Here is a 115,343-nt window from a genome sequence, read left to right as displayed (position 1 = left end):
CCCAATCACACTCTGACCGCAAGTAAGCTATGCTTACTTGCGGTTTGTGTTTTTTAGCTTTTTTCCTTTAGGATTTGATACATGTTGCCCGTTGTTGCTTTGGTAGGCCGCCCTAATGTGGGTAAGTCCACCTTGTTTAATCGTTTAACTAATACACGTGATGCGCTGGTCGCTGATTATCCAGGGCTTACCCGTGACCGCAAGTACGGTCAGGCTAAGTTTGAGCAGCGCCAATTCATCGTGGTGGATACCGGTGGTATCACGGGTGACGAAGAAGGTATTGATGCTGAAATGGCGCAGCAGTCTCTTTTAGCCATTGAAGAAGCCGATGTAGTATTACTACTTGTTGATGCCAGAGCAGGTTTATTGCCGGCAGACCAAGGTATTGCTGAACACATTCGCCGCCTTAACAAGCAAGTTTTTGTCGTCGCGAATAAAGTTGACGGCATTGATGGCGATAGCGAAAGCGCAGACTTTTACGCGCTGGGTTTAGGCACCGTTAAACAAATCGCCGCGGCCCACGGGCGTGGCGTAAGCCAATTACTGCAAGATGCGTTAGTGCCACTTGAAGCCTCTTTTCCTGACATGCGCATTGTTGAGGAAACGCATGAAGAAGAGCTTGATGCGGAAGCGCAACTTAAGCGCCTTCAAGACCAGCCTATTAAACTGGCCATAGTTGGAAAGCCTAACGTGGGTAAATCTACGTTAACTAATCGAATTTTGGGTGAAGAACGGGTTGTAGTTTATGACCTTCCAGGCACGACCCGCGATAGCGTTTTCATTCCGATGGAACGTGACGAGCGTGAATATATTCTTATCGATACCGCAGGAGTTCGTAAACGCAGAAAAGTGAATGAGGCGGTTGAAAAGTTCTCTATTGTTAAAACTTTGCAAGCGATTGACGAAGCAAACGTCGTGCTGATGGTTATTGATGCTCGTGAGGGTATAACCGATCAAGACTTAAGCTTACTGGGCTTTGTGTTAAATTCCGGCCGCTCACTGGTGATTGCTGTGAATAAGTGGGACGGATTGAGCACAGATATTAAAAACGATATAAAACGCGAACTCGATCGCCGTCTTGGTTTTATTGACTTTGCACGTTTACACTTTATATCTGCAACGCACGGTACCGGTGTAGGTAATTTATTTGAGTCAGTACAAGAAGCTTACCTAAGCGCCACTAAGCGTATTAATACCTCCATGCTTACGCAGATTATGGAAATGGCTCAAGATGACCATCAACCGCCGCTAGTGCGCGGTCGTCGGGTCAAAATGAAATATGCCCATGCTGGAGGTTATAACCCGCCGGTGATTGTTATTCACGGTAACCAAGTTGACGATTTACCTACGTCGTACAAGCGCTTCTTGATGAACTACTTCCGTAAAGCGCTTCAGGTGATGGGCACGCCTATACGCATCGAATTTAGGGAAGGGGCGAACCCGTTTGAAGGCAAAAAGAATAAGCTCACTCTTACTCAAGAACGTAAACGTAAGCGTTTACTGTCTTATCATAGTAAGAAGAAGTAGCCGAACGTTGATACAAGTTCGGTAACTAAGCGTTTTGGATAATGGCGACATGCGGGTTTTGAAACGTTACTATTCCAAACATATAAAAAAGGTCGGCGCTATTATTAGCACCGACCTTTTTTGTTTTAAGTGAAGGTAGAGTGCATTTATTTATGTTTCGCTAAGCGCTTTTAAAGGGCTGATCACAACAGTCTGTCTATAAGGTGCTTTGCATAAGGAAGGCTTCACGCTGCACTATTGCTGGTGTTTTCTACTTCAGCATGGCGCGAACTTGCTGCATAAGCATAGATTCTTCTGGCACTGAGATATGCGCAATGAGTTCATTTGCTAAGTCGTCGGAGAAGTCACTAGGGAAGGTGGTAGCCACTTTCACTATTTTATCATTGCGCGTAAACACATAGGTGGTCGCGAAGATAGGATCGTCTACTGGCGAGTCAGCTTTAAGGGCTAGTCGCCATCCATTAGCAAGCCCCTTCACATTAAAAGGCGATATTGGTTGGGGTTGAGATAAGGTTAAATTGCGCGCGCTGGCAACGTGGTCAGCTTTATTCCAGTCTTCATCTAATTGTTGATGAAGTAAAGCGTCGGTGCGGGCTGAGTTTTCAGTATTGATAGTGTTCACCGTATTCGCTTTATTACTTTGCGCATTCGTGTCTAGTTTCGCCAAAATGGGATAAACCGTTACATCAACTAACGCATCTTCAAAAGAAGGATGGGTATACCTTGTAATTGAGCCTTTGAAGGGGTCTGGGTACAGCTGAGTATCAAGTCTGGTGAAATCACCCAAAGACTCCGGCACACTTAGATGGTTGCCGTAATCGCTCGCGTTTAACGCATGATATAAAAACTTTGGGGTGAACAGTTCGCTTTCGATAACATGCTTATACCACGATAGTAGCGGTTCTATGGCTTTCTCTGTTGGCGTTTCATTGCTATTCACTTGACTGGTAATAACCAAAGAATCAATCTCTATTCCTCGCCATTGCAGCGTTAATTCAGTGAAGTGCCTTTCTTCGCTAGGTTTTTCACTTAGCGCTTCACTTATACTGGAAGTTTCATCTTGTTTAGCCACGTTAGCAATCAGCAGTTCATAGTCTGAGTCATTACCGAAAGGTTTAATCTCAGTGAACCAAGATGTTGCTATCAGTGAAGAGATAAATGCTTCTGGGGTAATGGTATCTTCAATACACCCCTGTGTGGCCTCTGTATCGCCACAGGTATCCAAAAGGGTTTCACTGGGGTAAGTAGAAAACACCGCCAGAGAAATTGCTATTGTAGGAGCTTCAGGTACAGGTGCCGATAAAGATGACGTTTCGGGCAACACCGGTAACTCAGGCAATCCCGCCTGTTGCTGACCATAAACTGCCGGTGCGCATAAAGAGGCTAGAGCAAGTAGCAACCAGCCTGAACGCGAAGAAATAGGAAACAAAGGCCAACCTTTATTGATGACGACGAATTTCCACTATTTTACTGGTTATTTCACCATCAGTCACTCGAGACATAAGTATATCGTTTTCTTTGACGGTATTTACAGAGGTAACTGCCTCTCCACTTGACATAGTAATACTGTAGCCTCGCGACAATGTAGAAAGCGGGCTAACCGACTGCAATAAACCCACTTTTGCAGCAAATGCCTGTTGTTTACTATTTACTAACTGCTTCATGTTGTTACATAGCGCTTTATGGGTTTGTATCATGTGCGCTTTAGCTTGATTCACTCGCTCCGTTGGGTTTTGTCGCGCAAAGCGATTATCGACATACTCAAACCGTTTATTTTCGATAGCGAGTTTATTGTTAATAGCATGGCTTAAACGCAATTGTAGTCTGTCGAGGGCTTGCCACTGATTTTGTATTTTGCTTTGCGGATGTACTGACTGTAAACGTTGGTGCTGAAGTTTATGTTGCTGAGCTAAATGACTAAGTTTTTGCAGCATAGCACGGGTTAAGCGTTGCTTATATTGAACAAAGCCCTCACTGAGCGCGTTCGTGTCTTGGCTCAATATTTCCGCGGCCGCCGAAGGGGTAGGGGCGCGTAAATCGGCAACAAAATCAGCAATAGTAAAATCAACTTCATGCCCAACGGCGCTGATTAACGGTAGTTGCGACTCGGCAATTTCTCTAGCAAGGTTTTCATTGTTAAAACACCATAAATCTTCTAATGAGCCACCACCACGGGTTAGCAAAAGTGCATCTACTTCATTTCGTTTATTCGCAGTGCGAAGGGCGTTAATAAGCTGATTAGGCGCGGTTTCACCTTGCACCATAGAAGGGTAAACAATGACTTCAGTTTGTGGGCTACGGCGTTTCAATACACTAAGTACGTCATGCAGTGCTGCGCCTGTTGAAGAGGTAATAACACCAATACGATTGATAACCTCAGGCATTGGGCGCTTACGTTCGATACTGAACAAACCATCAGCGTTGAGTTTTGCTTTTAACGCTTCATAGGCTTGCTGCAGGGCACCTTCGCCGTCGCTCTCCATATGCTCTATTACAAGCTGGTAGTCGCCACGTGCTTCGTAAATACCTACCGATGCCCTTACGAGCACCTTATCGCCTTCTTTAGGGCGCTGTTTCACAGCGCGGTTTGTATTTTTAAACATGGCAGCGCGCACTTGTGCCTTGTTATCTTTTAACGTGAAATACCAATGACCGGAAGCGGCACTCACAAAATTAGATATTTCAGCGGATAACCATATAAGTCCCACTTCGCTTTCAAGCACGGTTCGAGCGAGCCGATTTAGCTTAGTAACTGTTAAAATTTGTCGCGATGTAGAGGGTGAAGATGTAAACATAAGAAAAAATCGTCTGGTTTAATAAAATAGAGTTTACCTGAAATCTAAAAAACACTACAATTGCGCCGCAATTAACCCTCAACTGAATAGGTGTTGTTGCATGCTACGAATCATCCAAGAAGCCCTGACGTTCGACGATGTGTTGCTGGTTCCCGGCCACTCGACAGTTCTTCCACATACTGCCAAACTTCAAACTCGTCTAACTCGTGGTGTCACGTTAAATATCCCTATGGTATCTGCGGCGATGGACACCGTCTCTGAAGCACGCCTAGCGATTGCACTTGCTCAAGAGGGCGGTATCGGCTTTATTCACAAAAATATGGAACCTGCGCAGCAGGCAAAGCATGTTCGTGAAGTCAAAAAGTACGAAAGTGGCGTGGTTTCAGACCCCGTTACGGTTGCTAAAGACGCCACTATCGGCGAAGTCATTACCCTTTCTAAGCGCCTAGGTTATTCTGGTTTTCCGGTAACCGATCATCAAAATAATTTAATTGGTATTGTTACTGGTCGTGATTTACGTTTCGAAAAACGTCTAGAACTGCCTATCAGTAATGTGATGACGGGCAAAGATGACTTAGTTACGGTAAAAGAAGGTGCAAGTTCAGATCAAGTACTCGATCTTATGCATGAACACCGCATCGAAAAAATTCTTGTAGTAGACGATGCTTTCAAGCTTACCGGCCTTATTACGGTTAAAGATTTTCAAAAAGCCGAAAATAAACCGAATGCTTGTAAAGATTCATTAGGTCGATTACGGGTTGGTGCAGCCGTTAGCGTTGGGCCAGGTACTGATGAGCGCATTCAACTTTTAGTTGAAGCCGGTGTGGATGTTTTACTTATCGACACTTCTCATGGTCACTCACAAGGCGTTATCGATCGCGTCAAGAAAGTGCGCAGTGATTATCCTGATGTCCAGATTATTGCAGGTAACGTAGCAACAGGTGATGGTGCAAAAGCACTGGCTGATGCAGGCGTTGATGCCGTTAAAGTAGGTATAGGCCCTGGTTCAATTTGTACTACCCGTATTGTTACCGGTTGTGGGGTACCACAAATTACTGCGGTATCTGATGCCGTAGACGCGCTTGCAGGTACCGACATTCCAGTGATTGCAGATGGCGGTATTCGTTTCTCTGGTGACATTGCGAAAGCGTTAGCTGCTGGTGCAAGTTGCGTAATGGTAGGCAGCATGTTAGCGGGCACAGAAGAAGCGCCAGGCGAAGTTGAGCTTTATCAAGGTCGCTACTTTAAATCTTACCGCGGTATGGGCTCACTAGGCGCAATGAACCAAAACCACGGTTCATCTGACCGTTACTTCCAAGAATCAAACAATGCGGAAAAGCTTGTTCCTGAAGGTATTGAAGGCCGCGTAGCCTATAAAGGGCCTATTGCGAACATCATCCATCAGCAAATGGGTGGGTTACGCTCAGCCATGGGGCTTACTGGCTGTGGCAGTATTGATGAACTTCGCACAAAAGCGCAGTTTGTTCGTGTTACATCGGCAGGTATGGGCGAGTCACACGTTCATGATGTTAGCATTACTAAAGAAGCACCGAACTACCGTCTAGGCTAGATTCGCGACAAGATATAACCATATACAGCGCATCGTGAGGCGGGTATCTTTCCGCCTCATCGCCGCCTTCGTTCTATTATAAAACGGGTAAAAACATGACCACAAATATCCATGACCAACGCATTCTGATTTTAGATTTTGGTTCACAGTACACGCAGCTTATTGCGCGTCGCGTTCGTGAAATAGGCGTTTATTGTGAGCTTTGGGCTTGGGATGTGACCGAAGAGCAAATTCGAGAATTTAATCCACAAGGCATTATTTTATCGGGCGGCCCTGAGTCAGTAACAGAAGAGAACTCTCCTCGCGCCCCTGAATACGTATTCGAAGCTGGTGTGCCTGTTTTTGGTATTTGTTACGGCATGCAAACCATGGCAGCCCAACTGGGTGGCGGTGTTTTAGGCTCTGACAAACGGGAATTTGGTTATGCGCAGGTAGAAGTTATTAAACCTACGTCTTTACTTAGTCATATTGAAGATAGCATTGGCGAGAATGGCAATGCGTTACTTGATGTATGGATGAGTCACGGCGATAAAGTTGCCGCTGTACCTGCTGGGTTCGAGACTATTGCGCAAACAGCCTCTTGCCCGCACGCGGCTATGTATAACGAAGAAAAGCAGTTTTACGGTGTTCAGTTTCACCCTGAAGTGACCCACACTAAGCAAGGTATGCGTTTGTTAAGCCATTTCGTCATGGATGTGTGTAAATGCGAAAAGTTATGGACTGCCGATGCCATTATTGAAGATGCTATTGCGCGCATTCAACAAAAAGTTGGCGACGATCGCGTCATTCTAGGTTTGTCGGGGGGCGTCGATTCATCGGTTACTGCTATGCTGCTGCATCGTGCTATTGGTGAAAACCTCACCTGTGTGTTTGTAGACAATGGTTTGCTTCGTTTAAACGAAGCTGATCAAGTAATGGAGATGTTTGGTGACCATTTTGGTCTCAATATTATCCGTGTTGACGCTGAGGACCGTTTTTTAGGGCGTCTAAAGGATATTGAGGATCCAGAGCTTAAGCGTAAAGCGATTGGTAATGAATTTGTCCGAGTATTCGACGAAGAAGCTGGAAAGCTTGCCAATGCGAAATGGCTAGCTCAGGGCACTATCTACCCCGATGTTATTGAATCAGCTGGTTCCGCAACAGGTAAAGCCCATGTGATTAAGTCTCACCATAATGTTGGTGGCTTGCCAGAAGACATGGCGCTAGGTTTAGTTGAACCCTTGCGTGAGCTATTCAAAGATGAAGTACGTAAAATTGGTCTTGAACTAGGTTTACCGTATGACATGCTCTACCGTCACCCATTCCCAGGACCTGGCTTAGGTGTACGCGTGCTTGGTGAAGTGAAAAAAGAGTATTGCGACTTACTACGCCGTGCAGACGCTATTTTCATTGAAGAATTGTACAACGCTGATTTATACCAGAAAGTGAGTCAAGCCTTCACCGTTTTCTTGCCTGTACGCTCCGTGGGCGTAATGGGTGATGCCCGTAAATACGATTGGGTAGTATCACTACGCGCGGTAGAAACAATCGATTTTATGACGGCTCACTGGGCGCATTTACCTTATGACTTCTTAGGTAAAGTTTCGAATCGTATTATTAACGAAATCGATGGTATTTCCCGCGTTGTTTATGACATTTCGGGTAAGCCGCCAGCTACAATTGAGTGGGAATAAAAAAGCAATAACCTCATTATTGTGCGCTTAAAGGCGTATCTAATGTGATTTACTTTAATTGCATTGAAAGCTTATGACGCTTTGCTAAGCTCAAAAGCGCACAATTTTTGAGGGTACTTCGAAAATACCAGTGTTAATTTTTCTTACGTTACGTGAAAATAAAGTATAACTATATAACCCCTCTAAATACGTCATCTCTATTACTGCAACGGTATAGATGTTAACTGAGCAGGGGGGATAACAGATACTTTCTAAAAGGACTTTATTTTGAAATATCGCTCCGAGATTGACGGCTTAAGAGCATTGGCCGTACTACCTGTCATTCTGTTTCATGCCGGATTTAAATTCTTTGCTGGTGGTTTCGTCGGTGTCGATGTTTTCTTTGTTATCAGCGGTTATTTAATTACCTCTATTCTTATCGTGGAAATTGAGCGTGAAAAATTTAGCTTAGTGAATTTTTACGAACGGCGTGCTAGAAGAATATTACCCGCACTGGTATTTGTCATAGTGGTATGTATGCCGATTGCATGGTCGACCATGACAGTTGACAGTTTTAAAGAGTTTTCTCATAGTATTGTTGCCGTGAGCCTTTTCGCATCTAATATTCTTTTTTGGCGAGAGAGCGGCTACTTTGAGGCCGCTGCTGAAGAGAAGCCTTTGCTTCACACGTGGAGTTTGGCGGTAGAAGAGCAGTATTACCTGATATTTCCTTTACTACTTATGTTTGCATGGCGACAAGGTTTTAAAAGAGAACAGCTTTTTTTGTTGATAGCATTTATTGCTACGATGAGTTTACTGGCATGCGAGTGGGGCTATCGAAACAGTCCAAGTGCAAATTTTTATCTCGCGCCATTTCGTGGTTGGGAACTGTTAGCTGGCTCTCTAGCTGCTTTTTTAGTGCAAAAGCATGGTGTGAGATCTAACAATGTCGCGGCCTCCATCGGCCTTTTAATGGTGCTTTACGCTACTTTCTTCTTCAACAGCTTTGTGCCATTTCCTAGTTTTTATACACTGGTACCCGTAGTTGGTGTGGTGTTAATCGTTTTATTTGCTGATACGCAAACTCTAGTTGGACGTTTGCTTAGCGTTAAGTTGTGCGTAGGCGTGGGCTTAATCAGCTATTCTGCCTACCTATGGCATCAACCTATCTTCGCCTTTACCAGAATACTTTCAGTGGAAGAGCCTTCCCATGGTTTAATGTTATCCCTTAGTTTATTGACTATGTTGCTAGCCTATGGAAGTTGGAAGTATGTAGAAACACCTTTTAGATTCAAAGATAAGATAAGTCGTAAGTCAATATTCACGTACTCTTGCTTATCATTAATCGGTTTTATTGTAATTGGCGCTAGTAGTGCAATTTTTTCCACAAAACTAAACCCAGGTAATTTTAATACGCTAAATAGCTTTCAAATTTCAGAGGCATCTCGAAGCAATACCGTATTAAGAGAAGAGTCTTGGCGTTTAGTACGTCAACATAACGAAAATGAGCTGTGGTTCGATTTAGAAAAAAACTATGAAAATGCATTGATTATAGGTAACTCTCACTCCAAAGATTTGTATAACGTACTGGTACATTCAAAATACAACGGCTCGATATTTTCTTTTGCACGTTATGGGAGTGAAATTAGTGAAATCTATAAGAATTTTTCTGAGCTTTCGGATGTTCCAAATTTTAAACATGCTGATACTATAATTATAGCTTCTAGATATGACCTAGAGGATATAGCCGCCTTAAATCAGGTTATTGAAAAATTTATAGAAGCTGGGAAAGGCATTATTGTAGTCAACAATATCCACGAATTCCCTGAATACAGAACACGCAGTTGGACACTTGCAGACTTTGTTGCCTATGTAGTAAGAGATGATAAATCGTATGCCGGTGATGAGGTTCTCGCTAACCATATTAATTCAGAGTATTTCAACGCTTACAGTACTAATAAAACAACGACAAGAGTGGACTTCACAGGAAGAGTGAGAGAGATTAACGAAGCTCTCGACCTTATAGTAAAAAAATTCCCTGATGTTACGCAGCTAGATAGGATGGATTATGTTTGCAAGCCTGCTTTAAAACAGTGTTCTGGCGTCAATCAATCTTTAGAAAAGCTATTTTACGATTATGGACATCACACGTTAGCGGGAGCAAAATACTTTGGTGAAGAGGTTAGCCGTATAAATTGGTTGGAACCCTAGTTGCTAGTGCAATTTTTTATTGTCATAGAAGAAAGTTTCAAAATCTGCTTTTAGTTCTATAATTCTTGCGTATCAATGGATATGCAAAGGTATGCAGCGTAATACCTAGTTTGTAACGTTTCTGTCATTAAATTATCATCTAATGACGGAGTTTCACGATTTTCGAATTTTTATTAGACTAAAGGTTAAGCGCTGTGTTCAATTATACCAGTATCAGTCGATTGGTAATTACCCCTGTACTTGCGAGCTTATGTTTATTGGTTTTTTTAAACGCCGCATCCATCTATAAATCTTTCTCGTTGTTAAGCAGTTTCGAATCCCTAGAGCATACACTTGTTCAGGCAGAGCGTGATGTTAATGCTACCTTAAACACCTTTAAAACACAGGTTCAGGAATGGAAAAATACGCTGCTGAGGGGGCACAACGACGACGACCGGGAAAAGTACTGGTCTCGCTTTCAAAAGCGAGAAGCTGAGATAAAGCAGCAATTTAGCCAAATGCTGTCAAACCCTGTAGTGAGTGATAAAGCCAAAGCGGATATTCGAAAGTTCCAAACATCGCACGCCTATATGGCTGAAAAGTATCGAGAAGGTTATGCGGCCTTTATAGCATCGGGTTTAGACCCAAAAGTTGGAGATAGCTTCGTTCGTGGCATCGACCGAGAGCCAGCAAAACTACTTGAAAGTATTGCCGATGAAATAGCACATCAATCTGAGCTAGCCATTACTGATCTAAAGGACGGCACACGCAGGATGTTATGGCTAATTTTACTGGCTGCTATCGTGCTGTCACTGCTATCTGTAATTTATGTAATTAGTCGTCTTCGCACCCAGGTAATTAACCCTACTCGTGAAGTGGCTGCGTGCATTTCTAATTTAGCAACCAGTCAATACGATTACCCGCTGACTTATTCAAGTGGGCACGAGCTTGGCATTTTAGCTGACTCAGCCAGAGCATTACAAAGTAAGCTAAAAGATTCAGTCACTCAGTTACATCAAACCGAATTAGAAATGGAGCGTGCTTTCGTAACCCTTGGCGATGTAGGGCAATCAATAATGGATGGCGCAGTAGAGCAGCGCGATGCATCACTATCGCTAGATGCCACCACTGATAAATTAAAAGGTATAGTTCAGAACTTGGTCGCGATTACCGACCAAGTAGCAGTGGCAACCAAAAACTCAGAAGAGAACGTTGCGAGTTGCTATTCGACTTTTGAGCGCGCTAATACTGGGTTTAAGCAACTGGCAAAAACGGTAACAGAATCGAGTGATATTGTAAGCGACCTGCAAAGCCGCAGCAAAAACATTCTTAAAGTGGTTAACGTTATCAATGAAATTGCCGACCAAACCAATTTATTGGCGCTCAATGCTGCAATTGAAGCTGCTAGGGCAGGAGAACATGGTAGAGGCTTCGCGGTGGTGGCAGATGAAGTTCGGGCGTTAGCAGCTAAAACACAGCAATCAACGAAAGAAATAAACAATATTCTTAGCAGTTTTGAAGCAGAAGCCCGTGGAGCCGTTCTGGCCATGGAAGAAGGTAAACAGCTTTCAGACAGCAATGCGACTGAAGCTGCTACTGCATTGCAAACCTTAAATAATGTGGTTGAGGATATTAAAGAAACGGCGAGTGTAGTGGTTGCCCTTAATGAAGCCGCAGACGAGCAAGAGGCAGTGTTGTCTCAGGTGGAAAGTATTATTGCGAACGTAGTGGCATCGTCCGACCGGTATCATAAATTGGCACAACGTGATGACATGGCAGAGTCGATGAAGAGTATGTCTGTCAATGTGGAAAAAGTGGTGAACAGTTTAACCCGCTAATACATGATAGTGCGTATAATGAAACGGAGCTCAATGCTCCGTTTTTTTATGAACCCAAGGTAATATCCACTACAAATAATACAAGGTAGCGACTGAGACGTTATGATCCCACTGGTATTTCACCCTATTTATAGCCAACTCAGCTTACCTGAACGCCATCGCTTCCCTATCGATAAATACCAAGGTATTCGAAATGCATTATCGTCTCACGGTGTTGCTGATAGTGTATTTCACACACCTTCACCGTTAGCGATAACGGAATTGGAGTCTCACTTTGATAAAGTCTATGTTCAGCAGTTAACCGGCGGCACACTAGATAAAAAAGCCATGCGTCGTATTGGCTTTCCTTGGTCGGATCAACTAATCGAACGCACCCTTACGGCAGTGTCAGGTACATGTTTAACTGCTGAATTGGCGATAAAACACGGGAAAGCGTTAAATTTAACCGGTGGCTACCATCACGCATTCTCAGATTTTGGGTCAGGATTTTGCTTATTTAACGATTTATTTCTTGCCGCAAAAAACATGCAAAAATCTAGCGGTATAGACAATGTATTAATTATCGACTTCGACGTCCATCAAGGGGATGGTACGGCTAAGCTAGCTCAATACGACAATAGTATTTTCACCGTGTCAGTTCATGGTGAGAAAAACTTCCCTTATCGAAAGCAACATTCAAACATCGATATAGGCATGGCGAAGGGCTGTGAAGACGACGAATATTTAAACACAGTGCAAGAAACACTCGCCATGGTTGCCATGCAATTTCAAGCAGACGCCATTATTTATGATGCTGGCGTAGATATTCATGTTAATGACGACTTGGGCTTATTAAACATCACAACCGAAGGCGTTAGCGCCCGAGATGATATGGTTTTTGCGTTCGCTGAACGTATGGGTATACCCATCGCAGCGGTCATCGGTGGCGGGTATCAGCGTGACATAGATGCGTTAGTAGATGTTCATCTTCAATTGTACAAAGCGGCTGGAGTCATGTGAAAAAGCAGTAATTAAGGGTAAGTTAAATAGCCGTTTAACAAAAAAGCTATAGTGGTGAGAGCCATATAAGAAAGGTAATCAGGTAAGCTGGAAAATGCATTAACGTACTGTGTTACTTAATAAGAGGCCTATAAGACAAGGCCTCTTATTAATTAAATGCTTATAGGAAAAGTAGCTGAAAGCCTAGTCCTACTCGTTCTTGAGAGCGGTTGTAATCAATGAGTGAGTCGCCGTAGCCGTTAAAATATTGAAACAGTAACTCATAACGGTCGGTGAGCGGATAGGTTAAATCAAGCTGAATGCTACCTCGGTTATTCCCTAAGTTAAGGTTATTGCGAAGCAATGCCATCACTTTGAAATTACCAAGCTTGCGCCCATAACCGAATTCCATACGACCATAATAGTTTTCGATATCTGGGTTATCATCTCCGGTAGGATCAAGCGGGTCTGCTTTGTCGTCTTCAGGAATACGATACCAAGTTTTTAAATAATAAATATCGTCTTGGTCACTAAACACAACAGAGGCGAAAATACGGTTCCAACTTCTAGAGCTAAGGCCACTCTGTCCGTTAGACATATGGTTAAACCCTAATTGAAAGGTATTAAATTTATACCCTAAAACCGAGTAGTCTGCCGTTTCTTGCCAAAATATCTCTGGCTCATAATTGGTTTCTCTAAAGGGTTTAGATACTTCGCTATTATATAGCTGCCAAAATGAGGTAAGGGTAAAACCGAGGTAAATGCCATCAAACCCAGTGTCTTCCAAATAAAGAGGCAGCTTTACACTAACCTGAAACTTGGCTTCTTTTTTATCGACATTGTCTTCTGTGAGCTCTTGATTACCGTTTGAGTTCGGATTGGTAATGTAAGTCATAGGAAGAAAATAGTTTTGTCTATGCTGAGTAATTGCAAAAACGTTATCAATTGCTTCCTTATCACCTTCCATACGATTATCGAGCGCACTTTCAGAAGTGGTATCTCGTTTAATGATATCAATGACTTCAATATCACTCTCTTGCTCGTCTTGCGCATTTTGTTGGGCAAGGGCATTTATGCTGCACAGACTGACTGCAGCCAATATTAAAAATGGCTTAAACACTGACACTGGTGGTGTTCTCCGTTGGGTAAGTCGTTGTTGTTTTTTGCTACATTATTTTAATTAGTGAATTCCAGTGACTGGCCTTCCGTTGATGCAAATATTTTCAGGTTCGACTCTGCAATAGTGATGTAATCCATGCAGTGTTCAACCACCTTATCAATATCCTCATCTGTGCGATCTGGATCATGGCTATATAGCGCTAATTGTTTTGCATTGCATGCGATGGCGAGCTTTACAGCTTCTTCAGCAATCGAATGACCCCACCCAGTTTTAGCCGGCATATCGGACATCATATATTGTGCATCATGAATAACAACGTCCGCGTTTCTAGCAAAATCAACAAATGTTAAAAAGTCCGTTTCTTTTTTATAGGGTGGGTAGAGTTCGTTGTCAGTAATGTAGGCGATTTTAATGCCTCTTTCTTCAATACTATAAGCGCTACCCTTGCCAGGGTGATTAATAGGTATTCTGCGAATGATGGCAGAACCGATTTCCCAAATATCTTGCTCGGGCGGGATAATGGTTAAATGAAGCTTAGACGGTAACGCACTGATAGGGACAGGGAACGATGAGCCTTCCATTTGTTTTAAGATTTGATCGTACTCGGGCAAGGTCGTTTGCCCAGGATAAATATAAATTTCCCTGTCTTTTTGAAAGATAGGGCTAAAGAATGGAAAACCTTGTATGTGATCCCAGTGGTTATGGCTGAGCAATAAGTGAATAGGGGTATCTTTTCTGCGAAGATTGTTCCCCAACAGTCTGATACCCGTTCCCGAATCAAGCACAATATCTGTGCCATCGGTTAATTCGATATGAACGCATGCGGTATTGCCACCATAGCGTGCATAGGCCTCTCCAGGAGTAGGAATAGAGCCCCTCACGCCGTAAAATGTTAACCGCATATGTTCACCGTTTTTATTCTTTTAGCTAACCACAATTGCTGTTATTGCAAAGCGCTATACAAGGTCAAATGCAAAATTACTAATATTTATCTTTCAATAATAGACAATGTTAAAGACTAACAACAAAGTCTTTAGCCGAATCTAAATCTAATAATTGCTTTTCACCTGTGCGGCGGTTTTTATACTCAATTTGTTGATTGTCGAGGTTTCTTTCGCCAATAACAATACTGTGAGGTATGCCAATTAATTCCATGTCATTAAACATTACACCAGGGCGTTCTTTGCGGTCGTCAAATAATACGTCTATACCCAACGCAATCAGTTGTTCGTATAGTGCCTCAGCCGCTTCTTTAATACGGTGAGATTTATGCATGTTCATTGGAATAAGTGCAATTTTAAATGGCGCGATAGGATCAGGCCACATGATGCCGTATTTATCATGGTTTTGTTCAATAGCCGCCGCAACAATACGTGAAACACCAATTCCATAACACCCCATGGTAAGTGTTTGGTGTTTACCCGTTTCGCTTAGTACACCACAATTCATCGCTTCTGAGTATTTGCTACCTAGTTGGAAAATATGGCCCACTTCAATTCCGCGCTTTATTTCAATGGTACCATTGCCGTCTGGCGAAGCATCACCAGCCACAATGTTACGTAAATCTGCTGTTTTTAAATCGACAGTCCAATTTGCATTTTTCGTGATTTGGCCATTTTCGCCTGCACCACAAGCAAAATCAGCAAGTGCTGCGGCACTAAAGTCGACATGCATTGGCAACGTAATATCATTAGGGTTAACGAAAGCAGGATAAGCGCCTAAGATTTCAGTGGCTTTTTCTTCACTTGCTATAACAAGCGGACTAGCTACGCCAGTGACTTTTTCCGCTTTAACATCGTTAAGCTCATGTTCTGCGCGCACTACTAATACAACCCACTGTTCAGTTGTGCTCTCTTCTTCCGTTTCGCCTTTAACAACATAAATGCTAAGTGCGCTATCTGAAGCTTTACCACTTACGACTTCTGCTGCTGCGCCTGAAGCTTGTTGTTTTTCTGGCATTGCCGTAGCCGCCATTTCAACGTTTGCGGCGTAGTCGCTGTCGCTTGCAAAGGCAATGGCATCTTCACCAGACTCGGCAAGTACGTGGAACTCATGAGAATGGTTTCCACCAATTGAGCCTGAGTCGGCAATAACTGCTCGGAAATCTAAGCCCATGCGATTAAAGATATTTCCATAGGCTTCATACATTGTTTGGTAAGTTTTATCTAAACACGTATCGTCTAAATGAAAGCTGTAAGCATCTTTCATGGTGAATTCACGACCACGCATAATGCCAAAACGAGGACGCACTTCATCACGGAATTTAGTTTGAATTTGATAAAGATTGATTGGCAGCTGTTTGTAACTACTGATTTCGTTTCTGACTAACGATGTGATCACTTCTTCATGTGTAGGACCTAGCACAAAGTCTCGCTGGTGGCGGTCTTTAATGCGCAGTAACTCTGGGCCATATTCTTCCCAACGGCCAGACTCTTCCCACAAATCAGCAGGTTGGACTACTGGCATTAACACTTCTACTCCGCCTGCTTTGTTCATTTCTTCACGAACGATGTTTGCCACTTTATTCAGTACGCGAAGCCCAGTTGGCAACCACGTATAAAGGCCTGAAGCCAGTTTTCTTATCATACCAGCACGTAACATTAACTGGTGGCTGATAACCTCAGCATCGGCCGGAGTTTCTTTCTGCGTGGCAAGTAAATATTGACTAGTGCGCATTCGAAGCGGTCTTCCTATAACTATGAAAAATACAATTGAGCGTATTCTAATTAACTGTGAGCAATAGTGCTACAACCACGTGCGACTAAAGCGTGTTAATCCCAATGACTTCAACCACACTATTTTTCACTGTGAAGGCAAAGTCATAATTATACAGTGCAGTATGGTAGGTCTTTTCATCACTTAATCGTTTATGACGATAAGCGGGGCGGGGATCTTGAGCCAGTACCGCCGTTAGCAATGTGGGTAGATCGGGGTGGTCTATCGCGGCTGCTTCGAGTATGTGCTGCACATTGGCGTTAATAGTTACATCGAGATGCGGAATGGGGGAGGCGTGGGTCAGTTCAGCAAGAGTATCAGATGCCTGAGGCAGTGAATCGGCATAAGGTAAATAAGGCTTAATATCGATAATTGGGGTGCCATCTAACAAATCTACTCCTTCAACATGCAAAATGAGTTCGTCATTAATGGCTTCGTAACCTAAATTCTTTACTGCAGACATGCCTATGCCATTGGGGCGGTGTGTACTTCTTGAAGCAAATACCCCAAGTGTTGCATTGCCGCCCAAGCGAGGGGCTTTAACAGTTGGTTTCCACCCCTTATCTATATTTTCGTGGAAAACGAATAGCAGCCACACATGGCTGAATACTTCCAACCCTTTAAAAACTCGAGGGTCATTAAATTCAGGCGCTAAAACGACTTGGCCTTTTGCCTTTGCTAAGTTGGGCTGTCGGGGAATTGCAAACTTTTGTTTAAACGGTGTCTTTATATGGCCGATGGGAGAAAGGGGAAACTGACACTGGTTCATTTGTGCAACGCGCTATTTGTAAAGTGAACTGTCATAAAATTCTCACATAGTTAAGGTAGAGTTCGGTTGCAAGTTTAAACGCTTGTACCAATTGCGGACACTTGGGGCAGCCGTATTTGGTTTCCCTGGACCCAATATATTTTTGGCCTGTTTTTACAGGCCGTTTTTATTTTGGCGTTTTAGAATTCAGTGAGTGTGTTTTCTTCGACGCTTCATCTCGCATTTCATTTAGTGCTTTTTCAAAGTAAGGGCACCCCAATTCATTGGCTTTGGCAATATTGTGAGTGTAAATTTTCTCTGCATCATCTTCGTTTTTCATATAGCGGGCAATATCTCGCTCGCGAATTAAATGCAGTAGAGGGTAGGGAGAGCGGTTGGTATAATTCGCTACGCTGTCTTTAGCTTCACCATCAAATTGATAGTCTGGGTGAAAACTGGCGAGTTGATAAACGCCACTGTACCCCCAATCAGATAGCATACGATCACATATCGCTAATACATCTAGGTAGTCGTCAAAGGAAGCTGTAGATGATGAAGGTGCGATGATAAGGGTAGTGGCAATATCGTCTTTCTCGTCTAATCGTTTACACTCATCGAAAAGCGAGGCAATAACATCGCCTGAATTCCCATTAACCACGACGCAGTGAATTTGGCCCGGTTGGCGTACAAAACCCGCAAAGGGGCAAAAGTTGTGGTTGATGACAATGTCATCAACCCAACGCATCGTGGCTTCTATAAGATGTGTATCGTTCACGATTTCAACTTAAGAGTGGTATTTTACGTAAGCTTCTAGGGTGTTTTCTATTAAGCTGGCCACTGTCATTGGGCCCACACCGCCAGGCACAGGGGTAATCCATCCAGCACGTTGTTTAGCAGGCTCAAAATCTACGTCGCCAACTAACGAACCGTCACTCACACGGTTAATACCTACATCAATAACAATAGCACCATGCTTAATCCAGTCACCAGGAATAAAGTTTGGTTTACCTACCGCGACCACAAGAAGGTCTGCACGACTTACATGAGCTTTTAAATCTTGTGTGAATTTATGACAGGTAGTAACAGTGCAACCGGCAAGTAAAAGCTCTAAGCTCATTGGTCGGCCTACGATGTTTGATGCACCCACGATAACTGCATCTAACCCTTTAACGGGGCGCTTAGTGGCCTCAATCATGGTCATGATACCTTTCGGAGTACACGGGCGAAGCGCGGGGATACGTTGTGCCAATCTTCCTATGTTATAAGGATGAAAGCCATCTACATCTTTATGCGGGTGAATGCGCTCTAACACTTTTTCTGCATTTAAACCGGCGGGTAGGGGCAGCTGTACTAAGATACCGTCTATTTCTTTGTCGTCATTTAATTGATCAACAAGTGCTAACAGTTCGCTTTCTGTTGTATCAGCGGGTAAATCAAAGGAACGAGATACAAAGCCAACTTCATCACACGCTTTACGCTTGTTAGAAACATAGACTTGAGAGGCAGCATCGCTACCGACTAACACAACGGCTAATCCAGGTTGACGTTTCTTTGCATCAATAAGTGAATCGACATAGGAAGCAACATGCTGGCGTACTTGTTTGGCAATTAATTTGCCGTCAATTAAATGAGCTGTCATAGAAGTGATTATAATGTGTGGTCATTAAGTGCTAATTATTGTTTCATAAAACAGCATGTGGCGACCAGTAGAAACACACAAATAGTGTAAATCGCAAAAAATTTTGAATAAATGGCAACTACATAAGGTAAATTTCGATAAATAATGAAATTGTTTATCGTAGGGACATAAGTGTTCTACCTCTAGGTTTGTATTTAATGGTCGGTCTATTGGATAGAATCAGTTTGAAAAATACCCAAAGTGCTCAAAAAAGCACATTTATGCGCGGTTTGTGAGCGGTTGAATATTTTATTTAAAAAAGTGTTTGACGAGGTGGGGTCTTGTCAGTAATATTCGCACCCCGTAACGGCACAGACGCAAATTGCTTCAAACGTATCGTTACACAGTCGGTGAGTGGCGCAGCTTGGTAGCGCACTTGTTTTGGGTACAAGGGGTCGTAGGTTCAAATCCTATCTCACCGACCATTTTTTGCAAGCGAAGATTCGCCGAGCGTCCGTAGCTCAGCTGGATAGAGCAACGGCCTTCTAAGCCGTGGGTCGCAGGTTCGAATCCTGCCGGACGCGCCATGCGAGTCAGGTAGGACCTGATTCGGATTAGTCGAATCTTTAAAGGTAAACATGTACTATCAATTCAACATGTTTATTTATTGCAAGCACCTCAGTGGTGGGCGTAGCTCAGTTGGTAGAGCCCCGGATTGTGATTCCGGTTGTCGTGGGTTCGAGCCCCATCGTCCACCCCACTTTTTCGCGGGAGTGGTGGAATTGGTAGACACGCTGGATTTAGGTTCCAGTGCTTCACGGCGTGAGAGTTCAAGTCTCTCCTTCCGCACCATGTTTTAGGCTTTTTTCACAAAAGCTGTTTAAAGCGCTGTTGTAAGTGCTTTTTAAGTGTTTTGTTAAGTATTATTGTCGGTGAGTGGCGCAGCTTGGTAGCGCACTTGTTTTGGGTACAAGGGGTCGTAGGTTCAAATCCTATCTCACCGACCATTTACTCTATCCTCGTTATATTTTCCTTATTAAATTCCTTATTTCTATCTGTTTGCACACTTATCATTCAAAAGCGTGTTACAAACTTGTGTTTCCCTCTCGACTCTCGTTCTCTGCGACTGTATACTACGGCGTCTTTTTTTAACTCGTATGTTTGTAACAAATACGCGATTAACACAGTATTGTGTGGTGTTTTGTTAGTGCAAACGTCGGAAACGACCTCTACCCCGGTGTGATATGCCATTTAGGCACGACGGGAGAGGGGATTGAGAACAAAGCGCTTAAATAGGCGTAAAGTTGAGGTAATATAATGCAAGTTTCAGTCGAGACGACCCAGGGTTTAGAACGCCGTCTTACTATCACCGTTCCAGCTGACGCTATTGATTCAGCTGTTAAATCTCGCCTACAGCAATTGGCGAAAACGCAACGAATCAACGGTTTCCGCCCAGGCAAGGTACCAGTAAGCGTAATCAAAAAGCGTTTCGGCCAAGCAGTGCGTCAAGAAATTGCTGGTGATGTAATGCAGCAAAACTTCTATCAGGCTATCGTTCAAGAAAAAATTCAACCAGCTGGTATGCCTAATTTCGAATTGACTAAAGATGAAGATGGTCAGGATTTGGAATTTGTTGCTTCTTTTGAAGTGTATCCAGAAGTAGAAGTTAAAGGCATCAACGATATTGAAATCGAAAAGCCAGTAGTAGAAATTACTGACGAAGATCTTGATAACATGATGGTAACGCTACAGAAGCAACACGCTTCTTGGAAAGAAGTTAAACGTAAAGCGAAGAAAGACGATAAAGTTGTTATCGATTTCGTTGGTTCTATCGACGGTGAAGAATTTGAAGGCGGAAAAGCTGAAGATTTCGAACTTGAACTAGGTCAAGATCGCATGATCCCAGGTTTCGAAAAGCCACTAGTTGGCGCGAAAGCGGGCGAAGAAGTAACAGTAGAAGTTGCTTTCCCTGAGGATTACCACGCAGAAAACCTTAAAGGTAAAGACGCGGTATTCCAAGTAACAGTGAAAAAAGTAGAAGGCCAGTCACTTCCTAAAGTTGACGAAGAGTTTGCTACTTTGTTCGGTGTTCAGGAAGGTGGTGTTGACGCGCTTAAAGCTGAAGTTCGTAAGAACATGCAGCGCGAGCTAGATCAAACACTTAAAACTCAGGTTAAAGAAGACGTTATTGCTAAATTGGTTGACGCTAATGAGCTTGATATTCCTCAAGCACTTATCGACCAAGAAGTTAACGCTTTACGTGAACAAGCTAAACAGCGTTTCAGCCAACAGGGCGGTGGTCAAAACCTTCCTGAGTTGCCTGCTGAATTATTTACTGATAATGCCAAGCGTCGTGTTTCAATTGGGCTATTATTAGGTGAAGTAATTAAGCAAAACGAACTTAAAGCTGACGAAGCAAAAGTAAACGAGATGATCGAAACTGCTGCTTCAGCGTATGAAGACCCTCAAGAAGTTGTAGAATACTACAACAACAACCAAGAGCTTATGCAGCAAATGCAAAATGTTGCATTAGAAGAGCAGGCGGTTGAGTGGGTACTTGAGCAAGCTAAAGTTACCGAAGTAACTAAAGCTTTTGACGAGGTTATGAACAAACAGGCGTAATTTTTTACTGTCTGATTGACTTCACCTGTCAGCAACTGCTTAAATGCTCGGAGCCTTCCGAGCATTTTTGTTTTTAACGCTAGATAATCAAGGTAGCTATGACTAATACCCCATTTGATCCAATGAATGCACTTGTTCCAATGGTAGTTGAACAAACTTCCAAAGGTGAACGTTCGTACGACATCTATTCTCGTCTACTAAAAGAAAATGTTATTTTCTTAGTAGGGCAGGTAGAAGACCACATGGCCAACCTGATTGTGGCTCAAATGCTATTTTTGGAAGCTGAAAATCCAGAAAAAGACATTTTTCTTTATATCAATTCACCTGGCGGTTCTGTAACTGCGGGTATGGCAATTTATGACACCATGAATTTCATCAAGCCAGACGTAAGCACGGTATGTGTAGGTCAAGCGGCTAGCATGGGTGCATTTTTGTTGTCTGGTGGTGCTAAAGGTAAGCGTTACTGTTTACCAAACTCTCGTGTGATGATTCACCAACCTTTAGGTGGTTTCCAAGGTCAAGCATCAGATTTTGAAATTCATGCGAAAGAAATCCTGTCTATTAAAGAGAAGTTGAACCGCCTAATGGCGCAACACACGGGACAAGATTACGAGAAAGTTGCCCACGATACTGATCGTGACAACTTCCTTAGTGCAACTGAAGCCAAAGAATACGGCTTGATCGACCAAGTTATGACAAATCGATCTGACGCGGCTGTAACTAAGTAGTATAGTTATATATAGTAGACCTGAACTAGTGCTAGGCACGATTTGGTTTTCGGTTCAGGCAAGGCAGAGGCAATTGTAATGAGTGATAAACAAAGCGGTGACGGTGATAACAAGTTACTGTACTGCTCGTTTTGTGGCAAAAGCCAACACGAAGTAAGAAAGTTAATAGCAGGCCCGTCGGTGTTTATTTGCGACGAGTGTGTTGAGTTATGTAACGATATCATTCGCGAAGAAATCAAGGAAATCGCGCCTAAGCAAAAGCAGGATGCTTTACCAAAGCCAAATGAAATCCATGCACACTTAGATGACTACGTTATTGGTCAAGAGCATGCCAAAAAAGTATTGTCTGTAGCGGTATATAACCACTACAAACGTTTACGTAATGGTGATGTGCACGATGGTGTGGAACTTGGTAAAAGTAACATCCTACTTATCGGGCCAACGGGTAGTGGTAAAACATTACTAGCGGAAACCCTTGCACGTTTGCTAGACGTTCCGTTCACAATGGCAGATGCAACCACATTAACCGAAGCTGGTTATGTGGGTGAGGATGTTGAAAACATCATTCAAAAGCTTCTGCAAAAATGTGATTACGATGTAGAAAAAGCCCAACGCGGTATTGTTTACATTGATGAAATTGATAAAATTTCGCGTAAATCAGATAACCCATCTATTACCCGTGATGTATCGGGTGAAGGTGTACAGCAAGCATTGCTTAAGCTTATTGAAGGTACTGTTGCTTCCGTTCCTCCGCAAGGTGGCCGTAAGCATCCACAGCAAGAATTTTTGCAGGTAGATACCTCTAAGATTCTCTTTATCTGTGGTGGTGCGTTCGCAGGACTTGATAAGGTTATTGAACAACGTGCACAAAAGGGCACGGGTATTGGATTCGGTGCGGCTGTTAAGTCTAAATCTGAAAACACCGCGCAAATAAGCGAGTTGTTCAAGCAAGTAGAGCCACAAGACTTGGTTAAATACGGATTAATTCCTGAATTTATCGGTCGTCTACCTGTGGTGACTAGCCTTGAAGAATTGAATGAAGAAGCCTTGATTCAAATTCTTAAAGAGCCTAAGAATGCGATTACGAAGCAGTACTCAGCATTATTTGATATGGAAGATGTGGAACTTGAGTTCCGTGACGACGCACTGCATGCTATCGCTAAAAAGGCGATGGATCGTAAAACGGGTGCCCGTGGTCTTCGTTCAATTGTTGAAGCAGTTCTGCTTGATACCATGTACGAATTACCGTCTGCGGTAGACGTAAGCAAAGTAGTTATTGATGAAACCGTTATTCGCGGCGAGTCTAAGCCTATCTTGATTTACGATAATACAGATAAAAAAGCAGCCTCTGAGTAGGTAGCTTTGCTTTCTAGAAAAGGTCCTTCGGGGCCTTTTTTGTTTTCTAAAAGCCTATAAATATTTTTTGCGTTAGGGTTTGTTAACCTCGAGCTTACTTTCACCCCCATCCCACCCTTAACCTCAATATTCGAGATCATTCACTTCAAAGCCATAAAAATAATATTCAAATATTACGCTTTTCTGTATGGCTAAAATTAGCGTTTTTTCACCTTTCAAAAAACAACTTGCTGGTTATTTAAGCAAACAAACCCGTTTAACCTATCCTTTCTGATAGATTCGGCAACAAACTATTGCCATACGGTCTAAAATCGATAATGGTAAAGAAAAGCAGGGAAAGCAGCGAATTTACGTACATTAAGAATGTTTTATTTGAACTTTGCGCTAGCATCCCCATATCAATCGACAATGCTAACTAATAGAGAACACGTATGACAGTTGAGCGAGAAAATCGCATTGAAATTCCTGTGCTTGCCTTAAGGGACGTGGTTGTTTATCCGCATATGGTCATACCCTTATTCGTAGGGCGAGAAAAATCGATCCGTTGTCTTGAAGCGGCAATGGAAAACGAGAAACAGATTTTCTTAGTAGCCCAGAAAGACGCAGGTGTGGATGAACCTGATGCCGATGACATTTATACCGTTGGTACTATTGCCACTATTCTTCAACTTTTAAAACTTCCTGACGGCACGGTAAAAGTGTTAGTTGAAGGGAGTGTGCGTGGTGAAGTTGAAGGTTACGAGCAATCAGAGCCATTCTTTGTAGCTAACGTAAATAAAATTGAAGACGGTGCTATTGATGAGAGCGAGCAAGAAGTGCTTATTCGCTCTGCGGTATCGCAGTTTGAAGGTTACGTTAAGCTAAACAAAAAAATACCGCCAGAGGTACTTACTTCGCTAAATGGTATCGAAGATGCTGCACGCTTAGCAGATACCATGGCTGCGCACATGCCGCTTAAACTCACCGAAAAACAAAAAGTGCTAGAAATGAAAGGGGTGAATGAACGCCTTGAGTATTTAATGGCCTTGATGGAAGGTGAAATCGATTTGCTACAGGTTGAGAAGAAAATTCGCACCCGTGTTAAAAAGCAAATGGAAAAAAGCCAGCGTGAGTACTATTTGAATGAGCAAATGAAAGCCATTCAAAAAGAGCTCGGTGAACTTGATGATGCACCGGATGAATTTGAAGCGTTAGCGAAGAAAATCGAAGACGCCAAAATGCCGCAAGAAGCGTTGGACAAAGCTAAGTCTGAGTTGCAAAAGCTTAAGATGATGTCGCCCATGTCGGCAGAAGCTACCGTATTGCGCAGCTACATTGAGTGGCTAACCAACGTACCGTGGAATAAGCGTTCACCAGTGAAGAAAGATTTATCTCGCGCTGAAGTGGTTCTAAATGAAGATCATTACGGGTTAGAGAAAGTCAAAGAACGCATTCTAGAATACCTTGCGGTACAACAGCGTGTTAAAAAGCTGAAAGGACCCATCTTGTGTCTTGTAGGGCCTCCTGGTGTGGGTAAAACCTCTTTGGGCCAATCGGTTGCGAAAGCGACAGGGCGCAAGTATGTACGTATGGCATTAGGCGGCGTGCGTGATGAAGCTGAAATTCGTGGACATAGACGTACTTACATAGGCTCATTACCTGGAAAATTAGTGCAGAAAATGGCAAAAGTTGGAGTTAAAAACCCACTTTTCCTATTAGATGAGATTGATAAAATGTCGTCTGATATGCGTGGCGACCCAGCATCTGCGTTACTTGAAGTGCTTGACCCAGAACAGAACAATAGTTTCAGTGACCACTATTTAGAAGTGGACTACGATTTATCTGATGTGATGTTTGTGGCGACCTCGAATAGCATGAATATTCCAGGCCCATTACTAGACCGTATGGAAGTTATTCGTCTTTCTGGTTATACCGAAGATGAGAAGCTAAACATCGCAACACGTCACTTAATCAGTAAGCAAATGGAACGTAACGGACTTAAGTCTAAAGAGCTTGAGATTACCGAATCTGCCATTATCGGCATGATTCGTTACTACACCCGTGAAGCAGGCGTTCGTAGCTTAGAACGTGAAATTTCTAAGGTATGTCGTAAAGCCGTTAAAGATATCTTGCTGACTAAGAGCAAAGATAAAGTGTCAGTGACTCAAGACAATCTTAAAGATTACTTAGGTGTACAACGCTTCGATTACGGTAAAGCAGATAAAGACAATCAAATTGGTCAAGTTACCGGATTAGCGTGGACACAGGTAGGCGGTGATTTACTGACTATCGAAACCACCTCAGTGCCAGGTAAAGGCAAGATGACATCAACCGGTTCGCTTGGTGATGTTATGCAGGAATCTATCAAAGCTGCAATGACGGTTGTGCGTAGTCGCGCTGAAAAGCTTCGTATTAACGAAGATTTTTATGAAAAGCGCGATATTCACGTGCATGTGCCTGAAGGTGCTACACCTAAAGATGGCCCAAGTGCGGGTATCGCAATGTGTACAGCTTTGGTGTCATCGTTAACAGGTAACCCCGTTAAATGCGATGTGGCCATGACCGGTGAAATAACACTGCGTGGTGAAGTGTTGGCCATTGGTGGTTTGAAAGAAAAGCTACTAGCCGCACACCGTGGTGGAATTAAAACGGTGGTTATTCCAGCAGAAAATGAACGTGATCTGGAAGAAATTCCAGAAAACGTGAAAAAAGATTTATCAATTCACCCTGTAAAGTGGATTGATGATGTGCTTGATATTGCACTTCAAGAGCCAGTAGAGTCTTTTGAGGTTGCAACTAAAAGCTAAAATGGTTGGCTGCATGTCCTAATTTTAAAGGCTTGCAGCCTTAAATTTGCAATAATTGATTAAAAAGTGTGCATACCTTCGCCAATTCGCCTATTTTTTTCAAAATAGGGCTTTCTTGTCGCAAGAGTTGTGTTACCTTTAATTTGTATTCGCTTGAAGCCTTGCCACAAAAGGGATTGCAGCGATTCAATAAAAGTTAATTAATTGTGACAGATGCTTGATGTTCAGAATCAAGCTTGCTATAACGTTCAATCAAATCGTTTTGGACAAACAGTATAATAACAATCGAAGGGGATCATAATAGTGAACAAGTCTCAACTTATCGACCAAATTGCTGCTGGCGCAGATATTTCAAAAGCAGCTGCCGGCCGCGCTCTAGATGCATTCACTGACTCAGTAACTGCAGCACTTAAAGACGGTGACCAAGTGGCACTAGTCGGTTTCGGTACTTTCTCAGTACGTGAGCGCTCTGCTCGTAGTGGTCGTAATCCACAAACTGGTGAGACTATTCAGATTTCAGCGGCGAAAGTTCCATCTTTCAAAGCTGGTAAAGCTCTGAAAGACGCTTGTAACTAAGCAAAACTTGCAAGAAAAAGGCGATGGCTTATGCCATCGCCTTTTTTATTTGTAACGCCGAATTTATCATTTCCCACTATTTTCTTTATCTCACCTATAGCGCGACAGTGCATTGCGCATCACGCTGCGGTTTTATTGGACAATAGAAGGATTAGTTTTTGTTAAGCCGTTTATCTTCACAGGTATTAGGTTATAATCACCGCTTATTTTTTGCCATGATGTTAGCGTAGGCATTATCCAACGCTAAAGGGCAAGTGTAGTAAGCAACGGAGTTGAAGAACAATCATGCTAGAAAGAATCAGAGAAGGTTCTCAAGGCCCATGGGCAATGGCAATTATTGCCCTAATCGTATTGAGTTTCGTGTTTGCTGGTGTAGGAAGCTACCTGACGTCTTCAGGTACTACGGCAGTAGCAACAGTTAATGGCGAAGAAATTTCTGCTCAGGAATTAGAACGCGGTTATCAGAACCAACGGGCACAAATGGAATCACAATTTGGCGAGAGCATTGCCCAGTTGTTTTCAAGCGAACAGTATTTAAGTGACTTTCGTCGTAACGTACTAGATAGACTTATTGCTGAAAAACTTATTCAGCAACAAGCACAGGAAATGGGCTTACGCGTTAGCGATGCTCAAATTCGTGAAACTATCGTACAAATGCCAGAGTTTCAGTTCGGTGGTCAATTCGACAACGACCGTTTCCAAACTATTTTGCGTCAAAACGGCTTTCAGGTTGCTGACTTCCGTGATTATTTACGCATTCAAATGACACAAAATCAATTGGCTGCAGCGTTAACCAATTCTGAGTTTGCATTGCCTGGAGAAGCTGAACGTGCGAATGCATTACAGCTTCAAACTCGTGACGCTAAATACGTGATGATTGATTCTGCTTCATTCGCCGACTCGGTGGAAGTAACAGAAGATGATATTGGCGAATATTACAACGCTAACATCACTGCATTTGATACCGAAGAGCAAATTAAGCTTGCCTATGTATCACTGACAGTAGAAGACGTTAAAAGCCGCGTAAGCGTCGATGACGAAGCCGTTCGCACTTACTATGACAATAACCTTAGCGGTTATGGCAAAGAAGAAGAGCGTCGAGTTTCACATATTCTTATCGAGTCAGGTGATGACGCTGATGCAGCAAAAGCGAAAACTCAAGCACTATTAGACCAACTGAACGACGGTGCTGATTTTGCTGAGTTAGCTGAAAGTAATTCAGATGACACCTTTTCAGCTGAAAATGGTGGTGATCTAGATTTTATTACTCCTGGAATGATGGACGATGCGTTTGATGAAGCGGTATTTAGTTTAGCGAATGTGGGTGACTATACCGACGTTGTTGAAACTGAATTCGGTTTTCACATCATTAAATTGACTGAACTTAAAGAAGCGCAAGTTCAAGCATTTGAAGACGTAGAAGCAGAAATCCGCGAGACATTGCTTACCGATAAAGCATTAGAAGAATTCTTCGAGCTGCAAAACACCATGGCTGAAATTGCATTTGAAGTGCCTGATACACTAGAAGATGTTGCTAACGCCGTTGACTTACCGGTACAAGAAACAGGTTTGTTTAGCCGTAACACTGTGCCAGTAAATATGAGCTCACCAGCACTGACTGAAGTCGCGTTTTCTTCTGAACTTATCGATGAAGGCGTGAACAGTGATATTATCGAACTAGATGATGAAACGGTAGTTGTTGTGCGTGTTGTAGAGCACTTGCCACAGCGTACTCAAGCCCTAGACGAAGTTCGTGATGGAATTGTATCAACAGTGAAAGCACAGAAAGCACAAGAAGCTGCTGAAAGCTGGGCTACAAGTGTTGTTGAATCGCTTCAGCAAGGCGAAAGTGTAGATGCAACATTAGCAGAAAAGTCTCTTAACTGGGAAAGTGCTGAAGCAGTGGCGAGAAGTGGTAGTACTTTAAACCGCAGTATCGTTGATAAACTATTTACCTTATCTACTGAAGCTGAAAAGCGTGTAGATGTGGTAGCAACCGTGAACGGTGACGTGGCCATTGTTGAGCTTGTTAAAGTGAACAGTGCGCCTGCGCTAAGTGCTGAGATGTCAGAAAGTCTGAAACCTCGTTTAGCACAGATGCAAGGCCAGCGTGTTTACCAACAGTTCATCGAAGCGTTACGTGCTGATGCCGATGTTACGGTGTCTGAAAGCCTTTAGTATTGTTTAGCTTACTACATAGGTTTTCGCGAGCATATAACGTAGTTAATACGTAAAGTCGTGATATTTTAGTCTTAGCGGTAAGCGTAGAATACGTAAAAAAGCCAGAGTTGGAGCAGCGATAATAACAATCGCTTGTTCAACACTGGCTTTTTTGTGGGCGTCTTATCGGTAAGCAAAAGAGCTAATGAGTGAGAAATAGCATAACAGCGTAAAATGCCGCAATAACACTCGACAGCACCAGTATGTAAGTAAAACCTTGTTTGCCTTGTGCTAGGGAATAGCTATTCACCCTCAAGTAGCCAAACCACAATAACGACAAGATAAGTGGTATTAGTACAATAATCTTTAGCAAAACTCGACCTCGCGTTGTATCGGTAAAGGGGGATTAAATTTTATGTAGGGTAACCGCTTCTAGTAATAACTTTAGCTCGCTGCCTAAATACAAGTTTATCGATAGAATCATCTATAACCCTAACTATATATGACTACAGTATATAAGGGGAAATCAGTTTAGCCTTGTCATTTCCTTGTCTTAATTTTGTTATCTGTGTGTCATCTTTACTTTGTGTAATAACAGGTAAGCAAACTTAGACTTCATTTATTCTTATGAACAATACTGCGCTTTCGTTGGTCCACCACGCTAGAAGCATTCATTTTGCAGAAGTACTTATGGCACGGGAATCCATTACCCCCGTTGACGCTGGGTGCCAAAGCTATCTAATGCACCGATTAGAAAAGCTAGGCTTTGCATGTGAAAAGCACAAAGTGGAAGGGGTGACTAATTTAATCGCTAAATGGGGGGATGGGCCTATCCATTTTGCTTTTTCTGGCCACACCGATGTAGTGCCACCAGGCCCATTAGAAAAATGGAAATCTAATCCCTTTTGCCCAGTGATAAGTCAAAATAAACTTTATGGTCGCGGCGCTGCCGATATGAAAACGGGTGTTGCTGCCATGCTAGCAGCAACAGAAAGAGCGCTACCATCACTGGATTCAAACCAATATACGTATTGGTGGTTGATTACCAGTGATGAAGAAGGCGAGGCTGAATATGGCTCTAAATGGATAAAGGCCTATTTAGATGCCAAACAAATTACACTTGATATGTGCTTAGTAGGCGAGCCTACTGCTACGCATACTACCGGCGACACCATTAAAGTAGGCCGCAGAGGTTCATTGTCGGGCACAATTTTGGTATCAGGAAAACAAGGGCATGTTGCTTACCCGCATACGTGCGATAACGCAATTCACAAAGCAAGCCGTATCATACAGGCGTTATCCTCCTACGAGTTTGAACAAGGTAGCCTCGACTTTCCAGGTACGTCTTTGCAAGTCACTCACGTAGATACGGGCGCGTTTACAGATAATTTAGTGTCGGGTAGTACCCGTATTGAATTTAATGTGCGTTACGCATGGCAATTTAACCGTGACAGCTTAGTTAAGTTATTAACACGTATTATCGGTGAGGTAGATGCCAGCGCGTCGATCAGCTGGTCTCGACCCTGTGAATCCTATTTGAGTAGAAGCAATACTGAAAAGCGCTGCTTAATTAATATTACAGAAAAAGCCATTCGACAAGCCACTGGACGTTACCCTGTGGTCAGCACGTCTGGCGGTACCTCAGACGGGCGGTTTTTTGCATCAGACACAACCCAAGTGGTAGAAGTGGGTGTGCCAAATGCCACCATCCACCAAGTTAATGAACACGTTCACCTATCAGATATTGTGACCCTGGAAGACATTTTCACAGATGTTTTATTGAGTCTGTAAAGCCCGTATTAGATTCATATGCCAACTAAAATAAGAAAAGCGCCAACGGGCGCTTTTCTTATTTTAGTGTAGTGTCTTCTATAGGGTGGTTGACGTAAATCAGGTAATCAAACCGTCTAAATTAGCCATATGTAAACCTCTACGCTGACTGTTTAAGCTCAGGTTTTAATTGTGTTGCGCCTAAATAGCGTTCCTTTTTCTTTTGGGTTAACGCTTCTAAATCGACCACCACTAGGCCGTCTATGCAGTCGTTAAAGTCAGGGTCTACATTAAAATCTAAGAACGCCACGCCACCGGTTTTCGATAGTTCGCTGTATTGCTTGTATAAGGTAGGTACGTTCACGCCCATATTGGCGAGTAAATGCTTTAATTGAGTAAACTCAGATTTATAGTCGTTACCGGTAAAAGTATACAAGGGATCTTGCGACATTTGATAAGGCCGCTTAGAAGTGGCTTGCCCAAACTTAGCCGGAAAGTAAGTAGAGTAGAACTGTACAATTAAGTCTTTAGCTGGTTGAGGGTAAGCATTGCTTAAAGACACCGCGCCAAACATGTATCGATATTTCGGGTAGCGATTTAAAAATGCACCTATGCCCACCCATAAATAATCTAAACTACGTTTACCCCAGTAACAGGGTTGAACAAAGCTACGACCAAGTTCGAGCCCCTCTTTGAACAAGGTGCTGTTACTTTCCTCACTTCCATAGTCGAACAACGTTGCCGAATATAGACCGGTAGGGTGGTCTTTATGACTCAGTAACTCAGCATCGCCAAAACGATATGCCCCCACAATCTCTAAATTACTCTCATCCCAAAGAATTAAGTGATAGTAGTAAGTATCGTATTGGTCTATATCGCGGCGTTTGTTAGTACCTTCACCTACCGCACGAAAGGCCACTTCCCTTAAGCGGCCAATTTCACGCATAATCGGTGAGCAATTTTTATGTTGGTACAAATATATCGACTGACCATCGCTAGTGTGGCCTAAGTGTTCGCATTGCTTCATTGCGCGGGAAAGCTCTTTTCTATCTTCCGGCATGGCAACAGGCGCTTGGGTATCAAAAATACCTTTCTTGTTACTGCCAATTCGATATAAGTGGCGCTTAAATAGTTTTACCTGATCTTTTAGCGCTATGCTGTTTTGTTGATAAGACTCAAAGGGAATAAGCTCGCCTATACGCATAGGAAGGTGTTTTTTGCGTTGCTTAAACATTTCTTTTACCAGCAGCGCGGTGGCTAAAGGTTTGTACACCATGGATACCCCATAAAATAGCGGGCTATTTTTGGCATCAATATAAACCGGAAGAATAGGGGATTTGGCTTGTCGGGCGATACGTAAAAAACCAGAATGCCATAGGGTGTCACGGACACCTTGAGGCCGTAATCGGGACACTTCTCCGGCGGGAAATATTAAAATGGCCCCATCTGATTGTAGGTGCTTTTGAATAGCCCCTAAATGCTGTTTCGGCGTACCGCCTTGCATATTATTGACTGGCAGCAACATGTCATGCAGAGGCTCAATGGCCATGAGCATTTGGTTCGCCACTACTTTTAAGTCGTGACGCACTTCACTAACCAGTTTAATTAGCGCAAGGGCGTCTAGTGAGCCGATAGGGTGGTTGGCAATAATCACCACACGACCTTGTGAGGGAATACGCTCTTTCTCTACGTCTCGGGTAGAGTAGCTAATGTTAAAGTATTCGAGCACTTGCTCTACAAAGTCGATATCTTCGTAGTGGGGATAGGTTTCGCCGAACTCTATTATTTCTCGTTCATGCAAAAGGTGGCGCAGCACAAACGATAAAGACCTAAACAACAAGGGGTTGTTAGCCACTTGGGGATAGTGTTTATTTAGTACTTCATCAACAGTAAACATAGTCTTTCTCGGTTTTTGCGAACAATAGCAGGGGAATATGACGGTTTTCACACAGTTTGATGTCAGTTATCTGACAATGCAGACGCCCGCGTTTCGTATATCTAGAAACGCGGGGTTTAAGTGGTATGCTTATGCTGCTTTCGATGGTGAACTTTTCACTTTCAGTGGTGTAACATTATCTGCGTTGTTCATGGTCTCAAGGGAATAGATTAGCGTTAGGTTTCCATTTTCGTCTTCACCCAAAGCACTGCAGTTTTCCATCCAATCGCCATCGTTGATGTAATGAATACCGTTTTCCATTGTGCTTTCAGGGTGATGAATATGACCGCAAATAACCCCATCAAGCCCCATTTCTTCTGCGCGTGAACAGCATGCCTGGCGGTAGCGAGCTATCGCTTCGTTTGCCCCTTTGATATGCTTTTTAATGTAACCGGCAAGCGACCAGTACTCACGTTTACGCCAGCTACGAAAACGATTGAACTCGCGGTTTAAAAACAGCAGTAAGTCGTAACCTTTATCGCCAATCCACGCATGGAATTTACCCATGGTGACATCGCCATCAAATTGATCGCCATGTAACACAAGGTAACGTTTGCCTTGGGCCGTGGTATGAACAAGTTGGCGCTCAATCTCGATATCGCCAAATGCCATGCCGGAATAAGACTGAATGGGTTCGTCGTGGTTACCTGGGAGATAAACAACGCGGGTGCCATCTTGGCTCATCGCCATTAGTTTATGCATAACTTGATTGTGCGCTTGTGGCCAACGAAATTGTTTTGTCATTTGCCACATATCGACAATGTCGCCAACCAAATAAAGGGTGTCGACGGTGACGCTGTTTAAAAACGAAAGTAGGTATTCAGCTTTGCAATCACGATTGCCAAGGTGAATATCAGAAAGCCAAAGTGTGCGGTAATGTGTTTTTTTCATAGCAAGGTCCCAAAGCGATTGCCTTGGAACGCCACTATATGGAGGTTAATTGACAAAATGGTGACGCTTGTTTGACGATAGTGTTACAGGTGTCTATTTCAACAAAATCTGTTTTACAGAAGCTCGTTAGCTAGGGCTAATAACTCCTCTCGCATCCACTTATTTACTAAATCCTCATCAGCTTGCTTGTGCCAATACATGTGAATGGGCATAAGTGGCACGTCGAAGGGCAGTGTGGTAACCGCAACCGGTAGGCTGCTGGTAATCTGTTGTGCATAACGACTTGGTACAGTAAGTAATAAATCTGATTTACTGACAACACTAGCGGCAGCGAAGTAATGTTCGCACTGTAGCGCAAACTGTCGCGTGGCGTTTTCTTTCGCAAGCGCTAAATCTACCGTATCTAATCGAGAGTCTTTCAAGGTCACCAGTACATGGGACGCTGCTACATAATTCGCTAGCGTTTTATCTTTTAAAATGGGGTGTTCTTTCGCACAGATAAGTACGAAATGCTCGTCGCACACCAGTGTTGAACGAATATCTGGACCTGTAGGCACTAAAGCGTCGATGACGATATCGAGTTCTTTATTGGCAAGTGCATTTTCAAGTTCAGGGCGGGTAACTCGCCTGCTAGTCACCGTAATATTCGCTGCATTTTGCAACAGCTCGGGAACAAGTGCCGGTAAGAACGTTGACTCAAGAATGTCTCTTAGTCCTAATCTTAATTCCCTTTTATAGCGGCTGATATCGAATTCGATGGGATCCGACAGCGTAGATTCTAAATGCGAGAGGGCTTCTTTTACAGGCTGAATAATAGATTGGCATAATGGGGTTGGTACCATCCGCCTGCTGTGGCGCACAAATAACTCATCATCAAACTTTTCTCTTAATCGTGACATTGCATGACTAACGGCAGGCTGAGTTAAATGCAATGCTTTAGCGGCCGCAGTAATACTCTCTTCTTCGTATACGGCTTTGAGCACAAAAAACAAATTTAGGTCGATCTTTCCATGCATCATATTTATGAAATTCCATAAAGAAGTATCATTTTTATTTATTTTTATTGAGGTTACACTGGTTTAAATGTTAATGGAAGGATGCAGTTGTGAGTGAAACGTTAAAATCGGCCTCGAGCGATATGTTAAGAGAACAAGCCCAAAAAATGACATTGGGAGGTGATAAATTTGCTATTCCTATGCCGCCTTCGTTCGTTGATAAAAGCGAACAACAGGCGTATGAAAAACAGCGTTTGGCGTCGGCATTTCGCGCATTCGCTATGCATGGATTTGATGAAGGGCTTGCTGGGCATATTACTTTACGGGATTGTATCGACCCTGAAACGTTTTGGGTTAACCCATTGGCCGTGCATTTTTCTAAAATTAAAGCGTCGGATTTAGTCAGGGTAGATCACCATGGCAACATCGTAGAAGGTAAAGCCGTAATCAACTTAGCCGCGTTTGCCATTCATTCTCGCATTCATGCAGCGCGAGAAGATATCAATGCTGTTGCCCATGCACATACCACTTACGGCAGAGCGTTTGCGTCTTTAGGGGAGAAATTGTTGCCTATTTCACAAGATGCTTGTGTATTTTATGAAAACCATGGTTTGTTTGATACCTTCAACGGTGTAGTGGCCGAGGGGGAAGAGGGCGATTTAATTGCCGAAGCATTAGGTGGAGGCATTGGCGTAATATTAAAGAACCATGGTTTACTAACCGTTGGGTCTTCCGTAGATGCCGCTACTGCTAATTTTATTATGATGGATAGTTGTTGCCATAGCCAGTTACTTGCACAAGCGGCTGGCGGCCCCAAGCTAATTGACCACGAGACGGCAGTAAAGACACGCAAAGCAAATGGAAACGAGTTAGTCACGTGGGGCAATTATCAGCCTCTATACCAAGTGATTGAATCACAGGATCTGAGCTTTAAGAATTAGCCTAGTCCTTGATAAAGCAAGGTAGATATACTAGGTAGAACGGGCTAAAGCGTGAAGCCAGTTCATCTAGGTTCTATTAATTCAGAGTTACTCTGAACAACAAGCCGCAGACGATAAGTGTGAATCATCGTCCATTATTAACAATAAAAAAGGGCATATATGCAGGCCTCGATTTTTACCGAAATACTGCTTCCACTGGCTTTGGCTTTCGTGATGTTTGGTATGGGTCTTACGTTAACGGTAGCCGATTTTACTAGATTACTTAAGGCGCCTAAAGCCATTGTGGTGGGGCTGGTGGGGCAAACCGTATTGCTCCCCTTATTGGCGTTTGGCTTGTGTATGGCATTTTCCCTTCATCCAGCTATGGCGATTGGCATTATGATTTTATCAGCGTGTCCTGGTGGCACCATGAGTAACTTAATCAGTCATATAGGGCGGGCAAATCTAGCGTTATCTGTAAGTTTAACCGCGCTATCGACTTTTATTTGCGTATTTTCTACTCCCTTTATTATTCATTATTCAATGGATTATTTCGCCAAAGAGAATGCGCCTTCATTTTCCATCGTCACTACCGTAGTCGGCTTGGTGTGCGTGTCGATAGTGCCAGTCATCATTGGTATGGCAATACGACACTTCAAACCTAGCTTTTCTATTAAGGTAGAAGGGTTTTTTAGAACCTTTTCATTATGGTTCATGATTGCCATGATCGTTGGCATATTAATCAGTGAACGGGCGAATTTAATGGCGTCATTGGAAGAAGCCTTGCTAGTGTGCTTAGCACTGAATATTTTTGCAGTAGTGCTGGGGCTTATTTTGGCTTTTGCCTTTAAGTTGTCAAAAATTGACGGTATTACACTGTCGATAGAAGTGGGCGTACAAAACGCTGCGCTAGCTATGTTGATTTGTATTACCTTTTTGAACTCGCCTGAATTTGCTGTGGCGGCTGGGGTTTACGGATTAACTATGTATGCAGGCCCGGGGCTTTTAGCTGTGTGGTCGAAGCGTTTGAAAAATAAAACTAAAAGTGACGGTAAGGACAAACCACTCGCTACTCAAAAAGCCTAGGCTGCGCGTTAACAATAAGAGCAAAACATACGAGTACAAAACATGGGTACAGAAACCAATAACCTAAAAATAAATAACCTAAAAACAGATAATAAAGAAAAGCGCATCCTTATCACCGGTGGTGCCACGGGATTAGGGCAAGCTATTGCCCTTGCGTTAAGCGAACAATACGGTAAAAACGGCGAAAAATTGAAAGTTTGTATCGCTGATATCCATGAGCAGCGAGGGCAAGAAACCCTAGCGCTACTAACGGAAAAAGGCACAGAGGCTTTCTATCAAGCATGCGACATTACCCAAGATGATGATGTCGCTAATTTGGTTACCGCGATAGAAGCACGATGGGGCGGTGTTGATGTTGTGTTTAATAACGCAGGCGTTGCGTCAGGCGGTAGTTTAAGCGATGAAAGTATTGCGCAGTGGAAGTGGATTTTCGATATCAACCTATTAGGCATGGTTCGCGTCAGCAAGGCCATGCTGCCCTTGTTTAAAGCGCAGGGAGCGGGCTATTTTGTCAATATTGCCTCCCAAGCGGGGCTAACGCCTATTCCTTACATGAACAGCTATAACGCGGTGAAAGCGGCGGTGGTATCACTGTCTGAGACCATGAAGCTAGAGCTTGCGCCTGATAATATCGATGTGAGTGTGGTTTGCCCTAGCTTCTTTAAAACTAATCTTGATGAGTCGATGCGTAGCGATAACCCTGCCATGCACAAAATGATGGCGCGGTTTTTTAAAAAAGCAGATATGACCAAAGAAGAGGTTGCGCAAAGTATCTGCGATCAGATTGCCCAAAAGCGATTTTTAATCCTTACCCATAAATTGGGCAAGCGCGCATTTTTGATGAAGAAACTACTTCCTACCCAGATGTATATTAACAACATGCTAAAACAAACCAAAGCGATGAAACGTGCAATGGATAAACGGTAACCCATGACGAATACAGTATTAGATAAAGCAGTATCAGTAAGAGAAGGCGAAGAGCTAGACGTTAATGTTGTCGATGGGTGGCTAAAAAATCATATTCAAGACCTCATCGGCACACCTACGGTGACCCAATATTCAGGCGGTGCGTCTAACTGGACTTATTGTCTTGAATACGAAAATACGTCGTTAATATTACGCCGTGCGCCCGCGGGCACTAAAGCAAAAGGTGCCCATGATATGGGGCGAGAGTATCGCCTTCAAGCAGCGCTGAAGCCAGTGTATAGTTATGTGCCCGATATGCTGGCATATTGCGATGATGAAGCCGTAATTGGCACAGAATTCTATGTCATGGAAAAGCTGACAGGTGTTATTCCACGTAAGAATCTCCCTCGTGATTTAAAGACCTCCCCAGAACAGACCCATCAGCTGTGTAAAAATGTACTCGATAGCTTAATAGAGCTTCATAAGGTTGACTATAAGGCGGCTGGTTTAGACTCGATTGGAAAAGGTAGTGGTTACATAGAGCGCCAAATTACAGGCTGGAGTGAGCGCTATACGAAAGCAAAAACCTGGAATGCCCCTTCGGGCAAAGGCGTAATGCGGTGGCTTGAGGCTAATATGCCAAGCAAAGAGCGTATTTGCATTACCCATAACGATTTTAGATTCGACAATGTGGTGTTAGATCCTAACGACTACACCCATATTTTAGGTGTGCTTGATTGGGAATTGGCCACCCTTGGCGATCCGTTAATGGATTTAGGTAATACGCTAGCCTATTGGGTGAATGCAGACGATGATTTTCTGGCCCAATCTAGCCGCAGGCAGCCTACCCACCTCGCTGGCATGATGACACGAGATGAAGTGGTTGCTTATTACTGCAAGCAAATGGGCGTTGACGTTGATGATTTCACTTTTTATGAAGTGTACGGCTTGTTTCGATTAGCGGGTATCGCGCAACAAATTTACTATCGCTATCACCACGGTCAAACCAATAACCCCGCGTTTAAACACTTTTGGATATTCATTCACTACTTAATGTGGCGTTGTAAAAAGGCCATTCGAAAATCAGGAAAAAGAAAATGACAACAAGACAAAATATTCTGATCACGGGCGCAAGCTCAGGCCTTGGTAAAGGAATGGCGGCGGAGTTCGCAAAGCAAGGTAGCAACTTAGCATTGTGCGCAAGACGTTTAGACCGCTTAGAAGAACTTAGAAGCGAACTGCTAGCGGTAAATCCTAACATCAAGGTGTTGATTAAGTCGCTTGACGTGAACGACCATAACGCGGTCTTTGAAGTGTTTGATGCGTTTAAACAAGAGATGGGGCAACTCGATAGAGTTATTGTTAACGCGGGCATGGGCAAGGGCGCCTCTATTGGTACTGGCTTTTTTAATGCGAATAAGCAAACCGCAGAAACCAATTTTGTGGCTGCACTGGCGCAAGCCGAAGCGGCCATGACTATTTTCAGAGCGCAAAATGAAGGTCACCTAGTAACGATTTCATCAATTAGTGCGGTAAGAGGCTTCAGACGCGCTATGACGGTGTATGCCGCCACTAAAGCAGGTCTTACGTCTATGACAGAGGGTATCCGTTTAGATGTGATGAATACTCCAATTAAAGTGAGCTGTGTACATCCAGGGTTTATTCGCACCGAAATTAATGAAGCGGTAGAAAAAGTGCCGTTTATTGTCGATACCGAAACCGGTTGTAAGGCGTTGGTAAAAGCCATTAATAAGGAAAAAGCGGTGTCATATGTGCCAAGTTGGCCGTGGGCATTATTACATTGGGTACTACGTGTTGCGCCTTCAAGCGCCATTCGCAAAATGAGTTAGTGCCAAAACTCTAATAAAAGCTTCTGATAAAAGCCTCGAACAAAGGACACAAAAAAAGCGCCAATAGGCGCTTTTTTACTAACTGTAAAACTTAAGCTAAAGCTTTAATTTGTGCAGCTAGGCGGCTCTTGTGACGAGCAGCTTTATTCTTGTGAATCAAACCTTTAGTAGCCATTCTGTCAAGAATCGGAGTTGCAGCAGCAAATGCAGTTTGTGCACCTTCTTTATCACCACTAGCGATAGCAGCTACTACTTTCTTCAAGCTTGTACGAGTCATGGAGCGACGGCTAGCGTTATGCTGGCGACGCTTTTCGGCTTGGATTGCACGTTTCTTAGCAGACTTGATGTTAGCCAAGGTGTAACTCCCAAATAAATTCATGTCAAAAACGAGGGTGCGGATTTTGCCTATCATCCAGCCAAAAGTCAAACGATTTAACCCAATAAGTAGAAAGTTAATTTCTACATTAAATAAGATGTTTATCGAATGCTTTGGTTTTTCGGCCTGTTCTTAACAAAGGCGCTAATAAAGCGACAAATAAAAAGTACAGAACGAAATGGCTATTGTACATATGTACTCATGTGCACAGATACAGCACACAGATACAAATGAAACAGTACGAAACCATACCCACAACGGGCGCGGATTATAGCAAAAAAAATTCATGAGATGCACTTATATTTTGAATAATACGTTTCGCCGGTAACAGGGTTTCGTTATGATTGAGCGCTTAAGTGAATGAAATGTATCTATTGGAATAGTCTTAGTGTCACGGAAGTTATTAAAATCAGGCCTTATTGTCAGCGTAATGACGTTGATATCCCGCGTGTTAGGGTTAGTGCGAGATGTGGTAGTGGCAAGGCTAATGGGCGATGGCGCTGCCGCCGACGTGTTTTTCTTTGCAAATAAAATTCCTAACTTCCTGCGCCGATTATTTGCCGAGGGGGCATTTGCGCAAGCGTTCATTCCGGTATTAACCGAAGTACACCAAAATCACGAGAAAGCAGAGCTTAAAGCATTTGTTGCTAAAATTTCCGGCACGCTTGGAGCCATTGTGTTCGTGGTTTCCCTTATAGGCGTTATCGCGTCGCCAGTTTTAGCCGCGCTGTTCGGCACAGGGTGGTTCATTGCGTGGGTACAGGGCGATGAGGCAGGAGATAAATTCTTACTCGCATCAACCATGCTGAAAATCACCTTCCCCTATCTTGCCTTTGTATCGTTAACAGGCTTGGCAGGGGCTATCTTAAATACACTAAACAAATTTGCAGTAGCAGCGTTTACGCCAGTGCTACTTAACGTATGCATTATAGCCTGTGCGGTCTTTTTAGCTCCCGATATGGAGCAGCCGGCTTTCGCATTAGCGTGGGGGGTGTTTATAGGCGGTATAGTACAACTTGCCTTCCAACTGCCATTTTTGTATCGGGCGGGATTATTAGTAAAACCTAAATGGGGCTGGCGAGATGAAAACGTTGTTAAGGTGCGCACCTTGATGATCCCTGCATTGTTTGGGGTGTCGGTAGGGCAAATTAACTTGCTGTTCGATACCTTTATCGCCAGTTTCCTGATGACAGGCTCTATTAGCTGGCTATATTACTCCGACCGTTTGCTGGAGTTCCCGTTAGGGCTGTTTGGTATCGCTATCGCCACGGTAATATTGCCGGCGCTGTCGCGCAATCATGTAAGTAAAGATCCCAAAGCTTTTTCAGCCAATATAGATTGGGCATTTCGTATGGTGTGTTTGCTTGGTATTCCAGCCGCCGTAGGCTTAGCCACCATGGCGCGACCAATTTTAACCGTGATATTCCAGCGGGGGGCCTTTACGGCTGAAACGGCCACCATGGCCTCTTATTCATTAACCGCTTACGCATTTGGTTTATTGAGCTTTATGTTAGTAAAAGTACTCGCTCCTGGTTTTTACTCGCGCCAAGACACTAAAACCCCGGTTAAATTTGGTATTTGGTGCATGGTCGCCAATATGGTGTTTAACCTATTAGCAATTTGGTTTGGCTACGTGGGCTTAGCGATTGCTACAAGCATGTCGGCCACACTTAATGCCACATTGCTTTATATTACGCTGCACAAACAAGGGGTTTTTGTATTAAGTCGTACCTCAGTGATGTTTATAATTAGAGTACTGATTGCCAGCGCTGTGATGGGGGCGGTGATTTATTGTCGCGATAAGGGCGTGGCATTTTTCGACCTTGAATGGACAGTGCAAGTGGTGGATGTCGCCATTACTATCACATTATCTGCCGCCGCCTTCTTCTCATGTATGATTGTATTGGGTGCAAGACGTCGTCATTTCAAAAGTGGGGGCGGCTAATATTGGTATTCCGTGCTGGGTCGTTTATAATCGCGAGCTTTGAATTTTCAGTAGTAACTAAAGGCAGTGGCTAATAGTGGAATTTATCCGCGGGCTTAACAACGTAAAACCGCAACACAGCGGGTGTGTACTTACTATCGGGAAGTTTGATGGCGTGCACTTGGGCCATCAGGCAGTACTGAGTAATGTGCTTCAAAAAGCCAAAGCGCTGGGGTTGCCGGCCACGGTGATGGTATTCGAGCCTCAACCCGAGGAAGTCTTTACACCCGATAGAGCGCCTGCACGCATCAGTCCATTGCGTGAAAAGTACGAATTGCTGAAACAGCAAGGCGTCGACCGTTTATTGGCTGTACGTTTTAACAGAGCTTTTGCCAGTCAAAGTGCCGATACCTTCGTGCATGATTTGCTGGTGGATAAGCTAGGGGTTAAATTTCTTGTGGTCGGCGATGACTTTCGCTTTGGCCAAGGTCGTAAAGGCGACTTTGCCATGCTGCAAGCCGCTGGGCAAAAGTACGGCTTTGAGGTGGTTAGCACGCAAAGCTTTATGATGCATGCTCATCGTATTAGCTCTACTGCAGTGCGAGAAGCACTGGCTGATTCGGATTTTGCGCTTGGTGAAGAAATGTTAGGTAGGCCGTTTGCTGTGTATGGTCGAGTTGTACATGGTGAAAAGAAAGGGCGCACGATAGGGTTTCCTACCGCCAATGTCATGCTGAAGCGTTGCAGAGCACCAATTCACGGGGTATTTGCGGTACATGTTGCCGTAGATGGAAAAAAATTCAATGGCGTGGCAAACATTGGTACTCGCCCCACGTTAAACGGGGTGCGAAACCAGTTAGAGGTGCACATCTTCGATATGTCAGCCGACCTTTACGGGAAACCAATGACCGTGTTTCCTGTTGCAAAAATACGAGATGAACAGAAATTTGACTCGTTTGAGATACTAAAAGCACAAATTCAGGCCGATGCCGCTAAGGCGCGCCTGTTATTAGAATAGTGAAACGTGATAAAGTCACCACGCTTAACATAGCGTCGACCAATGCAAGCCTATACAGCGCCTAACGAGGCGTTGGGTATTATTAAAGGTAACCGGATAATACAATTATATGAGTGATTATAAAGCCACATTAAACCTACCCGAAACCGCCTTTCCAATGCGCGGTAACCTTGCTCAGCGTGAGCCTAAAATGCTTAAAGACTGGCAGGAAAAAGGGGTATACACAAAGATTAGAGAAGCGAAGAAAGGTAAGAAGCCTTTCATTCTTCATGATGGCCCTCCGTACGCAAACGGCGATATTCATATTGGTCACGCAGTAAATAAAATTCTTAAAGACATTATAGTTAAGTCTAAAACCTTGTCTGATTTCGACTCGCCGTATGTGCCGGGTTGGGACTGTCACGGTTTACCTATTGAATTAATGGTAGAGAAAAAAGTCGGCAAGCCGGGCAAAAAAGTGACGGCTGCTGAGTTTCGCCAAAAGTGCCGCGAATACGCACAACGTCAAATTGACGGCCAAATGGCTGACTTTAAGCGCCTTGGTGTGTTTGGTACGTGGGAGAATCCCTATAAAACTATGGATTTTCGCTCAGAAGCCGACATTATTCGCGCACTGGGTAAAGTGGTTGAATCGGGCCATTTAGAAAAAGGCTTTAAGCCAGTTCATTGGTGTACAGATTGTGGTTCTGCATTGGCAGAAGCAGAAGTAGAATACCAAGACAAAATCTCACCTGCTATAGATGTGAAATTCCCTGTTGCTGATGCAGACGCTATTGCGGCTGCGTTTGGAGTAACGAGTGAAGACTTAACCGCGCACAAAGCGGGCGTGGTTATCTGGACAACGACCCCGTGGACGCTGCCTGCCAACCGCGCCATCAGCTTGCACCCAGAATTAACCTACGCGATTGTAGAAATCACGTCGACCAACGAATGGTTAGTGGTTGCGCAAGATTTGCTTGAAAGCTGCATGACGCGCTATGGTATTGAAGAGTATCGTGAAGTAGCGACCTGTGTAGGTTCAAGCTTAGATAAACTGCTAGTTAATCATCCGTTCTTAGATTTAAAAGTACCGCTAATTTTGGGCGAGCACGTTACCACTGAATCTGGTACAGGTTGTGTTCACACCGCGCCTGCTCACGGTGTTGACGATTTCAATGTAGGTAAACAATACGACATTGAAGTGTACAACCCAGTCGGTAATAACGGTGTGTATTTAGAAAACACGCCTTTATTTGCCGGCCAGTTCGTATTTAAAGCCAATGATACCATTGTTGAAACGGTAAAAGAGAACGGTAACCTAGTGCTTAACGTGAAATATGAGCACAGCTACCCGCATTGCTGGCGCCATAAAACGCCTATCATTTTCCGTGCTACGCCGCAGTGGTTTATCAGCATGGATAAAAAAGGCTTACGTGCTGAGTCAATCGAACAAATTAAACAAACTAAATGGATCCCAGAGTGGGGCGAAAACCGCATCCAGAAAATGGTAGAAGGTCGTCCAGACTGGTGTATTTCTCGCCAGCGTACATGGGGCGTCCCTATTCCTTTATACGTGCACAAACTTACCGGTGAACTTCACCCTGAGTCAGTTGCACTTGTGGAAAAAGTGGCCGCTGAGGTGGAAACTAAAGGTATTCAAGCGTGGTGGGATATTGACGATGCTGCACTACTAGGTAGCGAAGCCGATAACTACGACAAAGTCACCGATACCCTAGACGTATGGTTCGACTCAGGCGTTACGCACTACTTCGTTGTTGACCAACGTGAAGACATTCCAGCTAGCGCCGATTTGTACCTTGAAGGGTCAGACCAACATCGTGGTTGGTTTATGTCATCGCTAATGACGTCTACCGCCATGCATGGCCACGCACCCTATAAAGAAGTGTTAACTCACGGCTTTACCGTAGATGCCCACGGCAGAAAAATGTCGAAGTCGGTAGGTAATGTAGTTGCACCGCAAGAAGTAACAAACAAACTTGGCGCAGACATTCTTCGTTTGTGGGTGGCTTCTACTGACTACCGCGGTGAAATTGCGGTGTCTGATGAAATTTTAAAACGTGCTGCTGATGCATATCGTCGTTTACGTAACACGTCACGTTTCTTACTAGCAAACCTTAATGGCTTTCAGCCAGAAGATGCTTTGCGAGAAGACGAGATGGTTGCACTAGACCGCTGGATTGTAGCGCGTGCTAAAGCATTACAAGAAGAACTTGTTGAAGCGTTTGAAAAGTACGATTTATTAGTCGTTACGCAAAAGCTTATGCACTTCTGTTCCATCGAGTTAGGTTCATTCTACCTAGATGTCATTAAAGACAGACAGTACACGGCGAAATCTGACGGCAATGCTCGTCGTTCTTGTCAAACTGCGCTGTACCATATTATGGAGGCGTTAGTTCGTTGGATGGCACCCATCACAAGCTTTACGGCGCAGGAGATTTGGGAAGCTTTACCGGGCGAGCGTAGTGAATTTGTATTTACCGAAACCTGGTACGAAGGCTTTAACAGCTTCACGCAAAGTGACGTATTTAACGACGAACTATGGCACCAAGTGTTAAGCGTAAAAGACGCAGCAAACCAAGCTATGGAACAAGCCCGTAAAGACGGTCAGTTAGGCGGTTCGTTAGAAGCGAAAATTGACTTGTATGCTACAGAGTCTTTGTTTAACACCTTGGCTTCACTTGAAGATGAATTACGCTTTGTATTAATTACATCGGCAGTGAATTTGACTAAAGTAGAAAGTGCACCAGACAATGCTGCGGCTACCGATGTTGAAGGTTTATGGTTAAGCGTAAACAAAGCAAGCGGCGACAAATGTGTTCGTTGTTGGCACCATCGTGAAGATGTTGGCACCCATAAGGGGCACGAAGAATTATGTGGCCGTTGTGTAACCAACATTGATGGCGAAGGGGAAACGCGTCAGTATGCTTAATACTACGGCGGATACTAAGCCTAAGCTATTCAGTGAAACTGGTTTACGGTTTCTTTGGATAACCTTGATTGCATTCGTGCTAGATCAGGTGACCAAATACGCGGTGTTAGGTGGTATGTCACTTTATCAATCGATAGAGGTATTACCATTTTTCAATTTAACTTACGTACACAATTATGGCGCGGCATTTAGCTTTCTTGATAGTGCCGGTGGTTGGCAGCGATGGTTTTTTACTGCCATCGCTACTGTCGTCAGTGTGGTTATTTTATGGTGGTTGAAACAATCGCCTAAAAACCAAACCCTGTTGCCTGTCGCCTTTTCTTTTATTTTGGGTGGCGCGCTAGGTAACGTTTACGATCGTTTAGTGCATGGATATGTAATCGATTTTCTTGATTTTCATGTAAACAACATGCACTGGCCAGCCTTCAATATTGCCGATAGCGCTATATTTATTGGTGCAGCCCTATTAATTATTGATATGTTCAAGAACGGCGAGAAGCACAAAAGCGCCGATCCAACCAACACGTCAAAGCAGTAACCGGAGCCACAATGACCGACAACCTAATTATTGGTTCTGACAGCGAAGTTATTCTTCACTTTGATTTGAAACTTGAAGATGGCTCAGCCGCTGACAGCACCCGCGTAAATAATAAGCCCGCGAAAATGGTAATGGGTGACGGTAGTCTTACCCCTAACTTTGAAGCCTGCTTATTAGGACTTCAAAAAGGTGAGAAGAAATCGTTTACGCTGGCCGCGAACGATGCCTTTGGTGAGCCTAACCCAAACAATATCCATTACATGGATCGAAGCCGTTTTGGCGCAGACTTAGAAATACAAGAAGGTGCCATTCTTGCGTTTTCTCAGCCAGATGGCTCAGAAATACCCGGTATCATCAGAAGTGTGGCTGGCGACTCTATCACTGTTGATTTTAATCACCCTCTTGCAGGGCAGACGGTTATTTTTGATGTTGAAATTGTTGATGTAAAAGCCGCACCTGCACCAGAAGGTGAACAGTAATTATGCAAATTCATCTCGCTAACCCCCGTGGTTTTTGTGCCGGTGTAGACAGAGCCATCACAATTGTAGAAAGAGCACTTGAGATATTTGAGCCGCCTATCTATGTTCGCCATGAAGTCGTTCACAATAAGTTTGTGGTCGATGGGCTACGTGAGCGTGGCGCTATTTTTGTCGATGAATTGCATGAAGTGCCAGATAACTGCATTGTTATTTTTTCTGCCCACGGCGTTTCTCAAGCGGTAAGAAAAGAAGCTGAAAATCGTGGCTTAAAAGTGTTTGATGCCACATGTCCGCTAGTCACTAAAGTGCATATGGAAGTGACCCGTGCAAGTAAAACAGGCACAGAATGTATTTTGATTGGTCACGCAGGGCACCCAGAAGTAGAAGGTACTATGGGGCAGTATAGCAATGATAAGGGTGGGATTTACCTTGTCGAATCTGAGGCTGATGTAGCGACCCTTGAAGTAAAAGACGCCAAGAATCTTTATTACTGTAGTCAAACGACTTTATCTGTTGATGATACCGCAGATGTTATTGATGCATTGCGTGAACGTTTCCCTGACATTCAAGGTCCTCGTAAAGACGATATTTGTTATGCCACACAAAATCGACAAGATGCAGTACGCGATTTATCTCAAGATTGCCAAGTCTTGCTAGTGGTGGGGGCTCAAAATAGCTCAAACTCAAATCGTTTGCGTGAACTAGCAGAAAAAATTGGTGCGAAAGCGCACTTAATTGCCGATGCTAACTGCATTCAGAAGGAGTGGCTTGACGGTATCGAGCATATTGGTGTGACAGCTGGCGCTTCGGCGCCAGAGGTGTTGGTTCAAGGTGTGGTTGATAAGCTTAAAACATGGGGCGCAGTTTCCGCCTCTGAGCGTGCAGGCCGAGAAGAAAATGTGGAATTCGCGGTTCCAAAAGAGCTTAGAGTTAAACAAGTAAGCTAACACCTTTTAGGTATGAAAATTGGTTCTGATTTGAAGGCACTGCATTGATTTGCAGTGCTTTTTTTTACGCTGTCGCATGATGGTAATACAAACTTATACGTTTTATGATTGCTTATACCTTGAGCAAGAAATATTTAGCATAGAATGCTAAATATAAGGTTGTGTCTAAATTTTAGCGTGAATGCCACCGTGCAATGCAGGGACTATGAATCGAACGATAATCACTAGTGGATTGAACAAACAGCAGGGCGTCGGCCTTATTGAAGTGCTTGTTACTTTGTTCATTCTTGCGATTGGGTTACTCGGGGTTGCTGCACTTCAATTCACCGGTTCGTTTGCCAACAAAGATGCTATTAGCCGAACGCAAAGCGAATTTGTTGCGGCTCAAGTTGCAGAGCGCTTACGTGCTGCTGCGCGTGTGGCAACGGTAGGTGATGGCATGGTGGTTAACAACCAATATTTCAATGCAAGTAATTACAACTTCACCGGGCTCACCTGCTCGGGTTCCACCCATCCTTATAAATGTTTTTGTTTGAGTCGTCCTTCTGGGGTGCCCAATTGTGAAACCGCCACCTGCAACGAGCTGGATATGGCTAAATACGATGGCTGGGCACTCTCATGCGCGGCAGTACAAACTAACCCTCAAACCACATTGTCGTTAACCTGTGCAGATAACAATGCAGCGGATGTTTACAGTTGCAGTGCGGGCTCAAGGTTGCAAGTTATTTTAGCATGGCCAGTAGCATCAACAGGTAATCAAACGTATACCTTAAACACGCGTTGCAACCCAAACGAATCAGACAGCAATGCTTGCGTCATTAAGGATTTAACCTTGTGAAGCGTGTACAGGGTTTTTCGCTTGTAGAGCTAATGATTTCATTGGTATTGGGGCTGGTTATTTCTGGCGCTATCATTCAAGTGCTGGTAAGCAGCAGCGTAACCAATACACTAAACCAAGCTGTTTCTCAGGTTCAGGAGTCGGGCCGGTATATAACCAGTCGGCTCACCGGAGAGTTTTACGAAATAGGTCGCTACGACCTTATTACTGCCAGCGTCGATGACTCTGTAGATACCGTATCAGAAGCTGCGTTTGTTCAAAACAACCCGGTTAGTTTAGTTGGAGACTTTTCGGCTAATGCCAGCCTAGGTAGTACTCAAGCATCAAGTGGAGCGAATGATCAGCTAGTAGTAAGCCTGCTTGCACTTGAAGACTGTACGGGAAATAAACATGGCTATGCTGCGGGTGATGAGTTCCATGTTGTGAATCGTTATTTTGTGAGTGGGACAGAGTTTAAATGCACGGGTTACGATGGCCGAGTTTTACGAGGCCTAAAAGCACAATCCGTTTCACCGACTACCGTGACCTTGCTAGACAATGTCAGTAATTTTCAACTTCAGTATGGCGTCAGTGATGTTGCTGAGGATTCCAATGGGCAAGCTATAACCTATGTGACAGCAGACAAGTTGTCAGCGCTACGAGCACAAAATCAACAAGTAGTTGCGCTGCGCTGGGGGATCTTACTTAAAAGCTATCAAAACCAAGTGCAGCAAACCTCAGCTCCTACTTTTGCACTACTTAATGAAAATGCGGTGACCTTAGACTCAGCGCATTACTATCAGGTGTTTACGAAAACGTTATCACTTCGAAATATGAAAAATTTTGTTAGGAGTATCCGATGAAGCAGCGCGGTTTGGTCATGGTGTTTGCATTGCTGGTACTACTTTCCCTTACTATTTTAGGGGTAAGCGCCGTAACTAGTAGCTTATCTCAATCTAAAATGGCCATGTCTATGCAGCAAAGTGGCTTAGCATTTGATGCTGCAGAAGCGGCCATTGCGGGCGTCTTTTTTGAATCGGAAGATGAAGTCTTGTTAGAAGATAGCACTAAAACAGACCCTTTATCAGCTGCTCGCCAAATTGCGGCCTTTGATCCAGAAACCGCATCAATGAGTTGTTTTGATGAAAATGAATGGACCGACAGGTACATGACTGAAGGTGGTCTCTCTACGGGCAGTGAGCACACCACAAACGGCACGTATCAAACCCTGGCAGGTACTAAGAGTTGGTCTCGTACCGCGTTTATAAGAGAGCAGGCATGTAGGGGCTCAAGCAACGTGATTGGTGGTAGCAACGTAAATTGCCACGTGTTCATTATTAGAGGCTGCGGCAAGGTAGGTGCCAAATCCACGGTGGTTGCAAACTCCCTAGCGGCATCAGTGTTTGGCCCCGCATCACAATAAGTAGAGTAATAATTATGAAACGCGTGAGTAGTTTTTTTGTCTCGGTAGTGATGTTTTCTTGTATTGGCTTTTCCGCTGTCGGTGATGATTTGGATATTTACTTAGGTACCGCGTCAGAGTCGGCTACTTATAATCCAAATGTACTCTTTATTATGGACACGTCAGGCAGTATGACGGGCAAAGATGGCACCGGCCAATCGCGTATTCTTAGAGTACAAAACGCACTTAAAGAGGCGTTAACTTCAGCCACCAATATAGATGCCGGCCTTATGCGTTTTTCCGACTATGGTGGCCCTATACTCTTTCCAGTAAGCGGGATTGACGATGCTATTCAACCAGAACTCATCACCTCAACCGGTTCAAGTAGTCATGATGCGTCAGAAATCAACGGTACCGTAAATACTAATGCTAACAACCTAGTGTTGAGCTCTGGCACGAATATAGTCACATCAGGCATGCGTTTTACTGAGATGAATATTCCTCAAGGGGCAACGATAGTCAGTGCATATATTCGTTTTACATCAGAAAAATTTAATATAGCAGGCACCACACTCACGATAAGCGGTGAGGCGTCGGCAACTAGCACGGCATTTTCCACGGCATATGACAACCTTTCGTCACGAACTAAAACCGCATCAAAAGTTGAATGGATAAGTAACAATGACTTTCCTTCTGCTGATGAGGTTATTGCCACGCCTGATATTTCATCGGTTATTCAAGAAATTGTAGATTTGCCACAATGGTGCGGCGGTGATGACCTCAATATTCTTATAGAGGGCACAAGTTCAGATACAGCAAGCAGCCGAGAAGCCCGAGCATTTGATTCTGGGCAAACTGGGTCCCCGCAATTGGTGGTGTCTTATGATGATACAACCGCTACAGGTTGTATCAGCGGTGAAAGCGTTTACCAGGTTAGCCGTTCTAACGACAATATAGAAGAAAACAACAAAGGGTATGAAAATACAGGCTCAGAGCTTACTTTCTCAAGCAGCTATAACAGTTATATAGGGGTTCGCTTTCAAAACGTAAACATCCCTCAAGGAGCTGAAATTTCCGAAGCCTACATAGAACTTACTGCTTATAGCAGCTACAACTACAATAACTCGAGCATGTTAATTCGCGGTGTTGCTGATAATGATGCTGACGACTTCTCTTCTGGAAATCGTTATTTGCTTAGAAATATTGGCAAAACGTCCGGTGTAACTTGGACTATGGGGTCGTTTTCATCGGGCAATGATTACGCCTCACCGGATATTTCCGGCGTAGTTAAAGAGATTGTAGATAGAGCGGGATGGCAATCAGGTAATGCGATGGCGTTCGTGTTTAGTGACTTCACTGGCTATCGAGGTGCATATACCTACAGTGGCTCTCAGTCATCCGCGGCAAAATTAGTAGTTAAATTCAATGGTTCAGCCTCGCCTGGGCAGACATCGACAGTGAGAGAACACCTTATCAGTAAAGTTGATGAGCTTACTGCCAGTGGCTATACGCCCATTGTAGATACGCTGTATGAGGCGGTTAACTATTACGGTGGCAGAGACGTTGATTACGGGCTAACCCGTGGTAACTACAATGTTTCAAACACGGTAAGGAAGAATACGCGAGTCAGCCACAGAAGCGCGTATTTGGGCGGTGATGCTGTTCAACCAAACGGGTGTTCCGATGACAATCTATCTGATAGCGACTGTATTAATGAATATATTCCTAGCGGGGCAACCTATATATCACCGGTTAGCGATCTGCAATGTCAGACCAACAATCATATTGTTTTGCTGTCTGATGGGGAAGCAAACAATAACCACAGTGTATCTCTTATCGAATCATTGCTAGGCGATAGCTGTACAGGTAGTGGGGGTGAAAAGTGTGGTTTGAGTTTAGTTAAAAATGTCAGCGATTCGGATACATCGGTTATTGGACGTCGGGTGATCACACATACAATAGGGTTTGCCGCGAATAGTACCGCCAACAATTTCTTGAATCAGCTGGCAGTGCAAAGTGGTGGCGGATTCTATCAAGCTGATGACAGCGCAGAACTGCTTGAAGCATTTAACACTATTCTTCGTTCAGTAAAGGATGTGAATTCTACTTTTGTATCACCCGGAGTAGCGGTGAATCAGCTTAATCGCTTGACCCATAACGACGAACTCTACTTTGCGTTGTTTAAACCCAGTGAAGGTGCTATCTGGCCGGGTAACCTTAAGCGTTACCGATTAGATGGCGAGGATATTTTAGATCAAAACTCACTGGTTGCGGTAGATGGTGATACGGGATTCTTTAAAGATAATTCCCATAGCTTTTGGTCGACTCTTGTTGATGGTAGTGATGTTCGAGAAGGCGGTACCGCGAGCAAAATGACGTCTAACCGTAACTTATATCTCTTCGATGGTGCTGGAACTATTGTTCAATCTAGTAATGAACTGCATGAAAACAACGAGGATATTACAGCAGCAATGATGGGGGTTGATGACGAACTCGACGCGGAAGAACTTCGCGAAGTGCTGCTTAAATGGGCGCGGGGCATAGATGTTAAAGATAATGATGGAGATGGTGATACCACTGACTACCGGCTTCAAATGGGCGACCCCATTCATTCTCAACCTGTGGTGGTTAATTACGGCAGCACCGATTCAGCCATATTAGTTGCCACAAACCAAGGTATGCTGCATTCGTTTGACGCTGAAACCGGCGAAGAAAACTTTGGCATTATGCCTAAAACGTTGCTGCCTAACTTGCACCACTTTTATGAAGATATCTCTACGTTTAATCATGTTTATGGCTTAGATGGTGAAATGGTATTGCGTACGGTGGGAACTTCGACTTACCTGTATTTAGGTATGCGCCGAGGTGGCCGGAACTATTATGTGTTTGACGTGACACAGAAGACGTCGCCCACCGTTAAGTTTGTAATCGCAGGCGGTACCTCGGGTCTTGAGAAATTAGGGCAAACATGGTCGCGTCCCACCATCACTAAAGTGCGCTACGGCAGCCAAGAGAAGAATGTCATGATCATCGGTGGCGGTTACGATGAATCGCAAGACGATAAGTCGGTGAGAAGTGCTGATGCCATTGGAAATGCAGTTTATATGTTCGATGCAGACACTGGAAGCTTACTCTGGCACGCCAGCAACACTGATGCCGATTTGAATCTGGTTGATATGAACTACAGTATCCCGGGTCGAATATCCGTGATTGACAGAGACAACGATGGCTTCGCTGACCATATGTATGTCGGTGACATGGGCGGGCAACTGTTTCGCTTGGATATTTATAATGGCGAGTCGGGTAGCAACTTTATAAAAGGTGCGAGGCTGGCTGATTTTGCTGGGGACACCGCCGAAACCAATCGTCGTTTTTATTATGGCCCTGATGTTTCGGAAGTTGCGTTGGGTGACGAATTGTATTATGCCGTTGCAATGGGAAGTGGATGGCGAGCATCACCGCTTGATGTCACGGTAGAAGACAATTTTTATATGCTCAAAGACGATAGTGTATTTAGTCGCGATGTGAATGGTGAATATACCTTCATGAGCACCGTGTCTGAGTCGGATTTATATAATGCCACCGAACATTTGCTCACGAGTAGCGATGAAACTGAGCAAGGCGTGGCCGCATCCAGCTTTGCAAATAAAGCGGGGTGGTATATCGAGCTTACGACCAAGGGAGAAAAAGTATTAGCGTCACCCTTGATACTAGATTATAAAATATTCTTTACTACTTATGTACCTGCCGTAAGCAGTACCAGTTTGTGCGCGCCACCGTCCGGAAATAGCAGGGCATATCTCGTTAACTTATTTAATGCTAATGCCGTAACAGACCTTAATAATAATGGTGAACTCGATAGTTCTGACAGATCCGTAGAGTTACAGCAAACGGGGATCGCACCAGAGACTAAAATTCTTATCGAAGATATAACTAGCCCTGTGGTGTGCCTTGGTACCGAGTGTGCCTCTACCGTTATCAGTGTCGACGATGATGGTAACGAAGAGGCCTGCGGCTCAGTGTTTGAATGTTTAGCGCAAAATATTTATGGTAAGTTTGAACGAATACAACGAGGCAGTTGGCATACAGAAACTGAGCGAGAGGATACATCTCAGTGATTATTAGTAACGAAAGAAATAAAGGCTTTTCCCTTATTGAATTAATGATAGTCGTGGCGATTGTTGGCATTCTTGCCAGTATTGCTTACCCTTCGTATCAGTCTTTTATGACTGATGGGTATAGAGGGACGGGGCAGGCGGATTTGTTGGCATTTGCTGCTGCAATGGAGCGCCATCATAGTGGCTCATTTAGTTACCAAGGTGCGGGCGCGGGCGGCGGAAATACGGGGGCGCCGACTATATTTGCCACTTATTCGCCTTCAACAGAAGCCGCGGCTAATAAACGCTACAACCTCACCATCGTGTCTGCTGATGCAACCAGTTATCAGCTCAAAGCAACACCAGTAAGCGGTTCTGCGCAGGCTGCTGATGGCGCGCTATTCTACTTTAGCGATGGACGGAAAGGTTGGGACGTGAACAATAATGGGTCGTTGGCGGCGGGCGAGTATTGTTGGTCTTGTTAATTCACTAGGGTTTTGCGGGTGATAGTGGCACTAACGGCCCCATGCTCACCACATCTTGCCAACTCGACTGATACGGCGGTGCAACGATAAATGTCAATTGTTGAGTAATAACTTGGCTTTCAAGTTTTTCTTTTTCAGTAAGTCCTTGCACTTCATCAAGCGTGCCTTCTACATTTACCTCCTCCTCGGTATTTAGCGCTTCTTCTGTATGGGGCAATTTGGGCAAAGGTTCTATGATTTGCTCTAAGATAACGGCTTTTGCCACGCTCGTGGAATACGAGGGTGTAATGGTGACGTATGAATTTGGGTTGGTGTTCACGTTTATTAGTAAATCAGTTTGGGCGATCTCAAGTTGATGTCGTGCTTGCTGCACTGCGCGAAGTTGCTGCCACTGTCCGAAAATTTGCTGATAAAGCTTAAGGCCGGCGGTAAAGGTAAGCGCAAAGAGTCCTGATGCGATAATTACTTCGATTAGTGAAAACCCTTTGGTCAATTTAATTGAAGTCATGCCAACTCCCGGGTATGGGTTGCATCTTTTGCAAACCACGAGAATATTGAAGGGTATGTAATACGCTTACATTGAAATCGATGTGTCCGTAGAAAAACGTAGAAACATCTGCATTGCTTACCATAGCGCCTACGAATTTGGCCGAAGCGGCGATAGTGGCTTTAGGGTTTGTAGGCATACTGGTATCGCTTAACATCACCACTAACCCATAAATTTGTGCATGGGATTCAAGGGTGAAATCACCTTTTTCCACAACAAGTAAAACGGGATGATTCGCTTCCCCTATTGTTTCACTCGACGAAATATAACAGTCACCACGAACCCATATAACGAGTTTACCGGTAAGAGCTTCGCACTTATTTGTTATAAGCGGCTCTGAAAAATACATCGGCGTAAAGTGGCTATGATCTCGTTCAAAAAGATGAGGAAGTATGGCGTTGGTACTACCGGTTACCAAGCCAGTGGTAGGAAGACGAACCAATGCGGGATGGCGTAAAAAACCTTGCCGAACAAAGAGTGAAGTCGCAGGGTGGAGCATGGCCACTGTGAATAGGGTTAAATATTGAGAATCCTTCCCAGCGTAGTCAGTGGCCGTTACTGTTGCTCGTGTGAATAAACTTGCGGTTTGCCGCCAATCATCGCTGGTACGCAACTGCTCTGTTAATAGCGTTAAGTCGTTGTGCAGTGTATTCATCACCTCAACATAAGCAAGGCTGCGCTTGTTGGCTTGAAACTCGCTTGTCAGCAGTGAACTGGTTGCCCAAAGTGCTAGTGTTATTAAGCTTAACAGTATACCCACGACACTTAACAATACGGCGCCTTTTACCTTACTAGGACATTTCCTAGCGCTTGCGTCTCTTGCACCTATCACATGTGTTTGGAGGGCTAGTGGGAATGAGTAAAAATCGGCGTTATATTGCATTGGCAACTCGTATATACAGATGTTGCTCGGCGCTCAGTTTTGCAGACGCTTTACTTTGAAGGGCAAGCTTTACCTTGTAAACAGGGGCACGGTTTACCTCACCGTGAAGGGATATAGTGAATTGAGTGACGTACAATTCTGATGCGTCGGTAAGATCATGCCATCCACCTTGTGCGCAACTTTTACTTGCTACACGGTACTCAAGTGCTTTATTGCGCAACCGAAAACCCAATAGCTCGGCTGGATCTTCATGGGTAATGTCTCCGTCAGCATTTTTATCATAAGAAAATAACACACAAGAATTTTCAACCTCTAGTGGATGGTGGCTGATTTCAATAGAGGGCGGTAGCAATGCACCGTTGGCAAAAATCTCTTCAAAGGTGCTAGCTACGTAACCCGCCCGCTGTAGTTGTAAAGAAAGAGACTGACTCAAAAGACGTAGTTCACTGTGCAGTGCGAGTTGCTGCTGAAAGTAACCTAATTCCTTGGAAATGGTGGCAGCCCCCATGGCAGAAAAAAGCACCAATGTTGTGCTGATGGCCATGGCAATGGTGAGCTCTACAAGGGTGATGCCAGATGACGTTAACATAGAGAAACATCCTCAAATGCGGGAGAGGCGCAATACCGTACTCGACCAAGATTATTAATAATAACCTTGCCGGTAAATCGTGCGTTACTTAACGTGACGGTCATTGCGCTGCCGAAGCTCATCCCATGAGTACCATCGAAGGTTAACAACGACTTTTTATTGGCTGGATTAGCAATCACTGCATTATAACTTTGCATCATGAGCCGCTTGTGTTGGCCAAAAACATGGCAACTGCTTGCTACATTGCAATCGCAGTCATTAGCAGAAGTTACGCTGATGCAATGATTCACGGACGAGTCGATTACCAAGGTAATCGGCTTACGCTCAGCGATAGCTAGTGTGCGGGCGTATTTTGCGATGTCAGCGGTATGCCTTAATGCACTTTTCATGGCGATGACTTGCCGCCATTCAACAAAAGAGGGAACCGCTATGCCAGTAAAAATGCCCATTATGCAAAGTACCAGAAGCAATTCTAATAATGAAAATCCATCTGCTTTGAATAAAACCATGCTTTAGTCCGGTTATTTGTTATTTGTTTGCTGTTAGATTTACAGCATAGCGAATCAACCAATAGCGGGCTGCTGTACCATGGAAGGGAAAATCAATTTAATTAAGGGACGGGGTATTACGTTAATCGAGCTTTTGGTCGCCGTTGCGATTGTGGGCATTATTTCTATGTTTGCTATACCTAGCTACTCATCAACTATCGCCCTTGCGAACAAGCATGAAACCATTAGTTACTTACTTTCTTTGCAAATAAAGCAAGAAAGGTACTGGTTAAGCGAAGGTAAATACGCAGGGCTTAGTGGATTACCGGCGCCCAGTATAGACGGCGTCACATTGACATACAGCGAATCTAAGGATGGGAATTATAGCATTGCAGCGTCTTTAGGCTTTTTGGATGAGTCCAATCCTTGTCGGCTGCTAACGATCACGCCTTATGAGAATTTACCCCATGGATGTTGGGGAAGATAGCCTGTTTTTCGTACGTGGTTATGATTACTTCAACCCTAAAGGAGGCCTGCGCTATAGCAAAAATCGCAAGGCATTAGGTGCAGGTAAGGGCTGTGCCAGATAAGTCTTCGTTAACGCCATCGTTGTCACTGTCGATGGCGACGGATATTCTGCCGTAGAGTGATAATAAGAGGGCTGAAGCATATGAAGCATCTTTACTCTTTGGACAAATTGTTATGGTTGCACTGGTACTAATACTTCCTTGTTCAGAAAAAGAAATAGCACCAGAAATGCCACTGATTATGTTACCAGTATTTAACGGATCGCTGCTGGCAATAAGCGATTCGCTACTGTCTCTGCTTCCGTTTGCGTTTTCATCAATAAAGACCATTTTCGCGTTCGCCCAATCACTTACACACGTATCGTAGTTCGTGGTAGGACAAAGTATTACATCAAACTGCTCATTGACGGCACTAAACCGAGCTTGCTGTGCAATAGCGCTTAACGTATTGATATCGCCGGTCACTCTATTTTTGACTAAAATAGTATTAATAGACGGGGCAACCACCCCTACTAAAATGGCCAAAATGGCTACGGTAATTAGCATCTCTAAAAGCGTAAAACCGTACTGAAGATGCATAGTGCTAGAAGACTCTGTTTTCACTGATATTTTTTTACTAAGTTAATTTAATACTGATCATAGCGTTAGCCTCAATTTATACAACATTAGATGCAAACACGCGCGAGTATTCAAGGTAAACCAATTTGCCTCAAGAAGGGTATAAAAAAAGGCATGTAGGCATACCCCAAGATACAAAAAGTAATGAATTTTAGTGATTAATGAAGTTTGAATTCTTTTACCACTAACATCTAAGGCGAGTTTATCGTAAACTCAGATATCAGGACGCCCACTCACTAATTGGACATTATAATGCAAAAACAAGCAGTTATTGAAGAAATGAAAGTGCTGCCTGAAATTGATGTGGCATTTGAAGTTACTCGTCGAGTGGCTTTCATTAAAAAGCAGCTTCTTACGTCAGGTTTAAATTCACTGGTGCTAGGCATTAGTGGCGGTATCGATTCTTGTACTTTGGGTAAATTAGCCCAGTTAGCAGTGAACGAATTAAACCAGGAAAAGCATGAAAATTTTCAGTTTGTCGCCGTTCGTCTACCTTATCAAACGCAGGCCGATGAAGCTGATGCTCAGTTGTCGATAGACTTTATTGAGCCTTCCCATTCTGTAACGGTTAATGTTCAGCCTGGGGCAGATGCCATTCACGCTTCTACCACTGAGTCATTATCAAATGCTGGCTTATTGCCTGAAAGTGAAGCAAAGCGTGACTTCGTTAAAGGTAATGTAAAAGCACGAACCCGTATGGTGATTCAGTATGAAATTGCCGGCATGGTTGATGGATTAGTGTTAGGCACAGACCATTCAGCTGAAAATATTACGGGTTTTTATACAAAGTATGGCGATGGAGCGTGCGATTTAGCGCCTTTGTTTGGGTTGAGCAAACGCCAAGTTCGACAACTGGCCTCGCACTTAGGCGCGCCGCAAACTGTTATTACAAAAGCGCCCACCGCCGATCTCGAAACTCTCGCGCCGCAAAAAGCTGATGAACAAGCCCTTGGCATGACGTACGATCAAATTGATGACTTCCTAGAAGGTAAATCAGTTTCCGCCGAGGTAGATGAAAAGTTGTTGTACATTTATCAGCGTACTCAGCACAAGCGCGTACCTATTCCAACCATTTATGATGAGTAGTTACCATGAAAAAGATTGAAGCGATAGTTAAACCGTTCAAGATGGACGATGTAAGGGAAGCATTAGCCGAAGTTGGTATTGCTGGAATGACAGTGTCTGAAGTAAAAGGCTTCGGACGACAAAAAGGACATACTGAGCTTTATCGCGGTGCCGAATATCAAGTGGATTTTCTGCCTAAAATTAAGATTGAGTTAGTGCTTGATGATGAGCGCGTCGAGCAGGCGATAGAAGCCATCGAAAACTCAGCAAAAACAGGCAAAATTGGTGACGGCAAAATATTCGTGTTTAATGTTGAAGCAGCAGTGCGTATTCGTACTGGTGAGCAAAACGAAGACGCGATATAAATAGTTGCTACTGAGTAAAGACAAAACCTTAGCGTTGCATATAGGTAACGTTAGGGCGGATATCAAAAAAGGGAGCCTTTGGCTCCCTTTTTAGTTTTATTGCACTTACGTTAGTAAGGCAAATTAGTGGTCGTGACCACAACCGCCTGGCGTATGGGCATGGCCGTGCTCTAATTCTTCCGCAGTCGCATCGCGTACATCAACCACTTCCACATCGAAAGTAAGTGGAATACCTGCAAGCGGGTGGTTACCGTCTACAACCACTTCATCATCAGATGTCTCGATAATAATAACCGATTGTTCACCTTCTGGTGTGGTTGCACGAAAAGACATGCCAACTTCAACGTCCATGCCTTCAAACATTGAACTAGGTACGCGCTGAACGAGTTCATCGATACGTTCACCGTAGGCTTTCTCTGGTTCAACAGACAAGTTGAACTTCTCGCCTTTTTCTTTCCCAACCAATGCGTCTTCTAGTCCCTCAATAAGAAAGCGGCGCCCTTGAAGCACTACAAGCGGCTCCTTACCGGCTGATGAATCAAGCTCGGTACCGTCTTCGGTTGAAACGGTGTAGTGAAGGGTGACAACGCTGTCAGAGGTTATAGTCATAATTTGTCCTGTAGTTTTGCCCTACTGGGCGGTGGTTTTAAATTTATTAATGCTTATTTACGGTTTTTCACCAATGAGCTCTTTGCCTGCTCAATGCTGTACGGTAAAGGGTTAGGGTAGCAGGTAATTTCAACTTGGTCAGCTAGGCGATGAATATCTTGCTCAGTGGTATCGTTTGAAAGCACAGCCATGAACCATGTTTCTTCGCTAAGTTCAGCCTTACGAATTACCATGCCAGCGCGACGCCAGTTCTCGCCTAATTGCTTTTCTAGCGTATCGCCAGCGTTAATGTGAAACGCTTTTGGCACTGAAAAGCTATAGGCAGCGCGCTTGTTTTTGCCTAAAAAGCGTGTGCGAGCAACCACTTCTTGGCCCATATAACAGCCTTTGTCGAAATCGATACCGTTAAGTGCCTGTACGTTCATCATCTGGGGAACGTACTCACTGATGCCAGTTTCTTGAATAGAAGGTATCGCACTTTCTATCATAATAGCATCGTATACATTTTGTTCAAAAATGGCGCCGTTAGTATCTTTTACTTTTTGCTCAAATTCAGCGACTTGTGCGCAATCCAGTACCACATAATAGCCAGCCCGCAGAGTATCACTTTTAAATACCCACCCCGCATCACTATGAACACTAGCCAATGGCTCACTCGGAAGGGTGTCGAAATAGCTACTAAGTAACATCTGCCCAAGGTTTTCACCTAAGAAAAATTGCGTGTACTGATTTGTTTCCTCGGATATATCTACCTTTGAAAACACACCATACTTATTCAACTGAGCAAGAGAGTGCGCACCTGAGTCTTTGTTGGTTAACATATAAATTGCATTTTCATGGCGACTCACAAAAGAAATAGACCAGGTCTTTCCTTTATTGTCGCAATGGGCACAATGCCTCACCGTATTCTCATCTAAGGCGTTGATGTTGACTGTCACTTGTCCATGCAGGTAGCTATCAGCTTGCTCGCCTTCTAGCTTTATCAGCATGTTGTCATTTAACTTAATTGCATAGTGCGAAGGTAAATCAGAAAGAGTCGTTAACGCTGTCATCAAAGATTCCGAATGAAGAATTTATAATGTAGTAGGTGAGGGGGTTGTGGGTTTTATCAAGGGGAACCCCTGAGATTATCGTATTTTGTGGGTAATTCGTTTATCACAAGACGCTATTGATACGAGTTTCTGTCTAAAAGGGCAGTGATCCTTCGCCCATCACCGTGGTAATATGATGATAGTGTCAAAACAATAATTAAGAATGTGGATATATGTTTGAGCCAAAAAGACGGGCTAGATTAAAGTGGGCGTGCCGCAGAGGGATGTTGGAACTTGATGTGTTGCTCATGCCTTTCGTAGATGAAGCCTTCGATTCGCTTGATTACGAACAACAAGAAATATTCGAACGCTTACTTACCAGCGACGACCCGGACTTGTTTGCCTGGTTTATGGGCCATCAGCAATGCCAAGATCCAGAGCTAGCTGGCATGGTGTCTACTATCGTTAATCGTGTCAAAGTACAGGGTTAAACTCAGTTATTCGCCGTGGCGACATGTAGTAGGAATACTCATTCTTATTACAGCTTTAGGCTTCAGTATTATAAATTTGCCTGAAGCCTTGTGGACGTGGGTAAGCCCAAGCTGGCTTTGGTTGTGCGCGCTTGTGTGTGTGCCGTTGTATATAACCTTCTGCCTGCATATATGGTGTAGGTCAAGCAAACTGACGACGGTGCCATGTAATGATGTTTACACGCTTACAGGCGATGTTACATTGCGGGCGTTGATGGTATCGGGTGAAGAGGTTTATTCGCCAGCGGTGAATCTTCACAAGTCTTCATTACTGTTCCCATGGGGTCTTACCCTCAATGTAGAACGAACTGCGCGAAAATGGTACCAGCCGTATTACGAGCATGTACGCTGGGTATTAAAAGGTGAATGCTCTGAAGCAGATTATCGGCGACTATGTCGAGCAATAATCTTCGCTCAAGGAGCGGGCCAAACAAGGAATAACATTGATGTTTCGTGAGTATGTAAAAGCTTTATTTAAACGTGTCGATACCCGACAGTTAATGCAATTCAAACCACCCACATTACCGCCTCGTATTTACACTAAGCAAATTAATGTTGATAACAAGCACTACGGGGCGTTCTGTCAGGAAGTGGCCTGGCCAGATGCTGCAACCATGCATCCTTTGTATGTGCAAATGCTGTCTCTGCCCCTTCAAATGCAGTGTTTACTTGATAAGAAAAGCCCGTTTCCGCTGCTAGGGTTAATACATGCTGCGAATCGTGTAGAAGTGCTAGAAGAATGCGATTTAAGCGACGCTTTTGAATGCCGTGTTCGATTCAGCAATGTTAAACCACACTCCCGTGGCTGGGAAGTTGATGTTTCCTTGGACGCTTTTCAACAAGGGCGCTGTGTTTACAAAGCAGTAAGTAGCTACTTGGTGAAGGTGAAAGCGGTACACGTGGCGCCCAGAGCACCTTTGCAAGATACTACCGAAGCCTGTGTTGATAGCCCTAAAAACTTGCTTGCAGAGCTTGATGTTACGGCCGATACAGGCAGACGTTACGCGAAAATTTCTGGCGACTATAATCCCATTCATTTGTTTGGGCTAAGTGCCAAAGCATTTGGCTTTAAACGCCCCATAGCGCATGGAATGTGGACACTAGCCCGCGCGTTATCATTCGTACCGGTATCCGATGGTCAGCATATTTCAGATGTGGTTTGCCGTTTTAAACGGCCCGTTATGCTGCCTTGCAGTATTAATATCTATCAAATGTGCCGAGATGAAGACCGCTCTATTTTGGAAATTACTAGCAGTGATGATCAGCAAGTACACCTAGATGCTGAAGTATCGACACTGTAGCTTGAAGCTGTTATTCCGACACGGTATCAAGTCTACTATCATCAACGGGTAAGTCAGCCTGCTTAGTTTGGTGTTTTTATAACGTGCTATATTTGCGTGCTATGACTTTGGTACTTTGTAGTAGATTTAAAAAAAAAGCAGAGTAAAACTCAAAGTCGCAATATAAATAGAAAAGCCCACTTCCTAATGTAGTGTATTGAACACTCTGTATTAGGAAGTGGGCTTTTTCGTATTTCTATTGTATATCCAAAACACGCAGATAACGCTAAGGGGACGCGTAAATTCACCCAAAACCGTTAAGAAATAAGTGTTCCTGGTACCGATGGTAAGGCATCTTTTTCGGGGCACAAAAAAGTAGGTTGAGGGTTATCAAGTTGTCCCGGGTGATCCAGGTTGAAGTGTAGACCCCGGCTTTCTTTTCGCTGCATAGCGCAGCGCACAATTAATTCAGCAACAGTCACCAAGTTTCTTAATTCAAGAAGGTTATTGCTTACCCTGAAGTGTGCGTAGTATTCAGCAATTTCTTGTTCCAGCAAGTTAATTCGGCGCATGGCGCGTTCTAACCGTTTGTCAGTACGAACAATGCCTACATAGTCCCACATAAATAAGCGTAGTTCGTGCCAGTTATGCTGAATAATAACTTCTTCATCAGAGTCTGATACCTGACTTTCATCCCAAGGCAAAATGGCTTCTTCACAGGAGGCTGAAGGTAACGAAGAGATAATATGCTCGGCGGCAGCGCTGGCAAAGACAACACATTCTAACAGCGAGTTAGATGCCATGCGGTTTGCGCCGTGTAAACCGGTATAGGCGACTTCTCCTATCGCGTACACATTGACTAAATCTGTTTTTCCATTGAAGTCGGTTACAACGCCACCGCAGCTATAATGAGCTGCGGGCACTACAGGGATAGGCTCTCGGGTAATATCTATACCTAATGAGCGGCATTTACGATAAATATTAGGAAAGTGTTTAACGATAAAGTCAGCGGGTTTATGACTGATATCTAAATACATACAGTCAGCGCCAAGGCGCTTCATTTCATAATCGATGGCACGTGCAACCACATCCCTGGGCGCTAAATCGCCACGCTCGTCAAACTTGTGCATAAAACGGGTGCCATCGGCGTGACATAAGTTCGCGCCTTCACCACGCAGGGCTTCTGTAATAAGAAAATTTCGGGCTTGCGGGTGGAATAAGCAGGTTGGATGAAACTGATTGAATTCCATGTTGGCAACACGACAACCTGCACGCCAGGCCATAGCAATGCCATCACCGCTGGAAACATCTGGGTTTGAGGTATATTGATATACTTTGCTTCCACCGCCCGTTGCCAATGAGATGAAGGGCGCGCGAATGACTTCAACGTGCTCTTGTTGGCGGTTCCACACATACGCGCCAATCACTCGCTTTTTATCGTCCTTCGATGGGATAAGGTCGATAGCGTTGTAACGTTCAAAGACGTGAATATTAGGGTGAGCAGAAACAGCATCGTTTAATGTTATTTGCAGCGCTTCACCGGTAGCATCGGCGGCGTGAAGAATACGTCTGTGACTATGCCCACCTTCACGGGTAAGGTGAAAACGTTCTTCACCAGACTCAGTTGTTTCGGTATCAAAGGGTACGCCGTATCCAATAAGCCAGCTTAACGCTTCTTTTGCTCGTTCGGTAGTAAAGCGCACGGCTGGTTCATCGCATAAGTCTCCGCCTGCTTTTAAGGTATCTTGCACATGAGCATCGATAGAGTCTTGCTCATCGAACACCGCGGCGATGCCGCCTTGGGCATAACGGGTAGACCCTTCATTACGATCGCTCTTACTGAGCACGATAACCTGACAGTGGTCGGCAAGCCTAAGTGCAAGGCTAAGCCCTGCTGCGCCGCTACCTATAATCAGTACATCACATCGATGTTCAATTGAATTTGATGTGGAAGTTAGTGAAGATGACACTGATTTCATGTATTTTTGTATATATTAAACGAGCAAAGGTTCGGCAAGTCTAAAGGATGAGTGGCAAAACACAATGATCCAGATGGCTTTCCCTCAGCATTTTTAAATATTTTTAATGCTAATACAGAACTTTTTGTAACAGTACGCGTCTATATCAATGCTTGTTAGAGCTATTGGGTAGTTGAAGTAGGAGTAATGGCTCGAATGAGCGAGCAGATAACCGACCAACAATTGGTCGAAAAAGTACAGCGTGGCGATAAAAATGCATTTAACTTACTGGTAACTCGCTATCAGCATAAAGTCATGCATTTGGTATCGCGCTATGTAAAAAACAGCGGTGATGTGGCTGATGTTACCCAAGAAGCGTTTATTAAAGCTTATCGGGCATTACCAAACTTTCGTGGCGACAGTGCGTTTTACACTTGGTTGTACCGTATCGCGGTAAACAGTGCTAAAAATTATCTGGTTGCGCAAGGAAGGAAGCCCCCCGCGAGTGATGTCGACGCAGACGAAGCAGACTTTTACGAAGGCAGTGATGCGCTCAAAGAGCAATCCACGCCAGAACGTAGTTTGTTAACGGATGAAATTGAAGAAACCTTATTTAAAGTGGTGGAAAAGTTACCCGATGACCTTCGTATGGCAATAACCCTTCGTGAAATAGAAGGGCTAAGTTATGAGGAAATTGCAAATGTGATGTCGTGCCCAGTAGGTACGGTTCGCTCTCGAATTTTCCGAGCGCGAGAGGCTATCGATAAAGTGATTCAGCCATTGTTAGAAAATTAAATATAATGAAAATGAACTTTCATTATATTGAGCAGACTAACAGCTGTGTTAGGGTATTAATTGATCACAGTTGATCAGGAAATGAATTTATGACGCAACAGCAAGAAAATTTGTCCGCTTTCATGGATGGCGAAATAGATGGCGATGCAATCATCGATGCGATTAAGCAAGATGATGAATTACAGGCCAAATGGAAACGCTACCATGTAATTAGGGGCGCAATGCGCAAAGAAGCAAGTGTCGCACCGCAGTTAGATATTACTGCTAGCGTTGCCGCCGCGCTTGAAAGTGAGCCTGCTATTGTCGCGCCAAAAGCGTCACGCTGGCGTTCAATTCCAGTACTCGGCAGCGTAGTGCCATTCGCGAAACAGTCTGGCCAGTTTGCCGTTGCTGCATCAGTTGCGGTAGCAGTGATTTTAGGTGTTCAACACTTCAATCAACCTGCGCCAACCGAGCCTTTCATGACAGCACCTACGGCAGGCCCGCAGGGTGGTTTAGCGCCAGTTAGTTTAGAGCAAACTCGCGCATTGCCTCGCAATGACATGAACGAAGTATTAGAGAAAAAGCGCAAAATTAATGCACTTATTGCCGATCACGAGCAACAAGTAAAATTGAAACAAGCGCAAGAATCTGAAACTGACGATGCCGAGGCGAGTGCAGATAACCGCCCGTAAGCAGTTCATACGACGCTCAATAAGAATATCGTTTAATGAAAATAGATTATCGTAATATCGTACCAGCGCTTTTAGTGCTGGTACGCGTGTTTTTAGCCAACGTAAAAGTAAGTATTCGCCCTCGGATTCTCATCGGTGCCATGACCTATGTCGTCATAGTGTCTTCAGGTTTATCGTTTAGCAGTGCAGCGCAAGAAAACGAATCTGCACAAAACACATCTTCAGAAAGCGCTCAAACTTCATCTTCAACCTTGCCTTTACCTGCAGATGCTTCACAAACTCCGTCCCAAGCAGTACCTCAAGCCACTGATCTGGTGGTAGTGAATGCACACCCTCAAACCACATCAGATTGGCTTATGCAATTAAGCGAAGTGGTGAAAACCCAGAACTTCGAGGTTGCTTTTGTTCAGAGCCGTGCGGGACGTGAGACCATTCCCTTTTTATGGCGGCATGGTGTGCTAGAGGATGGCACCAGCATGGAGCAACTCAATTTACAAAACGGGCCAGGCCGCGAGCAAATTCGTGTTAATGGTATAGTCAGTGTGTTTGAACCTGATGTGTCACCTTATAGTCTTCGTTCTGAATTTATCAATGGGCCAATTCCCAGCGAACTTCTTCATCATCCTGAGAGATTGAAAAGCGGTTATGAATTTGTCTCTGTGGGCCGAGCCCGTGTTGCAGGGAGACCTGCTCAACAAATCCGTATTGTCAGTCGCGATAATAGTCGTTTTAGCTATCAACTATGGTTAGACGAAGATTCAGGCATGGTATTGAAACTTAATATGCTTGATTTACAGGGCGGATTATTAGAGCAAATACAAGTGACTTCGCTTAAAATAACCGATACCCCTGATGAGTATTTTGCACGAATTAATCAGGCGTCTTTACCCAAACCGATGGCATTAACGCAAAAGCAATCTCGCCAACCTAATTGGGAAGTTAAGTATTTGCCTAATGGTATGGAAGAAGTACGCGGCGATACCCGCCGGTTAGCGCTAACTGGGCAAGTGGTAGAGTATAAAATGTACAGTGATGGGTTGGTAGATGTGTCTGTTTATGTGCAACCAGCAAAAGATGCCCTTGGTGGTGATTTAGTGCTTAGGAACGACTTGAGTACTTTTTTAACCCTTACTGATGGAAATACGCAAGTGACAGTGGTGGGTGAAATACCCCTGCAAACCGCTAATGCTATTGCTACCTCACTTTCCCCAACGGCGGAAAAATAGTGATTACCGAAACCGCGCGTGTTGTCGCTGTAGAGGGTGATCTTATTACCGTCGAGGCTGCCATTAAATCAACCTGTAGTAGTTGCCAAGCGCAAAGTGACTGCGGAACGGGTGCCATTTCCAGAGCGTTAGCGCCGAAAACTCAGCAGCTAACGTTGCGTTCACCAATGCCGGTAGTGATAGGGCAAGATGTGACAGTGGGTGTGCCTGAAGCAGGAGTGTTAAGTGCCTCGGCGTGGCTGTATTTATTACCCTTAATGGTTTTCATCGCAGTTTTTGCATTTGCGAATGCCACGCTATCTTCCATTGGGCTTAGTCATGAATTGTGGGGTTTACTCCCCGCCGCGACGTTTACCTTTGTAACTTATAAAGCCATCGCATTTAAGCTTAAACGACTTGATAAAGGTAAGTTTCAACCCGTACTGTTGAATACTATTTAGCGTAATACTTGCGCTAATTCGGTATTATTATGACGAAAATGGCTACTTTGGCTTACACTATTTCTATCTTTGGCAATATAACCCACAAGCTTATTCGCTTTTGTGTAAAGAAATGGGTAAAATCCGCACGCGCTAGCTACAACACAAACAATAGCTACCATTCTTTTTTATATTAATGAATTTTTCTGCAGGTAATTTCCAGCATTATGCAACAATCGCACATTCGTAACTTCAGTATTATTGCTCATATCGATCACGGTAAATCGACTCTTTCTGACCGCCTTATTCAACATTGTGGCGGGCTAGCCGATCGTGAAATGGCTGAACAGGTTCTTGATTCAATGGACTTGGAGCGGGAGCGTGGAATTACTATTAAAGCACAAAGCGTAACGCTTAATTACACTGCTAAAGACGGTGAAGTTTACCAGTTGAACTTCATCGACACTCCCGGACACGTAGACTTTACGTACGAAGTATCTCGCTCACTTGCCGCATGTGAAGGTGCATTGTTGGTGGTTGATGCAGGGCAGGGTGTTGAAGCACAAACATTAGCCAACTGCTATACTGCCATGGATATGGACATGGAAGTGGTGCCTATTTTAAATAAAATAGATTTACCACAGGCGGAACCAGAGCGCGTAGCCGAAGAAATTGAAGACATTGTTGGTATAGATGCCATTGACGCTGTGCGCTGCTCGGCGAAAACAGGTATTGGTATTGAAGATGTCCTTGAAGTTATAGTAAATAAAATTCCTCCTCCGGGCGGTAACCGTGAAGAGCCGCTAAAAGCGCTTATCATTGATTCATGGTTCGACAACTACCAAGGGGTGGTGTCATTAGTTCGTATCGTAGAAGGTGAGCTTTCTAAGAAAGACAAAATTCAAATCATGTCGAATGGTCAAACTCACCAAGTTGATAAAATTGGTGTGTTTACCCCCAAAGCTTTAGATACAGGCGTACTTCGCGCTGGTGAAGTAGGCTTTATTATTGCGGGTATTAAAGACATCCAAGGCGCACCGGTTGGCGATACTATTACCCTAGCAAGACAACCCGCTGTAGGTGCTTTACCTGGATTTAAGAAAGTTAAGCCGCAGGTTTACGCAGGTATTTTCCCGATCAGTTCAGATGACTACGAAGATTTTCGTGATGCGTTAGCTAAACTAAGCTTGAACGATGCTTCATTATTTTATGAGCCAGAAAGCTCGCAAGCGCTAGGCTTTGGATTCCGCATTGGGTTCCTGGGCATGCTTCACATGGAAATTATTCAAGAGCGTTTAGAACGGGAATACGATCTTGGTCTTATTACTACAGCACCCACGGTAATCTACGAAGTAGAAACCACAAAAGGTGAAATTTTAAGCTGTGATAACCCGTCTAAATTACCGGCGGTAAACGATATTGCCGAAATTCGCGAGCCATTGGTTGAAGCGAACATTCTGGTACCGCAGGAATACCTAGGTAACGTCATTACGTTGTGCGTTGAAAAGCGTGGTATGCAAACCGCTATGACGTATCACGGTAAGCAAGTGGCAGTAACCTATGAGTTGCCTATGGCTGAAGTGGTGCTCGATTTCTTCGATCGTTTGAAATCAACGAGCCGTGGTTTTGCCTCTCTTGATTATAACTTCAAGCGTTTCCAAGTCTCTGACATGGTACGTGTAGATATTATGATTAATGGCGAGCGCGTAGACGCGTTAGCGATGATAACCCACCGTGATAATTCACAAGGTCGTGGGCGTGAATTGGTTGAAAAACTGCGTGAGCTTATTCCTCGTCAGATGTTTGATATCGCTATTCAAGCCGCTATTGGCAATCATATTATTGCCCGTAGTACGGTGAAACAGTTACGTAAAAACGTTATCGCCAAGTGTTACGGTGGTGACGTGAGTCGTAAGAAAAAACTGCTTCAAAAGCAAAAAGATGGAAAGAAAAGAATGAAACAGGTAGGTAATGTTGAATTACCGCAGGATGCATTCCTGGCAATTTTGAAGGTAGGTAAGTAATGGCCAATTACTTTTCGCTTATTTTAGTACTTCTAACGCTAACCACGGGGCTTGTTTGGCTGGTGGATAGTATGGTGTTTGCACCAAAACGAAAGGCGCGGTTACAGGAATTAGCAAAAGCGGAAGGGGTTAACTTTGCAGGCGAACCCCAACTTCCTTACTTGGTTGATACCTCGCAGCAAATATTTCCGGTTATCGCTTTTGTATTAGTGTTGCGTTCGTTTATTTACGAACCATTTCAAATACCATCAGGCTCGATGATGCCAACCTTGTTGGTGGGCGACTTTATTCTGGTTGAGAAGTTTTCTTATGGGATAAAAGACCCGGTTTTTCGCAGTAAACTAGTGGAAACCGGTGTACCAGAACGCGGCGATGTCGTGGTATTTAAATACCCTGAAGATACCTCAGTAGATTACATCAAGCGTGTTATCGGGGTGCCTGGCGACACTGTGGTGTATCAAGATAAGCAGGTTTATATCAAGTCGAAATGCGAAGGTGCTGTGAAAAACTGCGGGAAGCTTACGGCTATGCCGCTAGATTTCGTCGGCCGAGACGAATTTGTTCAAGACATGGCTAAGCTTATGCGTTACACCGAAACGCTAGGTGATAATGAACACGACATACTGCGCCACCCTGTCAGAGAGATTTCTTCAAGTAACTTCTATACTCAGCCAGGTACACGTAGCAATGAATGGATTGTACCTGATGGTCATTATTTCGTATTGGGCGATAATCGTGACAACAGCCGAGACAGCCGTTTTTGGGGCTTTGTACCGGACGAAAACTTAGTAGGTAAAGCTGTTGCCATTTGGATTTCATTTGAATTCGAACGCGACCGCGACAGTGTTTTACCAACATGGATCCCAACGGGCGTTAGATTTGAACGCGTAGGTGGCATTAATTAATGCAGGGTATTGATAAATATATTCGCTTAAGTAAAGCGTTAGGGTACACATTTAATAATGTAGCCTTGCTAGAGCAAGCGTTAACCCACAGAAGTGCTGCAAAGCAGCACAATGAAAGATTAGAATTTTTAGGCGATGCTATTTTAGGTATGGTTATTGGTGAAACCTTGTTTAAGCGTTTCCCAGACGTACCAGAAGGTAAGCTTACCCGTATGCGTTCAACCTTAGTAAAAGGTGATACGTTGGCCGAATTGGCCCGTGAAGCGAGTATGGGTGAGTTACTACACCTTGGTCCCGGTGAGCTTAAAAGCGGTGGTCATCGTCGCAGTTCAATATTGGCAGACGCGGTGGAAGCTGTGTTAGGCGCAATTTACTTGGACTCAGGGATGGATGAGGTCTGTAACGTTATTTACCATTTATGGGAAAGCCGTATTGAAGCGTTAAACCCCAATGCGCACCCTAAAGACAGCAAAACCCGTCTTCAAGAATACCTGCAAGGCCGTAAACTGCCTTTACCGTCCTATGAAGTTATCTCTATTTCAGGGAAAGATCACGCTCAAGTTTTTGAAGTTAGCTGCACAGTGACGACGTTAGATAAGCCCGTTTCGGCATCTGGAAATAGCCGAAGAAAAGCCGAGCAGGAAGCAGCAAGACTTACCTTGGAGACACTCGATGACACAGCCAAATGATACAACCCGATGTGGCCTAGTCGCTATTGTAGGGCGCCCCAATGTAGGTAAATCGACACTGCTTAATAGATTGCTTGGGCAAAAAGTGAGTATTACGTCGCGTAAACCACAAACTACCCGTCACCGTATTTTAGGTATCGATACTGAAGGCGATTATCAAGCCATCTACGTCGATACTCCAGGCCTTCATAGCGAAGAAAAAAGCGCCATGAACCGTTATATGAACCGAGCCGCTTCAAGTTCTCTTGCCGAAGTGGGTTTGGTGTTGTTCGTGATAGAAGGTACACGCTGGAACGACGACGATGAAATGGTGTTGTCTAAAGTGAAAGCCTCAGGTCTACCTTGCTACCTTATCGTCAACAAGATGGATAAAGTAGAAGATAAAGAAGCCTTTATGCTCCATCTTCAAGGCCTATCAGAAAAATATAAGTTCGAACATATTATCCCCATTAGCGCGAAACAGGGCAAAATGGTGGATGATATCCGAGAACTTGTTGCCAATAGCCTGCCTGAAAGTGAGTTTTTCTTCCCCGAAGATTACATTACCGATCGCTCAAGTCGCTTTATGGCCGCTGAAATCATTCGCGAAAAGTTAATGCGCTTTACCGGGGATGAACTTCCTTATGCTACAACCGTAGAAATTGAACAGTTTAAGCTAGCTGAAAACGGCGTATACCGTATCAGTGGTCTTATTCTTGTAGAGCGTGAAACGCAAAAGCGTATGATTATAGGCAAGGGTGGCAAGCACCTGAAAACCATTGGTGAACATGCCCGCAAAGATATGGAAAACCTGTTTGATAATAAAGTTTTCTTAGAAATGTGGGTTAAAGTGAAACAAGGTTGGGCTGACGATGAACGTGCTCTACGTTCGTTAGGTTATTCAGACGATAGTTAGCACTCAGCAATTATCTGTTTTGGGCTCAACGGAATACGCGTTAGCCCAAAACATAATTTAAAAAGTGTAGCCCAAATCATAAGCCCAAACGTATCAGCTAAAAAATCAGCGAGCATCCATTAGTCACAAAGCAATATAAAGGGGTAGGTATGGCAATTTCTGATATGCGCAGACAGTATGCAAAAGGGAGTCTGCAAGATACAGATCTCACCGCGGATCCTTTTTCATTATTTGACCGTTGGCTAAAAGATGCCATCACCGCTGAAATTCCCGATCCTACCGCTATGACAGTGGCAACGGTTGATGCCACAGGACAGCCTTCTCAACGTATCGTGCTATTAAAAGATTTAAGTGAAGCAGGGTTTGTCTTTTTCACTAATTTAGGCAGCCGTAAAGCAAAAGAGCTTAGTCAAAACCCTAAGGTTTCATGTCATTTCCCCTGGTTTTTCATGGAGCGACAAGTGAGAGTGTGCGGTGTAGTAGAAAAGCTTTCCTTTAAGGAAAACGCGGCCTACTTCCTTTCTCGCCCTAAAGACAGCCAGTTAGCAGCTTACGCGTCTGAGCAAAGTAAGCCTATTAGCAGCCGTGAACTATTGCATACCCAGTTTGCCCAAATGAGACAAAAGTTTGAAAACAAAACGCTACCTGCACCTGACTTTTGGGGCGGCTTTCGTATTGTTCCTCACCAAATCGAATTTTGGCAAGGCGGTGAAGACAGGTTACACGACCGCTTTGAATACAACCGTGATGAAAATGGTAACTGGAACACTCAGCGTTTAATGCCTTAAGAGGTATTAATCATGGCATTCTTTAATGATTGATAGCCACTGCCATTTAGACTTGCCAGCATTTCAAGGTGACTGGCAGTCGGTGATAAGCCACGCAACCAGCGCAGGCCTAACGCGCATTCTTATTCCTGGTACGCAAGTGTCGCAGTGGTCAACTCAACTCGCTATCCAATCCTATGCCAACCAAAATACGAAACCTATTTCGATAGATATCGCGTGTGGTCTGCACCCTTACTTCTTGTCTACCCACGAAACTGATAATGACAGCGCGTTAAGCATCCTAGAACGGCTTTTGTCTCAATCTAGTGCTCGTATGGTAGCATTAGGTGAAATCGGCTTAGATGGTCACATAGCGTTACCTATGCTGCGTCAAAAAGAGATATTTGAAGTGCAGTTACGTTTAGCGAGTGAATACGCCCTTCCTGTTATTTTGCATCATCGAAAAAGCCATCATCTTATTTTTGAAAGTCTTAAAAAAACAGGATTTGCAGAAGGCGGCGTTATTCATGCATTTTCTGGCAGTATAGAGGTGGCCAAAGCGTATATTGAGAAAGGTTTTTATATTGGCGTAGGGGGGACCATTACCTATGACAGAGCGAAGAAGACGAAAGAAACCATCGTTTACTTACTTAAGCATCACCCAGACCGATTACTACTTGAAACTGATTCGCCTGATATGCCCATGCAGGGGCGACAAGGCGCTCGAAACAGCCCTGAATACCTTGGGGAAGTGCTAGAGGCACTGGGTAAACTTGGGGAGTATGATACACAAACACTAGACGCCATTACCACGCAAAATTACTTCACGCTTTTTCACAACACGCTTTTTCGTAATAGCCAGAAAAAGGCCTAAAACAGGTGAAGTTTGCTGGCTTGGATTAATTGAAATTAGCAAAAATGTCACTCAAGACTGAAAAACTCGAATTATCCACGGGCGAAACTTATAAAACCCTCGTGTTATATAAACACCCACAATCAGCGCCAACACAATAACGGCGCTAATAATAAGCCACAATTGCTGGCGAAGCGTTAACGGACTGGAAAGTACCACCTCAGTGTCGATATTGACGTTCAAATAGCCAATTACCTTGCCGTTATCATCGAGAATTTTTTCAACATGAGTATTGGGAGCAACGTCCCGTTCTCGGGCTAACGCTACCACACTGTCGACTCTTGGTAAGGGCGCAATATAAATGCCTTGGGCATTAAATACGCTTAAAGAGATAACGGCGGGTTCTTCTAATGCAATGGCAATTAAACGGGCTAGTTGAACCGTGTCTTGTGCCACTAATGCAGGCTGTAAGATTTTTGAATATTGACTGCTAATGCTGGTACCCGGTTGGGCCGTTTGTACGTCAACCCAATGGGTCTGGTACTGCTGGTACATGAGAAATAGACCCACTGCCAATGCCACCGCGGTAGCCATGATAATAGTATGGATAAGCCGCTTGAACGCAGTGTAAGCTGAGTGTGAAACGCTGTGTTTGTGAGCAATGCGTTCGCTTTCTAAGTGGTTCAGCATTTCGCCTTAATTTCCTTTATCTTTATGCGCTAACAGTAGGGTAATTTTGACTAATTTGAAAGTGTGTATTTCCACATGTGTAATGTTTGGGTAGCATATGGGCAAGACTAACAAAGGTTTGAATAAATAGTGATCACGTTTTTAAACGAAATACCGCCGAATGCGATGCATGATACCTCTTTTTTATCTACGCAGCTTACCACAAAGTCGCCCAGTGAGGATGAAGCTGGTCTTTCCATTCTAACCATTATCGGTCAAGCATTAACCCCATACATTGTTAGTCAGGTTGTTGAAGGGTTTAGCGACGTTTTTGAGGCTACATCAATTCACTTACATCCGTTCCACAACAAACTCGGTGATGGCGTGGTGGTAGTGAAAGGCCGCTTAAGTGAAAACGCCGACTCCCAAGCTGATACTACAGTGCCAGCCCTAGTAGCGACATTATCGGCCCGATATCACGTGGATTTAGGCATTCAAGATACTCAACCATCGCTCAACGAGCCAGGCCTTCTCGTGATGGATATGGACAGTACATTAATTGATATTGAGTGCATTGATGAAATTGCCAAACTAGCGGGCGTCGGTGAGCAAGTGGCTGCTGTAACCGAACAGGCCATGCGTGGCGACATAGCATTTAATGATAGCTTGAATCATCGAGTGGCCTGCCTAGATGGTGTACCAGAGCAACAGCTTCAACAAATACGTGATAGCTTGCCCATCATGCCAGGTGTACAGCTGCTGATTGCTATTCTAAAACAATACAATTGGAAGCTTGCTATTGCTTCAGGTGGTTTTACTTATTTTGCCAACCATTTAAAAGCCCGTTTAGATCTTGATGAAGCGGTTTCAAATACTTTAGTGATAGAGCAGGGCATATTGACCGGCGAAGTGTCTGGCGAAATTGTGAATGCTGAAGTAAAAGCGCGAACCGTGAAAGCGTTGGCCGAACGTTGGGGAGTTCCGAGCGCTCAAACGGTTGCCATGGGCGACGGTGCAAACGATTTAGTGATGATGGCCGAATCGGCGTTAGGGGTGGCGTGCCATGGAAAGCCAGTTGTGAACGAAAAAGCTGACGTTGCTATTCGATTGGGCAGCCTACATTGCCTATTGTACTTTTTGTCTTTGTAGATGATCGTTGACTAGGATGCATATTTGATTACTAGCAGCGCTGTGTTAAGCGCGAAGAATAAGTAGTAAGCACAAGCTCTGAAGGTTGTATCAGAGCTTGTTTTTATTTCGCAAATGCTTGGTCTTGTAATAATGCTTGAATACCGGACTGAGCGCGCTCTTCTGCTTTCGCTTTAGTGTCTCGGTTAGCGGTAATGGTGTCGTCATCGAATTCATATCTAATCAATACTTCATCGGTTACATCAATTAAGTGTGAACAAGCGGCTAAGCTCCAAAGCTTATTTTCAAGCTCCTTAGCACGGTGAATAGCATACACGCTAACGTAATTTATCTCTGTTTGTAACATCGATAAATCCGGTTTTCCTGTAGTGGTAAGCATCACGTGAATAGCAATAAATTGCCCTCGGTTTAACGCTTCAGTAATGAAGGTCTTACGCTGCTCATTATTCTCAAACCGGTGAGAATAGCGCGGAATAATAGCCATGCGAGGATCTTTTTGCTTGGCATCAAAAGAGATTAAAAGCTCTTGACGCAAGGGCATATTTTCCAGCTTCACCTGCTTAATACCGCTTTGCATGAAAGGGGTATCTAGCTTTCTGTCTCTGAATAAGAACTCTAAATTTACCTGACGCTTTTCCGTTAAGTAGGAGACTAGGCTTGAAACCCGTTCGTCCTGTTTTCCGATGATGCCCGCCTGCGGTGTGTACCTAACCCCTTCCTTGCTCATTAAGAAGGATAGTGAGGTCGCATTACGCGCATTAATACAGCGAAGTGCCTGACCCATACCCGGCAATTCTTCCTCGCCAGAGTCTTCTTTCAAGCTGTGTTTGTTCTTTTTAATCAGTTCTTCAAAAAACGCTCTAGCCCCTTTTCCAGCTTCACCCGTCGCGGCTTTTAAGTGCAGAATATTTTTCTCAGCGTTGTGGTAAATGACCGAGTATTGCAAATTCATTACGTTAAAGTTTTGCGTAATCTGCTGAAGGCGGGGGAAGGACACTTCAACTTGCCCTTCTAATTCACCGTCGTACTCCTTATTCAATTCAACACGAAGTCCCAATCCATGAACCGAGATATCTTCACTTACGCCAATGTGTACGCTGTCGTCATGAGGTATCCTAAGCTCGATTTGAGACCGCAAACGGTAGCGAGATTCTAAACGCTGATCTTCATACTTAAATCGGAATAACTCAACATTCGGGGTCTTCTGATTTCTAGGGTGACCAAAAACGCGAAGATGAGAAAGGCTGTCGCGGTTGAACTGTAATTCGTTGTACGCCTGTTGCCCATATATCGAAGTAACGTCAGTAACGTGAAGCAAGTATTTAAGGTTTTTCAACTTCGACATAACCCGAGGCGAAGGCGGTGTATTTTGGCGTTTTATTTTCGATCCCACAGAGTCTGGAATAGACAAGGGGGTATGGGCTTGCTCAGGTTGCATGTCGGTTAAGGTAAGCTTAAATACTCGCCAGCTGACCTTTTTGGAGCCAAAGCCTAAAAAAACCTGTTTTAGCATGTCTTTTTCTACAAGCTGCTCGTAAGAGGCCGAGTAAAAAAAGACTTTGTCATTTTGTAAATGGGTAAAGCTGAACACGAATATTTCGCGACGATGCGCAGGCATAGCGTGCAAGGTGTTCAATCTATTTTGTGACAGCAGAAAACCTAAGCGACACTCATCTTCTTCATCTTGCCAGTAGTTCACAGTTTCACGGTTAACTTCGTTAACCATAGCGAAACGAGGGATAAGCCGCTCTTCAATTACATCGATATAAATAGGCAGAGTAGGGCTTCTTGGCGAAAAGTACTGTTCACACGTTTTACTGGTTATTGCTTCGATGGTGTTGTTCATATTCACTTTATAACGGCGTTTATTTCCGTGAATAAAGCTTTCTAAAAACTTATCGAAACTGGGAGATGGGCGCTCTGTCGCGCGCTGTAAAGCTAAGTAGATAACATCTTTTTTGCGAACTGTTTTCACAAGACGGTAAGCAATGCCATTTTTCTTATCCATGGCAAACTCACCTTCAAGCCCACGGAAGTAGACTTGTAACAGCTCATTTTGTTTAAACAGCGCTTCTTTGGTGAGTTTGACTTGCAACCCTTCTAGCGACACATCAACGCTTAAGCCTTTAATCGAGTGATTACTTTCATTGAATAGCTCTACCGCAACAGCAAAGTTCATACGTTCTGTGCTGCGTTGACGATAATCTAGTAGGTTTACCGTTGGCACTTTAAACTGCTCTAAAATTGCAGAGCCTTTTTTGCGCGACGTATTTGAGGTTGTGCCTTTATCCCGCGCTTCCTCTGCTTTCTCACGAATAATGCGGTAATTGTTTTCAGTATTTTGAACGGCTTCGTAAACACCGAAAGTGTACCCACCAAATATCCTAATTTGCTCTTCGAATTTATCGACGGCAATTTCATCCATGTAATGGGTTCTGCCATCATGTAAGTAGCTGTTGCACTTACCATCTACTTGGCCACGTAAGTCTATTGATCGCATACAGGGTTTCGCAAGGCGTTTCACTTCCATTTTTAATAGAAAGCGTTTTTCCTTGGGAATATCACCACCAATTTGTAAAAGAACCTTATTGAATTCAGGCTCATTTACCAGTGGTTTCAATTGCTCAATTATGTCAGCGTACTGCTGTAAATCTTGGCTCATGTATGCACAACTTAGTTACTTTCTATTATTATAGACATTATTATTATCGGCACGAATGCTAAACCCATTAATAAACAGTGTTTTGCAAACTGCAACGCGAATGACGACTGGGATGAGAGTCTGACAAAACTGTTAGATGGGTTAGTGTGCCTTGGTATCTTAATAAGATAGAATACTCTTTTTCACGCTGGGATAAAACTGGAATATGGCAAAACGAAAAACGGCTTATGTATGCTCAGATTGTGGGGCTGAATTTCCACGCTGGCAGGGGCAGTGTTCTGAATGTAAAGCATGGAACACCATTAGCGAGTTTGTAGTAAGTAGCGCCAAAACCAATTCAAAACCAACTTTATCAGGTTACGCTGGGCAAACTGCCGCTAAAATAGAAATGCTCAACGCGATTGATTTGGAATCACTACCGCGATTTAGCGCAGGGTTTAAAGAACTAGACAGGGTATTGGGCGGTGGTATCGTGCCCGGCGCCGCTATGTTAATTGGCGGCTCCCCTGGGGCCGGTAAAAGTACACTATTACTTCAGGTAATGTGTCAAATGGCACAAACTGAAACGGCTTTATACGTAACAGGGGAAGAGTCGCTTCAGCAAGTAGCTATGCGTGCTAAGCGCTTGAACCTGCCCGATGATAAGCTAATGATGTTGGCGGAAACCAGCGTAGAAACTATCTGCGATCTGGCGTTAACCAAAAAACCTAAAATCATGGTTATTGATTCCATTCAGGTTATGCATGTGGCCGATGTGCAATCTGCACCAGGCAGTGTATCTCAGGTTAGAGAAAGTGCGGCCTATTTAACCCGCTTTGCAAAACAACACCATATCTCAATGTTTCTAGTAGGCCATGTAACCAAAGACGGCAACTTAGCTGGTCCGAAAGTGCTAGAACACTGTATTGACAGTTCGATGATGCTAGAAGGCGAGAGTGATGGGCGCTATCGTACGTTGCGTAGCCACAAAAACCGTTTTGGCGCTGTAAACGAATTAGGCGTATTTGCGATGACAGAAAAAGGGCTTAAAGAGGTGAATAACCCTTCTGCTATTTTTCTAAGCCGTGGCGAAAATGAAACCCCTGGATCGAGCGTTATGGTGATTTGGGAAGGCACGCGGCCGCTATTGGTAGAAATACAGGCTTTGGTGGATTATTCACAAATGTCTAATCCTAGGCGGATTGCTGTGGGGCTTGATCAAAACCGGTTGTCGATGTTATTAGCGGTATTGCATCGTCACGGTAATGTACAAATGAATGACCAAGACGTATTTGTGAATGTGGTTGGTGGCGTGAAGGTGAGTGAAACCAGCGCTGACTTGGCATTACTTTTAGCAATGGTATCGAGCTTTCGAAATCGCTCTTTGCCCAGAGATTTAATTGTATTTGGAGAAGTTGGACTAGCCGGAGAAATCAGGCCTGTTCCCAATGGCACTGAGCGCATTATTGAAGCTGCTAAACATGGTTTCAAACGTGCGATTGTGCCAAAGGCAAATGCGCCTAAACAGGCAGTAAATGGTATGAAAGTTATTCCTGTGTCTCAGCTTAGCGATGCGTTAGACGCATTAGAGTAAACCGCTTCAATTAGCGCGTTTAGTTCCTTTTCATTTAAATCAGCATCTTGGCTGTTAAGCAGTATTAAGCGCCTAAGTGCGCTTATGCTGTCCACATCCATTTGAGATACTTTGCAGCCTAAAGATACCGAATCTTTGCGGGTATCGTTCTGTCGATACAGTTGCTCAATATGCAGGGTGATAACCGGGCTGTCTTCATTTGCTCTGAAAGTGGCAGTGTAAGGATCGTGACTGTCGAAGGGCAATTCGTTAAGTGCATCTTCGTTTGCGCTTAATTTTACGCCTTGAAGAGAGACATCAATAATAATGACATCAATGCGCTTATCATGATGGGCGAGTGTTCCTTTTACGGCCAATGGAATACGTGTAAATAAGCGTTTGTCTGACATAACTTCCTCAAGCTTGAAAATCTTTGATTCACTCAGTATTAGTGATGTTAGTACACATGGCAACTAGCAATAAGTGTAGGAGTGTAAAGCAAGTATTTACGGCACAAAAAAACGGGCTCATATAAGCCCGTTTTGTAACGCTATTTGGTCATGCGCTTGTATTTTAGTCTGTGTGGTTCAACCGCATCTTGACCGAATTCAGCTTTAAGCCAGGTTTCGTAGTCAGAGTAGTTACCTTCAAAGAAGTTGATTTTACCTTCGTCGCGGTAATCCATGATGTGTGTGGCAACTCTATCTAAGAACCATCTATCATGCGATATAACCATGGCGCAACCTGGGAATTCAAGCAAGGCGTTTTCAAGCGCTCGCAGGGTTTCAACGTCCAAGTCATTGGTTGGTTCATCGAGTAGCAACACGTTGCCGCCTGCTTTTAATAGCTTGGCTAAATGCACACGATTTCGTTCACCACCCGATAAGTCTTTAATGAACTTCTGCTGATCGTTGCCTTTAAAGTTGAAGCGGCTGCAGTAGGCGCGGCTGTTAATTTCAAAGTTACCAATACGAATAATATCTTGTTCTTCAGAAATCTCTTTAAACACCGTCGTGTTTTCGTTCATGTGGTCACGAAATTGCTCAACGCTGGCAATCTTTACAGAATCACCTAGGCTAATGTCGCCTGAATCTGCCTGCTCTGCACCAGTAAGCATTCTAAATAAAGTCGATTTACCCGCACCGTTTGGCCCTACAATCCCTACGATTGCGCCTTTAGGTACTTTGAACGACAAGTCATCAATAAGTACACGTTCACCGTAGGATTTACTAAGGTGTTCAACTTCAATAACCTTATCACCTAAGCGCTCACCAGGTGGAATAAAGAGTTCGTTAGTCTCGTTACGCTTTTGGTAATCGCCAGTAGACATCTCTTCAAAACGCGCCATACGCGCTTTGCTTTTTGCATGGCGACCTTTTGGATTAGAGCGAACCCATTCGAGTTCCTGTCTAATGCTTTTTTGACGCGCATTCTCTGTGCGTTCTTCTTGCTCTAAGCGCTGATCTTTTTGTTCCAACCAAGAAGAATAGTTACCTTCCCAAGGTATTCCTTCACCGCGGTCTAGTTCTAATATCCAGCCTGCAACATTATCTAGGAAGTATCTATCATGGGTAATAGCCACAACCGTGCCTTCGTAATCGTGAAGGAAGCGTTCTAACCAAGCAACAGATTCAGCATCCAAGTGGTTGGTAGGTTCATCAAGCAGCAGCATTTCTGGCTTTTCAAGCAACAAACGACACAAGGCAACACGGCGGCGTTCACCACCTGATAATTTGCTGACGTCTGCATCCCATGCCGGAAGACGAAGGGCTTCGGCAGCACGGTTTAAGGTATTCTCTAGGTTATGTCCGTCTTTCGACTGAATAATAGCTTCAAGTTCACCCTGCTCTTTTGCAAGGGCGTCGAAGTCGGCATCTGCTTCTGCGTACGCAGCGTACACTTCATCTAAGCGAGTTAGCGCGTGTTTAACGTCGGCTAACGCTTCTTCCACGTTTCCACGTACATCTTTCGATTCGTCTAGTTGTGGCTCCTGAGGTAGGTAGCCTATTTTAAGCCCTGGTTGAGGGCGTGCTTCACCTTCAATTTCGGTGTCTAACCCAGCCATAATACGCAGTAAGGTAGATTTACCAGAACCGTTTAAACCCAATACGCCAATTTTTGCGCCGGGGAAAAAACTCAGAGAGATATTTTTAAGAATTTGACGGTTCGGTGGAACAATTTTCCCCACGCGATGCATACTATAAACGTATTGAGCCATGCTGTGTCCTTGCCAGAAAATAAAGTATCATTGTACTCGTAACAGGATAGTCTGTGCCAGTGTGAACCGCCATACAGGCTCATGCTTGATGGTATTTTGTTCAATTGAAGTAAAAAGAAGGCGAAAAGTACGAATAATACGTCGGTCACCTTCCTAAATTGAGGTAAACTTCACTAGCATACGCTTCAATGAAAAAATAGGTATTCACTGTATGACTGCAATGAACAAACGCCCTTACAGCCTATCGGAACTTGCCAGCCATGTAGGCGGTGTTGTAGAGGGAGACGGCAGTGTCGTTATCTCTGCGGTAGGAACGCTAGCAGGCTCTGCCAGCCATCAAATCTCATTTCTTACTAATCCGAAATATAAATCACAGTTAAGCGATACCTCTGCTGGTGCGGTTATTCTTCACAGCAGTTTAAAAGATAAAGCCCCATGCCCAGCGCTAGTGGTAGACAATCCTCATGTAGCGTTCGCGCGCATTGCACAGCTTTTCGACACTACGCCCGCAGTAGCAAGTGGGATTGCCGACACCGCCGTGATTGCATCGTCGGCCAATATCGGTAGCGATGTGTCGTTAGGCCACAATGTGATTATTGAAGATAACGTGGTGCTAGGTGACCGCGTCACTATTGGTGCCAATTCGGTTATTCGCAAAGGTACGCGCATTGGTGAAGGCAGTGTTATTCATCCTAATGTGACGATTTATCATGACGTGATAATGGGTAAGCGGGTTACGGTGCATAGCCAAACGGTCATTGGTGCAGCGGGCTTTGGCTACGCGAACGATAAAGGCGTATGGCTTCCTATTCCGCAAACTGGTTCTGTTCGCATTGGTGATGACTGTCAAATTGGCGCCAGTAGCAGTATCGATCGCGGAGCTATGGAAGACACCGTTATAGGCACCAACGTCATTATCGACAACCAAGTGCAAGTGGGTCATAACTGCATTATTGGCGATCATTCGTGTATCTGCGGTGCAACCGGTATCGCGGGCAGTTGCCACATTGGAAAGTACGTTGTTATCGGCGGTGGTGTTGGCGTAAACGGCCATATTTCTATTTGCGACAAAGTGCAAGTAACTGGCTACTCCATGATTGTCCAAGATATCACCGAACCAGGGGTTTATTCTTCAGGTCAGCCGGCTACGTCTAATCGAGAATGGAAGCGAAATACTATAAGGCTGCAAAAAATAGGCAGTTTATTTGACCGCGTGAAGGCGCTAGAAAAACAGGTCTGATCTCAATGGAGCGCAGGCGTTACGTTAAACCTGCGCCATTTAAATTAAATTGGTCATAAAGCGGTATACAAGCCCTTGAAAATGACTAGAATATGCCACGAACAAGCCATCAATCAATGCCGTTAAGGAGCCCTCATGTTACCTCGCGAAATGAATATCGCTGACTTTGACCCAGAATTAGCCGAAGCAATGGCGAAAGAAGTTGTCCGTCAGGAACAGCATATCGAACTTATCGCCTCTGAAAACTACTGTAGCCCACGTGTTATGGAAGCTCAGGGCTCTCAGTTAACTAATAAGTATGCTGAAGGTTACCCAGGTAAGCGTTATTACGGCGGTTGTGAACACGTAGACGTAGTAGAGCAATTGGCTATCGATAGAGCAAAAGAGCTTTTCGGTGCAGACTACGCTAACGTGCAACCTCACTCAGGTTCACAAGCTAACTCTGCGGTATTCATGGCATTGCTTGATGCTGGCGATACTGTATTAGGTATGAGCCTTTCTGAAGGTGGTCATTTAACGCATGGTTCTCACGTAAACTTTTCGGGTAAGACCTACAATGCCGTTCAGTATGGCTTGAACCACGAAACGGGCGAAATCGATTACGAACAAGTTGCCGCGTTAGCAGAAGAACATAAACCAAAAATGATTATTGGCGGTTTCTCTGCTTATTCGGGTGTTGTTGATTGGGCAAAATTTCGGGAAATCGCCGACAGTGTAGGCGCTTTCCTGTTAGTTGATATGGCGCACGTTGCAGGTTTGATTGCTGCGGGTGTTTATCCTAATCCACTCCCACATGCACATGTAGTAACTACAACGACACATAAGACCCTAGCGGGCCCACGTAGCGGACTAATCTTGTCTGCCTGTGGTGACGAAGCCATTTATAAAAAGCTTCAAAGCTCAGTATTCCCAGGCAATCAAGGCGGTCCTTTGTGTCATGTTATTGCAGCAAAAGCAGTAGCGTTTAAAGAAGCACTTCAGGCAGACTTTAAAGAATACCAAACACAGGTTGTTGCGAACGCAAAAGCGATGGTGGCGGTAATGCAAGAACGCGGATACAAAATTGTATCTAATGGTACTGAAAACCATTTGTTCCTGTTAGATCTTATTGATAAAGATATTACGGGTAAAGATGCTGATGCTGCCCTTGGTGCGGCTAACATTACTGTCAACAAGAACTCGGTTCCTAACGATCCTCGCTCACCGTTTGTTACAAGTGGATTGCGTATCGGTAGCCCAGCAATTACACGTCGTGGCTTTAAAGAAGAACAAGCCAAACAAGTCGCTACATGGATTTGTGATGTGTTAGATAATATGGGTGATGACAGCGTTATTGACCGTGTTAAAAGTGAAGTGGTTGCACTTTGTGAACAGTTCCCTGTTTACGCGTAAGCAACCGATATAAGGTAGTTACCGCGCGTTAGTCTATACAAACACAGGCTAACGCGTAGTAAATAGTAAGTTAAGGATCGCTCATGTTTTGCCCCTTTTGTTCAGCACAAGAAACAAAAGTGATTGACTCTCGCCTAGTGGCAGAGGGGCATCAGGTGCGCCGGCGTCGTGAATGCGCAATGTGTCATGAACGTTTTACTACCTTCGAAAGTGCAGAACTCGTAATGCCGCGTGTTATTAAACGTGATGGTTCACGAGAGCCTTTCAACGAAGATAAGCTTCGTGCAGGCTTACAGCGCGCGCTAGAAAAACGCCCAGTGAGTACAGAAAAAGTTGAACAGTGTATCTTGTCGCTTAAGTCAGAGCTTCGGGCAACCGGCGAACGAGAAGTGGGGAGTGAACTGTTAGGCAACCTTATTATGAAAGCGCTCAAAGAGCTAGATAAGGTCGCTTATGTGCGGTTTGCCTCTGTTTATCGTTCCTTTGAAGATATCCGAGAGTTTGGTGAGGAAATAGCCAGACTAGGGGATTAACCACGGGATATGCAGTGTCAATTAATACTACCCATGCTCATATAAATAGCGGCTCAAATACCGACGTAGGCAAAAATCACAGTAGCAGTTCAACCAGTGACTTGCCGAGTAAGGCCGTTGAAATTGACTATTATTGGATGGCCAAAGCCATTCGGCTGGCGCAAAAAGGCCGATATACTACTTCTCCTAACCCCCGTGTTGGCTGTGTCATTGTTAATAATAACAATGAATCTATTGGCCAAGGCTTTCATGTCCAAGCCGGTACGCCTCATGCCGAAGTTCATGCCCTTCGTGAAGCAGGTAAAAGCGCAAAAGGTGCTACGGCCTACGTGACTTTAGAGCCATGTAGCCATTATGGACGAACGCCCCCCTGTGCTGAAGCACTTATAAAAGCACAAGTGTCGCGGGTGGTTATTGCCATGACTGATCCGAACCCCAATGTTAGCGGTAATGGTATTCGCATGTTACAAGATGCGGGCATTGAGGTCTCATCCGATATTATGTCGGCAGAATCTGCCGCGTTGAACCCGGGTTTTATCAAGCGAATGTTAACTGGCAAACCTTATGTGCGAGTGAAATTAGGCATAAGTGTGGATGGAAAAATTGCCCTTCAAAATGGTAACAGTCAATGGATAACTGGGCCAGAAGCTAGAAGAGATGTGCAGCATTACCGTGCACAAAGCTGCGCGGTGTTAACAGGCTCGGGAACGGTAAAAGCCGATAATCCTAGTCTATTAGTCAGATCAGGCGAAGCGAAGTTCACTGATTACCCATTGGAGGCTATTCGCCAGCCAGTGCGGATAATTGTGAATAGTGCCGATGATCTTTCAAGGGACTACACGTGCATGAACGATGGTCATCCAACCTTCGTGGTATCTACCCAAAATAGCGCCGATACTGACAATCGCCAACACCTAACCGTTGATGCGATGAACGGTAAAGTGGATATCAGTAAATTGATGCTGCAGTTAGGCGACATGCAGTTTAACGAAGTGTGGGTAGAGGCAGGACCAGGTTTGGTTGGCGCATTACTGATGGCTGGTGAAGTAGATGAGCTCATCTGTTATCAAGCGCCTAAGCTATTGGGAGACAAAGGGGTGAGTATGGTATCTTTACCCACCTTTACCGAATTGAATCAAGCTATTGAATTGTCGCTGATTGAAAGTCGACAAATAGGTAACGATATTAAGCTTCGTTACCTTCTTAACACCCTTAACACGCCTCAATAGCCTTATAGGAACATTATGTTTACTGGAATTATTCAAGCTTTAGGCAAGATTACCAAACTCGATAACCGAGGTAGTGACATACGGTTAACGGTTTCATCAACTACACTGGATATGGCCGATGTAGCGCTTGGTGATAGTATTGCTACCAACGGGGTATGCCTTACCGTAACTGATATGGGTAGCGATTATTATTGCGCTGATGTATCGGCTGAAACCATAAAACTTACCGGGTTTGCCCATTACGGCACGGGCTCTACTGTGAACCTTGAAAAGGCAATGCGACCCACTGACAGACTGGGCGGACACATTGTTTCAGGTCACGTCGATGGCGTGGGCGAGATCAGTAAAATTATAAAACACACCGACTATGTTGAATTTTGGGTAAAAGCACCTACATCTTTAGCCAAGTACATTGCTCATAAGGGCAGCATCACTGTTGATGGCGTGAGCCTTACGGTGAATGAAGTCAACGGTGCTGAGTTTATGCTGTGGATAATTCCCCATACGCTGAAAGAAACGGTGATGGGACATTACGACGTTGGCAGCGCCGTAAATTTAGAAGTAGATGTAATAGCACGTTACCTTGAACGCTTAATGATGGGTGATAAAGCAGCCTCACCTATATCAAAAGACATTGATATGGCATTTTTGGCTGAGAACGGATTTTTGAGAAAGTAACCCTACAAGAAGTATAAAAACTATGGCATTTAACACCTCGAAAGAAATTATTGAAGACATTCGTCAAGGTAAAATGGTTATCTTGATGGATGATGAAGATCGTGAAAACGAAGGCGATCTTATTATGGCAGCAGAACATGTAACGCCAGAAGCCATTAACTTTATGGTAACGCATGCCAGAGGTTTAGTTTGCCTACCGATGACCGAAGCACGCTGCAGACGCCTTAATCTTCCGTTAATGGTGGATAAAAACGAAGCGCAGTTTTCGACAAACTTCACCGTATCGATTGAAGCGGCAACAGGCGTTACTACTGGTATTTCAGCGGCTGATCGGGCTGTAACTATTAAGGCTGCTGTTGCCAAAGAAGCGAAAGCTACCGACATTGTTCAGCCTGGGCATATTTTCCCGCTAATTGCTAAAGAAGGCGGCGTATTAAACCGCGCAGGGCATACCGAAGCGGGAGTCGATTTGCCGCGCTTAGCAGGGTTAGAGCCGGCCGGTGTTATCGTTGAAATCTTAAATGAAGACGGCTCAATGGCTCGTCGACCAGAGCTTGAGAAATTCGCTGAAAAACACGGCCTTAAAATTGGCACCATTGCCGATTTAATCGAGTACAGAAATTTAAACGAAACTACCATTGAAAAGGTCGCTCAGTGCAACCTACCTACAGAATATGGTGATTTCGAGCTTCATACTTTCAAAGACAGTATTGATAATCAGCTACACTTTGCTTTGAAGAAAGGGGAAGTTAGCGCTGAGAATCCAACATTAGTTCGCGTGCATCTTCACAATACCTTCAGTGATTTGCTGGGTTCTACCCGTGGTATTCATCGTTCGCTTACCTTATCTGAAGGTATGCAAAAAATTGCTGATGAAGGCGGTGTTCTGGTATTGCTTGGTAAAGATGAGCAAATTGAACAACAGGTTCGCCGCTTTGCTGCAGAAGATAGAGGCGAGCGTCCAACTGGTGCTGATTGGCAGGGCTCGTCACGTACTATTGGTGTAGGTAGCCAAATTTTAGCCTCTATTGGCGTTCAGAAAATGCGCTTACTAAGCAAGCCTATTAAGTACCATGCCTTATCAGGCTATGGCCTAGAAGTAGTTGAGTACGTTCACGACTGAGCAGTTTATAAAGGAGGGGGAGTGCCTGCCGCAAACACGCGGTGAATACATCCATGTACGCTCCGCCACCGCATCCATGCGGTGGAGGGTTTACGGCAGGCACTCCCCCTCCTTATTACTTGGCTGCGACTAATGAACTAAGTAGCAGAGTAAAAGAAACAATCGATTTAGTTTGGGCGTAGTTGTGGTATACTTCGCGCCGTTTTTCTCGAGGAATGAAATCATGCAAGTAGTTGAAGGTAATATCAGAGCGACCGGTAAGAAGATTGCTATTGTTGTTGCACGCTTTAATAGCTTTGTTGTTGAGAGCTTATTGGAAGGCGCATTAGATACTCTAGACCGTCACGGCGAAGTGAACGAAGACGATATCACAGTGGTTCGTGTTCCAGGTGCTTATGAGTTGCCTATTGTTGCTAAGAAACTTGCTGAGAAAAAATCTTTTGACGCCATTATTGCACTTGGTGCGGTAATTCGTGGCGGCACACCTCATTTTGACTTTGTTGCAGGCGAATGTAACAAAGGCCTAGCGCAAGTATCGCTAGAATACGGTGTGCCGGTATCTTTTGGCGTTATCACTACAGATTCTATTGAACAGGCTATCGAACGTTCCGGAACCAAAGCAGGCAACAAAGGCGCGGAAGCAGCCCTTGGTGCGCTTGAAATGGTTAACGTTATCGATGCTGTTGAAAAGCTTTAAGGTAAAAAATTAAGTGAAAGTTTCAGCTCGTCGTAAAGCCCGTGAACTTGCCCTTCAAGGCATCTATTCATGGCAAATGAGTCATAACGATATTCAGCAAATTGAACTGGCACTTGCGACCAGTAACGATATGAAGAAAGTTGATATGGCTTATTTTCAGGCACTGCTTCGCGGTGTGGCGCACAGCGCTAGCCACTTAGATACGACTATCAAGCCGTATTTGGGCCGTTTGCCTGAAGAACTAGATGCAATCGAAAAGGCTATTTTACGCATTGCGACACTGGAACTTACAGAGCGTAAAGATGTGCCTTATCGCGTAATTATTAATGAAGCGATTGAACTTGCGAAGTCTTTCGGGGCCGAAGAAAGTCATAAATTCATCAATGGTGCGCTTGATAAAGCGGTTCGCTCGTTGCGTAAAGACGAACGCGATTAACCTTGTACAGTGGCATTGGATGTCACAAGGGTTTAATAGACTATCGTGAAAGAATTTGATCTTATCGGCCGCTACTTCTCTGATGGTGGCCACACTCGTAAAGACGTTGTTATTGGTATTGGTGATGATTGCGCCGTAACTAACGTTCCTAGTAACCAACAACTTGCCGTTACTACCGATACCTTGGTAGCCGGCGTGCACTTCCTAGAAGATGCGCCAGCAAAATCAGTGGCGTATAAAACCGTAGCCGTCAATTTAAGCGATTTAGCCGCCATGGGCGCTGAACCCGCGTGGATCAGCTTATCGTTGTCATTGCCAAGCGTGAAAGATGAGTGGCTCAGCGAGTTCGTAGATGGTTTGTATGAGCTTACGCAGTACTATTCTGTGCAGTTGATTGGTGGCGATACCGTTAAAGGCCCAATGGCCATGACCATTACGGCGCAGGGGTTTATTCCACCCGGCTCCGAACTAACCCGCAGTAATGCAAAACCCGGCGACTGGGTCTACGTTACAGGGACGTTAGGTGATGCTGGTGCTGGCTTAGATATTCTGCAGAATAAGCTCACTGTGGCCGGGGAAGCGCGAGATGTGCTTATTAATCGCCATTATTACCCTACGCCTCGGGTAGCAATGGGAACGGCTCTTCGTCGTATTGCTTCATCATGTATTGATGTGTCTGATGGCTTAATTTCTGATTTAGGCCATATACTGAAAGCATCAGGCTGTGGTGCAAATGTGCACGTTGATAAGCTCCCTTTATCGAGAGCGTTAACCAGTGCAGTTGATAATGCCCAAGCTATCGAATATGCACTGTCAGCAGGCGACGACTATGAACTTATCTTTACCGTAGGCGAAGAACAGCGAGGCAACTTTGAAACCTCAATGGGCAGTAGTAGCGTGAAAGCCACTTGTATTGGTCAGTTGACTGGTCAAGTCGGTCAGCTTTTTTTGTTAAAAGATAATCAGCCGTTCACACCAACCAATGAAAATGGTTACGAGCATAGTTTCTAGAAGCTAACAGAGCATTATATGCAAAAAGAATATCGCGCTAGAATTAGCATGAAGAATCCAGTGCACTTTTTAGCGCTTGGGTTTGGTAGCGGACTTGTTCCGTTTATGCCCGGCACATTTGGTTCGGCAGCTGCGCTTCCACTGTTAATGTTGTCTGCGAATATGCCAGTGATAGCGTTTATCGCTTTCACCGTTTTTGCCTCAATTATTGGTATTTATCTGTGCGGAAAAACTGCTGATGATATGCAGGTGCACGATCATGGTTCTATTGTGTGGGATGAAGTGGCGGGTATGTTTATTACCTTTTTATTTGTACCCATCACGGCGCCGTCTCTGTTAGCAGGGTTTGTTCTGTTTCGTATATTCGATATTTTAAAGCCTTGGCCAATAGGGCCTATCGATAAGCGCTTACACGGCGGTACAGGCATTATGCTTGATGATATAGTGGCAGGCGCAATGGCGTGTGCTTGCTTACATATCATGATGCTAGTATGGCCGGCATTTACCACCTTGTTTTAGTATCGGGCTGATGTAAGCTAGCTTGTTCATACGTCAAAGAATCATAAATACTAAAAAGCCCGCTAATGCGGGCTTTTTATATATAAAGGCTAGTTAGAAAGAAAGCAATTAGCTAGCTTTGTAAGCTTTTAAGAGTAGCGCTAATACCTTCGGCATCCAGTCCATGTTCTTTGTACATTTCTTGCTGCGTACCTTGTAAAATAAAGCTATCAGGAAGCCCTAATGTACGAACCGGTTTCATAATACCTTGTTGTTGCAAGTACTCAAGTACACCAGAGCCCGCACCACCAGCTATGCACCCATCTTCTAAGGTAATAAGCATATCGTGTTCACTAGCCGCTTTTTCAATAGCCTGGCCGTCCAGGGGCTTTACAAACCGCATATCAATAACCGTAGCATCCACCGCTTCGGCAGCGGCTAATGCATTAGGTAAGAGTGTGCCAAAATTCAATATTGCTGCTTTTTTCGATGGTTTACCGCTAATGGCACGGCTAACCTTCGATTTACCAATTGGTAACTCGGTCATTGCGGTGTCAGGGGTGATACCCATTCCAGAACCACGAGGGTAGCGTACCGCAGCAGGTTTTTGCGCTTTGTGACCCGTGTATAGCATTTGTCTACATTCATTTTCATCAGACGGAGCCATGACAATCATATTCGGTATGCAGCGTAAAAAGGCAATATCAAACGCACCTTGGTGAGTAGGGCCATCAGCACCTACAATTCCAGCACGGTCCACGGCAAATAAAACAGGCAAGTCTTGCAGTGCGACATCGTGAATAAGCTGATCGTACGCACGCTGTAAAAAGGTTGAGTAGATGGCAACCACCGGGTTACAACCATCGCGAGCTAAACCCGCAGCGAAGGTAACCGCATGTTGTTCTGCAATGGCTACATCAAAGTATTGTCTGGGGTATTGCTGCGAAAACGCGACCATACCAGAGCCTTCACGCATGGCGGGTGTAATCGCCATCAATTTGGGGTCTTGCGCTGCCATATCGCACAACCAATTGCCAAAAATAGCAGAAAAAGTAGGCGCTGAAGGTTTCGCTTTTGGTAACGCGTTATCGGCAGGGTTGAATTTAGGCACTGCGTGGAATTTAATCGGGTCTTTTTCAGCAAGGGCGTAGCCTTTACCTTTCTTAGTGACCACGTGAAGCAGTTGTGGGCCTTTGAATTTGCGCATATTACGCAAAGTATCTACAACGGCATCGACATCATGGCCATCAATAGGGCCAATGTAATTAAAGCCAAGCTCTTCAAAGATAGTGCCGGGCACTACCATGCCTTTAAGGTGTTCTTCTGCGCGACTAGCAAACTCTTTAATGGGAGGTACGTTGCTTAATAACTTCTTAGAACCGTCACGAATAGAGTTAAATACATTACCTGTAAGTAAGCGTGCAAGGTGGCTATTAAGGGCTCCTACGTTTTCAGAGATAGACATTTCGTTGTCGTTTAACACCACAACCATATCTTTATTGATATCGCCTGCGTGATTCATCGCTTCAAATGCCATGCCTGCGGTAATCGCGCCATCGCCAATAACGGCAACCACTTTACGATTTTTGCCCTCTTGCTCGGCGGCAACAGCCATCCCGAGCGCAGCACTAATTGAAGTCGAAGAGTGACCCACCGCAAAAGTGTCGTAGTCGCTTTCAGGAGGCCAAGGGAAGGGATGTAACCCGTCTTTTTGTCGAATAGTCGACATTTGAGTGGCTCGGCCAGTCAGAATTTTATGGGGGTAGGCCTGATGGCCCACGTCCCAGATTAATCTGTCTACAGGGGTATTATAAATATAATGCAAAGCAACGGTAAGCTCTACCGTGCCTAAGCCCGATGCAAAGTGCCCACTGGTTTGGCTTACACTATTTAGTAAATATTCTCGTAATTCATCTGACAACTCACGCAATTTATCTTGCGGTAACTGTCTTAACTTATCCGGCGTTTGCGCAATAGCAAGCGTGGGGTAATGTTGGAGGTCTAAACTCATTATTTATTATCTTTTTCAACATGGTTGCAGAACTAATGGTCTCGTTTTACCAATAGTTCGCTAAACGCAATTAAACTGTCTGTATTGTAGGGTAAACGAGCCAAGGCTTGAAGGGCATTCTGATGCAGCTTATCAAGTTCTCGTTTTGCGCCTTCGATGCCAAGCTTGGCAGGAAAGGTATTTTTACCCAAAGCAATGTCAGAGCCTGCTGGCTTTCCTAATTGCTCACTATTACCTTCTACGTCCAGAATGTCATCTTGGACTTGAAATGCAAGGCCAATATCGTCAGCGTAGGCTAATAAGTCTGCTTTACTGCCACTATCAAGGTCTTGAGAAACAATAGATACCATTTCAATACATGCACGAAGTAGCGCGCCGGTTTTCAAATTGTGTAGACGCTTGAGCTGCTCAAGGCTTATTTCTTCGCCCGTGCTGGCTAAATCGATAGCTTGCCCGCCACACATGCCGCGATAGCCTGCGGCGCGCGCTAATACAGAAAGTAACTCGCCACGTTTATTGGTTGCGAATTCACTCAGCGGCGCGTCTGCCAATGTACTAAAAGCGAGGGCTTGCAAAGCATCACCGGCTAATATTGCGGTGGCTTCATCGAATGCAATATGACAAGTTGGTTGGCCGCGACGCAGATCGTCGTCGTCCATGGCTGGCAAGTCATCGTGTACAAGCGAGTAAGCATGCACACACTCAATTGCCATACTGATAGCCATTTGATCGCCTTTAGGCACATCCAGGGTGTTGCCGATAACTTGAACCAGTAAAGGTCGCATGCGTTTACCGCCCACCAACAACGCATGACGCATTGCTTCTTTAAGCCGCGGTGCGTCGTCGGGAAGGTCATCAATAAGCGTATTTAACGACGTATCGGTCTGCTGCTTAACTTGCTGATGCAATGCAGTGAAATTCATATTGTACCTGTTTGTTGCGACACGAGGCTTAAGGTTGCTCGTCTTCAGGAAGAGGGTGTAATGCGCTTTCACCTTGCTCATTAAGCAAAATTTTAACTTTTTGTTCTGCTTGCTCTAACGATTTCTGGCCTTCGCGAGAAAGGGCAATGCCTCGCTCGAATTTTTCAAGTGCAACGTTTAATGGCAACTCACCGTTTTCCATCTCATTGACTATGGCATCTAATTCGGTAAGGGTTTCCTCAAACGAGGGAGAATCTGTCTTTTTCGTCACAATAGCACTCAATTTTAGGCGTTTCTTGGGATTACGCGCACATTAACTGAGGGTAGCCAATGGGTCAAATGGTTTGTCAACATATGCCCTATTGCTACTATCTATGATAAAGCATTGTGATCTAGGCGCTGCCATCAAAACTGCTGCCTAAAGTTCGACTAACGTCATTATGTCTACAATAATTAAGGCAATTTGCGATAATCTTGTTATAGAAATTCTATACAATGCCGATAGAATACGAGTAATAGTTATGCAGCGTCTGCAAAAAATGAGGAAGAGTGAGTGGATTTAGCAACCGTCATAGGTATGTTGGGCGCCATCGGCTTTGTAGTAATGGCCATGGTTATGGGTGGCAGTATTGCCATGTTCATCAACGTACCGTCTATCTTGATCGTATTTGGTGGCACCCTTTTCGTTATTTTATCCCAATACACTTTAGGGCAGTTCTTTGGTGCAGGTAAAATTGCAGGCAAAGCATTCATGTTCAAAATTGATACGCCTGAAGATCTTATCGAAAAAATTGTTGAGATGGCAGATGCAGCGCGTAAAGGCGGTTTCCTTGCATTGGAAGAAGCTGAAATAGAAAACCCGTTTATGCAAAAAGGCGTAGACATGCTGGTTGATGGTCACGACATAGAAGTGGTCAGAGAAACCTTAGCGAAAGATATCTCTATGACCACCGAGCGACACGAGTTTGGTGCCACCATATTTAAAGGCATGGGTGATATCGCACCAGCGATGGGAATGATTGGAACTCTGATTGGCCTGGTGGCCATGCTTTCTAACATGGATGATCCTAAATCGATTGGGCCGGCGATGGCGGTAGCACTATTAACCACCTTGTATGGTGCATTTCTTGCCAACATTATTTGCCTACCCATGGCGGTAAAGCTCGGTAACCGCGCACAAGAAGAAAAGCTTAACCAAATGCTAGTGCTCGATGGCATTGTCGGGATTGCCGATGGGCAAAACCCGCGCGTAATTGAAGGTATACTGAAAAACTATTTGGCGGCAAGTAAACGCGGTACGGGCGCTGAGGATGAATAATGGCTGAAGAAGAGTGCCCAAAATGTCCTCCCGAGGGGCTTCCTGCATGGATGGGGACCTTCGCGGATCTTATGTCGCTACTGATGTGCTTCTTTGTGCTCTTACTTTCGTTTTCAGAAATGGATGTACTGAAGTTTAAGCAAATCGCGGGCTCTATGAAGTTTGCCTTCGGTGTACAAAACAAAATTGAAGTTAAGGACATTCCTAAAGGCACCAGTGTTATTGCTATGGAGTTTAGGCCTGGTCGTCCAGATCCGTCGCCCATCGACACTATTCAGCAACAAACAATTGAAATGACCCAGCAGATGCTGGAGTTTCAAGCGGGTGATGAAGACTCATCAGGCGGTAGGCAGAAGCAACGGGGTGAGCAACGCGGGGGGCAGTCACAGCAAACGGCCACTGATCAGTCGTCCTCGGAGTCGCAAAGTTCAGATCAAACTCAAACTGCTGAGTTAATGAAAAAAGTGGCGCAGCAGCTACAAAAGCAAATTCTCGATGGCGCAGTAGAGTTAGAGTCTTTGGGTCAGCAGCTGACTATTCGCATTAGAGAGAACGGTTCGTTTTCTGCAGGTTCTGCATTTTTACAACCTCAATTCCAGCCTATCTTACGCAAAATTGGGGTGTTGTTAGCAGATGTTCCAGGGGAAATAGAAATCTCAGGGCACAGTGACGGACAACACATTGCTAATGAACTCTATCGTTCTAATTGGGATTTATCGTCTCAGCGTGCCGTAGCCGTAGCCGAGGCCATGCGAACAGCGCCGGGGTTCGATGAAAGCAGAATGTCTGTAGTCGGCAAGGCTGATACCGACCCCATGGTGGAAGAGGCGACAACGCCTGCCGATAGAGCAAGAAACAGACGGGTAGAGATTAATATTAATCAAGGTAAACCCATGACCTCCCAACCTATATCCGTGGTTGATGAATAGGTTACTAAACCGAACACAAAATCAAAAAGGGCGAATCAGATGATTCGCCCTTTTGGTTTGAAGTTGTCTTTCGTATGCAACTAGCGTTGCAATGCCTCCCTGTGATGCGGCTTAGATATTACCAATTGCACAGTGCTAATGGTTCTTTCTAAAAAACCGCCTTCACAGTATTTTAAATAGTAAATCCACATTCGCATGAAACGTTCATCGTAACCGTCGTTTAGTAACGCTTCTTTGGCGCTAATAAAGGCCTCGTACCAATGATTTAGGGTTTGGGCGTAATCTAACCCGATATCATGCAGATCTCTAATCATCATGTCGCTATAGCGCTTTAAATGAGAGTTTAATTGATATTGCGAGGGTAAGAATCCACCGGGGAATATGTATTTTTGAATGAAGTCCACACTATTGGCGTAACTCTCGTAACGTCTATCGTCAATAGTAATGGATTGAAGCAACATCAGCCCATCGTCTTTCAATAACGATGAACACTTTTCAAAAAAGTTACCTAAGTAATCTTTCCCAACGGCTTCAATCATTTCTATTGAAACCAGCTTGTCGTATTTACCTTCTAATAGGCGATAGTCTTTTTTCAGCAAGGTGACTTTGTCAGATACCAGTTCGCGGTCAATCCATTGCTCTGCCCACGCATATTGTTCTTCAGAGATAGTTGTGGTGGTCACGTTACAACCATAATGCTTGGCAGCATATACCGCCAAACCGCCCCAGCCAGTGCCAATTTCTAAAAGGTGGTCACTTTGGGTTAACTGAAGCTTGTCACAAATTGTTTTAAGTTTGTGATTTTGCGCCTCTTCTAAACTGGCATTCACATCAGGATAAATCGCCGATGAATACATCATCGTATTATCTAAAAAGCGAGTATAGAGTTTATTACCTAAATCGTAATGGGCTTCAATATTTTTCTTGGCTTGGTCTTGTGTATTGCGGCGGGCAAAGTGCTGAATTTTTAAAATAGGCATGGAAATCCATTTGAACTTGTTTTCCCATGCGTCAAGGGTAGATAAATTGCGCGCAAATATTTGCACCACTGCCGTCACATTATCGCTTTCCCACAGACCATCCATGTAGGCTTCACCTGCACCTACACTGCCGCCCAATAATAATTGGCGATACGCTTTCACGTCTTTGAAATTAATCGTAGCGTGCAAATCGTCATTGGGGTTACCCAGTGAAGAGATCGTGCTGCCATTTTCCATAATGGTAAGTGAACCATGTGGAAGTTTCTCTAAACACTTTAAAAATGCGCGCCTACATACCTTGTCTAAAAGAGACGCTTCTGACGGGGTACTAAATACAGATTCACCGGAAGACATGTTGTTATTATTCCTGACTTTTCTTAGGGTGGTTATAAAGTGGTGTACGCTTTATAAGTAACTTTAACGCCTGCCAATATATGCCAATTATTGTTCTAATGGTCATACTAGGTATACGTTTCATAACCCGACTTAGATTCGCATTATCTAATGAAAGCCGTGTTAAATTAATTCCAGCATTGAACTCTTTTTCGCCTCGAACACAGTCCATCGTTAATGATAGGCGTTGGCTAGGTTGCGTTATTCGCCATTTGTAAGTCATGTCCATGGGATTAAACGGTGATACATGAAATGCTTTTGGTGTGTCTGCTTGCACGGCTAAATCGACCAGATAATAATGCCGCTCATTCCAAGGGGTATTGCTGACTTCTGCTAATACATGGGTAAAGGCATTGTCTTTACCCTTTAAATAATAAAAATTAACAGGGCTGAAATACATTCCCCACATTCGAAGTTGCCCAAGCATGTACACATCGCCGCTTAAGGTATCCTCACTTAAACTGTTCATTTTTTCTAGTACGCTTTGGTCTAATGGCCTGTTGCTATCACCTAAATAGTCTTCTCGTTTAAAGCGTACTCTTGCTTTAGAATTAACAGAGAAGTGTTTCAAGGCTGCTGGCAATGCATCGACTTCACTTAACTTTATCCAGAACAAATAAATATGATAGTCGAACTTATGTTGGGTAGGTGAAAAGCGCTCGTGATACACCTTTCCTTCATAAATAGCGCTATCCATCATAGGTGAGCTCCAAATCGCTCACATACATCTAATGCGCTATGCACACCATCTTCATGAAAACCGTTATACCAGTAGGCGCCACAAAAATGCAGATTATCCACACCACATATCTGGCTTCGGCGCTGTTGTGCATTCACCATAACGTCACTAAATTGAGGATGCGAATATTGGTAACTACCCAATACCGCGCTTGTATCAATTTTATCCGTGTTATTAAGGGTGACGCAGTAGGTATTAGCTGCGTCTAATCGCTGAAGAATATTCATATCGTAAGTCACCGAAGCCGGTCTTTCTTCCTCGCCAGCATCGTCTTTTAAGCGGTAATTCCAACTTGCCCATGCAAGCTTTCGCTTAGGAAGTTGGTTTGTATCTTTGTGCATAACGACGTCATTTTCAGCGAAGCGAATAGCGCCCAACACCGCTTGCTGAACTTCGCTGGGAGTATCTAGCATGGCTAGTGCTTGATCGCTATGACAGGCGAAAATAACGTCATCGAATAAAGCTTGAGTGCCAGATGTGTCAGTTACCTGCCATTTTTGGCCTACTTTTTTCACATTAGTAACGCCACATGATAGCTTTATCTTGTCTTCAAAACTGGCAGTTAACGGGGGAATATAAGTGCTAGAGCCACCTTTAATGGTATACCACTGTGGCCTGTCAGTTATATTCAATAAACCGTGGTTGTTAAAAAACTGGAGAAAGAAAGTCAGTGGGAACTGCCTAGTTTGGGCAAGACTTGCAGACCAAATAGCGGCGCACATGGGCAAGATATAATAGCGCGCAAAGTCATCGCTTAATTTTAGCTCGTTAATGACATCTTGAAGCGTCATAGAAGCAGTGTCTCGCTTCTCGGCGACAAAGGCTTTGCAGGCTTTATTAAATTTCAGAATGTCACGCACAATACGCCAGAACCTCGGGCGTAGTATATTCCGACGCTGTGCAAATAGGCTGTTTATCGTATTGCCATTGTACTCGATGTTAGCTTTCTCACTGGTAACAGAAAAGCTCATCTCGGTAGGCTGGTATGCGACATCAAGCTGCTTCATCAGCTTTATAAATCTAGGGTAGGTCCAATCATTAAATACAATGAAACCGGTATCGATATTTCGTTCAATACCCTCATCGTTGATTTTTTTCGTGGCGGTGTGCCCGCCAATGTAATCATTGGACTCATAAACAGTGATATTAGCTGTTTTATTTAACAAATACCCACACGTTAGGCCTGAAATGCCGGTCCCAACAATCGCTACATTTTTTGTCATTGTTATTGTGCTCTACTGCTTCTCTCGCATCGATAGCGATAATTTCTTTTGTAATCCAACCGGTAAGATATGCATAAATCGAAGTATAAAGCCAAATATGCGAGGGAAGAAAACGGTTTGCTTACCCGTCTCAACACCTTTAAGCATAGAAACCGCCGCTTCATTTGCCGTAATTTTCATTGGCATATCAAAGTCATTTTTGTCAGTAAGGGGTGTTTCAACAAACCCTGGTGATACCGCTTGAACATTTATACCGAGGTCGTGTAAGTCAACCTCTAAGCTTTTTGTAAAATAGTGAAGAGCTGCTTTACTTGCCCCGTATGCCTGAGAACGGGTAAAGGGAAGTAGGCGGGCCATACTATCTACGATGACTAGCTTATTCCCTTTCTTTAATGAAGGAATGAGCGCCTCTACACAGTGAACTACGCCAAAAAAGTTCGGTTCGAAAACCCGCCTAAACATATCCGACTCGAATTCATCAATATCTACATATTCACAGGTGCCTGCATTTAAAATAGCAATGTCGCACTTTACGTTGTGCAGCGCTTGTTTAGCCTCTTTTAGAGAAGTTACATCAAATTGAAGCGGCTTAATGTTTGGCTTCGACGCCAGTTCATCTAACACTTCTTGATTTCTACCACATGCAATAACCTGATAGCCTTTTTCTGCCGCATGAAGTGCTAATGCTTTGCCAATTCCTGAGGTGGCGCCTGTAATGAGTAATGTCTTCACTTCGCTAACCTCTTTTTAATTTTCTTCACAAAGAAGCCTAACAGAGGAATGTGTTCATATACCATTTCGCCTAAATCGTAGTAATCTTTGTGATAGACAATCTTGTCATCCTTTACCGTCAACTGGGTATTCCCGTCTACGACAATTAACTTGTCGCTTTGCTTAAGTTTGAGGTTCATTGTCCAGTTAACGATATGGGTGATGCTGTTGCTATTCACTGGCGCTATCATTGATATGTCAAACTGACAGCGTTCGGCTTGCCCAAGTAAATTTGCAAAATACTTTTGTACGCTATTAAGGCCATGGTGGGTAGTGATAGGGTCAACAAATGCCACGTTGGAAGCATAAATATCTGCTAAGTCATCTAGGGTGATTTGGCATATATCGGCGTACATCGTTGAGAATCTATCTAATACAGTCATCACTTCTTCACTTTGTTAATTTGCTTGGATAAACATAAAACGGCCATGTAACGTGTTGTTACTATTGCTAATACTGCGTGGGAGCTTGTTTGCAAATACTATACACGCTATTTTGATTATCGTTCTACTATTCGAAGCGTAACCGGGTTGGTTAATGTTTTCTTAATATATTCATTCTACAAATAATGTAGCGCGTCGGATCATTACCTTTAGACTAAAGTGTGAAATTTTTTCCCTAGCGATCCAATTTGTTCACAGTGGCGTAATTGCTTATGACCAAAAGAGTTAAGAGTTTATGAGTAAGACACCCATTCCACTATTTCCGTTATCTGCCCATTTGCTTCCAGAGGGACGCATGGCGTTACGCATTTTCGAGCCAAGGTACACGCGCATGGTTAAGCAGGCATGTGCTGAAAATAAAGGGTTTGTGATGTGTATGCTAAACGCATCTGGTGATAAATCCCGTAATGAACATATTTATCCGATTGGTACCTACGCCAAGGTTGTCGACTTCGATTTGCTCGATGACGGCTTGCTTGGCATAAAGGTTGCTGGATTAGAGTTAGTTGAGGTAACTGATGTAGCAGTTGAATCAGATGGGTTACGTACAGGTCATTGTCATTCTGTATCGCCTTGGAACTGCGAAATATCACCTCAGCAATTAGCGCCTATAAATGAGCGTTTGAAAGAAATTTTTGCGAAGTATACGGAGATAGCATCACTTTATGAGGAAACCCGGTTTGACGACCCTATGTGGGTGTTAAGACGGTGGCTTGAATTGCTACCTGTTGATGGTGGACAAAAGCAGCAATTTCTTAGACAGGGTGGTGGCAAGAACTTACTTAACTATCTGTGTGCATTAATTCGATAAACCGAATTAATAGATAAAGTGTTAAATTCCATTAAACAATTGTAATGTGGAATTGGCGATTTTTTCGAACTTCTTTCATCGTTTGTTTGTAAAATATATTAATCGAATCGGATAAACGGACGAAACCTTATGTTAGTTGGAATTCCTTTAGAACAAAGTAAGAGTACGATTAAACCGAAAGAATGCGCGGTTGAGATGTCAGATTACCTAGTTGAAGTTGCCCAAAAGCGTTGTAAAAAATCTTTTGCGCGAGTTTTTAATTACTTTGCTCCAAGACTTCGTTCATACGCTTTAAAGCAGATGGGTAACGAAGCCCTTGCCATGGAACTAGTACAAGACACTATGTCGAATGTGTGGCAAAAAGCGCATTTATTTAACGCAGAGAAAGGTTCGCCATCTACCTGGATTTTCACCATTGCTCGAAATATTCGTTTTGATATGCTGCGTAAGCTTCAAAACCGAAAAGAAGATGTATGCTCTGATGATCTTTGGCCAGTATTGTGTGAACAAACTGCCGACCTAAACGAAGCACCTCTTGACGAACAAGTAACGTTAGAACAAATCGGTTATTTGTTTGAATCGCTTCCGGTTAAACAAAAGGCAGTTATTGAAGCTATTTACATTGATGGTAAATCTCAGCAAGAAGTCGCCGATGAATTAGATATCCCACTGGGTACTGTTAAGTCAAGAACTCGCTTAGCACTTCAAAGATTAAAAGGTATGTTGCAAAGTAATGATTAGGTTCCACCCGAGTGCTCAACAACTTGTTTCATTCGTTGACGGAAATTTATCGCCGGCGGTGTCGCTGATGGTCTCTGCACATTGTGATATGTGCAGCACGTGTCAGCGATTTGTGGAACAAGAAACCGAGCGCCTAGCTGGTTCGTTACTGCAAGATAATGGTTTTAAGCAAGTTGACCTTAAAGTCGATTACAGCGCAATGATTGCGCAAATTACTCAAGCGCCGTCTTCTGTTGAAGCTGATACCGGCTTGAATCAGAAAGAAACCTCCCGAAAGCCAAGCAGTAAGACAGAAGTCAGTAAGGCTGCTATCCATTCTATTGAGCTTGATGGCAGGAACTTTGTCCTCCCGCGAACACTTCAGCGGTATATAGAGAAGACAGGGGGCTGGTCTAGTTTAGTAGGGAAGTTATGGCAGGCACCTGTGGATTTAGGTAGCCAAGGAGTAGCCAATTTCATATATATGGCTAAAGGTGGTAGTGTGCCCGAACATACTCACCGAGGCACTGAATACACTTTGGTGATAAACGGTGAATTCAGTGATGGAATTAACAACTACGATTCTGGCGATTTTATTTTCATGGATGGCCAAAATACGCATACCCCGCGTTCTGATAATGCCCAAGGTTGCTTAGTATTTACTATTGTTGACCAGCCCTTACATTTTACGTCTGGTATAGCGCGCCTTCTCAATCCATTTAGTCATCTTTTCTTTCGCTAGCCTTCGTAATAGTATTTTTGTAAATTTTCTCAGTTAAAGTTAAAAAGCAGATTCAAAAAAAAGCGCAGTTTGTTTTAAACTGCGCTTTTTATTACTGCTATTAGAATGATTAACTAATAAAGTCACTTTCAGGGAAGTTCAACTTCAATGTCTTCATGGCATTACCACGCAAATCATCTAATCCTAATTGCTCGTAACTAGATACCATAATTTCAAGCGCTTGCTGAATTTGTGTACTTTCAGGGAAGTGCTCGATAACATATCTGCCACGGTTAGCTGCTGCAACATAAGCGTGTCTGCGCATGTAGAAGCGGGCAATAGCAATTTCGTATCGTGCAAGCCTGTCTTTAATATGAAGCATGCGCTTGCGTGCGTCTGCAGCATATTTGCTGTCAGGGTATTGCTGCATTAAGCGTCTGAAATCTTCAAAAGCCTGACGAGATTTCGAAGGATCTCGGTCAGTCCTATCAATGTTCATTAAATCTTGAAACAGGTTACTGTCAGACTCCATGTTGGTAAGGCCACGCATATAGTAGGCATAATCAACATCTGAGTGGTTTGGATTAAGACGAATAAACCTATCGATAGTGGCTAACGTCTCATCACTCTTACCTGATTTGTAGTAACTATAGATAAGGTCTAATTGCACTTGGTGCGAAAGCGGGCCAAATGGGTAACGAGAGTCTAATGCGCCTAATGTCTGGGCCGCAGCACTGAAGTTACCCACTTCCATGCTTTCTTTGGCTCTGTTATATAGCTGTTGCGCACCCATATTAGCCATAACGGCTTTTTCTTCTTCGTCGGAGGAGCTACTACAGCCTGCGACAGATACCATTGCACCTAATAACACAGGTGCCAGTAATCGAATTGATTTCATAATAGTTCTTTTTTCCTGCTAAACAGTATTGATTACTTCGCTGTCTAAGCTCATGTTCTCGTATTCTAACGTACTCGCGATGATAAAAACCATACAAATTCGCAAACAACGCAGTGTACCGATTGAAAGCTTGTTATAATACCCTTTTTACACTTAATAATCGGTGTTATGACAGAGTCGGACAACACATTACAATTAGAAGCAACCACAGGGGCTGAGCACTTTGGTCTTCGGTTAGATCAGGTTTTAGCTGATTTGTTCCCTGAATATTCACGTTCTAAGCTAAAAACTTGGATCCAAGGCGGAAATGTGTCCGTTGATGGACAGGTTATCACAGTACCACGCCATAAAATGCAAATGGATGAGGTGGTGACTGTTAGCGCTGAAATAGAAGTGCAGGTCACTAGCCAAGCGCAAGATATTGCATTGGATATTGTTTATGAAGATGAACATATTTTAGTCATTAACAAACCTGCTGACTTAGTGGTTCATCCTGGTGCGGGCAATCCAAGTGGCACTGTGCTTAACGCATTGCTTAATCATGTTCCTGACATCGATAAAGTGCCTCGTGCCGGTATAGTGCATCGTTTAGATAAAGACACAACAGGCCTGATGGTAGTAGCGAAAACCTTACCAGCACAAACCCACCTGGTAGATCAGCTGCAAACACGAGTGATGAGCCGAGAGTATGAAGCCGTTGCGATGGGCACTATGGTAGCTGGTGGTGTGGTGGATGCGCCTATTGGGCGCCATGCAACTAAGCGTACACACATGGCCGTGCGTGAAAATGGTAAACCTGCAGTAACTCACTTTCGTGTTATCGAGAAGTTTCGTGCTTATACGCATTTGCGCTTAAAGCTGGAAACAGGCAGAACCCACCAAATTCGTGTGCATATGGCCCACATTAAGCATCCGTTACTAGGCGATCCTACCTACAGTGGTAGACCACGCTTACCGAAAGGTGCATCTGATGATTTTGTTAACACGTTACGGGGTTTCCAGCGTCAGGCTTTACACGCAGCTCAGCTTTCTTTGTATCATCCAGAATCGGAAGAGTGGATGACATGGCAAGCGCCACTGCCAAAAGATATGCAAGATTTATTGGCTGCAGTACGCTTAGACTCTAAAGAAAACCCTGAGGATATGATTTAATCAGTGCAACTGGTTTGTCTGACCCAATAAAATGGCTGCAGAGCGACGGAGCTCAACATGATAACACCTCAATGGCATAGCCCTGAAAACGTGGTTGCTTACACTACCACGCGTGATGGCAGTGGCTGTGACCATGATGGCGAAGGTGCCAGTCGTGGGGAGTTTGCCCAATGTAATGTCGGAGACCACGTGGGTGATGACAAGGAAGCCGTGGCATTAAATCGCGCTGGTTTACCCTATGCCAATGCTATTACGTGGTTAAATCAAGTTCACGGCAATCATGTTGTTACGTTGCCTTCTTCCGAGACAGAAGGCGATGCAGCTTTTACCACAAGTAGTACGCATTTTTGTGCAGTAATGACGGCTGACTGCGTACCTATTCTTATCTGTGACATTACAGGTAAAGAAGTGGCTGCCGTGCATGCTGGATGGAAAGGGCTTGAGTCTGCAATTATTGGCCGCACAGTGAGCCATTTTTCGCGCCAAGCTTCAGATTTAATGGCTTGGATTGGGCCAGCCATTTGTCAGCAGTGTTATGAAGTAGATGCTGCGTTAGCACAACGCTTCGCGGATTACCCATCAGCAATATGCCAAGGTGATATACCCACTAAGTTTCAATTGGATTTACCCGCCATTGCTGCCCAGCAGCTAGCATCGCTAAATGTTGGTACCGTCATCAATAGTCAGCTATGTACCTATTGCAATGAAAAACAGTTTTATTCCCACCGCAGAGCAACGCATCAAGGCAAGCTAGCTACTGGCCGAATGGTAAGTGTAATAGGTTTGCGCTAAATCAAAGGTTTACGAAACTTTAAACGTTTCTCTTGAATCTCATTCAATAAGATCCCATAACTAATGCATAAGGTATTTTGACATTATTAGGGTTTAGCCATGCGATTAGACAGATTCACCAATAAGTTCCAACTTGCCATTTCGGATGCTCAATCTTTAGCGCTTGGGCGCGACCATCAATACATTGAACCTGTACATTTAATGACGGCTTTGCTGAACCAGCAAGGCGGCTCGGTACGCCCCGTACTCGACCAAGCAAATGTAAATGTGAATGCACTGCGCTCGGCATTGAGTGAAGCGGTTGACCGTATCGCTAGCGTTGATGGCATTGGCGGTGATGTACAGCTAAGTAAACAAAGTGGCATTCTGCTTAACCTGTGCGACAAAATAGCTCAGCAGCGTAAAGATGAGTACATTACCTCTGAAATTTTCGTGCTGGCAGCCTTTCAAGATAACGGTCGATTAGGCGAAATTTTAAAGCAGCTTAACATTACTAAAGATAACGTAGAAAACGCTATCGACTCTATGCGAGGCGGGCAAACTGTAAATGATCCGAATGCCGAAGACGTGCGCCAAGCGCTGGAGAAATTTACTACAGATTTAACCGAGCGCGCAGAACAAGGGAAGCTCGACCCTGTTATTGGTCGCGATGATGAAATTCGTCGTGCAGTGCAGGTTTTGCAACGCAGAACAAAGAACAACCCAGTTCTTATTGGCGAGCCTGGTGTGGGCAAAACCGCGATTGTTGAGGGGTTAGCGCAGCGCATTATTAATGGTGAAGTACCAGAAGGGCTTAAGAATAAGCGGGTGCTTTCGCTTGATATGGGCGCATTGGTGGCGGGCGCAAAATATCGCGGAGAATTCGAAGAGCGCCTTAAAGCCGTGCTTAACGAATTAGCTAAAGAAGAAGGTCGGGTTATTTTATTCGTTGACGAACTACACACCATGGTAGGCGCAGGTAAAGGCGATGGCGCTATGGACGCGGGTAACATGTTAAAACCAGCGTTAGCTCGCGGTGAATTGCACTGTGTGGGCGCAACTACCCTTGATGAGTATCGCCAATATATCGAAAAAGACGCCGCTCTTGAACGCCGATTCCAGAAAGTGTTGGTAGATGAACCCAGCGTAGAAGACACCATCGCTATTTTGAGGGGGTTGAAAGAACGGTATGAACTTCACCATTCAGTGGATATTACCGACCCAGCTATCGTAGCGGCGGCCAGCTTGTCTCATCGCTATATTAGCGACAGACAACTCCCCGATAAAGCTATTGATTTGATTGATGAAGCAGCATCGAGTATTCGTATTCAAATAGATTCAAAACCTGAAGATATGGACAGATTAGAGCGCCGTATTATTCAACTGAAACTGGAAGAGCAGGCACTTGCCAAGGAAACGGATGATGCCAGTCACAAACGTTTAGAAATGATTGAGCTTGAACGTGAGCAAGCTGAAACTAAATACAATGACTTTGAAAAAGTATGGCTTGATGAAAAAGAAGCCATGCAAGGTACGCAAACCATTAAGTCATCGCTAGAGCAAGCTAAACTCGATTTAGAGATTGCGCGCAGGGCATCAGATTTAAATCGTATGTCTGAGCTTCAGTACGGCAGAATTCCCGAGTTAGAAGCAAAACTTGAGCGGGCATCTGAAAATGAAACCCGAGAAACTAAGTTGGTGAAAAACAAAGTCACCGATGTTGAAATTGCCGATGTATTGTCACGTTGGACAGGTATACCTGTTGCTAAAATGCTAGAAGGCGAGCGTGACAAACTACTTAAAATGGAAGATGTACTACACAAACGTGTTGTGGGGCAGGGGGAAGCGGTTGAGGCAGTATCTAACGCAATCAGACGTTCTCGAGCTGGCCTTGCGGATCCTAACCGTCCTATTGGCTCCTTCCTGTTTTTAGGCCCAACAGGGGTTGGTAAAACTGAATTATGTAAAGCGCTAGCCGGTTTCATGTTCGACACCGAAGACGCCATGGTGCGCATTGATATGTCGGAATTTATGGAGCGCCACTCTGTTGCTCGTTTAGTTGGGGCGCCCCCTGGCTATGTTGGGTATGAAGAAGGTGGCTATTTAACCGAAGCAGTACGTAGAAAGCCTTATTCTGTAATTTTGCTCGACGAAGTAGAAAAAGCACACCCTGATGTTTTTAATATCTTGCTACAGGTATTAGACGACGGTCGCTTAACCGATGGGCAAGGTCGCACAGTTGATTTCAAAAACACCGTAGTGATCATGACATCCAACTTAGGTTCTGACATTATTCAAACGCAACATGAAGAAAGTCAGTACGAAGAAATGAAAGCGTCAGTGATGTCGGTGGTAGGGCAGCATTTCCGTCCTGAGTTTATTAACCGAGTTGATGACATTGTGGTATTCCACCCACTTGGCAAAGACGAAATTAAATCTATTGCTAAAATTCAACTAGCAGCACTTCGTGCTAGGTTAGTGGAAAAAGGGTACAAGCTTAATTTATCTGGGGCTGCTATGGATAAACTCGCTGATGCTGGCTTCGACCCTGTATATGGTGCGCGGCCACTTAAACGGGCGATTCAGGTTCATATAGAAAATCCACTCGCACAAAAGTTACTTTCAGGTGATTTGGTACCAGATTCTGTTATCAGAATAGATGTAGATAACGAAAAGCTAGTGATTTCAAATCAGTGATTAATTAGCTTATGCCGCAGTAATAAGCGTGTAGATAAAACAAAGCCACACATCTTGATAGAGAGTGTGGCTTTCTTATACGTGAAAAAAGTTAACGAACGTAATTAAAGACCATCGAGCAGGCTTTGTGCTTCAGTGCGTTTAAAGAAAGGCCGTTTCACATTTACCGCAAAGGTTAATTCTTCTTTTGCTTCTTCAATTCTGCCTAACTTAGCCAATGTATAACCAAGGTGATAGCGAATGTTAGGATCATTGGCATCTCGGGCAAAGGCGTCGCGTAGCATTTTAAGGCTTGTTTCATATTGCCCTTGTTGTGCTTTTAACCAGCCAAACGTATCAAGAATTTTCGAAGATGAGGGGTCGAGTTCATAGGCTTTGATGATATAGCTTTCAGCACTCTCCGTTCCCATTTCCATTGCCATAATAGCTAGCCTATTGTAAGCCTGTGCTGGACTTGGTGTTTCGGGTATTTTTACTAGCTCATTATATAGGGCTGTTGCTGCGTCAAAATCACGTATGAAATAGAGATATTGAGCAAGTAAGCTTTTGGCCAGAAGGTTTTTTGGGTTTTGCTTGATAATTGCCTCTGACTCTTCAATGAATGTATCTACATAGCGCTCATTAAGGGCGTAGTTGTAAATAGCGATTAGCGGCGGTGCGAAATCTCTATCTAGTCTAAGGGCTCGTCGATAAGCCTCAAGGGCTTGTTCATCACGTTCTTCAGCTGTCAAAGCTCTGCCTTTCAGCAACCAATAATTGGCATTGCCCTGCTGTGTAGTTGCGATAGACGCCAGTAACACGTTTGCATCATTAACTTTATCTAATTTCAATAAAAGTCGTACATGAGCAAGGACTATAATTGAAGAATCTGGTGCAGCTGATTGTGCCTTTTCCATTGCTGCCAGCGCTCTATCTTCTTCATTTATTAGCAATAGTTGGTCACTCAAACGAAGTAACCTAGTGGCGTCTTGCTGTATAAAGTTCTCAACAATATTTAGCGTTTTTTTCGCGTTCTCATAATCTTTTAACGCAATTAACAATCCGGCTTTACTGAGAAGGTAATCAGGATTGTCGAATTCATCTTTGATAAGTCTATCTAAATGATATAGAGCGCTTTTACTATCACCTTCACGTTGGTAAATAGCGACTAACCGCTCCTTGGCGGCTATGTTTTGCGGGTTTAGCGTAAGTATATCAATGTAAATTTGCTTGGCTTCTTGTGTACTACCAAGACGTGTCAAATTGTGTGCTTTAAGTAGCAGTGTTTCGTTATGCTTTGGCGATAGAGTAAGCAATTCTTCAACGAGTTGTGATGATACGTCTAGGTTCCCCAATCTGCTTTCAGTAGCAGCCAAATTGAATTTTGCAGGAAATAACGCGGGGTTAATTGCCAATGCTTTTTCAATTTTCGACTTGGCTTCTGCTAATTGCCCCTGCCGTATAAGAATCCCCGCTTGTAAATTATAAACTTCAGGATCCTCTGGGAACTTGTCTGCAAGTAGGCCAGCGCTGCGAAGTGCTTGGTCGTAACGTGAGGCTTGAAGGTTCATTAACGCGTAGGTGAAAAGATAAGAAGGGCTGTCTTTATACCTAGAAAAATTTTGTTCGAGGATCGCCAAGGCTTTATCCTGCTTACCTCTTGCCGCCATCAATCTAATTTTAAAAAGCTGTAATTTACTTTCCGAGGGGTGTCGTATTTCTAGTTGCTGCAACAACCTTTCAGCTTTAAAGGCTTTATTCTGTTTTATAAACAAATCGCCTAAAATAAGTGCCGAATCAGGATTTTCCAGCAGTACATCCTGATAACGCTCTAACAAAAGTAGGGCTTGCTTACCTTGTTGCGTAGAGAGATAAACCTGAGACAGCATCATTACAGCCTGAATGTCATCAGGTTCATTTTGTAGGTAGCTTGTGAAGTCCTTCGCTGCCTTTTCCATATTGTTATTGAAAAAGTTTGTCAGCCCGCTTATGTACAGCAGCATAGGTTGAGAGGCAATTATTTCAGGATCTAATTGACTCATAAACTCATTGAGCTGAAGTAATTGTTCATTGTCGATGGCTGTTTCGGTATTACGGCTTTGCAACCAACTATTTAACAAAATGGCGAGAGGGTCGTTGGGCGTATCTTCAATAATTTCATCGACAAATAGCTTCGCTTGGTCATAGTCTTTAGCTTGTAGATAAAGGTCAACAAGATTCCTAAGTGCAATAGGATCTTCGCGGTTAAATGATAGTGCGGTTTGCAGGTATTCAGTAGCCGCTTTGGTATTTCCCTCGCGATAGGCCAATTGGCCTTTTAAGCGCCAAGTAATGGCATTTTCTTTTTCTATATTCTCGGCGTCATTAATAAGTTTACGAGCCAATGATAAATTATCTCTTTGAAGCGCAATAGAAGCCAACCCATTAATAGCAGGAACGTAGCGAGGGGTATCAGAAAGTATTTGTGAATAATCAGTTTCGGCACACGTTAGATCATCTAGTCGTATACATGCTGTGGCGCGTATTTGCAGCCAAGCTCGGTTGCTTTCCTTGGTGAGTTTACTGGTTTGATTAAAGTTGACGATGTCTGTGTATTTATTGAGAAAGAGCCAAGTATTGCCCAAGGGCTCGGCGAGCAGGTTTATGTCTGCTCCCATCTCTATTGCTTCTACAAACTCAAGTTCTGCTGCATTTAAATATCCGTTAATGAGAAGTATTTTTCCCATTAGGATTTTGGCAGCTAAGTTCTCGGGGTCTTTTTTTAAGCTATTTTTCAGGTGAATATAGGTTTCGTTATACTTATCTGCGTTAAATGCAGTAAGTGCTTTTTCATAATCCTCCGAAGTCGTAGCATGAGCGATGCTTAAAAAACTACCTGCAAATGCCGATGCCAATATTGCCGAGGCCAATGTAGAACGCCAAATACGCGAACGTCCAGTTCCTAAATTCATTATTAAATTATCCTGCTAACTGCCATAAAAAAAGGTGGCCAAAGCCACCTTCTAAAGATACGTGTTTTTTTTCTATTTTGAAACTATTACGCAGTGCGTTTTCTACGCCATATAAGAATAGCAAAACTCATTAGCATCAAGCCAAAAACGCCAGGCTCATGAACTTCAGCAACGGGGGGCGGAGTGCCCTCAGTAAAATCAATAGAGGTAATTTTAAATCCATCATTGTACATTGAAGCACCATCTACGCTGCCAAACACAGTGTTATAGGCGCCAACTAACCAATACTTCGCTGAGTTAACTAATTCTAGCTCGCCAGTAGTATAGCTGTACGACCCAGTTTTAGTAATATTGAATGACCCTGAAACCGCACCAGTAATGATTTCAGACCAGCTGCTGGACTCGCCTTGGAGTAACCCTAGCTGGCTATCATTTAATGCAGCAATTGAAACTTGTTGGTCAGTGCCATTGTTGTTTGCCCAGCCAAAGTCAATGTTATCAAGTGTTACATCAGAATCGAAAGAGAACAATACGAAATCAAAGTCAGCGTATGCAATTCCGGCAGCTGTGTCTTCGCCATTCCAGTAGTAGTTATCAATAGAGTGGTTGGGGCTAGTTGACCCTTCACCGTCCTGATTCAAAACACCATAGCCGTAGAAGCTAGATACTTCGTAGGGCGAAGCCGTTTTCACTATTTGGTCGAAGTCTTCAGGATCTAAGCTATTACCTGTATCAGACCAACCGGTAAGCGTAATGTTTACACCACCTATAGTTACCCCAGTAGCAGAAGTTACTACAGACTCGTCAAAATCAGTCAAATCGTAATAGCCTTCAGCAAGAGAGCTGTCAACAGGGTCAGTTGTGCCGCTATATCTATCGCCTCGACTACCGCCTGCAAACGCAGGTGCGCTTAATGTTGACAAAACCACTAAGGATACTAAAGCTTTATGTAAATACTGCATGGCTATACTTCCACTTTTAAACTGAAATTTTACTATTAGTAACCAGTTAAAGCATCATTTGTGCCATATTTGTATATTTTTGTTTTTTTTGGTTTTTATTTTTGAGTCTTACGCTTTTTGGGCTAAGTAGTAAAAAAAACTGACAGGTAATACCTGTCAGTTTTGAACTAAAGTAGCGCTTTTTACGTAGGCGCCATTCAAAGCTGTTTTCTACGCCAAGCGACAAGAAATACACCTGCGAGCAATAAGCCTAACGTGGTTGGCTCACTGACTTCAGTTGAGGGGGCCGGTGGACTCTCATTTGCTACAGAAAATCCAACTGATGAAAGCTTAAAGGCATCATTTCCAATATAACCTCCGATATTTTCAAAAACGGTATTATAAGCACCGATTAACCAATACTGGGAAGTGTCTGAAATATCGAAATCTGCCCTATGTTCTACATAGTCACAATTTTCTATATCATAAGAGGCAGTTGTCAGTGCATCAGCAACGATATCGTTCCAGGTTTGACTGCCTGAGGTTAAACCTGAAATGGAATCAAGTGCGGCGACAGATACTTGGGAGTCGCTGTTGCTGTATAGCCAGGAAAAGCTTGCCCCTGTTACAGAAACAGCTTGGTCGAATGACAACAAAACGAAATCGAAGTCTGTGACGTTTCCGTTTACTTTATTTACATTATCTATCGCGTGATCGGGGCTATAGTAAGTTTCCCAATCATCATTTGTTACACCATATCCATAGTAGTCAGATATTTTTTCTAACTTCGCATCTACAACAAGGTCATCGTTTTTACCGTAGGTGTCGGACCAAGCGGAGACAGAAATGTTTACCCCGTTAACCGAAATGGTGCTATTGAGAGGATCTGTTCCTGATTGAACGCCATCATCAACGAGGTCATAGATATTCTCGCCTAACGCAGATTCGCATAAATCGTTGTTAGATGAGCTGTTATTTGAGCTGCACCCTGAGTAGTCGGAATTATGCCATTTATTAGAACCTGCTTCAGCAGTGGAAAGTGGCAATAGGGTAAAACCAATAAAGCCCGCGGTAAGTATTGATACATTAAGCAAACGCATTATAACTAGACCTTCTTTATCTATATAAAAGGTGTAGTTCGTACGATATTTAGCTCTTCTTTTTACAGGCAGAGTAGATTTCGTGAACTTCAACATGATAGATGTATGATAACTGAACAGGTGATGTGGTTAGGTATATTAGCCTATACCTAGTTATTTATATGTGCTTCAGTGGTGCGGTGAATGTTATCTATGCGCCAGCAATGAACTATGAAATAATTAACACAGTTATTTATGTATATATGAGGACTTATGTCTGAACAAAAGCGAAAAGGGATTTATCTTCTTCCCAATCTACTAACCACTGCTGGTCTATTTTCAGGCTTTTTTGCAGTAGTGTCTTCGATGACAGGAAGGTTTGAAGCAGCAGCGGTAGCTATATTTGTTGCTATGATTTTTGATGGATTAGATGGCCGCGTTGCGCGTATGACGAATACGCAAAGCGATTTCGGTGCTGAATATGACTCAATGGCTGATATGGTGTCATTTGGTATGGCGCCGGCGTTAGTGGCATACAACTGGGGCTTAACTGAGCTCGGTAAGTTCGGTTGGTTAGCTGCCTTTGTTTATGTGGCAGGTGCTGCTTTACGTTTAGCACGATTTAATACGCAGGTTGGTATTGCCGATAAACGCTTCTTCCAAGGCTTGGCTAGCCCAGCTGCAGCAGCAGTAGTTGCTGGCTTAGTCTGGGTAGGCGTTGAATATGATGCTGTAGGTACAGACTACGGAATTGTAGTGGCGTTAGTTACTGGTTTCGCTGGCCTACTAATGGTGAGTAACTTCAAATACAATTCATTTAAAGAATTGAATTGGCATGGGAAGGTTCCTTTCGTAGGGCTGCTTATTGTGCTACTTATATTTGTAGTGGTAGCAACAGAGCCTGCTTTAGTACTCTTTATTGTGTTTTCTCTTTATGCGCTTGCTGGCCCAATCAATACATTTAGAACCGTCGATAAAGTTACATTGAACGACGTAGTAGGTGAGCAAGAAGAAGATGCAGACTTTGATGCTGATGCTAATAGTGCGACCGATACTGTTGATAGTAGCGAAGGGCAGCAAGACGAAGAGTCGTCTAATAAAGTGTAAAAACACGCCTTTCAGTCATTAATAGTGATGAGTTAGTTGTATTAATATACCAAACGACTAAAAAGCGACCTTCTAGGTCGCTTTTTTTATGAATTATTAAAAAGAGGTTGACCTTGCCTCAGAAATCTCTAGAATGCGCATCCGCTTCGACAGGAAAGTAAAATAACTTACACTGGCAAAGCAAGTCATTACAACCTCAAAGGCAGTACTGGCAAGGTTTACAAGGAGATGCTTTTGAAGTTAATTTTTTGAAAGTGTTGACATGAAAACCGAAGCGCGTAAAATGCGCGCCTCGCTTCAAGGAGTTGGCAACAACACTGGAAAAGCAGTTTTCATTAACTCTTTGGAGTTAACAACGATTCGGAAAGAAATTTACGAAAAACGTTGACACTGAAAACGAAACGCGTAGAATGCGCATCCGCTTCGAAGAGAAGCAAAGCAAGAAAGACACTAGCAATTATATGTAGCCTGAGTCCTCCTTGCGCAGAAGTCCCGACCGAAAGCGTCGCGATTCTGCACCACGTTCTTTAACAATTTATAACAAGACAATCTGTGTGGGCACTCATTAAGAGTGTCACACAACGACGATTCATATTCGATATATTTAATTGAAGAGT

General features: G+C 44.0%; 103 protein-coding genes and 5 tRNA genes. 72 read left to right on the top strand and 36 right to left on the bottom strand.

The annotated features are described in order from the left end of the window. Positions 1-81: 81 nt before the first annotated feature. Entirely contained in the window at positions 82-1,527 is a 1,446-nt protein-coding gene (der, locus tag KYS23_RS14505; RefSeq protein WP_218419159.1) for a ribosome biogenesis GTPase Der, read from the top strand. A gap of 250 nt (positions 1,528-1,777) precedes the next feature. On the opposite strand, the gene KYS23_RS14500 is transcribed toward der, so the two are convergent. Together KYS23_RS14500 and xseA are read right to left on the bottom strand one after the other, a co-directional pair. After that, complete coding sequence (locus KYS23_RS14500; RefSeq protein WP_159532180.1) at positions 1,778-2,956, bottom strand: hypothetical protein; 1,179 nt, start codon at positions 2,954-2,956, stop codon at positions 1,778-1,780. Between the two features lie 10 nt (positions 2,957-2,966). Further along, a complete protein-coding gene (gene xseA / locus KYS23_RS14495) occupies positions 2,967-4,322 on the bottom strand; it encodes an exodeoxyribonuclease VII large subunit (RefSeq protein ID WP_159532178.1) in 1,356 nt (451 codons plus the stop codon). A 100-nt stretch (positions 4,323-4,422) separates the two neighbouring features. Between xseA and guaB the strand changes: the two genes are divergently transcribed. The 5 genes from guaB (at position 4,423) to KYS23_RS14470 (ending at position 12,571) form a co-directional block, all read left to right on the top strand. After that, positions 4,423-5,892, top strand: a complete 1,470-nt coding sequence (gene guaB, locus KYS23_RS14490; protein WP_013783293.1) for an IMP dehydrogenase — start codon at positions 4,423-4,425, stop codon at positions 5,890-5,892. A 95-nt stretch (positions 5,893-5,987) separates the two neighbouring features. Further along, positions 5,988-7,565: a glutamine-hydrolyzing GMP synthase gene (gene guaA / locus KYS23_RS14485; protein ID WP_159532176.1), complete on the top strand. Its 1,578-nt coding sequence runs from the start codon at positions 5,988-5,990 to the stop codon at positions 7,563-7,565. 267 nt (positions 7,566-7,832) lie between these two features. After that, positions 7,833-9,755, top strand: a complete 1,923-nt coding sequence (locus KYS23_RS14480; RefSeq protein WP_218396012.1) for an acyltransferase family protein — start codon at positions 7,833-7,835, stop codon at positions 9,753-9,755. Positions 9,756-9,949: 194 nt separating this feature from the next. Next, a complete protein-coding gene (locus KYS23_RS14475; protein ID WP_159532172.1) occupies positions 9,950-11,572 on the top strand; it encodes a methyl-accepting chemotaxis protein in 1,623 nt (540 codons plus the stop codon). A gap of 102 nt (positions 11,573-11,674) precedes the next feature. Continuing rightward, positions 11,675-12,571, top strand: a complete 897-nt coding sequence (locus tag KYS23_RS14470) for a histone deacetylase family protein (protein ID WP_159532170.1) — start codon at positions 11,675-11,677, stop codon at positions 12,569-12,571. Between the two features lie 160 nt (positions 12,572-12,731). On the opposite strand, the gene KYS23_RS14465 is transcribed toward KYS23_RS14470, so the two are convergent. The 6 genes from KYS23_RS14465 to folD all read right to left on the bottom strand — a co-directional run bounded on the left by KYS23_RS14465 (position 12,732) and on the right by folD (position 18,772). Beyond that, entirely contained in the window at positions 12,732-13,676 is a 945-nt protein-coding gene (locus KYS23_RS14465; protein WP_218419157.1) for a phospholipase A, read from the bottom strand. 50 nt (positions 13,677-13,726) lie between these two features. Next, on the bottom strand, positions 13,727-14,572 hold the full coding sequence (locus tag KYS23_RS14460) for an MBL fold metallo-hydrolase (protein ID WP_218396017.1): 846 nt from the start codon (positions 14,570-14,572) through the stop codon (positions 13,727-13,729). Between the two features lie 109 nt (positions 14,573-14,681). Then, positions 14,682-16,346, bottom strand: a complete 1,665-nt coding sequence (locus KYS23_RS14455; RefSeq protein ID WP_218419156.1) for a proline--tRNA ligase — start codon at positions 16,344-16,346, stop codon at positions 14,682-14,684. Between the two features lie 85 nt (positions 16,347-16,431). Next, the gene (tsaA, locus tag KYS23_RS14450; protein ID WP_218419155.1) at positions 16,432-17,154 is read right to left on the bottom strand and encodes a tRNA (N6-threonylcarbamoyladenosine(37)-N6)-methyltransferase TrmO; all 723 of its coding nucleotides are present in this window, start codon (positions 17,152-17,154) and stop codon (positions 16,432-16,434) included. Positions 17,155-17,320: 166 nt separating this feature from the next. After that, positions 17,321-17,908, bottom strand: coding sequence for a DUF1415 domain-containing protein (locus tag KYS23_RS14445; RefSeq protein WP_201299270.1), 588 nt, complete (start codon positions 17,906-17,908; stop codon positions 17,321-17,323). 9 nt (positions 17,909-17,917) lie between these two features. Then, positions 17,918-18,772: a bifunctional methylenetetrahydrofolate dehydrogenase/methenyltetrahydrofolate cyclohydrolase FolD gene (gene folD, locus KYS23_RS14440; protein ID WP_159532161.1), complete on the bottom strand. Its 855-nt coding sequence runs from the start codon at positions 18,770-18,772 to the stop codon at positions 17,918-17,920. A 387-nt stretch (positions 18,773-19,159) separates the two neighbouring features. Between folD and KYS23_RS14435 the strand changes: the two genes are divergently transcribed. The 12 genes from KYS23_RS14435 (at position 19,160) to dapE (ending at position 30,770) form a co-directional block, all read left to right on the top strand. After that, a tRNA-Pro gene (locus tag KYS23_RS14435) sits at positions 19,160-19,236 on the top strand. 25 nt (positions 19,237-19,261) lie between these two features. Continuing rightward, positions 19,262-19,338, top strand: a tRNA-Arg gene (locus KYS23_RS14430). A gap of 97 nt (positions 19,339-19,435) precedes the next feature. Further along, positions 19,436-19,511, top strand: a tRNA-His gene (locus KYS23_RS14425). A 7-nt stretch (positions 19,512-19,518) separates the two neighbouring features. Next, positions 19,519-19,603 (top strand) — tRNA-Leu (locus tag KYS23_RS14420). Positions 19,604-19,681: 78 nt separating this feature from the next. Further along, positions 19,682-19,758, top strand: a tRNA-Pro gene (locus tag KYS23_RS14415). Between the two features lie 310 nt (positions 19,759-20,068). After that, on the top strand, positions 20,069-21,373 hold the full coding sequence (gene tig / locus KYS23_RS14410) for a trigger factor (RefSeq protein WP_013783303.1): 1,305 nt from the start codon (positions 20,069-20,071) through the stop codon (positions 21,371-21,373). A gap of 98 nt (positions 21,374-21,471) precedes the next feature. Continuing rightward, positions 21,472-22,101: an ATP-dependent Clp endopeptidase proteolytic subunit ClpP gene (gene clpP, locus KYS23_RS14405; protein ID WP_159532159.1), complete on the top strand. Its 630-nt coding sequence runs from the start codon at positions 21,472-21,474 to the stop codon at positions 22,099-22,101. Between the two features lie 78 nt (positions 22,102-22,179). Beyond that, positions 22,180-23,457, top strand: coding sequence for an ATP-dependent protease ATP-binding subunit ClpX (gene clpX, locus KYS23_RS14400; protein WP_057790625.1), 1,278 nt, complete (start codon positions 22,180-22,182; stop codon positions 23,455-23,457). 431 nt (positions 23,458-23,888) lie between these two features. Then, on the top strand, positions 23,889-26,243 hold the full coding sequence (gene lon / locus KYS23_RS14395; RefSeq protein WP_013783306.1) for an endopeptidase La: 2,355 nt from the start codon (positions 23,889-23,891) through the stop codon (positions 26,241-26,243). Between the two features lie 303 nt (positions 26,244-26,546). Then, positions 26,547-26,819, top strand: coding sequence for a nucleoid-associated protein HU-beta (hupB, locus tag KYS23_RS14390; RefSeq protein WP_012518978.1), 273 nt, complete (start codon positions 26,547-26,549; stop codon positions 26,817-26,819). Between the two features lie 285 nt (positions 26,820-27,104). Further along, positions 27,105-28,997: a SurA N-terminal domain-containing protein gene (locus tag KYS23_RS14385; protein ID WP_218396020.1), complete on the top strand. Its 1,893-nt coding sequence runs from the start codon at positions 27,105-27,107 to the stop codon at positions 28,995-28,997. 609 nt (positions 28,998-29,606) lie between these two features. Beyond that, complete coding sequence (dapE, locus tag KYS23_RS14380) at positions 29,607-30,770, top strand: succinyl-diaminopimelate desuccinylase (protein ID WP_218396022.1); 1,164 nt, start codon at positions 29,607-29,609, stop codon at positions 30,768-30,770. Between the two features lie 139 nt (positions 30,771-30,909). Here the strand turns inward: dapE and olsF are convergent, their stop codons facing one another. The 3 genes from olsF to KYS23_RS14365 all read right to left on the bottom strand — a co-directional run bounded on the left by olsF (position 30,910) and on the right by KYS23_RS14365 (position 34,595). Then, a complete protein-coding gene (gene olsF, locus KYS23_RS14375; RefSeq protein WP_218396024.1) occupies positions 30,910-32,646 on the bottom strand; it encodes a bifunctional ornithine lipid synthase OlsF in 1,737 nt (578 codons plus the stop codon). Between the two features lie 129 nt (positions 32,647-32,775). Continuing rightward, a complete protein-coding gene (locus KYS23_RS14370; protein WP_218396026.1) occupies positions 32,776-33,576 on the bottom strand; it encodes a UDP-2,3-diacylglucosamine diphosphatase in 801 nt (266 codons plus the stop codon). 113 nt (positions 33,577-33,689) lie between these two features. After that, positions 33,690-34,595 carry a LysR family transcriptional regulator gene (locus tag KYS23_RS14365; protein WP_218396028.1) on the bottom strand — a complete coding sequence of 302 codons (906 nt, stop codon included), beginning with the start codon at positions 34,593-34,595 and terminating at the stop codon, positions 33,690-33,692. A 119-nt stretch (positions 34,596-34,714) separates the two neighbouring features. Between KYS23_RS14365 and KYS23_RS14360 the strand changes: the two genes are divergently transcribed. The 5 genes from KYS23_RS14360 to KYS23_RS14340 all read left to right on the top strand — a co-directional run bounded on the left by KYS23_RS14360 (position 34,715) and on the right by KYS23_RS14340 (position 39,333). Then, on the top strand, positions 34,715-35,512 hold the full coding sequence (locus tag KYS23_RS14360; RefSeq protein ID WP_218396073.1) for a class II aldolase/adducin family protein: 798 nt from the start codon (positions 34,715-34,717) through the stop codon (positions 35,510-35,512). Positions 35,513-35,671: 159 nt separating this feature from the next. Then, a complete protein-coding gene (locus KYS23_RS14355) occupies positions 35,672-36,577 on the top strand; it encodes a bile acid:sodium symporter family protein (RefSeq protein ID WP_218419151.1) in 906 nt (301 codons plus the stop codon). A 42-nt stretch (positions 36,578-36,619) separates the two neighbouring features. Further along, entirely contained in the window at positions 36,620-37,504 is an 885-nt protein-coding gene (locus KYS23_RS14350; protein ID WP_218396032.1) for an SDR family oxidoreductase, read from the top strand. Positions 37,505-37,507: 3 nt separating this feature from the next. Then, positions 37,508-38,584, top strand: a complete 1,077-nt coding sequence (locus KYS23_RS14345) for a phosphotransferase family protein (protein WP_218396034.1) — start codon at positions 37,508-37,510, stop codon at positions 38,582-38,584. Next, on the top strand, positions 38,581-39,333 hold the full coding sequence (locus tag KYS23_RS14340; protein WP_159532137.1) for an SDR family oxidoreductase: 753 nt from the start codon (positions 38,581-38,583) through the stop codon (positions 39,331-39,333). The genes KYS23_RS14345 and KYS23_RS14340 overlap by 4 nt, the downstream gene beginning before the upstream one ends. Positions 39,334-39,424: 91 nt before the next feature. Here KYS23_RS14340 and rpsT read toward each other — a convergent pair whose 3' ends face one another. Continuing rightward, on the bottom strand, positions 39,425-39,688 hold the full coding sequence (gene rpsT / locus KYS23_RS14335; RefSeq protein WP_013783316.1) for a 30S ribosomal protein S20: 264 nt from the start codon (positions 39,686-39,688) through the stop codon (positions 39,425-39,427). A gap of 409 nt (positions 39,689-40,097) precedes the next feature. On the opposite strand from rpsT, the gene murJ reads away from it, so the two are divergent. From murJ to KYS23_RS14280, 11 genes are all read left to right on the top strand, one after another. Further along, positions 40,098-41,654, top strand: a complete 1,557-nt coding sequence (gene murJ, locus KYS23_RS14330; RefSeq protein ID WP_218396036.1) for a murein biosynthesis integral membrane protein MurJ — start codon at positions 40,098-40,100, stop codon at positions 41,652-41,654. A 76-nt stretch (positions 41,655-41,730) separates the two neighbouring features. Next, a complete protein-coding gene (gene ribF, locus KYS23_RS14325) occupies positions 41,731-42,651 on the top strand; it encodes a bifunctional riboflavin kinase/FAD synthetase (protein WP_013783318.1) in 921 nt (306 codons plus the stop codon). 109 nt (positions 42,652-42,760) lie between these two features. Then, a complete protein-coding gene (gene ileS, locus KYS23_RS14320) occupies positions 42,761-45,580 on the top strand; it encodes an isoleucine--tRNA ligase (RefSeq protein WP_218419149.1) in 2,820 nt (939 codons plus the stop codon). After that, complete coding sequence (lspA, locus tag KYS23_RS14315) at positions 45,573-46,118, top strand: signal peptidase II (RefSeq protein ID WP_159532131.1); 546 nt, start codon at positions 45,573-45,575, stop codon at positions 46,116-46,118. Before ileS ends, lspA begins: the two co-directional genes overlap by 8 nt. Positions 46,119-46,129: 11 nt before the next feature. Further along, positions 46,130-46,597, top strand: a complete 468-nt coding sequence (gene fkpB / locus KYS23_RS14310; protein WP_218419148.1) for an FKBP-type peptidyl-prolyl cis-trans isomerase — start codon at positions 46,130-46,132, stop codon at positions 46,595-46,597. A gap of 2 nt (positions 46,598-46,599) precedes the next feature. Then, positions 46,600-47,544, top strand: a complete 945-nt coding sequence (gene ispH / locus KYS23_RS14305) for a 4-hydroxy-3-methylbut-2-enyl diphosphate reductase (protein WP_159532127.1) — start codon at positions 46,600-46,602, stop codon at positions 47,542-47,544. Between the two features lie 205 nt (positions 47,545-47,749). Beyond that, on the top strand, positions 47,750-48,382 hold the full coding sequence (locus KYS23_RS14300) for a prepilin-type N-terminal cleavage/methylation domain-containing protein (protein ID WP_159532125.1): 633 nt from the start codon (positions 47,750-47,752) through the stop codon (positions 48,380-48,382). Continuing rightward, positions 48,379-49,224 (top strand): PilW family protein, encoded by an 846-nt coding sequence (locus KYS23_RS14295; RefSeq protein WP_218396042.1) that lies wholly within the window; start codon positions 48,379-48,381, stop codon positions 49,222-49,224. The genes KYS23_RS14300 and KYS23_RS14295 overlap by 4 nt, the downstream gene beginning before the upstream one ends. Beyond that, positions 49,221-49,784 carry a PilX N-terminal domain-containing pilus assembly protein gene (locus tag KYS23_RS14290; RefSeq protein WP_218419146.1) on the top strand — a complete coding sequence of 188 codons (564 nt, stop codon included), beginning with the start codon at positions 49,221-49,223 and terminating at the stop codon, positions 49,782-49,784. The genes KYS23_RS14295 and KYS23_RS14290 overlap by 4 nt, the downstream gene beginning before the upstream one ends. 14 nt (positions 49,785-49,798) lie before the next feature. Further along, positions 49,799-53,881 (top strand): PilC/PilY family type IV pilus protein, encoded by a 4,083-nt coding sequence (locus KYS23_RS14285; protein WP_218419144.1) that lies wholly within the window; start codon positions 49,799-49,801, stop codon positions 53,879-53,881. Further along, the gene (locus KYS23_RS14280) at positions 53,878-54,345 is read left to right on the top strand and encodes a type IV pilin protein (RefSeq protein WP_201299269.1); all 468 of its coding nucleotides are present in this window, start codon (positions 53,878-53,880) and stop codon (positions 54,343-54,345) included. The genes KYS23_RS14285 and KYS23_RS14280 overlap by 4 nt, the downstream gene beginning before the upstream one ends. 4 nt (positions 54,346-54,349) lie before the next feature. Here the strand turns inward: KYS23_RS14280 and KYS23_RS14275 are convergent, their stop codons facing one another. The 4 genes from KYS23_RS14275 to KYS23_RS14260 are packed head-to-tail and all read right to left on the bottom strand — an operon-like array spanning position 54,350 to position 56,873. Next, a complete protein-coding gene (locus KYS23_RS14275) occupies positions 54,350-54,853 on the bottom strand; it encodes a PulJ/GspJ family protein (protein ID WP_159532117.1) in 504 nt (167 codons plus the stop codon). After that, positions 54,840-55,775 carry a hypothetical protein gene (locus KYS23_RS14270; protein WP_159532115.1) on the bottom strand — a complete coding sequence of 312 codons (936 nt, stop codon included), beginning with the start codon at positions 55,773-55,775 and terminating at the stop codon, positions 54,840-54,842. The genes KYS23_RS14275 and KYS23_RS14270 overlap by 14 nt, the downstream gene beginning before the upstream one ends. Beyond that, a complete protein-coding gene (locus tag KYS23_RS14265; protein WP_218419142.1) occupies positions 55,765-56,364 on the bottom strand; it encodes a hypothetical protein in 600 nt (199 codons plus the stop codon). The genes KYS23_RS14270 and KYS23_RS14265 overlap by 11 nt, the downstream gene beginning before the upstream one ends. Then, entirely contained in the window at positions 56,358-56,873 is a 516-nt protein-coding gene (locus KYS23_RS14260; RefSeq protein WP_218419140.1) for a GspH/FimT family pseudopilin, read from the bottom strand. The genes KYS23_RS14265 and KYS23_RS14260 overlap by 7 nt, the downstream gene beginning before the upstream one ends. Positions 56,874-56,952: 79 nt before the next feature. Between KYS23_RS14260 and KYS23_RS14255 the strand changes: the two genes are divergently transcribed. Further along, positions 56,953-57,339 carry a type IV pilin protein gene (locus tag KYS23_RS14255; RefSeq protein ID WP_159532109.1) on the top strand — a complete coding sequence of 129 codons (387 nt, stop codon included), beginning with the start codon at positions 56,953-56,955 and terminating at the stop codon, positions 57,337-57,339. A gap of 73 nt (positions 57,340-57,412) precedes the next feature. Here KYS23_RS14255 and KYS23_RS14250 read toward each other — a convergent pair whose 3' ends face one another. Beyond that, a complete protein-coding gene (locus KYS23_RS14250; protein WP_201299268.1) occupies positions 57,413-57,982 on the bottom strand; it encodes a GspH/FimT family pseudopilin in 570 nt (189 codons plus the stop codon). 267 nt (positions 57,983-58,249) lie between these two features. Between KYS23_RS14250 and nadE the strand changes: the two genes are divergently transcribed. Both nadE and KYS23_RS14240 read left to right on the top strand, forming a co-directional pair. Next, positions 58,250-59,083 (top strand): ammonia-dependent NAD(+) synthetase, encoded by an 834-nt coding sequence (gene nadE, locus KYS23_RS14245; protein WP_159532107.1) that lies wholly within the window; start codon positions 58,250-58,252, stop codon positions 59,081-59,083. Between the two features lie 5 nt (positions 59,084-59,088). Next, positions 59,089-59,427: a P-II family nitrogen regulator gene (locus KYS23_RS14240; RefSeq protein WP_129739438.1), complete on the top strand. Its 339-nt coding sequence runs from the start codon at positions 59,089-59,091 to the stop codon at positions 59,425-59,427. A gap of 123 nt (positions 59,428-59,550) precedes the next feature. Here KYS23_RS14240 and KYS23_RS14235 read toward each other — a convergent pair whose 3' ends face one another. Beyond that, positions 59,551-60,036: an FKBP-type peptidyl-prolyl cis-trans isomerase gene (locus KYS23_RS14235; RefSeq protein ID WP_159532105.1), complete on the bottom strand. Its 486-nt coding sequence runs from the start codon at positions 60,034-60,036 to the stop codon at positions 59,551-59,553. Positions 60,037-60,089: 53 nt separating this feature from the next. Next, positions 60,090-61,088, bottom strand: a complete 999-nt coding sequence (ygfZ, locus tag KYS23_RS14230; RefSeq protein ID WP_218396049.1) for a CAF17-like 4Fe-4S cluster assembly/insertion protein YgfZ — start codon at positions 61,086-61,088, stop codon at positions 60,090-60,092. Positions 61,089-61,300: 212 nt separating this feature from the next. Between ygfZ and KYS23_RS14225 the strand changes: the two genes are divergently transcribed. From KYS23_RS14225 to KYS23_RS14220, 3 genes are read left to right on the top strand one after another with little or no spacing between them, the layout of a single operon-like run. Further along, on the top strand, positions 61,301-61,558 hold the full coding sequence (locus KYS23_RS14225; protein WP_013783338.1) for an FAD assembly factor SdhE: 258 nt from the start codon (positions 61,301-61,303) through the stop codon (positions 61,556-61,558). Then, positions 61,539-62,054, top strand: coding sequence for a protein YgfX (locus tag KYS23_RS20990; RefSeq protein WP_476726932.1), 516 nt, complete (start codon positions 61,539-61,541; stop codon positions 62,052-62,054). The genes KYS23_RS14225 and KYS23_RS20990 overlap by 20 nt, the downstream gene beginning before the upstream one ends. Then, positions 62,044-62,898 carry a MaoC family dehydratase gene (locus tag KYS23_RS14220; RefSeq protein ID WP_218419138.1) on the top strand — a complete coding sequence of 285 codons (855 nt, stop codon included), beginning with the start codon at positions 62,044-62,046 and terminating at the stop codon, positions 62,896-62,898. The genes KYS23_RS20990 and KYS23_RS14220 overlap by 11 nt, the downstream gene beginning before the upstream one ends. A 296-nt stretch (positions 62,899-63,194) precedes the next feature. Here the strand turns inward: KYS23_RS14220 and nadB are convergent, their stop codons facing one another. After that, the gene (nadB, locus tag KYS23_RS14215) at positions 63,195-64,856 is read right to left on the bottom strand and encodes an L-aspartate oxidase (RefSeq protein WP_159532099.1); all 1,662 of its coding nucleotides are present in this window, start codon (positions 64,854-64,856) and stop codon (positions 63,195-63,197) included. Positions 64,857-65,051: 195 nt separating this feature from the next. Between nadB and rpoE the strand changes: the two genes are divergently transcribed. The 10 genes from rpoE to KYS23_RS14165 all read left to right on the top strand — a co-directional run bounded on the left by rpoE (position 65,052) and on the right by KYS23_RS14165 (position 74,103). Next, the gene (gene rpoE / locus KYS23_RS14210; protein WP_159532097.1) at positions 65,052-65,630 is read left to right on the top strand and encodes an RNA polymerase sigma factor RpoE; all 579 of its coding nucleotides are present in this window, start codon (positions 65,052-65,054) and stop codon (positions 65,628-65,630) included. Between the two features lie 89 nt (positions 65,631-65,719). After that, positions 65,720-66,304 carry a sigma-E factor negative regulatory protein gene (locus tag KYS23_RS14205; RefSeq protein ID WP_159532095.1) on the top strand — a complete coding sequence of 195 codons (585 nt, stop codon included), beginning with the start codon at positions 65,720-65,722 and terminating at the stop codon, positions 66,302-66,304. A gap of 35 nt (positions 66,305-66,339) precedes the next feature. After that, positions 66,340-67,530 (top strand): MucB/RseB C-terminal domain-containing protein, encoded by a 1,191-nt coding sequence (locus KYS23_RS14200; RefSeq protein ID WP_218419137.1) that lies wholly within the window; start codon positions 66,340-66,342, stop codon positions 67,528-67,530. Next, positions 67,530-67,970, top strand: coding sequence for a SoxR reducing system RseC family protein (locus KYS23_RS14195; RefSeq protein WP_159532091.1), 441 nt, complete (start codon positions 67,530-67,532; stop codon positions 67,968-67,970). Before KYS23_RS14200 ends, KYS23_RS14195 begins: the two co-directional genes overlap by 1 nt. A 206-nt stretch (positions 67,971-68,176) precedes the next feature. After that, entirely contained in the window at positions 68,177-69,973 is a 1,797-nt protein-coding gene (gene lepA, locus KYS23_RS14190; RefSeq protein ID WP_159532089.1) for a translation elongation factor 4, read from the top strand. Next, positions 69,973-70,878, top strand: coding sequence for a signal peptidase I (lepB, locus tag KYS23_RS14185; protein WP_159532087.1), 906 nt, complete (start codon positions 69,973-69,975; stop codon positions 70,876-70,878). The genes lepA and lepB overlap by 1 nt, the downstream gene beginning before the upstream one ends. Beyond that, a complete protein-coding gene (rnc, locus tag KYS23_RS14180; protein WP_159532085.1) occupies positions 70,878-71,567 on the top strand; it encodes a ribonuclease III in 690 nt (229 codons plus the stop codon). The genes lepB and rnc overlap by 1 nt, the downstream gene beginning before the upstream one ends. Beyond that, positions 71,551-72,462, top strand: coding sequence for a GTPase Era (era, locus tag KYS23_RS14175; RefSeq protein ID WP_159532083.1), 912 nt, complete (start codon positions 71,551-71,553; stop codon positions 72,460-72,462). Before rnc ends, era begins: the two co-directional genes overlap by 17 nt. Positions 72,463-72,611: 149 nt before the next feature. After that, complete coding sequence (gene pdxH, locus KYS23_RS14170; RefSeq protein ID WP_218419135.1) at positions 72,612-73,250, top strand: pyridoxamine 5'-phosphate oxidase; 639 nt, start codon at positions 72,612-72,614, stop codon at positions 73,248-73,250. A gap of 25 nt (positions 73,251-73,275) precedes the next feature. Continuing rightward, the gene (locus tag KYS23_RS14165) at positions 73,276-74,103 is read left to right on the top strand and encodes a TatD family hydrolase (protein ID WP_159532079.1); all 828 of its coding nucleotides are present in this window, start codon (positions 73,276-73,278) and stop codon (positions 74,101-74,103) included. Between the two features lie 51 nt (positions 74,104-74,154). Here the strand turns inward: KYS23_RS14165 and KYS23_RS14160 are convergent, their stop codons facing one another. After that, entirely contained in the window at positions 74,155-74,772 is a 618-nt protein-coding gene (locus KYS23_RS14160) for a hypothetical protein (RefSeq protein ID WP_218396051.1), read from the bottom strand. A gap of 126 nt (positions 74,773-74,898) precedes the next feature. Between KYS23_RS14160 and serB the strand changes: the two genes are divergently transcribed. Next, positions 74,899-75,900: a phosphoserine phosphatase SerB gene (serB, locus tag KYS23_RS14155; protein WP_218396075.1), complete on the top strand. Its 1,002-nt coding sequence runs from the start codon at positions 74,899-74,901 to the stop codon at positions 75,898-75,900. 103 nt (positions 75,901-76,003) lie between these two features. Here serB and KYS23_RS14150 read toward each other — a convergent pair whose 3' ends face one another. Then, complete coding sequence (locus KYS23_RS14150; RefSeq protein ID WP_159532075.1) at positions 76,004-78,562, bottom strand: PilZ domain-containing protein; 2,559 nt, start codon at positions 78,560-78,562, stop codon at positions 76,004-76,006. A gap of 205 nt (positions 78,563-78,767) precedes the next feature. Between KYS23_RS14150 and radA the strand changes: the two genes are divergently transcribed. Beyond that, positions 78,768-80,135, top strand: coding sequence for a DNA repair protein RadA (gene radA, locus KYS23_RS14145; RefSeq protein WP_159532073.1), 1,368 nt, complete (start codon positions 78,768-78,770; stop codon positions 80,133-80,135). On the opposite strand, the gene KYS23_RS14140 is transcribed toward radA, so the two are convergent. After that, entirely contained in the window at positions 80,102-80,524 is a 423-nt protein-coding gene (locus KYS23_RS14140; protein WP_159532071.1) for a PilZ domain-containing protein, read from the bottom strand. The two genes, radA and KYS23_RS14140, sit on opposite strands and share 34 nt — an antisense overlap. A 140-nt stretch (positions 80,525-80,664) precedes the next feature. Further along, positions 80,665-82,332, bottom strand: coding sequence for an energy-dependent translational throttle protein EttA (ettA, locus tag KYS23_RS14135; RefSeq protein WP_159532069.1), 1,668 nt, complete (start codon positions 82,330-82,332; stop codon positions 80,665-80,667). Between the two features lie 211 nt (positions 82,333-82,543). Here ettA and lpxD point away from each other — a divergent pair, with 211 nt between their 5' ends. The 10 genes from lpxD (at position 82,544) to KYS23_RS14085 (ending at position 91,190) form a co-directional block, all read left to right on the top strand. Continuing rightward, entirely contained in the window at positions 82,544-83,572 is a 1,029-nt protein-coding gene (gene lpxD, locus KYS23_RS14130; protein WP_159532067.1) for a UDP-3-O-(3-hydroxymyristoyl)glucosamine N-acyltransferase, read from the top strand. A 135-nt stretch (positions 83,573-83,707) separates the two neighbouring features. Further along, the gene (glyA, locus tag KYS23_RS14125) at positions 83,708-84,964 is read left to right on the top strand and encodes a serine hydroxymethyltransferase (protein WP_159532065.1); all 1,257 of its coding nucleotides are present in this window, start codon (positions 83,708-83,710) and stop codon (positions 84,962-84,964) included. Positions 84,965-85,047: 83 nt separating this feature from the next. Next, positions 85,048-85,497 carry a transcriptional regulator NrdR gene (gene nrdR / locus KYS23_RS14120; RefSeq protein ID WP_013783361.1) on the top strand — a complete coding sequence of 150 codons (450 nt, stop codon included), beginning with the start codon at positions 85,048-85,050 and terminating at the stop codon, positions 85,495-85,497. Positions 85,498-85,634: 137 nt separating this feature from the next. Then, positions 85,635-86,726, top strand: coding sequence for a bifunctional diaminohydroxyphosphoribosylaminopyrimidine deaminase/5-amino-6-(5-phosphoribosylamino)uracil reductase RibD (ribD, locus tag KYS23_RS14115; RefSeq protein WP_218419193.1), 1,092 nt, complete (start codon positions 85,635-85,637; stop codon positions 86,724-86,726). Positions 86,727-86,741: 15 nt separating this feature from the next. Further along, on the top strand, positions 86,742-87,404 hold the full coding sequence (locus KYS23_RS14110) for a riboflavin synthase (protein ID WP_159532063.1): 663 nt from the start codon (positions 86,742-86,744) through the stop codon (positions 87,402-87,404). 22 nt (positions 87,405-87,426) lie between these two features. Then, positions 87,427-88,527, top strand: a complete 1,101-nt coding sequence (ribBA, locus tag KYS23_RS14105) for a bifunctional 3,4-dihydroxy-2-butanone-4-phosphate synthase/GTP cyclohydrolase II (RefSeq protein WP_159532061.1) — start codon at positions 87,427-87,429, stop codon at positions 88,525-88,527. A gap of 223 nt (positions 88,528-88,750) precedes the next feature. Continuing rightward, positions 88,751-89,224: a 6,7-dimethyl-8-ribityllumazine synthase gene (gene ribH, locus KYS23_RS14100; protein ID WP_013783365.1), complete on the top strand. Its 474-nt coding sequence runs from the start codon at positions 88,751-88,753 to the stop codon at positions 89,222-89,224. 13 nt (positions 89,225-89,237) lie between these two features. Beyond that, positions 89,238-89,660, top strand: coding sequence for a transcription antitermination factor NusB (nusB, locus tag KYS23_RS14095; RefSeq protein WP_013783366.1), 423 nt, complete (start codon positions 89,238-89,240; stop codon positions 89,658-89,660). 45 nt (positions 89,661-89,705) lie between these two features. Beyond that, positions 89,706-90,671: a thiamine-phosphate kinase gene (gene thiL / locus KYS23_RS14090; RefSeq protein ID WP_159532059.1), complete on the top strand. Its 966-nt coding sequence runs from the start codon at positions 89,706-89,708 to the stop codon at positions 90,669-90,671. A gap of 18 nt (positions 90,672-90,689) precedes the next feature. After that, entirely contained in the window at positions 90,690-91,190 is a 501-nt protein-coding gene (locus tag KYS23_RS14085; protein ID WP_159532057.1) for a phosphatidylglycerophosphatase A family protein, read from the top strand. Positions 91,191-91,302: 112 nt separating this feature from the next. On the opposite strand, the gene dxs is transcribed toward KYS23_RS14085, so the two are convergent. The 3 genes from dxs to xseB are packed head-to-tail and all read right to left on the bottom strand — an operon-like array spanning position 91,303 to position 94,374. Further along, entirely contained in the window at positions 91,303-93,180 is a 1,878-nt protein-coding gene (gene dxs / locus KYS23_RS14080) for a 1-deoxy-D-xylulose-5-phosphate synthase (protein WP_218419133.1), read from the bottom strand. 32 nt (positions 93,181-93,212) lie between these two features. Continuing rightward, positions 93,213-94,103, bottom strand: a complete 891-nt coding sequence (locus KYS23_RS14075) for a farnesyl diphosphate synthase (protein WP_159532053.1) — start codon at positions 94,101-94,103, stop codon at positions 93,213-93,215. A 28-nt stretch (positions 94,104-94,131) separates the two neighbouring features. After that, a complete protein-coding gene (gene xseB, locus KYS23_RS14070) occupies positions 94,132-94,374 on the bottom strand; it encodes an exodeoxyribonuclease VII small subunit (RefSeq protein ID WP_082605035.1) in 243 nt (80 codons plus the stop codon). A 282-nt stretch (positions 94,375-94,656) separates the two neighbouring features. Here xseB and pomA point away from each other — a divergent pair, with 282 nt between their 5' ends. Both pomA and KYS23_RS14060 read left to right on the top strand, forming a co-directional pair. Continuing rightward, the gene (gene pomA / locus KYS23_RS14065) at positions 94,657-95,421 is read left to right on the top strand and encodes a flagellar motor protein PomA (protein ID WP_159532051.1); all 765 of its coding nucleotides are present in this window, start codon (positions 94,657-94,659) and stop codon (positions 95,419-95,421) included. Continuing rightward, a complete protein-coding gene (locus KYS23_RS14060) occupies positions 95,421-96,350 on the top strand; it encodes a flagellar motor protein MotB (protein ID WP_159532049.1) in 930 nt (309 codons plus the stop codon). The genes pomA and KYS23_RS14060 overlap by 1 nt, the downstream gene beginning before the upstream one ends. An 80-nt stretch (positions 96,351-96,430) precedes the next feature. Here KYS23_RS14060 and KYS23_RS14055 read toward each other — a convergent pair whose 3' ends face one another. From KYS23_RS14055 to KYS23_RS14035, 5 genes are read right to left on the bottom strand one after another with little or no spacing between them, the layout of a single operon-like run. Beyond that, positions 96,431-97,684, bottom strand: coding sequence for an SAM-dependent methyltransferase (locus tag KYS23_RS14055; RefSeq protein ID WP_159532047.1), 1,254 nt, complete (start codon positions 97,682-97,684; stop codon positions 96,431-96,433). Between the two features lie 7 nt (positions 97,685-97,691). After that, complete coding sequence (locus tag KYS23_RS14050) at positions 97,692-98,423, bottom strand: DUF1365 domain-containing protein (RefSeq protein ID WP_159532045.1); 732 nt, start codon at positions 98,421-98,423, stop codon at positions 97,692-97,694. Next, positions 98,420-99,685 carry an NAD(P)/FAD-dependent oxidoreductase gene (locus KYS23_RS14045; RefSeq protein WP_218419131.1) on the bottom strand — a complete coding sequence of 422 codons (1,266 nt, stop codon included), beginning with the start codon at positions 99,683-99,685 and terminating at the stop codon, positions 98,420-98,422. The genes KYS23_RS14050 and KYS23_RS14045 overlap by 4 nt, the downstream gene beginning before the upstream one ends. 12 nt (positions 99,686-99,697) lie before the next feature. After that, positions 99,698-100,417 (bottom strand): SDR family NAD(P)-dependent oxidoreductase, encoded by a 720-nt coding sequence (locus KYS23_RS14040; protein ID WP_218419129.1) that lies wholly within the window; start codon positions 100,415-100,417, stop codon positions 99,698-99,700. Beyond that, entirely contained in the window at positions 100,414-100,839 is a 426-nt protein-coding gene (locus KYS23_RS14035) for a nuclear transport factor 2 family protein (RefSeq protein WP_159534611.1), read from the bottom strand. Before KYS23_RS14035 ends, KYS23_RS14040 begins: the two co-directional genes overlap by 4 nt. 295 nt (positions 100,840-101,134) lie before the next feature. Between KYS23_RS14035 and KYS23_RS14030 the strand changes: the two genes are divergently transcribed. The 3 genes from KYS23_RS14030 (at position 101,135) to KYS23_RS14020 (ending at position 103,172) form a co-directional block, all read left to right on the top strand. Beyond that, positions 101,135-101,710, top strand: a complete 576-nt coding sequence (locus KYS23_RS14030; protein WP_159532039.1) for an LON peptidase substrate-binding domain-containing protein — start codon at positions 101,135-101,137, stop codon at positions 101,708-101,710. A 129-nt stretch (positions 101,711-101,839) separates the two neighbouring features. Further along, positions 101,840-102,451, top strand: coding sequence for a sigma-70 family RNA polymerase sigma factor (locus KYS23_RS14025; protein WP_159532037.1), 612 nt, complete (start codon positions 101,840-101,842; stop codon positions 102,449-102,451). Next, positions 102,444-103,172, top strand: a complete 729-nt coding sequence (locus KYS23_RS14020) for a ChrR family anti-sigma-E factor (RefSeq protein ID WP_218419128.1) — start codon at positions 102,444-102,446, stop codon at positions 103,170-103,172. Before KYS23_RS14025 ends, KYS23_RS14020 begins: the two co-directional genes overlap by 8 nt. A gap of 109 nt (positions 103,173-103,281) precedes the next feature. On the opposite strand, the gene KYS23_RS14015 is transcribed toward KYS23_RS14020, so the two are convergent. Next, positions 103,282-104,049: an outer membrane protein assembly factor BamD gene (locus tag KYS23_RS14015; RefSeq protein WP_159532033.1), complete on the bottom strand. Its 768-nt coding sequence runs from the start codon at positions 104,047-104,049 to the stop codon at positions 103,282-103,284. Positions 104,050-104,217: 168 nt separating this feature from the next. Between KYS23_RS14015 and rluD the strand changes: the two genes are divergently transcribed. The 3 genes from rluD to clpB all read left to right on the top strand — a co-directional run bounded on the left by rluD (position 104,218) and on the right by clpB (position 108,669). Next, positions 104,218-105,201: a 23S rRNA pseudouridine(1911/1915/1917) synthase RluD gene (gene rluD, locus KYS23_RS14010; protein ID WP_159532031.1), complete on the top strand. Its 984-nt coding sequence runs from the start codon at positions 104,218-104,220 to the stop codon at positions 105,199-105,201. 57 nt (positions 105,202-105,258) lie between these two features. Beyond that, entirely contained in the window at positions 105,259-105,993 is a 735-nt protein-coding gene (pgeF, locus tag KYS23_RS14005; protein ID WP_159532029.1) for a peptidoglycan editing factor PgeF, read from the top strand. A 99-nt stretch (positions 105,994-106,092) separates the two neighbouring features. Beyond that, complete coding sequence (gene clpB, locus KYS23_RS14000) at positions 106,093-108,669, top strand: ATP-dependent chaperone ClpB (RefSeq protein ID WP_218396059.1); 2,577 nt, start codon at positions 106,093-106,095, stop codon at positions 108,667-108,669. Positions 108,670-108,773: 104 nt separating this feature from the next. On the opposite strand, the gene prsT is transcribed toward clpB, so the two are convergent. From prsT to xdp1 (KYS23_RS13985), 3 genes are all read right to left on the bottom strand, one after another. Continuing rightward, positions 108,774-111,599, bottom strand: a complete 2,826-nt coding sequence (gene prsT, locus KYS23_RS13995) for an XrtA/PEP-CTERM system TPR-repeat protein PrsT (protein WP_159532025.1) — start codon at positions 111,597-111,599, stop codon at positions 108,774-108,776. A gap of 86 nt (positions 111,600-111,685) precedes the next feature. Continuing rightward, positions 111,686-112,561 (bottom strand): exosortase-dependent surface protein XDP1, encoded by an 876-nt coding sequence (gene xdp1, locus KYS23_RS13990; protein ID WP_159532023.1) that lies wholly within the window; start codon positions 112,559-112,561, stop codon positions 111,686-111,688. A 197-nt stretch (positions 112,562-112,758) separates the two neighbouring features. Then, positions 112,759-113,640: an exosortase-dependent surface protein XDP1 gene (xdp1, locus tag KYS23_RS13985; protein ID WP_218419126.1), complete on the bottom strand. Its 882-nt coding sequence runs from the start codon at positions 113,638-113,640 to the stop codon at positions 112,759-112,761. Positions 113,641-113,892: 252 nt separating this feature from the next. Here xdp1 (KYS23_RS13985) and pssA point away from each other — a divergent pair, with 252 nt between their 5' ends. Both pssA and KYS23_RS20855 read left to right on the top strand, forming a co-directional pair. Then, positions 113,893-114,726, top strand: coding sequence for a CDP-diacylglycerol--serine O-phosphatidyltransferase (gene pssA, locus KYS23_RS13980; protein WP_159532018.1), 834 nt, complete (start codon positions 113,893-113,895; stop codon positions 114,724-114,726). 262 nt (positions 114,727-114,988) lie between these two features. Beyond that, complete coding sequence (locus tag KYS23_RS20855; protein WP_274608560.1) at positions 114,989-115,114, top strand: hypothetical protein; 126 nt, start codon at positions 114,989-114,991, stop codon at positions 115,112-115,114. Positions 115,115-115,343: the final 229 nt, after the last annotated feature.

The organism is Alteromonas lipotrueae, from assembly GCF_019249255.1.
Taxonomy (GTDB): Bacteria; Pseudomonadota; Gammaproteobacteria; order Enterobacterales; family Alteromonadaceae; genus Alteromonas; species Alteromonas lipotrueae.
This window is presented reverse-complemented; position numbering and strand designations above follow the sequence as displayed.

Bases quoted from the DNA above. Each gene is read 5' to 3' on its own strand.
- guaA (WP_159532176.1), top strand. From the start codon at position 5,988: ATGACCACAAATATCCATGACCAACGCATTCTGATTTTAGATTTTGGT.
- KYS23_RS14340 (WP_159532137.1), top strand. From the start codon at position 38,581: ATGACAACAAGACAAAATATTCTGATCACGGGCGCAAGCTCAGGCCTT.
- KYS23_RS14050 (WP_159532045.1), bottom strand. From the start codon at position 98,423: ATGATGGATAGCGCTATTTATGAAGGAAAGGTGTATCACGAGCGCTTT.
- KYS23_RS14045 (WP_218419131.1), bottom strand. From the start codon at position 99,685: ATGACAAAAAATGTAGCGATTGTTGGGACCGGCATTTCAGGCCTAACG.
- rpoE (WP_159532097.1), top strand. From the start codon at position 65,052: ATGAGCGAGCAGATAACCGACCAACAATTGGTCGAAAAAGTACAGCGT.
- lepA (WP_159532089.1), top strand. From the start codon at position 68,177: ATGCAACAATCGCACATTCGTAACTTCAGTATTATTGCTCATATCGAT.
- KYS23_RS14300 (WP_159532125.1), top strand. From the start codon at position 47,750: ATGAATCGAACGATAATCACTAGTGGATTGAACAAACAGCAGGGCGTC.
- KYS23_RS14240 (WP_129739438.1), top strand. From the start codon at position 59,089: ATGAAAAAGATTGAAGCGATAGTTAAACCGTTCAAGATGGACGATGTA.
- rnc (WP_159532085.1), top strand. From the start codon at position 70,878: ATGCAGGGTATTGATAAATATATTCGCTTAAGTAAAGCGTTAGGGTAC.
- folD (WP_159532161.1), bottom strand. From the start codon at position 18,772: ATGACAGCTCATTTAATTGACGGCAAATTAATTGCCAAACAAGTACGC.
- xdp1 (WP_218419126.1), bottom strand. From the start codon at position 113,640: ATGCGTTTGCTTAATGTATCAATACTTACCGCGGGCTTTATTGGTTTT.
- ygfZ (WP_218396049.1), bottom strand. From the start codon at position 61,088: ATGACAGCGTTAACGACTCTTTCTGATTTACCTTCGCACTATGCAATT.
- lepB (WP_159532087.1), top strand. From the start codon at position 69,973: ATGGCCAATTACTTTTCGCTTATTTTAGTACTTCTAACGCTAACCACG.
- pssA (WP_159532018.1), top strand. From the start codon at position 113,893: ATGTCTGAACAAAAGCGAAAAGGGATTTATCTTCTTCCCAATCTACTA.
- KYS23_RS14260 (WP_218419140.1), bottom strand. From the start codon at position 56,873: ATGGTTTTATTCAAAGCAGATGGATTTTCATTATTAGAATTGCTTCTG.
- KYS23_RS14030 (WP_159532039.1), top strand. From the start codon at position 101,135: ATGAGTAAGACACCCATTCCACTATTTCCGTTATCTGCCCATTTGCTT.
- glyA (WP_159532065.1), top strand. From the start codon at position 83,708: ATGTTACCTCGCGAAATGAATATCGCTGACTTTGACCCAGAATTAGCC.
- lpxD (WP_159532067.1), top strand. From the start codon at position 82,544: ATGACTGCAATGAACAAACGCCCTTACAGCCTATCGGAACTTGCCAGC.
- dapE (WP_218396022.1), top strand. From the start codon at position 29,607: ATGAACAATACTGCGCTTTCGTTGGTCCACCACGCTAGAAGCATTCAT.
- KYS23_RS14285 (WP_218419144.1), top strand. From the start codon at position 49,799: ATGAAACGCGTGAGTAGTTTTTTTGTCTCGGTAGTGATGTTTTCTTGT.
- guaB (WP_013783293.1), top strand. From the start codon at position 4,423: ATGCTACGAATCATCCAAGAAGCCCTGACGTTCGACGATGTGTTGCTG.
- KYS23_RS14275 (WP_159532117.1), bottom strand. From the start codon at position 54,853: ATGACTTCAATTAAATTGACCAAAGGGTTTTCACTAATCGAAGTAATT.
- KYS23_RS14225 (WP_013783338.1), top strand. From the start codon at position 61,301: ATGTTTGAGCCAAAAAGACGGGCTAGATTAAAGTGGGCGTGCCGCAGA.
- nadE (WP_159532107.1), top strand. From the start codon at position 58,250: ATGCAAAAACAAGCAGTTATTGAAGAAATGAAAGTGCTGCCTGAAATT.
- ribH (WP_013783365.1), top strand. From the start codon at position 88,751: ATGCAAGTAGTTGAAGGTAATATCAGAGCGACCGGTAAGAAGATTGCT.
- clpX (WP_057790625.1), top strand. From the start codon at position 22,180: ATGAGTGATAAACAAAGCGGTGACGGTGATAACAAGTTACTGTACTGC.
- KYS23_RS14385 (WP_218396020.1), top strand. From the start codon at position 27,105: ATGCTAGAAAGAATCAGAGAAGGTTCTCAAGGCCCATGGGCAATGGCA.
- prsT (WP_159532025.1), bottom strand. From the start codon at position 111,599: ATGAATTTAGGAACTGGACGTTCGCGTATTTGGCGTTCTACATTGGCC.
- fkpB (WP_218419148.1), top strand. From the start codon at position 46,130: ATGACCGACAACCTAATTATTGGTTCTGACAGCGAAGTTATTCTTCAC.
- KYS23_RS14075 (WP_159532053.1), bottom strand. From the start codon at position 94,103: ATGAATTTCACTGCATTGCATCAGCAAGTTAAGCAGCAGACCGATACG.
- KYS23_RS14025 (WP_159532037.1), top strand. From the start codon at position 101,840: ATGTTAGTTGGAATTCCTTTAGAACAAAGTAAGAGTACGATTAAACCG.
- KYS23_RS14085 (WP_159532057.1), top strand. From the start codon at position 90,690: ATGCAAAAAGAATATCGCGCTAGAATTAGCATGAAGAATCCAGTGCAC.
- KYS23_RS14140 (WP_159532071.1), bottom strand. From the start codon at position 80,524: ATGTCAGACAAACGCTTATTTACACGTATTCCATTGGCCGTAAAAGGA.
- lon (WP_013783306.1), top strand. From the start codon at position 23,889: ATGACAGTTGAGCGAGAAAATCGCATTGAAATTCCTGTGCTTGCCTTA.
- era (WP_159532083.1), top strand. From the start codon at position 71,551: ATGACACAGCCAAATGATACAACCCGATGTGGCCTAGTCGCTATTGTA.
- KYS23_RS14110 (WP_159532063.1), top strand. From the start codon at position 86,742: ATGTTTACTGGAATTATTCAAGCTTTAGGCAAGATTACCAAACTCGAT.
- KYS23_RS14270 (WP_159532115.1), bottom strand. From the start codon at position 55,775: ATGCAATATAACGCCGATTTTTACTCATTCCCACTAGCCCTCCAAACA.
- lspA (WP_159532131.1), top strand. From the start codon at position 45,573: ATGCTTAATACTACGGCGGATACTAAGCCTAAGCTATTCAGTGAAACT.
- nrdR (WP_013783361.1), top strand. From the start codon at position 85,048: ATGTTTTGCCCCTTTTGTTCAGCACAAGAAACAAAAGTGATTGACTCT.
- clpB (WP_218396059.1), top strand. From the start codon at position 106,093: ATGCGATTAGACAGATTCACCAATAAGTTCCAACTTGCCATTTCGGAT.
- ribBA (WP_159532061.1), top strand. From the start codon at position 87,427: ATGGCATTTAACACCTCGAAAGAAATTATTGAAGACATTCGTCAAGGT.
- KYS23_RS14150 (WP_159532075.1), bottom strand. From the start codon at position 78,562: ATGAGCCAAGATTTACAGCAGTACGCTGACATAATTGAGCAATTGAAA.
- KYS23_RS14255 (WP_159532109.1), top strand. From the start codon at position 56,953: ATGGAAGGGAAAATCAATTTAATTAAGGGACGGGGTATTACGTTAATC.
- KYS23_RS14015 (WP_159532033.1), bottom strand. From the start codon at position 104,049: ATGAAATCAATTCGATTACTGGCACCTGTGTTATTAGGTGCAATGGTA.
- KYS23_RS14365 (WP_218396028.1), bottom strand. From the start codon at position 34,595: ATGATGCATGGAAAGATCGACCTAAATTTGTTTTTTGTGCTCAAAGCC.
- tsaA (WP_218419155.1), bottom strand. From the start codon at position 17,154: ATGAACCAGTGTCAGTTTCCCCTTTCTCCCATCGGCCATATAAAGACA.
- der (WP_218419159.1), top strand. From the start codon at position 82: ATGTTGCCCGTTGTTGCTTTGGTAGGCCGCCCTAATGTGGGTAAGTCC.
- rluD (WP_159532031.1), top strand. From the start codon at position 104,218: ATGACAGAGTCGGACAACACATTACAATTAGAAGCAACCACAGGGGCT.
- ribD (WP_218419193.1), top strand. From the start codon at position 85,635: ATGGCCAAAGCCATTCGGCTGGCGCAAAAAGGCCGATATACTACTTCT.
- KYS23_RS14370 (WP_218396026.1), bottom strand. From the start codon at position 33,576: ATGAAAAAAACACATTACCGCACACTTTGGCTTTCTGATATTCACCTT.
- KYS23_RS14205 (WP_159532095.1), top strand. From the start codon at position 65,720: ATGACGCAACAGCAAGAAAATTTGTCCGCTTTCATGGATGGCGAAATA.
- xseA (WP_159532178.1), bottom strand. From the start codon at position 4,322: ATGTTTACATCTTCACCCTCTACATCGCGACAAATTTTAACAGTTACT.
- KYS23_RS14200 (WP_218419137.1), top strand. From the start codon at position 66,340: ATGAAAATAGATTATCGTAATATCGTACCAGCGCTTTTAGTGCTGGTA.
- KYS23_RS14355 (WP_218419151.1), top strand. From the start codon at position 35,672: ATGCAGGCCTCGATTTTTACCGAAATACTGCTTCCACTGGCTTTGGCT.
- KYS23_RS14055 (WP_159532047.1), bottom strand. From the start codon at position 97,684: ATGTCTTCCGGTGAATCTGTATTTAGTACCCCGTCAGAAGCGTCTCTT.
- KYS23_RS14020 (WP_218419128.1), top strand. From the start codon at position 102,444: ATGATTAGGTTCCACCCGAGTGCTCAACAACTTGTTTCATTCGTTGAC.
- KYS23_RS14290 (WP_218419146.1), top strand. From the start codon at position 49,221: ATGAAGCAGCGCGGTTTGGTCATGGTGTTTGCATTGCTGGTACTACTT.
- KYS23_RS14470 (WP_159532170.1), top strand. From the start codon at position 11,675: ATGATCCCACTGGTATTTCACCCTATTTATAGCCAACTCAGCTTACCT.
- KYS23_RS14060 (WP_159532049.1), top strand. From the start codon at position 95,421: ATGGCTGAAGAAGAGTGCCCAAAATGTCCTCCCGAGGGGCTTCCTGCA.
- KYS23_RS14035 (WP_159534611.1), bottom strand. From the start codon at position 100,839: ATGACTGTATTAGATAGATTCTCAACGATGTACGCCGATATATGCCAA.
- dxs (WP_218419133.1), bottom strand. From the start codon at position 93,180: ATGAGTTTAGACCTCCAACATTACCCCACGCTTGCTATTGCGCAAACG.
- ettA (WP_159532069.1), bottom strand. From the start codon at position 82,332: ATGGCTCAATACGTTTATAGTATGCATCGCGTGGGGAAAATTGTTCCA.
- KYS23_RS14160 (WP_218396051.1), bottom strand. From the start codon at position 74,772: ATGCTGAACCACTTAGAAAGCGAACGCATTGCTCACAAACACAGCGTT.
- pgeF (WP_159532029.1), top strand. From the start codon at position 105,259: ATGATAACACCTCAATGGCATAGCCCTGAAAACGTGGTTGCTTACACT.
- ileS (WP_218419149.1), top strand. From the start codon at position 42,761: ATGAGTGATTATAAAGCCACATTAAACCTACCCGAAACCGCCTTTCCA.
- olsF (WP_218396024.1), bottom strand. From the start codon at position 32,646: ATGTTTACTGTTGATGAAGTACTAAATAAACACTATCCCCAAGTGGCT.
- xdp1 (WP_159532023.1), bottom strand. From the start codon at position 112,561: ATGCAGTATTTACATAAAGCTTTAGTATCCTTAGTGGTTTTGTCAACA.
- KYS23_RS14350 (WP_218396032.1), top strand. From the start codon at position 36,620: ATGGGTACAGAAACCAATAACCTAAAAATAAATAACCTAAAAACAGAT.
- KYS23_RS14455 (WP_218419156.1), bottom strand. From the start codon at position 16,346: ATGCGCACTAGTCAATATTTACTTGCCACGCAGAAAGAAACTCCGGCC.
- nadB (WP_159532099.1), bottom strand. From the start codon at position 64,856: ATGAAATCAGTGTCATCTTCACTAACTTCCACATCAAATTCAATTGAA.
- KYS23_RS14165 (WP_159532079.1), top strand. From the start codon at position 73,276: ATGATTGATAGCCACTGCCATTTAGACTTGCCAGCATTTCAAGGTGAC.
- KYS23_RS20855 (WP_274608560.1), top strand. From the start codon at position 114,989: ATGAAAACCGAAGCGCGTAAAATGCGCGCCTCGCTTCAAGGAGTTGGC.
- KYS23_RS14220 (WP_218419138.1), top strand. From the start codon at position 62,044: ATGTTTCGTGAGTATGTAAAAGCTTTATTTAAACGTGTCGATACCCGA.
- pdxH (WP_218419135.1), top strand. From the start codon at position 72,612: ATGGCAATTTCTGATATGCGCAGACAGTATGCAAAAGGGAGTCTGCAA.
- KYS23_RS14360 (WP_218396073.1), top strand. From the start codon at position 34,715: ATGTTAAGAGAACAAGCCCAAAAAATGACATTGGGAGGTGATAAATTT.
- KYS23_RS14265 (WP_218419142.1), bottom strand. From the start codon at position 56,364: ATGTTAACGTCATCTGGCATCACCCTTGTAGAGCTCACCATTGCCATG.
- radA (WP_159532073.1), top strand. From the start codon at position 78,768: ATGGCAAAACGAAAAACGGCTTATGTATGCTCAGATTGTGGGGCTGAA.
- KYS23_RS14235 (WP_159532105.1), bottom strand. From the start codon at position 60,036: ATGACTATAACCTCTGACAGCGTTGTCACCCTTCACTACACCGTTTCA.
- clpP (WP_159532159.1), top strand. From the start codon at position 21,472: ATGACTAATACCCCATTTGATCCAATGAATGCACTTGTTCCAATGGTA.
- ispH (WP_159532127.1), top strand. From the start codon at position 46,600: ATGCAAATTCATCTCGCTAACCCCCGTGGTTTTTGTGCCGGTGTAGAC.
- tig (WP_013783303.1), top strand. From the start codon at position 20,069: ATGCAAGTTTCAGTCGAGACGACCCAGGGTTTAGAACGCCGTCTTACT.
- KYS23_RS14460 (WP_218396017.1), bottom strand. From the start codon at position 14,572: ATGCGGTTAACATTTTACGGCGTGAGGGGCTCTATTCCTACTCCTGGA.
- KYS23_RS14345 (WP_218396034.1), top strand. From the start codon at position 37,508: ATGACGAATACAGTATTAGATAAAGCAGTATCAGTAAGAGAAGGCGAA.